The sequence below is a fragment of the Pseudoalteromonas arabiensis genome (assembly GCF_001550155.1).
In the GTDB taxonomy this organism is placed as follows: Bacteria; Pseudomonadota; Gammaproteobacteria; order Enterobacterales; family Alteromonadaceae; genus Pseudoalteromonas; species Pseudoalteromonas arabiensis.
Window position 1 is genome coordinate 1 of record NZ_LRUF01000025.1, and the last position, 112304, is coordinate 112304.

Consider the following 112304-nt stretch of genomic DNA (forward strand, 5'->3'; position numbering starts at 1 on the left):
ATAAAACACCCAACCAAGACCCTACTACTTCTATCCTTGTAGGCATAGTGTGGCATTTGCCATGTGAAAGTAGGACATCCTACTGCGTAGCGCACCATGGCTCCTAATTAGAGAAACCCGATTCGAAAGAGTCGGGTTTTTTGTTGCCTGTAGAAAAATAAAACACCCAACCAAGACCCTACTACTTCTATCCTTGTAGGCGTAGTGTGGCATTCGCCATGTGAAAGTAGGACATCCTACTGCGTAGCGCACCATGACTCCTAATTAGAGAAACCCGTTGCAGCAATGCAACGGGTTTTTTCGTATGTGGTCGTGATTTTACATCGCGCGCTACCCGCGAACAGACACCCCATGACGCGGAATAAACCCGCTGCTACGCGATAAGCTCGCCCCAACACGTGTGTCGTCGCGATTTTACATCGTGCGCTCTATGAGCGAATAGACAGCTAATGACGCGGAAAAATCCGCCCAAGACAATGAAGCCGTTGCAGACAAGCTGCGGGTTTTGTGTGTCGTCGCGACTTTTCATCGCAGTAGTTAACGTAGCAGTATTAAATTCGCTCACTACAGCCAATAGGAGTGGGGGTACTATTCACCTTGCTTCTGCTCGGCTTTGGCAAGCTGAATATATTTGGTTTCAACTAGTTGAGATAAGGGAACGAGTTCATAACCTTGTTTTTCTAGCTCAGGTAAGGCTTCTTGTAAGAAAGCAACGGTTTCTGGGTAAGGGTGGGCTATCGCTATTGCATAATTAAAGTGTTCGGCTTTAACTTTTAGTTCTTCAAGCTGCTGTGTCAATTGCTGTGTTGTCACTACGTTATCAAGAAATACATGCCTTGAGACATTTGCTACACCGTAAAAGTTAGCGGCATTTTGTGCTTCGCTTTGACTTGTTGTTCGGCTATCTAAAAAGTACAAACCACGTTTTTTTAAAACTTCCATGGTCCATTTCATGGGCTCTGTTAACTGTGTTAGCTCGGATCCCATGTGATTATTTACACCTTTTACCTGTGGAAGCGATGCAAGTGCGTGCCCAAGTGTGGCTTGTAATTCTGACTTGCTCATCGATTCAGTGAGAGCGCCAGGTCCAAGTGCTTTGCTATTATCGAGAGCCTGCATAGGAATGTGTAGTAAAAGTTCTTTATTTATTTTACTGGCGCGTTCAGCAAACGTTTGGGCATAGGGTGTATGGGGCAAGACTGAGAAAGTGACCTGCCCCGGTAAGTTTAAAATATCAAGATCGCGTTGGTGGTAGCCTATATCATCAATGACGATAGCAATTTGTTTTGCAGAGCAAAACATTGGCAAACATACTGCGAGTAGTAACCCTTTTAATAACTTCACTTGTTGTAATTATTTTTTCCATGTAGGCACTCACTTACTGCACGATTAAGAGTTGCTGGGCAGTGAGTTGTTTTTTATCTTGTCTATCAAGTAGTGAGCTGAATAAAGCTAACTCTTGGATGTTTTTTATTATAGCGTCTTGGTTAATTTCTGAAAGCATTGTTTGATTTATACTCACATCAGGTGTGACTCCCTTTCCTTCTATTGACTGACCCGTTGGGGTGTAATAGCGAGCAGTCGTCAATTTAAGTGCTGTGTTGCCATTACCTAGAGGGATGAGTGATTGTACCGAGCCTTTACCGTAAGTTGTCTCGCCGATTAGTGTTGCTCGTTCATTATCTCTAAGGGCTGCTGCTAATATTTCCGCTGCAGACGCTGAGTTTTCATTTATCAATACCGCAATGGGGGCGCCATTTAGGATATCGCCATCATGCGCTTGATAATGTTGATTTGCTTCATTAAATCGACCTTTGGTTGAGACGATAACTCCGGTATCCAAGAATAAATCAGATACTTCAATGGCACCCTGCAATGTGCCTCCAGGGTTATCACGCAAGTCGATAATTAGTCCTGATAGTGGAAATCCGTTATTCATCTGCATTTTTGCTATTTCACGCGCAACATCGTGCAGGGTATGGTTGTTGAATGTATTGATACTTAACAGAGCAACACCGGTGTCTGCAAGGTAGCCCTGCACGCTTTCTAAGTTGATTTGTTGGCGTTTGATAGAAAAACTGAGCCAGGTATCTTGTTCACGTAAAACTGAAACATCTACCGCTGATTGACCACTTTGTTGAATAAGCTTTGTTATTTCACTCATACTTTTATTAGCGATAGGCTGTTGATTTATAGCAATCACTTTATCGTTCTCTTTTAATCCTGCTAGTGCAGCGGGGGAGTTGCTAATAGTATTAACAACAACGACATGTCCTTGCTCTATTTTTACTTCTATGCCAATGCCTGTGTAGCGGCCGCTCGTACTGCTGAAAATGGCGTCTAGTTCTGTTTCATCTAAGTATTTTGAGTAGGGGTCTAAGCGCTCAAATAAGGCTTCAATTTGTTGATTATCGGGTTGAGTAATAAAGGTATTCTGTAACTTGAGATCATCCACATAATAGGTATGTATATTAAATAGAATTTCATTTAACTGCTGTGTATGAAGCGCTTTAAGTGATGGTTTAGCATTGACCAAAGACGGTTGCAGCAATAAATATACGAAGGCTATAAGCAGTAGAAATGACAGCCAAGTGTATAGCTTGGCTGAAGGAGAGTATAATTTAAATGGGTAAGTCGTGTTTAGCATCAGCTGCTCCTCATAGGGTGCAGCTATTTAATCAATTAAATACGTCTGCACCATTTTACAGGATTTACTGCGCGTCCTTTATGGCGTATTTCAAAGTATAGACCAGGATCTGATTGTCCGCCGCTTTGGCCAACTAAGGCTATAATTTCGCCTTCTCTGACAAGATCGCCCACATCACGAAGTAAAGTTTGGGCGTGGCCGTATAAGCTCATAAAACCATCGCCATGATCAATAGCAATCACCCAGCCAAAACCATTTAACCAGTCTGCATAGACAACTTGCCCATTTTGCACGCTTTTGACATCACTGCCTTCTCTAGCGCCAATGAGAACGCCTTTCCAGTCAATATTACCGTGTTTACGCTGTCCAAAGCTGTAACGAATTTTTCCTTTTGTTGGCCAGTCAAGTTTGCCTTTACTGTTTTGCAAGCCAAGTAGCTCAACCTTTTTTGAGCGCTCTCTTTCTAACTCTTCTATGGCGGTGATAAGCGTTTGTTCATTTTCTTTGAGGTAATCAATTGAGCTTTTTGTTTCTTTTAGGGCTGATTGTAATTTGTTGAGGTTGCTCTTACGGTCTTGTTGCGCGCTGACAAGTGCTTGTTGTCGTGCCTTTTGCTCGTTATGTAATTCAACAAGACGCAACTTGGTTTGCTCAAGTTCTGCTTGGTTATCCGCAATTTGGATTTGTAGCGCCTTAAGCTCTTCAAGCTGCGCTATTCGTGCTTTATTTAAGTAGTTATAGTAACTGAGTGTGCGCTCAATTTTTGCCGTGTCTTGTTGGCTTAAGAGCATTTTTGAATAATCATGGCCACCAGACATATAAGCACTTTTTAGTTGGGCTGCTAGCACAGCTTGACGTTCAGCTTGCTCTTGCTTTAATTGTTTGGCTTTATTTTGAAGTTTAGCTTGTTGTTGCTCGTTCTCTTTAATTGATTGTGCAGCGAGATTCAGCGCTTTTGCATTTTTAGCTATTTCTAACTCGTGGCTACGAAGTGCACTACGCATGTCAGAAATAGACTTCCTCTGTCCTTTAAGGTTAGCTTGCGATTTTTCTAAAGCTGATTGAATTTCGGATAGGTCTTTTTTGGTTTGATCTTCATTAGCAGCAACTCCTGTTCCTGCTAATGAAGCCAGTATTAAACCAGTTTTTAGGAAGTGGTTAATACGTTTTCTCATTGTTTATTTCAGCGTCATAATTGGTTTGCCAGTCATTTCGCTTGGCTGCTCAAGACCCATTAAGTGAAGCATTGTTGGAGCAACGTCACTCAGTGTTTTACCATCGTGAGCTGTCGCGTCACGGCCCACGTAAATAAAGGGAACTGGTTCACTGGTATGGGCTGTATGTGCTTGACCCGTTGCAGGGTTGGCCATTTGCTCGGCATTACCGTGGTCAGCTGTAATTAACGCTTCACCACCGTGCTCTTCAAGTGCAGAAATTACACGGCCTATACAGTGATCAACTGCTTCACATGCTTTGACAGCCGCTTCGAATACGCCTGAGTGTCCAACCATATCGCCGTTAGGGTAGTTACAGATAATGGCATCGTATTTACCGCTGGCAATTGCTTCAACAAGTTTATCGGTTAGCATTTCTGAGTTCATTTCAGGTTGCAGGTCGTAAGTTGCCACTTGTGGTGATGGGATTAGTTCACGAGTCTCGCCAACAAATTCATCTTCACGGCCGCCACTAAAGAAAAAGGTGACGTGTGCATATTTTTCTGTTTCAGAGATGCGCAGTTGCGTTTTACCTTGCTTCTCGAGCCATTCACCTAATACGTTCGTTAGAGGTTCTGGTGCGAATGCAACAGGGGCTTTAATATCGGCAGCGTACTCTGTCATCATTACAAAACCACTAAGAGCAGGAGCTTTCTTTTTTTCAAAACCATCAAAGTCAGCGTCAACAAATGCGCGGGTCATTTCACGAGCGCGATCAGCTCTGAAGTTGGCAAAAATAATTGTGTCACCATCGTTAATTTCTACTGCTGATTGGCCATCAGGCACAATTGTTGTTGCCGCGACAAATTCATCATTTTCATCACGTTCGTAGGCGGCTTCGAGTGCGCTCACTCCGTCGCTAAAACTGTGACCTGCAATACCACTCACCATAACATCATAAGCAGCTTCGACACGATTCCAGCGGTTGTCTCTATCCATTGCATAGTAACGACCCACTAAGGTTGCTAAGCGACCACAGTTCAGTTTTGCAAATAGTGCTTCAATCCGCTCAATAGAGGCTTTTGCACTGCGTGGTGGCGTATCACGACCATCCAAGAAAGCATGGAAGTATACTTCTTTGGCACCGCGCTTCGCTGCAAGCTCGATAGTAGCAACGATATGATCTTCATGGCTATGAACGCCACCTGGGCTTAAAAGTCCCATGATATGAACAGCTTTACCTGCGTTGACTGCTTTATCGATATTTTCAACAAGAGCAGGGTTGTGAGCGAACTCACCATCTTCAATCGCTTTAGTGATACGCGTAAAATCTTGGTAGACAATGCGGCCAGCACCCAAGTTAACATGACCCACTTCTGAGTTACCCATTTGCCCTTGCGGTAAACCAACATCAAGGCCAGACCCTGAAATGAGTGTATGAGGACGCGTTGCCCAAAGTTCATCGAGTACAGGGGTATTAGCAGCAAGTATTGCATTACTTTCTGTGTCTTCACGGTATCCCCAACCGTCTAAGATCATTAATACCAATGGTTTTTTATGCTCTGTCATTATCGCTCCTGAAGATTGGCACTTATATACCATTAGCATACCGTGTTTTATGGTTTTGATCAGCTATCAATATGTCATATTAAAATATTTCACGCTCTAGTATTTTCGATTCAAGCACGTATACTTGCGTGGCATATTTTAATAACCCCATGGTAAGTCGCCGTGGTCGTAGATATCTTAGTGGAAAACGCATGGATCAATACATTGAATTTGTCGGTAATCATCCGATATTGAGCATTATCTGGCTTGCATTGGTGGCAATGCTTATCAGTAGCTGGTTTAAAAGTAAATTTTCAGCAATTCGTCAAATTAATCCACAACAAGTGACTTTGTTGATTAACCGTGAAGATGGCCAAGTTGTTGATATTAGAGCTCAAAAAGAATTTAACTCAGGTCATATCGCAGGAGCAACACACCTAAGCTCAGAAAAGGCAAAACAATCTGATTTTTCAAGCCTTGAAAAGTTCAAGAGTAAACCCATTATACTAGTATGTACCACGGGCATGACCGCCTCAGGTATCGCAACTGCAATGCATAAAGCAGGATTTGAACGTGTATATGTATTATCGGGTGGTATGGGTGCTTGGCAATCGGCCAGTTTACCAACGACAACCGGTCGCTAATAGCATCACGTAGCAGCCCAATAGAGGATTTATTATGAGTAATGTTGTTCTTTACACCAAGGCGTACTGCCCTTTTTGCCAACGCGCATTAGCTTTACTAGACAGTAAAGGTGTAAGTTATACGAACATTGACATTGGTGAGCATCCTGAACGTCGTGACGAAATGATCGACAAAGCCAATGGTGGTTATACAGTGCCGCAAATTTTTATTAATGATGAACATATTGGCGGTTGCGACGACATGATGGCGATAGAAGCACAAGGTCTATTAGACGCTAAGCTGAACGCTTAAAATTTATTATAAAAACGAATACAAGTTAGGAATTACAATGAACGAAGAAAACCAGAACGCAGCAGCAGAACAACAAGCAGGTGCTCAATTCACAATTCAACGTATCTATACAAAAGATGTTTCTTTTGAGACACCAAACTCACCAGCTATCTTTCAAAAAGAATGGACGCCTGAAGTTAAGTTAGACCTTGATACTCGTTCAAATAAGTTAGAAGAAGGTGTTTTTGAGGTTGTTCTTGCTCTGACTGTTACTGCATCAATCGGTGAAGAAACAGCTTTCTTATGTGAGATCCAACAAGCGGGTATTTTCACTATTGGTGAAGTTGAAGAAGTTCAATTAGCACATATGCTAGGCGCATTTTGCCCGAACGTATTGTTCCCGTATGCACGTGAAGCAGTTTCAAACTTAGTTAACCGTGGTACTTTCCCACAACTTAACTTAGCGCCTGTTAATTTTGATGCATTGTTTGCTCAGTACATGCAACAACGTGCAGCTCAAGAGCAACAGGCTCAAGCAGACGCATAAGCAATGACTACAGCACAATCAGCTGTTACAGTTTTAGGGGCGGGGTCGTATGGCACCGCCCTTGCTATTTGCTTTGCCAGAAATGGCCACCCAGTGACTTTGTGGGGGCGAAATAGCGATGACGTTGCCACGCTTGCAGCTGAGCGAAAGAATCAACGTTATCTTCCTGATGTGGATTTTCCACAAACCCTTTCACTTGAATCTGATCTCGAAACGGCGGTTAAGGCCAGCAAGATTATTCTTGTGGTTGTGCCAAGCCATGCATTTGCTACAACACTACAGCAGATAAAGCCATGGTTGCAAGAGGGTGCCCAAGTAGCTTGGGCTACCAAAGGACTGGAACCAAATACAGGACGCTTATTGCAAGAAGTTGCGATGCAGGAATTAGGCGATGATATGCCGCTTGCAGTGTTGTCTGGGCCTACTTTTGCTAAAGAAATGGCGATGGGGCTACCTACTGCAATTTCTGTGTCATCAACATCCAGTGACTTTGCAAAGCAACTTGCCGAGTTATTGCATTGTGGACGCTCTTTTAGGGTGTATAACAATGACGATTTTATTGGTATTCAGCTCGGTGGTGCGGTTAAAAATGTTATTGCGATTGGTGCCGGTATGTCGGATGGCTTTGGTTTTGGTGCCAATGCGAGAACTGCGCTGATCACTCGTGGTCTTGCAGAGTTATGTCGATTAGGCTGTGCTTTGGGTGCTCGCTCAGATACCTTTATGGGGATGGCAGGGTTAGGTGACTTAATTCTAACCTGCACAGATAATCAGTCGCGTAATCGACGCTTTGGCTTAGCACTTGGCAAAGGTGAAGGGGTTGAAGCTGCCATAGAATCAATTGGTCAAGTGGTTGAAGGTTATCGAAACACGAAAGAAGTGTATTTGTTAGCTGAGCGTACAGGTATTGAAATGCCAATCACTGAGCAAATTTACAAAGTGTTGTACGAAAACAAAAATGTAAAAGAAGCAGCAATGGCGCTACTCGGACGTGAACAAAAATCTGAGTAGGTTATAAAGAGCAACTATAGACATTAAAAAGCGCGATTTTATATCGCGCTTTTGTTTTTAAGTTAATTGCTTAGTCAATTTATTTTTGATGAATTCATTGACTTGCTCGACATTGAGCGGCTTACTGTAGTAGTAACCTTGCTGACAGTGACACCCCATTATGTGCAGCATGTACGCCTGCTCTTGTGTTTCAATTCCTTCCGCAACAACGTTAATATTCAAATACTTTGCTAGGCGGACAATCGTCGCTGTGATATTTCTATCTTGTTCATTTTTAGCAATATCTCTGACAAATGACTTATCAATTTTCAACGTATCGATAGGAAAACGTTTTAAATAGCTTAACGATGAATGTCCCGTGCCAAAATCATCTAGCGCTATTTGCACACCCAGCGATTTAATACGCCTCATTTGCTGCTCTGCAAATTGTGGGTTTTCCATCATGGCACTTTCGGTTATTTCAAGTTCTAAGCATGATGCTGGCACATCAAACTTAGCTAAGTTATCAACTAATGTATCGATTAGATTACTTTGCTGAAAGTGTAGGGCAGAAATATTAATCGCGACCTTTCCAAAGGCAAGATTTTGATGTCGCCAAGCTGCGAGTTGTTTTAGTAACTGCGCGAGTAGTAGTTGGGTAAGGGGGATAATCGCGCCATTTTGTTCCGCTAAAGGAATAAATTCATCAGGGTTAATTAAACTTCCATCTTCTTGGGGCCAACGAACTAAGGCCTCAAAACCATACAAACGGTTGTGTTGAGCATCATATTTAGGCTGGAAATAAAGTTCGAACTCATTGTTAGTAATAGCCTTGAATAACGCACTTTCTTTTGTGAGCTCTGTTGGGTCGAGGGTATGACGCTCTTTATCAAAAAACTGATATGTATTTCGGCCTATTTTTTTTGCATGATTTAAGGCGCTGTTAGCGCTGCGCATTAGGTTTTCGCAGTTATACGCATTCTCAGGGTAGATTGCGATTCCACAGCAAGCGGAAAGAGATGTTTCGAAACCATCAAGCATAAAAGGTGTTTTAAATTGTCGAAGTACTAAATCAGCGGTTTTTTTGGCAAAGAAAATGGTTTTATCGGAGTAAAGGTAGGGAGGGACTAAAATTGCAAACTCATCAGCACCTAATCTAGCAATAGTAAAACCTGAGTTAAGTGCATTGGTAAGTCTACAAGCGACTTCCTTTAAAAGCATGTCGCCTACTGTATGACCAAGTGAATCGTTAATTTTTTTAAAGTTGTCCAGATCTATAAATAAAATGAGAAGGCTCGGGTATTTGTCATTGCAGGCGTTGATTGCTTTATCTAACGACTCTATAAAAATAGTGCGGTTTGATAACCCTGTAACCGTGTCTTTTGTGGTGAGTCTAAGCATTGTCCGCTCATGGTTTTTACGTGCAGTGACATCAGCAAATAAACCTACATAGCGAACAAATTGCCTTGGAAATTTAGGTGTTGCCACTTTGGTAATACACAAATCAAGTGCATATGGCTGACCATCTTTGCGTAAGTTCCAAATTTCACCTGACCAATAACCATCTTGTACTAACTCTTGTTGGATCATTTGTTCGAGTTGCCGATCTCTGCCATCTTTAGTGAGGGCTTTAAACTCCTTGCCCATGACATCTTCTTTACGATAACCCGAAATTTCACAAAACGTGTTATTCACTTCAATGATTTTGAAGTGTTCATCACTGACCCAAATCGCATCTTTCGACTGTGATAGGAGCGCATCAATTAACATCATTTTTTGACTTTTTTGATTATGAATAACGGCAATAAAAAGCCCAATGATGGCCAGTAGGATAAGGAAGAGTAGAAGAGGGATACTGTTAGATAAGTTTGATGCGATTGATGATGCAACGCTAACAGAATGTTGCATCATTAAAGTTATGCTGAATAAAACAGTAAAAAAGCGCATCTAGACTCGTCTTTAGGAACAGGCTTAACTTATTTAGGTTAGTTCATAAAAAAGGGTCGCGCTAAAAAATTAATGAATTTTTATTAGATACGTTTATCAATAACTTATTGGCCATTCACAAAACCCAGCTGACGCCAAGACTCATAGACAAATACGGCCACTGAATTAGATAAATTCATACTTCGACTGTCTTTTTGCATTGGAATCCGTACTCGTTGCTCTTTAGGCAAAGATTGAATTAGTTCATCAGGTAAGCCGCGGGTTTCAGGACCGAATACTAAACAATCACCAGGTTGATATTGGGCTTGGTGATGAAACTGACTGCCTTTCGTCGTGCAAGCATAAACTTTTTTAGGCTGACACTTCTCAAGATAGGCTTCGAAAGAGGCATGACGTTGCACATGACTAAATTCATGATAATCAAGCCCTGCGCGTTTTACACGTTTATCATCCCATTCAAACCCAAGTGGTTCAATAAGGTGTAAAGCGTAACCTGTATTTGCACATAAGCGAATGATATTACCTGTATTAGGTGGGATCTCAGGTTGGTACAACACAATATCAAGCATTTGAATCTCATTTTTAAACAATATGATCTGCAGCTGAGTATACACGAACTAGAATAAAAAGATGATATACTCAAGATTGATAATATCTAAAGGTAAGTTGTTGTGAAACATCGTAGTTATGAGTTTTGGGTAAGAACCGCCAGTCTTGTTACGATTATGATGGTGAGTTTGATGATTGCTGCAAAGAGCTGGGCATGGCTAGCCTCTGGCTCTGCGTCTATGTTGGGCTCGTTAACCGATTCATTAATGGATATCACAGCATCCCTAATGAGCTTTTTGGTACTTGGTTATGCGCTGCGTCCTGCTGATGATGATCATCGTTTTGGTCATGGCAAAGCAGAGGCTCTTGCGGGGCTGGCACAAGCTGCTTTTATTGCCGGCTCAGGCTGCTTTTTAGCATTTCATGGGATAGAAAGGCTGATCAACCCTGTTACGCTAAAGCACTCAAGTTTAGGTATTTGGGTGAGTCTATTTGCGATAGTATGTACCTTAGTTGTGGTATTTGTGCAAACCAAGGTGATTAATCACACTGAGTCAATCGCTATTAAGGCAGATTCAATTCACTACAAAGGCGATTTAATTCTTAATCTCGCGGTATTAATCGCGATAGTGTTAGCTAAGTATGGCATGACCTATGCCGATCCCCTTTTTGCTATTGGTGTGGCTGTTTACTTACTTTATAACAGTTGGGATATTGCCCGTGACAGTGCCGACCACTTAATGGATAAAGAGCTACCTGATGAAGAAAAAGCGGAAATTCTGAGTATTGTAAATAGCCATAAAGAGGTGTTTGGCGCTCATGATATTCGTACACGCCAAGGTGGTAAAATTAAATTTATTCAGATGCACTTAGAGCTTGAAGACAACTTACCCCTTATTCGCGCACACCAAGTTGCAGATGAAGTGGAGGCGATGATAAAGGCTTATTTCGACTGTGAAATGGACATATTAATGCACTTAGATCCGCTTTCTGTCGTTAAAAAGCCACCTTACAGAGAATCGCAAAACTGATAAAAGTCAGTGAGCACAGCGTGTCTTATCTCATCTCGCTCGAATAACAACTCATGGCGTGCATGTGGGTAGCTTTTTAAGCGTGCTTTTTTTTGCCTATGTGTGAGCGCAAATTGTGCGGCGTTATCAACAACGGTGTCTTGCTCTGCACTGGCAATGAAAAGAGGGATCGACACTTTTCTGTCTACGAGTATGGCAATGAAATCAAAAGAGGCGTTTAGCCAGCCATAGGTCACGCCACCTAATTGTAAATCAGGCTCTGCTAAGTAAAGCTCTCTGAACTGTTTATACCTCACTTCACTGCTTGTGAGCTCATTTACGGCAAAGTCGACGGGTAAATAATTGTTTTGTCCAAACGCATAACTGCGGCCAAGGCCAATTAAAGAGGCTATTTTCGCGGCAAGTTTAGCAAGGGGTTTTGGGGTGCCTTTGGTATAAATATCAAACATAGGCGCTGATAAAAATGCCCCTGAAAATGTATGTTGATAACGTGACAAGAAGTCATAAGCAATCGCACAGCCCATAGAATGGCCAAGTAAAACCTGTTTGCCTTGCCAGTGTGTTTGTACCACTTTTTCGTTGAATGTAGCAAAGTCGTCAGCGTAATCGCTAAAACGATTTACATAGCCTTTATGTGTGTTTTTTAAAAGGCGGTAAGAGCGTCCTTGGCCTTGATGGTCAACAATAAAGACGGCATAGCCATTTTGGTATAACTCCCACAAAAGCTCTTTATATTTAAATAATGACTCGATACGACCACTGCTAATTATAATTGCTGTCGTTGCTTGCTGTGGAATTGCAAACCCATAATATAAAGTGCCATAACGGGTCGTTAAAAAGTCTTGTTGTAACTGCTCTGAAAAAAACGTGTTTATTTTGGTTGTGTTATTAGTAAGGTTGGTTTCATCACTATAAAACATACTTAGCTCTTTATTGGCAGGCGAATTTTAACGCAAAGCCCGCCTTGTTCTTGGTTTTCGAGTATGAGCGTACCATCATGGGCTGAAATTGCATTTTTGGCAATCGCAAGCCCTAAACCTGTACCTCCTGTATTTCTATCCCTAGCATGCTCTTGACGAAAGAAAGGTTCGCATAATCTTTCAAGGTTGGCTTCATCAACCCCTTTACCGTCGTCACAAATGGTAATGTAAATCGCATCAGATTCAGACAGTATTAGATGAATGTGTTGAGTAGCATATTTAATTGCATTACGTAGCACATTCTCAAGTGCACTGGCGATGAGTGTTTCATCACAAGGCACTTCTTTTTCAATTTTTCCCTCAACGCTGAGGTGCTTATTGCACTGGTTTGCCTCAAAGCGAACATCATTTAAAACATGATCAATAATAACCTGTATCGACTGTGTACTTAGCGATAAAGTCTGACTTTTTGCTTCAAGGCGAGATACCTGTAAAACATCTGCAATCATTTTATCAAGCTGATTCGCCTCTTTTTCAATACGCTCTAAATAGGCTTGTTGTGCATCTTCTGCTTGCATCTGTGCAAGGCCTGTTGCCATTTTAAGACGCGTTAACGGAGAACGTAACTCATGAGAAATATCTGCAAGTAAACGTTTTTGCGCACTAATTAATTGCTCAAGCTGTGTTGCCATTGTATTAAAGTCGCGCCCTAATACGCCCAACTCATCTTGTCGTGAATTAGAGATATCAGCACGTGCCGTTAAGTCGCCATGCGCAAGCTTATTGGCTGTTTCTTTAAGGCTGTTGATAGGGGCTATCAGATTGCGGCTAAAGAAAAAGCTCAACATAAGTGAGGCGATTACCGCAATAATGATTTTTAACCACGTTGGCATAAGCCAAAGACCAACAAAGAAGGGCTTTTTACGTTTTTCATCTATTTCATAAAGGAAAAATGTTCCTTCTGGCACATCGATTTTTACAGGCCCATAAGCTTGGTATTCATCGGTAAAGATAATTTGTGGTGACATACGCTTGGTAAAGTTTAATAAACTTAAGTCTATGTCCTTAGAAATAGGCTCACTGAGCATTTCTACACCATGCACTTCACCATTTAAATACAATAACTTGTGTTTCGATAGGCGGGGATGTGAAATGACTTCTTGTGTTGATTTGCCATGTTTAGCCACAATACGCTCAATACTTTTTGCCGTATATTGCAAGTTTTTAAGCATGGGGCCGCGAAGCTCATCATTACCTACGTTGCTGGTTAATTTGCTTAAAAATACTAAGGTGGTAATTGTGGCGATAACCGTTACCCAAAACCAAGCAAAAATCTTTAAAAATAAATAATGACGTGGTTTTTTAAACCAATCAGGTGTCTTCATATTACTCGCCTTGAATCAACACATAGCCGCTACCACGCATTGTTTTAATACGTTCATTATTTACATGCTCAGCAATTTTTTTACGAATATTGCTGACGTGCATGTCGATTGAGCGATCAAAGGGAGCAAGGCGTCTGCCGAGCACTTGTTCGCTTATTTGCTCTTTACTTATGACTTCTCCTGCATGCTGAACTAGCATGGCCAAAATCTCGTACTCAGTGCCTGTCAGGCTCAATGTGTTTTCATTCACAGAGGCTTCGCGAGTGGCAAGGTTAATATGAATGCTATTTACACTTAGGGAGCTTGTTTGCTGCTGCGATAAGCTATTAATGTGTTCAATACGACGAGTTATCGCTTTTACGCGAGCTAGTAACTCTCTGTGGTTAAAGGGTTTAGGGATGTAGTCATCAGCACCGAGCTCTAAGCCAAAAATACGGTCGAAGTCTTCGCCTTTAGCGGTCAGCATAATAACAGGCGTGAGCTTTTTCTGACGAAGTTGTTTTAACACTTCAAAGCCGTCCATAGATGGTAGCATGACATCAAGTAAAATAAGTTCGTAATTGTGATTAAGAGCGTGCGCTAAGCCTTCAGCACCATCATGAAAACAATCTACTGCAAACCCTTGTGCGGTTAAGTACTCGCTGAGTAGTTCGCACAACCCTGTATCGTCGTCGATCATTAATAGTTTCATTCTGACACCTACTTATTCGTTTCTATAAGGTTATTCTACTTAGTAAATTGTGTAAAAGTGAATCTTTACATAACCTTTACACTGGTTTGCGTTCCTTTGCATTGAACTTTGTATAGTTAACTCATCAGCTCAAAACAAGCATTGAGCACAACCCAACAAAAGGTAATGATTATGACTATTTCAAATAAGCTTTCTAAATTCGTATTTGTTTGTGGTTTAGCAGCAGCCAGTGTTGCTGCAACTCCTGTTATGGCAAAAGGGGATATGCACCGTGGCATGAACCCACACGCGCGTTTTTTATTATCTGAGCGTGGCATTGATAAATTACAACTGACTGAAGATCAGCAAACGCAGCTAAAAGCTATTTTTGCTGAGCAAAAAACGCAATTTAAAGCACTTCATGGTGATAAAGAAACCATGAAAGCTAATCGTGCGGCTTATAAAGAAAAGATGGATGTGCTTCTTGCAACTCAAGCGTTTGATGAAAATGCAGCAATGGAATTGATTAAAGCGCGTGAAGAAAAAACACAACAAGCTGCTTTGATTAAACTAAAATCAGAGCATGCTATTTGGCAAGTTCTTAATGCTGAGCAGCGTGAAAGTTACAAAGAAATTAAAAAGCATATGCGTAAAAAAGCCCACAAGAAAGGTCAACATCGTCCACATGGCGAGCGCAAAGATAAACGTTCAGACAGTAAATAATTAAAAAATGCGGCTTAAATGCCGCATTTTTACATTTTGAGCTTGAAAACTATTCTTTAAAAAACGAGTCATCATTTTTAGCAAGCATGGCTTCGATATCCTCAATCATATCTTGGTTTAGCTCATTGGCACTGCTAATAGGGCTCGATATTTTATTATTCTCAAACGACCATTCACCTAGATCAATGAGCTGGCAGCGTTTTGAACAAAAAGGGCGGTGCGGACTGTGTTCTGACCATTCGACTTTTGCTTTACATGTTGGGCAGTTTACAACTGTTGGCATGGTTTTCTTCTCAATTAAGCTTATGCATTTTAGGTGATCTTACTAAAGCTCAGCGTGAGAATCGAGTCACGAGTTAAAAACTCGTCACACGATTTACTTCAGCCAAAGAGGTAACACCATCTGCTGCTTTTTTTAACCCCGACAGTCTTAAGTTATTAAAGCCAGATTTAAGCGCCACCTCTGCAATTTCAAGCGAATTACCACCACGCATAATAATTTGCGCTATTTCAGGTGTGATCTGCATAACTTCATAAATACCAACACGGCCTTTATAGCCTTCGGTACAACTGTCGCACCCTTTAGGTGCAAATAATTGAATTTCACTTAATGTGTCTTTATCAAAACCTTGGCGAATAAGCTCTTCATCGGGGAGCTTTTCTGGGGTCTTGCATTTAGGGCATAAACGACGCGCTAGACGCTGTGCAATGATAAGACTAATTGAGCTTGCTACGTTATACGCAGGCACACCCATATTTAATAAACGGGTTAAGGTTTCTGGTGCCGAGTTAGTATGCAAAGTAGATAAAACCAAGTGGCCTGTTTGTGCTGCTTTGATTGAGATTTCAGCAGTTTCAAGGTCACGGATCTCACCCACCATAACCACATCGGGATCTTGTCGTAAGAAGGCTTTCAAGGCATTGGCAAAGGTCATATCTGCTTTTGGATTGATTTGCACTTGGTTAATGCCTTCAAGATTGATCTCAACGGGATCTTCGGCGGTACTGATATTGCGCTCAGGCTGGTTGAGAATATTTAAACCAGTATAAAGCGATACGGTTTTACCAGAACCCGTTGGGCCGGTTACCAATATCATACCTTGTGGTTGCTCAAGGGCATCCATGTAGAGTTTTTTCTGCTCTGGTTCATAACCGAGTACATCAATACCGAGCATGGCACTTGATGAGTCGAGAATACGCATAACGATTTTCTCGCCCCAAAGAGTTGGTAAGGTACTGACACGAAAATCGATACTTTTTCGCTCTGTTATTTTTAGTTTAATGCGACCATCTTGAGGTTTACGTTTTTCTGCAATATCTAAGCGAGACATCACTTTGATACGTGCTGATAAACGACTTGCTAAGCTATTCGGCGGACTGGCCATTTCATGTAAGATGCCATCAATACGAAAGCGCACTCGATAGCGGTGTTCATAAGGTTCAAAGTGTAAATCGGATGCGCCTTTTTTAATGGCGTCCATCAATATTTTATTGATGTAGACGATGATAGGGGCATCGTCTTTGTCTTCATCACTGCCTGAAATATCTTTAGGTTTTTCAGTTTCTAGATCGCCCAGTTCTTTAAATTCATCTTCGCTTAAGTGCAGACCACCTGTTGCATCCAGCAGTTGTTCTATTTTATTTTCTAACTGGTTGTAATCAACCACCACCACTTCACATGATAACCCTGTACTAAATTCAAAGTTTTCAAATGCGCCGTAGTCAGTAGGGTCAGAGGCTGCAATATAAAGTTTACGGCCCTTTTTAATGAGCGGTAGAATGTGATGTTCGCGAATTAGTTTTTCTTTTATCAGCTCTTCACTGATAAGCGAGACATCAAAATCTTTAATATCAAAATAAGGAACGCGAAAAAGATCGGTGCACTGCTCCGCAAGCTCATGGCCATCAATCTGGCAGCTTTTAGAAATAAGCTCAGCCGTAGAGTTATATTCACGCTGCTTGAGTTTTACTGTTTCTGCGTCAATACGGCCAAGAGTAATAAATTTTCTAAGTAACGGTGAGTTAATATTCATTGCGCACCTTGGTTGATCCTTTTTTTGTCACAATTTATCAGAAAAAAGAAGGGTGTAACATGAGTCTTGTCTATTTCGGCAAAATAGCCAAATAAATTCACTATAAAGTCAGTTATTTATAAGTTGTGCTAGTTATTTATTCTTAACTTTAATTGAGGTTAAAACCACGCCATATTAACTCATGGCACTTAACTGCAAATAGCCTTGGTGAAGTGCTTTAACGTCATTGGCAACCTCGGTTAATGGGCGATTATTATCTAAAATATCGTTTGCTTTTTGTTGCTTATTTTCGCGCGACATTTGCGATGCGATAATTTTCTTCGCTTGTTCAATTGATACTTTATCGCGGGCCGTTGTTCTGGCTATTTGCACATCAACAGGCACATCTATTAATAAAGTATGTGAGCAATACTGTTCAAGACCATTTTCAAATAACAAAGGAGCAACGAGTATCACATAATCGCTGGTGGCCTGCGCTAATTGCGTAAGCATTGACTCCCTAATTAGTGGGTGCATTAAAGCATTTAACCACTGTTTCTCGGCTTCATTTTCGAAAATAATTGCACGAAGTTTTGCTCTGTCTAGTGTACCTTCTGAGGTTAAAATGTCTTCACCAAAATGGGCTGTTATCTGTTTTAACCCTAGTGAACCCGGTAGCACGACTTCTCTGGCAACAATATCTGCATCAACCACCGTGATTGATAGCTTTTCGAACATCGCACTAATTGCACTTTTACCTGAGCCGATACCGCCAGTTAACCCCAATACCCAATTTGCCATAGTTAGTGACCTAAATAGCTAAAGTAGTAAGCTTGTATTTGTTCACCCCACAGTAAAGTAACCCAGCCAGCAATCGCAAGGTAAGGGCCAAATGGAATCGGGGTCGTTTTATCTTTACCTTGCAGAATAATTTGAGCAATACCAATGATTGCGCCCACCACACTTGAAAGCAATACAATGGTTAAGATTGATTGCCAACCTAGTAAGCCACCAAATACAGCTAAAAGCTTAAAGTCACCATACCCCATACCTTCTTTACCGGTTGCTAGCTTAAATAACCAATAAACACTCCACAAACTCAAGTAACCAACGGCTGCGCCAATAATGGCATCAGAAGGGGCAATGGTGATATCCATGACTGCTGCAATGAGGGTGAGCCACACCAGTGGAAGAGTGAGTTGGTCGGGGAGTAACATATGATCGATATCAATAAATGTTAAAGCAATAAGTACCCAAGTAATGAAAATATAAAGTAAGGCAAGCTCTGTCGCACCAAAGAGTGATGCCACCACAAGGCTTAACCCTGCAGTGAGCATTTCTATGATTGGGTAGCGTACAGAAATCGCTGTTTTACAACTGCCACAGCGACCTTTAAGTAATAACCAACTAATAACAGGAATATTTTGCCACACCTTAATAGGTGATTTGCATTTTGGACAGGTCGAATTTGGTTTAACTAAATTAAACGGTGCCTGCTCTGTGGTATTTTGAGATGGTAATTCATCAGCTAATAAAACACGGCATTCCGATTGCCATTCTCGTTTCATCATCAGTGGTAACCTATAAATTACCACATTTAAAAAACTGCCAATACACAGGCTAACCAGCCCAACAGTTAAAAAATAAAACCACGGTTGGCTTTGCATTACATTGGCAATATCAAGAAAGAAATTTTGCATTAAACTACCTAAAACTTTTTGTGCATCACAAGCGCAATAAATTGTCGCGGGGTAAACCCGCTGCTACAAAGGCGTAGTCGCGATTTTATATCGCGTTTAAATTGTCATTACCAATACGCTTTATAAATTGTTGCGGGGTAAATCCGCTGCTACAAGGGCGTAGTCGCGATTTTATATCGCGTTTAATTACCAGTACCAATGTGCTTTATACATAGTCGCGGGGTAAACCCGCTGCTACATGGACGTAGTCGCGATTTTATATCGCGTTTAAATTGCTATGGCCAATGTGCTTTATACATTGTCGCGGGATAAACCCGCTGCTACAAGGGCGTAGTCGCGATTTTACATCGCGTTTAATTAACCACACCCGAATGGTAACTAGATAACAGAACCTAATTGGAAAATTGGTAAATACATAGCCACAATTAAACCGCCAACAAGCACACCTAATACAGCCATTATTAAAGGCTCAAGTAAACTTGAAAGGCCATCGACCGCATCATCAACTTCTTGCTCGTAAATAGTCGCGACTTTGGCAAGCATACCATCTAATGAGCCTGACTCTTCGCCAATAGCGACCATTTGTACGACCATGTCGGGGAATATTTTAGAGTTACGCATGGCCCAGTTCATTTGATTACCTGAGCTTACCTCGGCTTTAATTTCTAAAATAGCGTAGCGATACACTGCATTGCCCGAGGCACCTGCCGCTGAGTCTAAGGCATCAACCAGTGGCACACCAGCTGCAAAGGTGGTTGAGAGTGTCCGTGCGTAGCGCGCAACCGCTGCTTTATTCAAAATCATACCCACAACAGGGAGCTTTAATATCGCTCTGTCGTTGGCATCTCTGAGTTTTTTACTTTTTAAAAGAGCTTCTTTGTAGGCATATCCAAAAGCAACTAGTGCAATGAGCATCATCCACCAATACTCTTGCATAAACTCTGAAATACCGATCACCATCAAGGTGAAAGCAGGAAGCTCTGCGCCAAAGCCGTTAAAAATATCTTGGAATTGCGGTACCACAAAAATAAGTAGGATAGAGGTGACAATTAAAGCCACCACTAACACCGCAATAGGGTAAAACATGGCTTTTTTAATTTTTGATTTTAGCGCTTCCGCTTTTTCTTTATAAAGCGCAACACGGTCAAATATTTTATCAAGGGCACCCGATTGCTCACCTGAGGCTACTAAGTCGCAATATAAATCATCAAAATAGCGGGGGTGTTTGCGAAGAGCTTGAGAAAGCGGCACACCAGCTTTAACCTCATCACCTATGCCTTCCATAAGCTTGGCAACACTTTTGTTTTTAGCGCCAGAACCAATCATTTCGATTGATTGTATTAAAGGCACACCGGCCATCAACATAGTGGCGATTTGTCTGGTGATAAGAGCAATGTCTTTGGCGGTAATTTTTTGGACGCGAGAGCTAAACAAAGATTTTTGTTTGCGTTTTACTTTAGAGGGGGTTATACCTTGCTTTCTAAGTTGTGCTTTGACTAAGGCTATACTTTGCCCAGACAACTCTCCTTCAAGCTTTTTACCACGAGCACTAACACCAACCCATTGGAAAGTATCTAAAGATTGCTTTTCTGAAAGTTTTGGCATTTAGTAGTTCTTATTGATTTTGCTAGAAAAGAGGTAGCAATAATGCTACCTAGTCATTTTAAAGTGGTAAAAACTATTCAGCAGTACAGGAACTAGGTAGCCAGCTTGCTTTAGCACTCGTACCTGTCACGGTTCCAGTACAAACCCACTCAGTTAAATCGAAGCCACTTTCGAAGTCTGTAGCTGCCGCTGCACTAGCACCATTTTGAGGAGTTAACTTAATTGCTAAGCCTGCTAGATCGCTTTGACCTGTTGCTTCGATAACACCTGCTGTAGTAACAGTTACACCAGAGACATATTTAGTAGCTCTGAAATCAGCATAGCAGTCATCCGGTTTACGGCCTACTTGGGCTTTTTCACTTACACATGTTTTTGCGCCGCTAGCAGCAAGCATAAGCTCTGCAGCTTTAGCTCTCGCAGTATAATCCTGATAAGCAGGTAGTGCTACTGCAGCCAAAATACCGATGATTGCTACTACAATCATTAATTCAATTAGGGTGAAACCCTGTTGCTTTTGTTGTGTCATTTGTTCCTCTCCTAAAGGATATGATGTGTTGTAAGTTTAGCTGTTGCTTCAGCATTGTAAAATTAATGCTTAATCTACAGAATAAATCTTACAGTTTTACTTAAAATTTCAATCAAACAGCCTGTTTGTAAACAAACTATCCTAAATTTCTGCTTATTCAGCGTATGTAAATTTACTTTAGCATTTATAAATGTTTTTGGAAGCTGTTTTCCCGCTAGCTAGCTGGTTTTTCAGAACTTTCCTACTTTAGTTTGAGACGGATCACGTTTTAAGCGGATCCCTGTAATAACGTGTAAATAAAATTGTTTTGTTATAACTTGTTGAGTTAATTGCAATCTTTACTTTATTGCAGAGTGAGTTAGCTTATAAAGTCTCAAAGTTCTAATTAAATATATATTTTTTGTTACCAGCTCAGGCTTTTTGCGTATTTAATGCTTTTTTTATTACGGTGTCAACGAATTAGGTAAAGATTAAATACGCAAATAAAGAGGAATTAAGCGTTAAAACGCATTGATAAGTCGATTGATTGTAAATTTTTTGTAAGTGCGCCGCTTGATATAAAATCAACCCCCGCTTGAGAGTAGGTTTTTAGTGTTTCAAGGGTCATATTGCCAGACACTTCTAACTTGGCACGCTTGTTAGTTATTACCACTGCTTGTTGAATTTGCTCAACGCTAAAGTTATCAAGCATGATGATATCAGCGCCGGCATCAATAGCTTGTTCAAGCTCATTTAAAGATTCAACCTCAACCTCAACAGGTTTGCTTGGGTGATTCAATTTAGCTTGAGAAACCGCTTTACCAATGCCACCGCAAGCCGCAATGTGGTTTTCTTTAATAAGGAATGCGTCGAACAATCCAATTCGATGATTAGCGCCGCCACCGCATTTTACTGCATATTTTTGTAGTGCGCGTAAGCCTGGAATGGTTTTGCGGGTATCCAATAGTTGAGTTGTGGTGCCAGCAAGTTCTTTTACATAATGTGCTGTGGTTGTGGCCGTGCCTGAGAGTGTTTGCACAAAGTTAAGTGCTGTACGCTCGGCTGTTAAAATCGCACGGGCAGAACCAGTGGCTGTAAATAAAGTACTGTTGGCTGCGACGGTGTCGCCATCGTTGACTAACACATCCACCTTTACAGACTCATCGACTTGTTTAAACACTTCTAAAATGATGTCTTTACCACAAAACACGCAGTCTTCGCGGGTAATAACTTTGGCATTGGCTTGTTCATTTTCTGGAATAAGCTGTGCGGTGATATCACCGTCATTTGCTGATTGGTAATTAAGGTCTTCATCTAGCGCAAGTTTAACTAACTGGCTAATTAAAGAGTGGGGAACAGACATGTCAAAGCTCATTGTGTAGTAAGAAGTTAGCAAAATTTTACTATGTTTAACTCTTGATTAGAAGATATAGGCTTGCTTGTTTTTGGCAACTAGACCCAAGGTTGTTAAGCCATTACACTGTTTAACTTTCTTGTCATGGTTAGTTTTTAATATGTATATAGATGACCTAGGTCGATTAAACACGGTATTACAGCGCCCATCTAGCCATTGCGATGAACGCCCACACGGTGAAGTCTCATTGCTTGTTATACATAATATTTCATTGCCAGCAGGGCAGTTTTTAACCCCTTATGTTGATGATTTATTTATGGGCTGTATTGATTGTAATGCCCATGAAACGTTTAGTGATTTACAGGGGCTTAGGGTCTCGGCTCATTGTTTTATTCGTCGTACAGGTGAGGTTATTCAATATGTGCCTTTTGAAAAGCGAGCTTGGCATGCCGGTGTGTCAATGTTTGAAGGGCGAGAGCAGTGTAACGATTTTAGCGTGGGGATTGAGCTTGAAGGAACAGATAAAACCCCCTATACCCAAGCACAATATAATGCATTACAATCACTAACAAAGGCGTTAATTTATAAGTATCCAGCTATTACACGCTCACGCATTGTTGGGCATTGCGATATTGCTCCTGGTCGCAAGACGGATCCTGGCGAGAGCTTCGATTGGCAATATTATTTTGATTTAGTGTTTTAAAGGAAATAGGTAACAAGATGATCTTAATTTCAATCATTATTGCGCTAGTCATAGAGCGTTTGGGCGCGCGTGCTGATTATTGGCAAATTAGTCATTATGCAAATAGTTACCTAACGCTTTCAAATAAGCAGCTGTCGAAGAAGGGGTTATTTTACTCTCCAATTGGCTTTTTAATTTGGCTGATGTTACCAGTACTTGCAATTGCCATTGTTTTTCAGTTGTCTGATTCAATTGTTTGGCAATTAGCGATTAATGTTGTGGTGTTGTTGGTGTGTTTTGGCTGTGCTAAACAGCGGGCACTTTATAAGTCGTACTTAAATGCATTAACGCGCAATGACCTTGAAGCGGCAAGTTTATATGCACTACAAATCGGGCAAAAGAAGCTTGAAGATGAGCCGCAAGGCGAAACCTTCGGCCAGACATTAGCATGGCTTAACTTTCGGTTTTATTGCGCAGTGATATTTTGGTTTGTCATTTTAGGTGTGCCAGGTGCTGTGTTGTACGCTTTAGTACGTACTTATGCTGATAAAGTACGGGATGACCATCGTGTAATTTATGCAAAGCGTTTCAAACTTATTCACACATTACTATTTTGGCTTGATTGGTTACCTGCACGTGTTGCGAGCTTTGGTTACTTAGTGATTGGTAACTTTAATAAAGGAACCAGCTGTTGGCTTAAGTATGTTTTAGATTTTTCAGTAAGCAACCGCAAAGTAGTGACGCAAACAGCCCTTGCAGCCGAACAAATTGAACAACAACATTTTGGTTGTACTTACGAAGCAACCTGTATGATGAAATTAATAAAACGAAACGTCCTGTTCTTTTTAGTGATCATCGCCGCATTGACCTTGTTTGGTGGCCTAGCGTAGTCGCGATTTTATATCGCGTTTGGGTTTGAAGTTTGTTTTGGGCTGTCGCGGGATAAACCCGCTGCTACGAGATGGCGTAGTCGCGATTTTACATCGCGCATAAGTTTTGTCATTTGTTTGATCTGTCGCGGGGTAAACCCGCTGCTACGAGATGGCGTAGTCGCGATTTTATATCGCGTTTGGGTTTTGAAATTTGTTTTGAGCTGTCGCGGGGGAAACCCGCTGCTACGAGACGGCGTAGTCGCGATTTTATATCGCGGTTGGGTTTTGAAATTTGTTTTGAGCTGTCGCGGGGTAAACCCGCTGCTACGAGATGGTGTAGTCGCGATTTTATATAGCGGTTGGGTTTTGAAATTTGTTTTGAGCTGTCGCGGGGTAAACCCGCTGCTACGAGATTGTAGTCGCGATTTTATATCGCGTTTGGGTTTTGAAATTTGTTTCGGGTTGTCGCGGGGTGAACCCGCTGCTACGAGATGGCGTAGTCGCGATTTTACATCGCGTTTGGTTTTGTAATTTGTTTTGAGCTGTCGCGGGGTAAACCCGCTGCTACGAGATGCCGTAGTCGCGATTTTATATTGCGGTTGGGTTTTGAAATTTGTTTTGAGCTGTCGCGGGGTAAACCCGCTGCTACGAGACGGCGTAGTCGCGATTTCATATCGCGTATGGTTTTATAATTTGTTTCGGGGTGTCGCGGGGTAAACCTGCTATTAGATCTTTAAATATACACTATCCCAATAAGCATAATCAGTTATGTTTTTTACGAGTCCAGCTCTTAATGGATTAGCGACTATATACCTCGCATTTGCTACTAAATCTTCATCGTCTCTTATTAAATGATCATAAAACCCTTTTTGCCAAAGTTTTTCTCGATAGTGCTTTCTAAATAGCGTTGCTGTTCGTCCTTTGAATTTTCTTACGACTTCACTTAGTGAAAGTGAGTTTGATAATTGAATTAGCCAGTGGAGGTGATTTGGCATGAGGACAAAAGTATTTGAGGTAATTAGTTTTTCTATTTCTAACTTTCGCATTTCATGAATGATTCGCCGATTAATAAATAAATTGTTCAAGTGGTTTCTACGAAGGTGACAAACAAGAGTTAAGGCATAATAATGATTTGTTTTTGATACCCTGCCTTTTCTTAATAAATGTGAGCTGTGCATGTGCGTCCTTAGCCTTATTTAAGTGTTGGTTTTTTTATTCTACATTAAAGAGTTTTTAGTCGTTTGTCCCTATTTGTTTTACGCATCGGTTTTGTCATTTGTTTCAGGCTGTCGCGGGGTAAACCCGCTGCTACGAGATGCCGTAGTCGCGATTTTATATCGTGCATGGTTTTGTCATTTGTTTGAACTGTCGCGGGGTAAACCCGCTGCTACGAGATGGCGTAGTCGCGATTTTACATCGCGCATAAGTTTTGTCATTTGTTTGATCTGTCGCGGGGTAAACCCGCTGCTACGAGATGGCGTAGTCGCGATTTTATATCGCGTTTGGGTTTTGAAATTTGTTTTGAGCTGTCGCGGGGTAAACCCGCTGCTGCAAGCAGGTTTATTTCGTATTTTTGCAATTCATCATCTGGTCTGACCATTTCTTTTTTATTTATTTTTCCTTCCGAAATAGTCACTTTATTCCATACTGTTTAATCTTTAGGCTAATTAAGTTAGGGTATAACTAGTCGCTAAGGGTGTGAAATTGACAGAAATACGGCTTTTTGATAACGTATGCATCAAATTTGGTATGACCAATTTACCTTTTGGTCAAGATGCAAGGCTAAACACCCTGTATTTAGTGGGCTTAGCATTAAACAATGCGGACGTTGATAAATGTCTTTAAAAATTAAAGCTGCAAAATTATCTGATGTAATTTTACAACAACTTGAGAATATGATTCTTGAGGGGTCGTTAGCACCGGGCGAAAAGTTGCCTCCTGAGCGAGAGTTAGCGAAACAGTTTGAAGTGTCGCGTCCCTCTTTGCGCGAAGCGATTCAAAAGCTAGAAGCGAAGGGGTTGGTAACGCGCCGTCAGGGTGGCGGAACATTTGTAAAAAATCAGCTTGAAGAAGGGCTTACTGATCCACTCTTTGATTTGATTAGTAAACATCCCGAGTCACAATTTGATTTACTTGAATTTCGTCATGCACTAGAGGGGATTGCTGCTTACTATGCGGCTATGCGCGGTACGACGAATGATTTCAAAAAAGTAAAACAGAGTTTTGACAATATTGCGCTTGTGAATGATGACATTGTACAAAAAGCGAAAGCAATTAATGCTTTTCATTTTAGTGTCGCTGAAGCATCACACAATGTTGTATTACTGCATTTAGTACGTGGTATGCAGGCATTGCTTGAACAAAATGTATTACAGAATTTAACTGTATTGTTAAAAAAACCACATATTAGTCAAAAGCTTGCTGAGCACAGACAGTTTTTGATGGATGCGGTTATAGAAGGAAACCCAGAGCAAGCACGTCTTGCTAGTAATGCTCACTTAGCCTTTATCGAAGAAGCCTTACTTGAGGCTGGCAAAGAGCATTCGCGGATTGAACGTAGTTTAAGACGCACCAAACAACATTAAGCAAGTGATTAGCTAAGTTTAGTTAACTACTTAATTTAAGATTTATTAAAATAATTAGTATTTTAAACATAAGGAAACCTCCATATGTCTGAAGTCAATAAAATTGACGTAGACGCGCTAGAAACACAAGAGTGGTTACAAGCCCTTGAATCTGTTGTGCGTGAAGAAGGTGTAGAACGTGCTCAATTTTTACTTGAGCAAGTGTTAGAGCAAGCCCGTTTAGACGGTGTTGATATGCCTACTGGCACAACTACTAACTACGTTAATACCATTCCGGTAGATCAAGAACCTGCTTACCCAGGTGACGTAAACATTGAACGTCGTATTCGTTCAATCATCCGTTGGAATGCGATCATGATCGTATTACGTGCGTCGAAAAAAGATCTAGACTTAGGCGGCCATATGGCGTCTTACCAGTCTTCTGCTGCATTCTATGAAGTATGTTTTAACCACTTCTTTAAAGCACCAAACGATGTTGATGGCGGTGACTTAGTTTATTATCAAGGCCACATTTCTCCTGGTATTTATGCCCGTGCATTTGTTGAAGGTCGTTTAACGGCTGAGCAGCTTGATAACTTCCGTCAAGAAGTGGATGGTAAAGGTCTTCCTTCATACCCACACCCTAAATTAATGCCTGAATTCTGGCAGTTCCCTACGGTATCAATGGGTCTTGGTCCAATTGCATCTATCTACCAAGCGCGTTTCTTAAAATACCTCGATGGTCGTGGCTTAAAAGACACTAAAAACCAACGTGTGTACGCTTTCTTAGGCGACGGTGAGATGGATGAGCCAGAATCACGTGGTGCAATCTCATTCGCTGCGCGTGAGAAGCTAGATAACCTATGTTACCTAATCAACTGTAACTTACAGCGTTTAGATGGCCCAGTAATGGGTAATGGTAAGATCATTCAAGAGCTTGAAGGCCTATTCAAAGGCGCAGGTTGGAACGTAATTAAAGTTGTATGGGGTAGTGGTTGGGATATCCTACTTGCTAAAGATACAACAGGTAAATTACTACAATTAATGAACGAAACCATTGACGGTGATTACCAAACATATAAAGCGAAAGACGGTGCATACGTTCGTGAACACTTCTTCGGTCGTTACCCAGAAACAGCAGCACTTGTTGCTGATATGACTGATGAAGAGATTTTCGCACTTAAGCGTGGTGGTCATGAGCCATCAAAACTTTACGCTGCATTCAAAAAAGCGGAAGAAACCAAAGACCGTCCAACGGTTATCCTTGCTAAAACTGTAAAAGGTTACGGCATGGGTGAAGCGGCTGAAGGTAAAAACATCGCGCACCAAGTTAAGAAAATGGATATGACCCATGTTGAGCACCTACGTGCACGTTTAGGTCTACAAGACTTAGTGTCTGATGAAGAAATTAAAGACTTACCATATCTAACACTTGAAGAAGGCTCTGAAGAGTACAAGTACCTACATGCGCGTCGTGAAGCGCTACAAGGTTACACACCTAAGCGTATTGCTAAGTTTTCTGAAACGTTAACATTGCCAGAAGTTGACGCGTTCAAGCCATTACTTGAAGAGCAAAAACGTGACATCTCTACAACCATGGGCTTTGTACGTGCACTTAACGTGTTACTAAAAGACAAAGGCATTGGTAAAAACATCGTGCCTATCATCGCTGATGAAGCACGTACGTTTGGTATGGAAGGTTTATTCCGTCAAATCGGTATTTATAACCCGCATGGCCAAAATTACACGCCGCAAGACCGTGACATCGTTTCTTACTATAAAGAAGCAACATCAGGTCAGGTACTACAAGAAGGTATCAACGAGTTAGGTGCAATGTCATCATGGGTTGCTGCTGCAACATCATACAGCACTAACGATTTACCAATGATCCCATTCTACATCTACTACTCAATGTTTGGTTTCCAACGTGTAGGCGATATGGCGTGGATGGCTGGTGACCAACAAGCGCGTGGTTTCTTACTTGGTGCTACGGCAGGTCGTACAACGCTAAACGGTGAAGGTTTACAGCACGAAGATGGTCACAGCCACATTCTTGCTAACACGGTTCCTAACTGTATTTCTTATGACCCGACATTCGCATACGAAGTTGCGGTCATCATGCAAGACGGTATTCGTCGCATGTACGGCGAAGACCAAGAAAACGTGTTCTACTACCTAACGCTAATGAACGAAAACTACCATCAACCAGCAATGCCTGAAGGCGCTGAAGAAGGTATTCGTAAAGGTATCTACAAACTTGAAACGGTAGCTGGTGATAAAGCAAAAGTGCAGTTACTGGGTTCAGGTACTATCATGATTGAAGTGCGTAAAGCAGCACAGATCCTGAGCGAAGAGTATGGCATTGGTTCTGATGTATTCTCTGTAACCTCATTCAATGAGCTAACACGTGACGGTCAAGACGCTGAGCGTTTCAACATGCTTAACCCAGAAGCAGAGCAAAAAACTGCTTACATCACCAATGTATTAGGTGACTCTGTGACTGTTGCAGCAACAGACTACATGAAGAACTATGCTGAGCAAGTTCGTTCATTTGTACCAAGCAGCAACTATAAAGTATTGGGTACAGATGGCTACGGTCGTTCTGATAGCCGTGAAAACCTACGTCGTCACTTTGAAGTTAATGCGGGCTATGTTGTGGTTGCAACATTATCTGAGCTTGCTAAACGTGGTGAAGTTGAAAAGTCAGTGGTTGTTGAAGCAATCAAGAAATTCGACATTGACACAAACAAAGTAAACCCGCTATACGCATAAGAGGTTCCAATGAGTATTGAAATTAATGTACCAGATATCGGTGGCGATGAAGTTGAAGTAACCGAAATCCTTGTTAGCGTTGGCGATAAGGTTGAGGTTGATCAATCGTTATTAACGGTTGAAGGCGACAAAGCATCAATGGAAGTACCTGCTGCACAAGCAGGTACGGTTAAAGAAATTAAAGTTGCTGAAGGTGACACGGTGACAACCGGTTCACTTATCATGATCTTCGAAGGTGAAGAGCAAGCTTCTGCATCTTCTGACACAAAAGAAGAAGCTAAAGCAGAGCCTGCTAAGCAATCTTCAGGTTCAGCGTCACAAGAAGTGACTGTGCCAGATATCGGCGATGATGAAGTTGAAGTAACTGAAATCATGGTTGCGGTAGGTGACACGGTTGAAGAAGAGCAATCTTTACTGAGCGTTGAAGGCGATAAAGCATCAATGGAAGTACCAGCACCATTTGCAGGTACTGTTAAAGAGATCAAAATCGCGACTGGCGATAAAGTAAAAACTGGCTCTTTAATCTTCGTTTTTGAAACTGCATCAAGTGGCTCTAACGCGCCTGCTGCTGAGTCTGCACCAGCAGAAGAAGCGCCAGCTGAAACCGCATCAAGCACTAAAGAAGTAAACGTGCCTGATATTGGCGGTGATGAAGTTGAAGTTACCGAAGTGATGGTGTCTGTAGGCGATAAGGTTGAAGAAGATCAATCAATCTTAAACGTTGAAGGCGATAAAGCATCAATGGAAGTACCTGCGCCATTTGCTGGTACAGTTAAAGAAATCAAAGTAGCAGCGGGCGATAAAGTATCAACTGGCTCACTTATCTTTGTATTTGAAGTTGCTGGTAGTGCTAAAGCAGCGCCAGAAGCTAAAAAAGAGTCAGCACCTGCACCAGCGGCAAAGGCTGAATCTGCACCTGCTGCAAAACCAGCTGCGGCTAAAGCAAGCAAAGAAGAGTTTGCGGATAACAAAGCGTATGCTCATGCATCGCCTGTTGTACGTCGTTTAGCGCGTGAGTTTGGTATTAACCTAGCAAACGTAAAAGGCACAGGTCGTAAAAACCGTGTTGTCAAAGAAGACGTGCAAAACTATGTTAAAGAGCTAGTTAAGCAAGTTGAATCAGGTAATGCTGGCAAAGGCAATGCTGGTGGCGGTGAGTTAGGTCTTATCCCGTGGCCGAAAGTTGATTTTGCTAAATTTGGTGAAATCGAAGAGAAGAAACTTTCTCGTATTCAAAAACTTTCAGGTGCTAACTTACACCGTAACTGGGTGCAAATCCCGCACGTTACACAGTTTGATGAAGCGGATATCACAAGCTTAGAGGCATTCCGTAAAGAGCAAAACGCCCTTGCTGAGAAGAAAAAACTCGGTGTTAAAATCACGCCACTGGTATTTGTGATGAAAGCGGCGGCTAAAGCACTTGCTGAATTCCCAACGTTTAACTCTTCACTGTCTGAAGATGGCGAAAGCTTAATCTTGAAGAAGTACATCAATATCGGTGTTGCCGTTGATACACCAAACGGTTTAGTTGTTCCGGTATTCAAAGATGTTGATAAGAAAGGCATCATTGAACTTTCTCGTGAGTTAATGGAAGTGTCGGCTAAAGCACGTGATGGCAAGCTAACGTCATCTGATATGCAAGGTGGTTGTTTCACAATCTCAAGTCTTGGTGGTATCGGTGGTACAGCATTTACACCTATCGTGAATGCACCTGAAGTCGCAATTTTAGGTGTCTCTAAATCAGAGATGAAGCCTAAGTGGAATGGCAAAGAATTTGAGCCTAAGTTAATGGTTCCATTATCAATGTCATACGACCATAGGGTAATTGACGGTGCCTTAGCAGCACGCTTTACTGTGACGCTAGCAAGCTACATGAGCGATATCCGTCAATTAGTGATGTAATCGTCTCGTAAATTATAAGAATCAAATCCCAGCAAGTTGTTTTTTGCTGGGATTTTTACCATTGGCAATGATACAATCTTTGCTATAGAACAATCTTGGTATAGATATCTGCTCTCCCTTTCTGCCTTGCAGAAACATGGCAGTTAAACTTAGGGCAGTGTCCCGTTCAAACATTTAAGGTAATAGCATGAGCAACGAATTAAAAACTCAAGTTGTTGTACTAGGCGGTGGTCCTGGTGGTTATTCTGCGGCTTTCCGCGCTGCTGACTTGGGCTTAGAAGTTACATTGGTAGAATCTCGCAACACATTAGGTGGTGTTTGTCTTAATGTGGGTTGTATTCCTTCAAAAGCACTTTTACACGTAGCTAAAGTGATTGATGACGCGGCAGAAATGTCATCTCACGGCGTTACTTTTGGTAAGCCTGAAATCGACCTAGATAAAATCCGTGATTGGAAAGAGTCTGTAATTGGTCAGTTAACTGGCGGCCTAGACGGCATGGCTAAAATGCGTAAAGTGAAAGTAGTAAGTGGCTACGGTAAGTTCACTGGTAGCAACACACTTGCTGTTGAAGGTGAAGACGGTACAACAACTATCACATTCGATAATGCTATTATTGCAGCGGGTTCTCAGCCTGTTAACTTACCTTTCATCCCTGAAGATGACCGTGTAATCGATTCAACTGGCGCGCTTGAGCTTAAAGATGTACCTGAGAAACTACTTGTTTTAGGTGGTGGTATCATCGGTCTTGAGATGGGTACTGTATACCGTGCACTAGGTTCTGAAATCGACGTTGTTGAGTTTGCTGATCAATTAGTTCCAGCAGCTGATAAAGACGTTATCAAGATTTACCAGAAATACGTTAAGAACAAGTTTAACGTAATGCTATCTACTAAAGTAACTGGCGTTGAAGCAAAAGACGACGGTTTATATGTAACATTTGAAGGTAAAAATGCTCCGGCTGAACCTGTACGTTACGATAAAGTACTTGTTGCTGTTGGCCGTACGCCGAACGGTAAACTACTTGATGCTGACAAAGCAGGTGTTAATGTTGATGAGCGTGGCTTCATCAATGTTGATAAGCAGCTTAAAACAAACGTTGATCACATCTTCGCTATCGGTGACATCGTTGGTCAACCAATGCTTGCGCACAAAGCGGTTCACGAAGCTCACGTTGCTGCTGAAGTTATTTCTGGTCAGAAACACTTCTTCGATCCTAAGTGCATTCCTTCAATCGCATACACAGATCCAGAAATCGCATGGGTTGGTGTAACTGAGAAAGAAGCGAAAGAGCAAGGCTTAAGCATCGAAACAGCTGTATTCCCTTGGGCAGCATCTGGTCGTGCTATCGCTTCAGCACGTACCGAAGGTCAAACTAAGCTAATCTTCGATAAAGACTCAGGTCGTGTTATCGGTGGTGCTATGGTTGGTATCAACGCAGGTGAAATGCTAGGTGAAATCGGCTTAGCAGTTGAAATGGGCGCAGACGGTGAAGACCTAGCGTTAACTATTCACGCTCACCCAACGTTAAATGAATCAATCGGTCTAGCTGCTGAAATCTTCGAAGGTTCAATCACTGACCTTCCAAACAAAAAAGCCGTTAAAAAGAAGTAAGTTCTTTTGACTAATAGCTTTAAAAACCCAGCTTTGGCTGGGTTTTTGTTTTTTAATCGCTGATTTCTATTCCCCTTATTTTTAGCTACAATACGCGCCGTTCAACTTTCTGGTAAATGCAGTGGCTACAATCTCAAATAACTCCGTTTTAGAACTTCGCGCAACACAAATGGCTGAGTCGCGTCGTGAATTTAAAGCTCGTGGCGCAAAGCTAACACGGTGTGAGCGTTGTCTGCTTGCTGAGCATTATTGTATTTGTGAAGGTGTTGAACAGGCCGAGTGTAATGCGGCAGTCTGCTTACTTATGTACCACAATGAGAGTTTTAAGCCGTCAAATACTGGCCGTTTAATTGCTGAAATCGTGCCAGATAATCATGCCTTTAAATGGGATAGAACCACCCCCGATGAAGCCTTGCTGAGCTTGTTGGCAGACTCACAATATCAGCCTATGGTTATTTTTCCTGCCAGTGATGTAGACGATGAAGAGCGCGTGATCACTGAAGTAACCCCTGTGGATGGTAAGCGTCCGTTGTTTATTTTCTTAGATGGTACTTGGCGCGAAGCAAAAAAAATGATCCGTAAAAGTCCTTATTTAGATAATTTGCCCGTGCTTTCGATTACCCCTGAGAAGCTTTCTGATTATCGATTGCGTGTTGCCCCACATGAACATCAGCTTGGTACAGCAGAGGTTGCTATTATGGTGCTTGCGCTTGCAGGTGAAGTGGCTGCTATGCAAAAGCTAGAAGAACATTTTATTAAGTTCAGAGATGCGTATTTACTTGGTAAGCGAAATAAGGGACGCCCAGAGCAATAACTCTTTACTAAATTTTAGGCAAAAGAAAAGCGCGTACTATCGCTAGTCGCGCTTGCGGAATCTTCTTAATTTTTTGCATCCTGCAATTGAACCTAATCAACTCCATAAACTTCGCCAATCCATGCCATTGCACTTTACTTATTGGTTCTGTGCAATTTAAGGCAATCCAGCCTTGCTTCCTTTTTAGTCCTTTACATCCTTGCTGGTAAATTCTTTACCTGTCCTTTACGCGTCATCCTAACGCTATCCTTTTATTAGCAACTCCGTTGCGATGCCCTTACAGCCTGTCCTTTGTTCCACTTTTTAACGTCCTGTATAACAACATCCTGTTGTTATGCCTTTCCACATCATCCTGATGCTGTCCGTAGGTTGTCATTCCATTGCGTTACTCTTCCTGAGCCTGTCCTTGTTTCCTTTATTTCCTTATGAACCTAAATTCTCGGTTTTATGAGTAATGTATTTTCTTCCGTTTACTCATTAAGCGTCTTGCTTAGTTGATGTAAGTAATTATAGAGAGTTAGCCAAGCCTTGGTAGGTTAAAATCATGCATAAATAGAGCGTTATTTTATTGTAATAAATATAAATACCTTTATTTTCAACTGGTTGCTTTTTTATTTGCAGTGTTAACCTGTGCTTTTTACTCAATAACTGTCATGCAGGTGAGATATGTCTTACAGGCAAATTCCTAAATAGCGATAGGCATAACTTGATTGTGAGTAAAACAGGTGTAATTTCGCTTCACTCTAGGTAAAATACTTGAGAATCGTTATTATTTAGGTGTTATAAAATGAGAAAGAAAGCCTTAGTATTATTAACAGCTTTGCTAAGCACACCCGTGTTTGCAGCTGATGTTGTAAATATATATTCGTTTCGTCAGCCTTTTTTGATTAAACCTATTTTAGATGATTTTACTAAGCAAACAGGGATCAAAACGAATGTCGTGTTTGCGAAAAAAGGACTCATCGAGCGTGTGAAACGCGAGGGAAAGCATAGCAAGGCTGATCTTGTGCTCACTTCAAATTTTAGTGCGCTTATTCAGTTAGAAGATCTTAACTTAACCCAAAAGATTCAAAGCGATGTTGTCAGTGCTAATGTGCCAAGTACATTTCGCGATAGTGATGGACAATGGGTTGCGCTTACAAAGCGTGTTCGTAATGTTTATTCATCTAAAGAACGTGTTGGGGCATTACCTGAGCTAACTTATGAAGACCTTGCTGATCCTAAATACAAAGGTAAGCTATGCACACGTTCGGGTAAACATCCCTATAATTTAGGTTTAGTGGCTTCTATGATTGCTCATCACGGAGAGGCAGAAGCAAAGCAGTGGCTGGAAGGTGTAAAGGCGAATCTTGCTCGTAAGCCTCAGGGTAATGACCGTGCTCAAGTAAAAGCTGTAAAAGAAGGTTTGTGTGACATCGCTTTAGGTAACAGTTACTACTTTGGCAAAATGATGCAAGATGAACAGCAAAAATCATGGGCAGAAGCCGTTCATATTAACTTTCCTAACCAAACTAATCGTGGCTCACATATTAATGTATCGGGTGTGGTAATGACGAAATACGCCAAAAACCCTGAAAATGCCTTGAAACTGATTGAGTATATGACCGACAATAAGGCACAAAATATGTATGCCTCAGTCAATATGGAATACCCAGTAAAAAATGGGGTTGAATTATCTGAGATGGTTGCATCATGGGGTGAGTTTAAAGAAGATAGCCTTTCACTCGATGAAATTAGTAAATATCGTCCAGCGGCACTGAAGCTAATTGATGAAGTGAAGTTTGATTTATAACGAGGATATTCCTCGTATTTTATAAAAGCTGTTTTTTAACAGCTTTTATTTTATCTGGTATTAATCCACTTATGCATGTGAAGTTTTCGCTGTCGCGTTGGCAGCTTTTAGCTTGGCTAATTGGCCTGCTGCTTGTTACACCTTTAGGCTTTTTGTTATTTGAATCTCTACAAGGGGATTCGGATGTATTTCAGCACCTTTTCGATACGGTGCTGTGGGATTATACCCGTAATACGTTATTGCTCATTTTAGGAGTGGGGCTTTTAAGTTGTGTTATTGCGTTGCCGCTAGCTTGGTTAACGGCTTATTGTGACTTTCCTGGGCGAAAACAGTTTGAGTGGGCGTTAATGCTGCCCTTAGCAATGCCCACCTATTTAATTGCTTATGTTTACACTGACCTACTTGATTATGCGGGACCTGTGCAAATAGCCTTAAGAGAGTGGTTTGGTTGGCAATCACCGGATGACTACTGGTTTTTTGATATTCGCACTTTAACTGGGGCGATCGTGATGATTGCGTTGGTGCTTTATCCTTATTTATTTCTGATTTTCAAAACGGCACTTCGAGAGCAGTCGTTTAAATTAGTACAAGCAAGTCAGCTTATGGGGCTTTCGCCAATACAAAGCTTTTTAAGGGTGAGCTTACCGCTTGGACGCGGTGCGATTGTCGCGGGTATTACCTTGATCAGTATGGAAGCGATGGCTGACTTTGCTACAGTTAACTATTTTGCCGTGAGCACACTCACGACCGCTGTTTACGATACGTGGCTTGGTTATTACTCTTTAACCGCTGCAGCGAAAATTTCGGGTATTATGCTGCTCATTTTATTTTTAACTATCATGGTTGAGCGCTTTAGCCGTCGCAATCAAGCCGTGTATGAGCGCCAATCTAGTGTTAATAGCGCAACACTTTATCGCTTAAAAGGCGGTGCTGCATGGGCTGCAAGCTTAGCTTGCACAGTCGTACTGGTACTGGCTTTTATCTTGCCGGTTGGAGTGTTGGTTAAATACGCCGTTGTGTATGCCGATGAAGCATGGAATGGGGCATTTTTTAGTTACGCTTGGCAAAGTTTTAAAGTAGCGATTGTGGTGAGTCTAGTAACCATTTTACTGAGCTTACTGGTCTTGTTTTATCAGCGGATTGCTAAACACGCTTACCCTTTGCTCCCAGGCCGTTTAGCAAGTACTGGTTATGCTCTGCCTGGAACCGTGCTAGCCATCGCGGTATTGTTGCCTCTAACTCAATTAGATGATGCATTAAATAACTGGCTTGAGCCTTTTGGCTTATCGCCAGGGTTACTTTTGAGTGGCACTTTATTTGCGATGATATTTGCTTATGTAGTGCGGTTTTATGCGATTGCGCATGGGGCACTTGAAAGCAGCTTCTTACGTATAAGCCCGTCGTTAGATATGGCAAGCCAATCAATGGGGAAGGGGCCATTGCAAACTTTGCGTAAAGTTCATTTACCCTTGTTAAAACGCGGCATTCTTACCGCAGGTTTGTTAGTCTTTATTGAATGCATGAAAGAGCTGCCCGCCGCATTATTATTAAGGCCATTTAACTTTGAAACACTGGCAACCCATGTGTTTCAGTATGTTAGTGATGAGCAGTTGGAGCTTGCCTCAATTTCAGCGTTATTGATTGTTTTAGTGGGGCTTATTCCTTTGTATTTCGTTAATCGTTCGATGGAGCAACATCACTCATGAGCCATTTAGTAATTAAAGACTTAGCTTATCAGTACAATGGCACTAAGGTTTTGAGTGGGTTAAGCCTCAATGTGAAGCAAGACGAAATAGTGTGTTTATTAGGGGCCAGTGGCTGTGGCAAAACCACAACCCTAAAAGCAATCGCGGGAATTTTGCAGCCTGAGCAAGGCTACATGAGTATCGATTCTAATATTGTGAACGATAATGGGGTTTTTGTTGCACCCCAAAAGCGCAATATCGGCATGATGTTTCAAGATTATGCGTTATTTCCTCACCTAACAGTGAGTGACAATATTGCGTTTGGTCTCAACACGATGAGTAAAGAGCAAAAACGTGAGCGAGTGAACGAGATGCTCACTTTAGTTAAGCTTGATGGTTGTGCCAAGCGATATCCTCACCAGCTCTCAGGTGGCCAACAGCAACGAGTCGCGATTGCCCGTGCACTTGCTTATAAACCAAGTTTGTTACTTCTTGATGAGCCATTTTCAAATATTGATACCCAAGTAAGGTTTGAGCTAATTGCCGATATTCGTCGGATTATCAAAGCGCAAAAAGTTTCTGCGGTATTTGTTACCCATTCAAAAGAAGAGGCGTTTGCCTTTGCTGACACACTTGCTGTTATGCATGGTGGAAAAATAGCCCAACAAGGCTCTGCTGAGCAGTTATTTAGCCAACCTAACTCAAAGGTGGTTGCAGAGTTTCTTGGTACGGGCATATACTTAACGGCAAAAGCATTAACCGCAACTGAATATGAGACGGTGTTCGGGGTTGTATCGTCAACCTATGCAGGTAACCATGATTGCGTACAAGGTCAAATTTATGTGCGCCCTCATCATATCCAGTTGTGTAAAGCAGAAAATGGCGATGCTCAAGGCTTAACTATTTTGCAAAGACGTTTTATCGGCACGCGTTATGTGTACCGTATTAATATTGCAGGGCAGGAGCTCGAAGTGGCCGCGGAGCAAGACCACGTTTTCTCGGTCGAACAGCCAGTAAAAATAAAAATAATGCCGCACAGGGTCAATTTTTTTCGAGATTAAACATGATGTGAAATCCTAAATTGTTGATTGTGTGCCTGATAATGAATAGCTAAGGATTCACTATGGCGCAAGCGCAATCTGGGATTTGTGCTGAAGCAAACTTACATGGTTTGCACCTGTTTTTTAACGTCTATGATGGCCACGATGAGTCATTACGAAAAAAACTAAAGCGTGTAAATGTAATACAAGACGAATTTTCTGATCAGTTCTCTGAGGCTATGCTGTCTTGTGTTGTTGCTGTTGGGGCGCAATATTGGCCGCATATATTGCCTGAGTTTATTCCAAGTCAATTACAAAGCTTTCCAAATGTCACACACAGTGAACATGTTGTAAGCGCACAACCGTTCGATTTATTTGTGCAAATTCGCTCTGACCGTGAAGACGTCAATCATTTATTTGCCCTGCAAATTTTAAAATTGTTTACACCGGATGTTGAGCTAGTGGAGCAAGTTCGTAACTTTCGCTTTTTAGATGGGCGAGATTTTAATGGTTTTATCTACGCCGGCGACACACCTCACGGTAGACAAAAACGCAGTACGGCACTAGTCAATAAACCAGGGCATTTTGAAGATCAAGGTAGTTATATTCATGTGCAGCGGTTTGTCCACGATCTAACGGTGTGGCAGTACTTGTCTTTATCAGAGCAAGAGCAAATAATGGGGCGTACTCGCCTTGATAATACCTTAGTTGTGCCGGCAATTGAAACGAGCCATGCAGTGAGATCAGAGCTCAAAGATGAGCATGGTCTGCCGCTATTACTCAATCAGAGTATGCCATTTGGCGACGTTCACAAACAGGGCATACTCATGGTGTCGTGTGCCGCACAAGGTGACTCATTTGAACACGTACTGAAAAGTCGTTTAGGGCAGGGCGAGCATTATGATCATTGGCTTGATTTTACACAAGCTGATATGGGTTCGGCATTTTTCGCCCCGTCAGTGAATTTTCTAAAGCAACTTTAAACAGTATCGAATAAGGTGCGAACACGCTCAAGCGTAACATCAATTTCAGACACTTTTGCAGGGGCGATAAAAATAGTATCGTCACCTGCAATGGTTCCTAGCACACCGTCTGCTTTACCTAATGAATCAAGTAAACGTGCAATAAGCTGCGCAGCCCCTGGACTGGTGCGAATAATGATCATCATTTCGTTATGCATAATGTCGATAACAAGTTGACGCAACGGGCTTTTCGCCGTTGGTACGCCCATTTCGGCCGGTAAGCAATACACCATTTCTTGTTTCGCGTTACGAGTACGAACCGCACCAAATTTACTCAACATGCGCGAGACTTTACTCTGGCTGATGTTATCAAAGCCTTGCTCTTTTAATGCATCTACAATTTCACCTTGTGAGCCGAAGTTTTCTTCTTTTAATAACGATTTAAACGCTTTGATTAGTGCTTCTTGTTTATCTTGAGGTTGCATGCTGTTGTATCTTTATTCATAAAATGTGAAGTAATTCTACACAATTATGCATACTTATGCAGTATTTGTTTGAATTTGTCGGCTAAATGAAGGCACTTTACAACATAGTTTACAACTATGGTCGAAATTATATGCGAAATAAGCAGGATAAATTTGTTTTTAGTCGCTAATTTCATTATCTTTAGGGCCACAAGTATTTCCTACCTCAAATTACGGAGAATTCCAATGAAAGTTGCTGTTTTAGGCGCAGCTGGCGGTATCGGCCAAGCATTGTCTTTATTATTAAAAACAAGTTTACCTGCAGGTTCTGAATTATCGTTATACGATGTTGCCCCTGTTGTTCCTGGTGTAGCGGTTGATCTTTCTCACATCCCAACAGACGTTAAAGTTGAAGGCTTTGGTGCTGACGACCTAGATGCAGCATTAGCTGGTTGTGATATCGTTCTTATCCCAGCGGGTATGCCACGTAAGCCGGGTATGGACCGTGCGGACCTTTTCAACGTAAACGCAGGTATCATCAAAACATTAGCTGAAGGCATCGTAAGAAACTGCCCTAAAGCGTTAGTAGGTATCATCACTAACCCAGTTAACGGCACTGTGCCAATCGTTGCTGAAGTATTCAAAAAAGCGGGCACTTACGATGCGAATCGTGTATTCGGTATCACAACACTTGACGTGATCCGTTCAGAAGCATTTGTTGCTGAACTTAAAGGTTTAAGCGCTACAGACGTTAAAGTTCCAGTGATCGGTGGTCACTCAGGTACGACTATTCTTCCTCTTCTTTCTCAAGTTGAAGGTGTTACTTTCACTGACGAAGAAGTTGCAGCATTAACACCACGTATCCAAAATGCAGGTACTGAAGTTGTTAACGCTAAAGCGGGTGGCGGTTCAGCGACGCTTTCAATGGGTGCAGCCGCAGCGCGTTTTTGTATGTCTTTAGTTAAAGGCTTACAAGGTGAAGACGTTGTTGATTACGCATACGTTGCAGTTGAGAACGGTGACGCGGCATACTTCGCACACCCAGTACGTTTAGGTAAAAACGGTGTTGAAGAAATCCTTTCTTACGGTGAATTAAGTGCTTTTGAAGAGCAAGCTAAGAACGATATGTTAGCGACACTTAACAAAGACATCCAAGAAGGTGTTGATTTCATCAACGGCTAATACCCAGATGAAAATGGGGGTATTCTCTAGTCGATGTCCTCAATAATAAAAAAGCCTGCAATTGCAGGCTTTTTTGTGGCTCGAATAAATTGGGTTTAATGATCCCGCGCAACGGCGATGCGGGCTAAACTCTCAAGTGCTTGCTTGTACGGTGTATCTGGTAAAAAAGCAATACAAGCAATCGCTTTGTCGGCTTCTTGTTCTGCTTTTTGCATCGCAAACTCAAGAGCTTTAGTATCAGCTAATGCCGTTAGAATGCTCTCTAAGTGATCCATACCATTACCCAGCTCAATGGCTTCGCGTACTAGCTTAACTTGCTCTGGTGTGCCTTTTTGCATTGCGTAGATTAGCGGTAGGGTAGGTTTACCTTCAGCTAAATCATCACCAATATTCTTACCAAGTTGTGTGGCATCTGCATTGTAATCAAGCACATCATCAACAAGTTGGAAGGCGGTGCCTAAATGCATGCCGTATAAGTTTAATGCTTCAAGGGTTTGTTGATCTTGCTCAGTGATAATGGCGGCTAAACCGGTCGCTGCCTCAAATAATTTGGCAGTTTTACTATAAATAACCTGCATATAGCTTTGTTCTGTGGTGTCAGGGTCATTACAGTTCATTAATTGTAGTACTTCGCCTTCTGCGATGACATTCGTTGCATCTGCAAGTGTTTGCATAATAGGCATTTTACCTAGCCCAACCATTAACTGGAATGAACGAGTATAGATAAAGTCGCCTACTAATACGCTCGCTGCATTACCAAACTCGGCATTAGCCGTGGGTGTTCCTCGGCGTAGGTTAGACTCATCTACTACATCATCATGTAGTAAGGTTGCGGTATGAATAAACTCTATGATGGTGGCAAGCGTAATGTGATCTTTACCCTCATAGCCTAATGCTTTTGCCGCTAAAATAGCTAACATAGGGCGTACACGTTTGCCGCCGCTGTTTACTATATATAAGCCAAGTTGGTTTACCAATGCGACATCTGAGCGCATTTGGGCGTGTATAAGTTGATTGACGTCATTCATTTCACTTTCGATTAACGTCTGGATAGCTTTTATATCCATTGATCTCCGAGCCGATTTTTATGGGTATACGGGGCTGATTGTACATCAAAAATCGCACTTGCTCGATATTTTGTGACGATTCACCAAAAAAACACCTTAAAGTTTTTTATTTAGGGCAAAATTTGTGGAGTTAAGTTTATCACCTTGTTTAATAAGTAATCGGTATTACTACCTCGGTGACTCGGTTTTGTGACTGAAATTTAATTGTCACAAGATCGTAAAAAGCGCTTGGCAAGAGGCGTTTTTAGGATAAAATAAGGGAAAATATTGAATTGCTCTCAATGCAGCTATTTTTTATTCATTTTATCGAAAAAGAGGCTTGCTAGTTTTTGCGCATTAGCGTAAACTTCGCGCCCTATTGAAGAATATTTTAGTTGCGTCGATTTGAGGGCGCACAGACGGAGTTAATTATGTACGCGGTTTTCCAAAGTGGTGGTAAACAGCACCGTGTGACTGAAGGTCAAACAATTCGTCTTGAGAAATTAGACGTTGAAACTGGTGCAGCAGTTGAATTTGATTCAGTACTTTTAGTTGCTGATGGTGAGAAAATCGAGATCGGTGTACCGTTCGTAAACGGTGGTAAAGTGACAGCTGAGGTTGTTTCACACGGTCGCGGTGAGAAAGTGAAGATTGTTAAATTTAGACGTCGTAAGCATTCTCGTAAGCAAATGGGCCATCGTCAATGGTTCACTGAAGTTAAAATCACTGGCATTAGCGCTTAATTTAGAGGTACTGAGAAATGGCACATAAAAAAGCAGCTGGTAGTACTCGTAACGGTCGCGATTCAGAAAGCAAACGCCTAGGTGTTAAGCGTTTTGGTGGCGAATCAGTTCTAGCGGGCAGCATCATTGTTCGTCAACGTGGTACTCGTTTCCACGCTGGCGCTAACGTAGGTATCGGTAAAGACCACACTATCTTCGCAAAAGCAGATGGTAAAGTTCAATTCGAACAGAAAGGTCCTTTAAACCGTAAATACGTAAATATCGTAGCTGAGTAATCATCTCGATATTTGAAAAACCCCGCCTTTGCGGGGTTTTTTGTTTTAAGGCACTCGATTATATAGCTAAGCATCTTCGGCACTGTACGAAGATGCTTAGCTATATAATTAGGTGTATAATAGAGTTATTAATAAGCCAATCTTAAAGTGAGTAATCATGAAGTTTGTAGATGAAGTAGAAATTCGTTGTGACGCGGGTGATGGCGGCAGCGGTGTCGTATCTTTCCGACGTGAAAAATATGTGCCGGATGGCGGTCCTGACGGCGGTGATGGCGGCGATGGTGGCAGTGTCTATTTACAAGCTGATGAAAACTTAAACACACTTATTGATTATCAATTTGAGCGTTTTCATAAAGCAGAGCGTGGCACAAATGGTCAAAGCCGTAATATGACGGGTAAAAAAGGTGCAGACCTTGTGTTAAAGGTGCCGGTTGGCACACGTATTACGGATGTTGATACTGAAGAGTCACTAGGTGACCTTACTCAACACGGTCAAAAAACGGCTGTTGCTAAAGGTGGTTTCCATGGCTTAGGGAATGCACGCTTTAAATCGAGCACAAACCGTGCTCCTCGTCAGAAAACATTGGGCACACCAGGTGAGGTTCGTAGTTTACGTTTAGAGCTAATGTTACTTGCAGATGTCGGTTTACTGGGTTTACCAAATGCAGGCAAGTCAACGTTCATTCGCAGCGTATCTGCAGCCAAACCGAAAGTGGCTGATTATCCGTTTACTACATTGGTACCAAACTTAGGCGTGGTTCGTCCTGATGCTAATAAGTCATTCGTTATTGCTGATATCCCAGGCTTAATTGAAGGCGCATCAGACGGTGCAGGTTTAGGCATTCGTTTCTTAAAGCATCTAGAGCGTTGTCGCGTACTTTTACATATTATTGATGTGATGCCTATTGATGGTTCGAACCCTGTCGATAATGCCTTTGCTATCATTAATGAGCTACACCAATACAGCCCTAAGCTTGCTGAGAAACCTCGCTGGTTAGTATTTAACAAGATTGATCTACTACCAGAAGATGAGGCTGAGGCTTTATGTAAGCAAATTGCTGAGGAGATAGGCGAAGAGACAAACGTGTATCAAATTTCAGCAGCAAATAAGCAAAATACGCAAGCCTTGTGCCATGACATTATGGCGCTATTGGATAGCATGCCAAAAGAGAAGTTTGCTGAAGAAGAAAAAGAAGAAGTTGAATTTAAGTGGGATACTTATCATCAAAAAGCAACATCGAAAGATGATGACGATTGGGATGATTGGGACGAAGATGACTACGACGTTGAAGTCATTTACGAACGTTAAAATTTTAAATAAAAAAGGAGCTTTTGCTCCTTTTTTGTTATTAAGAAAAAAGTATTAGGATTTAATGTGAAAATTTCAATGATTGCTGCAATGGCAAATAACCGTATTATTGGCCAAGATAATCAAATGCCATGGCATTTACCTGCTGACTTACAACACTTTAAGCAAGTAACAATGGCTAAACCTGTTATTATGGGCCGTAAAACATTTGAATCTATTGGCCGACCTTTACCAGGGCGTCAAAATATTATTATTAGCCGTAATGCGCAATATAAAGCTGAAGGCATTGAGGTTGTGACTTCGCCAGAAGCGGCGCTAGCCCTTGTAAAAGAAGAAGATGAAGTGATGATCATTGGTGGTGGAAACATCTATCAGCAATTTCTTGCTCAAGCTGAACGCCTATATTTAACCTTCATCGATTTGGATGTAGAAGGTGATACACAGTTCCCAGATTACGAAAATGTTGCTGATTGGACAATTGTAGAGCAAGAGCAGAAGCAACCAGATAACAAAAATCCTTATTCATATACCTTTGTTACCTTGTATAAAAATTCGTAACATTATTGCGATGAATCAGATTGATTGGTACAATAATAGTCAATCTTGGTAAGTAAAAAGTATTACATAAGGGCAAAATATGATAAAGCTACCAAATATGTTACTAGCTGCGGCGGTTGTTTCGGCTTCAGTTGCGTACACTGCACCCGTTAAAGCTAATGATCAACTAGCTGTTTCTATTTGTGAGTATATTGCTGCGGACGACAAAAGCCGTTTACGTGGTAAATTAAAAAGTTCACGTATTAAAATTCGTAACATCATTGATTCTGTAAAGTGTAATGGTAACAATATGCTTCGCCACGCGATTGAAAGCGGTGCAAATGATACCGGCGAATACATTGTTAAAAACCTTTCTAAAAGCTCTTTAGAAGACGGTGCAGACCTTGCTTGGGCTGAATCTAATCATAGTGGCTCGCCTCTTATTGCAGTTATTAAAGAGCGCGCAGGACTTTAATTCTAAAAGTCTTAAAAGCAAGCGTTTGAAAAACCGCACATGTTGCGGTTTTTTTGTGTCTGAGTGATATCAATCCGCAATAATACTCAATCATTTTGAGGGATTGAACCTGCGCTACCTGCGTTAAAAAGTTCTTATTTACGACACGGCATGGATGCAGAAGGTAGAGCAATGCAGGAGCAATTGCCGAAAACAACTTAATAACGAAATTTTGCCTTGTTATCAATGAGGTTTTATTGCCTCAAAACAGACCACTTAATTAAGCGAATTGGTATCATTGCTGTTCGCGAGACATTTATCAAATATTCCTGATTTTACTTATAAAAAAAACCGTATTTGCTATGGCAAACACGGTTTTTAGTAATCTAAATTGTCAGTCGCAATCTACACTTTAAACGCGTCAACAGATAAGCGAAGCTCCTCGGCAAGCTTAGCGACTTCAGAGCTTGAGATGTTGGTCTGGTTAGCCCCTTCTGCTGTTTGCTCTGCGATTGCAACGATTGACTCTAAGCGTTCGCTAATTTCTTGTGATACTTGCTGTTGCTCGTGTGCCGCTGTCGATATTTCCTCACTGACATTATGTGCTTGTGCAACGGCTGCTGTGATTGAATCAAGAGCTGTATTGGCCTGATCTGATTGCTCAACACATGATTCAGCTTGTTGCTTACCTTTCGACATAGCCGATACAGCAGCTTCAGCGCCAACCTGAAGCGATTCAATCATAGCTTGAATCTCTTGCGTAGACTCTTGTGTTTTACTTGCTAGAGAGCGTACTTCGTCTGCTACAACCGCAAAGCCTCGACCTTGTTCACCAGCACGTGCTGCTTCAATAGCGGCATTCAGTGCAAGCAGGTTAGTTTGTTCTGCAATACCACGAATTACATCTAAGATACCGCCAATCGACGCGCTGTCTTTATGAAGCTTATTGATAACTTGCGATGCATCATCCACCTCACGAGCAAGCTGTTCAATAGTTGCTTTGTTTTGCGATGAGATACCTTTAACACGATCCGCTTCTTTATCTGCGTTTTTAATTTCACTCAACGCCTGCTGTGCACTGCTGCTTACAGCTTGTGAGGTGCTGCTCATTTCAGTGGTTGCGGTGGCTGCCTGTTCAACCTGAGCTTGTTGGTTGCGGATGGCTTGGCTAGATTCTTCAGTGATTGCTGAAGTCTCTTCAGATGCCGCAGCAAGCTGAGTTGAACGAGAGATAATGCCTTGAATAAGCGTACGCAAGCTTTCGATTAGTGTATTACAGCTTCGCGATAACTCACCAAACTCATCTTTGGCAGTGTCATCTAAACGTTGGGTCATATCGCCACTTGCAACAATATCGAGTACTCGGTTTACCTCAGCAAGTGGTTTAGTGATACGACTAACGGTAATCGCTGCAACAGCAATGGCAAGTAAAGTTGCGATAACCATGGCAATCCAAGTCCAAATAGTTGCTGTAGATACATTACCACTTACATCTTGCTGTAAGTCGAAAGCAAGCACTGTCGATTGATCTACAAGCTCTTTAAGTTGCTTTAGGGCTTCTGCCGTCGATTTTTCTGCATTTGCCAGCTCAGCCTGAGTTTGTGCAATAGCATCAATCAAACGCTTTTTATTTGCAGATAAGCTGTTATTTCCTTTTACATTTTTAGCCAGTGCTTCGTAGTAGCCGTTCAGATCATTAAATAAACCCGCATTGCTATCAATAATAGCAGGGCGGATTAAACCTAAACTACGCTCAACTTCTTCAAGGTAGTATGTTTGCTCATTTTTTATGATATCGAGGGTGTTGTGGGTTTTAACCGTTAGCATGTCGGTACTATTTGTTACCACAGACTGAAAATTATTTTCCATGCTATTGGCTGCTTGATAAGCGCGTGAGTTGTTTTCTTCAAGTCCATCGATGTCAATAATATCAAGCACGACTGAGTTGGCGTCTTCAGCACTGATCTCAATCTCTTCTAATTGAGTGCGAAGGGTTTTGTTAAGTTCTAATTGGGTTTTCTTATCGGCAAATAAGTTATCGACAGATTTAACAAAGCGTTTGTAGGTTTGCTCAACTTGCTGGCTGCTTTGCTTAAGTTCAGGATCGTTACTAACAACATCTTGTAAATCTTTATATGAGCTATCGTAGCGCTTTTTCTGCTCATTAAAGTTTTTGCGTAAGCTTGCAAGCTCATCTTGAGAAGCTGAATAAAAGCTCGCTTGAGCAGATTTACTCATTAAAATGAACTCGACCTGTAATTCATAACTTTTGTCTAAAGCAGGCAACGATAGTTGGTTCACTCGCTGTGTTGATTGATCAATACTGGTAATTCTGATCAATGAGTTACCACCAATAAATAGCAGGAGTAACGTAATGACAATGAAGCCACCCCAAATACGCTGTCTAACGGTCAAGTTCATAAATAATTCCACAAAAGAGTACTAATCCAAATTTATCGGCAGAGTTACCAATAAGTTAAGTATTTAAATTTAATTAGCTTTAATTTAAATTTACTTTAATTGTTATAAATCTAACAGATGTTCAGCTAATTTTCAGTTTATTTTAGATGAAAGAGTGGGAACTTTCGATAAAATGCTTCTTTTGTGCGAGTTCCATGAGTGTCATGCTCCCACCCCAAACGCAACCTGTATCAAGTCCATGCACATTTTCTTTATTGGTTTTCCCTTCAAGAGCAGCCCAGTGGCCAAAAACAACGTGTTGTTTTAATTGTGAAATGTTAGGGTGTTCAAACCAAGGTATTATTGAGCTATTGTCACTAACATTGGTTTTATTATTTAACTCAAGCTTGCCATCAATATCGACAAAGCGCATACGTGTAAAGTAGTTAACAATATAGCGAAACTTGGCTTCGTTGCTTAAAGTTGATTGCCACTCATTAGGGTGGGGGTCGTACATATGAGTGAAGTAATGATTGGCATCACTACCTTGATAGCAACTTTCTGCAAAGCGAGCGCGCTTTAATGCTTTTTTAATGGACCAGTTTGGATTTAAGCCAGCATGGCTGATAAAAGTGTCGTACTGTGCAAGCCAAATTGCAAGAGGTTGATGCTGAAGAAACTGGATATAGTCAGCACGTTTAGGGCTGTCAAAAACCGAGTCGAGTTTATCTTTTGGGTTTGCCGGTTTATTTAGATAGTGACAGGCAATGAGGTGAAGGTCATGATTGCCTAAACTGATACTGACACTGCCTTGCATATTATAGAGCCGTTCAAGGCAAGCAAGAGAATTAGGGCCTCTGGCGACAATATCACCGACTAAGTAGAGGTGATCTTGGCTAGGATTAAAGTTAACACGCTCGAGGAGCCTGTTAAATTCAAAATAGCAGCCTTGTAGATCACCAATTGCGTAGTCGGCCATTGTTACTTAATGCAGTATATTAGGGCGAGCTAGACGAAACACGTCAATGGGGGCTTCAAATTCAGTGCCGAATTCATTGCGCATTGTATAATAGCCTTGCATTGTGCCAACAGGTGTATCGAGCACAGCACCACTGGTGTATTTGTAACTTTCGCCAGGGGCAATGGTTGGTGTTTCACCAACAACACCTTCGCCCTGTACTTCAACTTCTTTACCATTAGCATCCGTTATTAACCAATAACGGCTCAATAGCTTAGCGCTGCACAAACTGTGATTTTTAATAGTGATAGAGTAGGCAAAAACGTATTTATCCTGTTCAGGTTCTGATTGCCCTTCAACATAAAAGGTCTCCACAGAGACTTTTATAGGTGAACCCAGATTACTGCTTGTTGTCATAAATCCAATTAGCTATATCAATAAATTGTTGTAAAGACAGGCTTTCTGCACGAAGCGTGATATCAATGCCAATACTTGTGAGCTCCTCAGCTGTAAGTAGGTTTGATAAACTGTTACGTAATGTTTTACGGCGTTGATTAAATGCTTCTAAACAGACCGTGTTTAATAGTTTGGTACTTTTTGCACTACGTTGCTCAGGCTTTTTAGGGATTAAACGGATGACCGCTGAGTCAACTTTAGGCGCAGGCTTAAAGCACTCTGGCGGAACATCAATCACTGGCATCGCGTGGCAATAGTACTGGGTCATCACACTTAAACGACCAAATGCTTTGCTACCAGGGCCTGCTACCATGCGCTTCACGACTTCTTTTTGTAGCATGAAGTGCATATGTTCAACATTGTCTGCAAATTCAAATAGATGAAAGAGTAGCGGTGTTGAGACGTTGTATGGCAAGTTACCAAATATTTTTAGCTTTTCATCTGCTTTTATCAAAGCACTGAAGTCGAACTTCATAGCATCACCTTGATGCACAGTTAACTTAGGTCCTAAAAAAGGGTGACTGGTTAAACGCTCGGCTAGATCTTTATCTAGTTCAACAACAGTTAAATGGCCGCTTAGCTCAGCCACAGGCTCAGTAATAGCCCCAAGGCCTGGGCCGATTTCTACTAAATTGTCTTCAGGTTTAGGATCAATAGCCGTGACTATTTTGTCGATGATCATGTCATCATTTAAAAAGTTTTGACCAAAACGCTTACGGGCGCGATGTCCTAAATGTACTTTATCTGTCATTGATTTTGTGCTTTTTCATGGGCGAGCTTAATCGCTTCGCGGATTGCTAATTCAAAACTACCCACATCAGCTGTACCAGTTCCAGCGAGATCGAGAGCTGTACCATGATCGACTGATGTGCGAATAAATGGCAATCCAAGGGTGATGTTAACTGAATTGCCGAAACCTTTGTATTTTAGCACAGGTAATCCCTGATCGTGATACATTGCGAGTACCGCGTCTGCCTGAGATAAATATTTATCTTGGAAAAGGGTATCGGCGGGTAATGGCCCTATTAAGTTCATACCTTGATTATTTAAAAGCTCAAGTGTTGGTGTTATCGTTTCGATTTCTTCACGGCCTAGGTGGCCATCTTCACCTGCATGCGGGTTTAAACCACATACTAAGATACGTGGCTTTTCGATTCCAAACTTGGTTTGTAAATCATGGTTTAAAATTGTGGCAACCTTGCTCAGACGTTCTACTGTAATTGCTCGTGAAACATAAGCCAGTGGTATATGAGTGGTAACAAGCGCAACACGTAAGCCCTCAGTGGCTAATAGCATAACAACATCGGCGGTATTTGATTGCTGAGCAAAATACTCAGTGTGACCACTAAATGAGATACCCGCTTTATTGATAATACCTTTATGCACGGGGCCAGTGACTACAGCAGCAAAGGTGCCATCCATGTTTTTTTCGCTGGCAATACGTAATGTGTCTAAGACATACTGTCCGTTGGCATCATTTAACACGCCAACTTCAACCTCTTCACCAAGATCAACTTGATGTAAATAAACACTCCCTGCAGGAGCCGTTGTAGGTGCTTGATTCTCATCAAACTTAATCAGGTCGATTGATAATCCTAGTTGCTTAGCGCGCTCTTTTAATAGCGCGCCATCAGCGATCACAACCAGTTGAGCATCCCATTGATGTTGAGCTAGTTTTATTAGTAAATCTGGGCCTATGCCGGCAGGCTCACCTGGGGTTATTGCTACTCTAATTGTCATGACGCTTATTCTGCCGGAAAGATATCAACATGGGCTTGTTCACGCATTTCTTGCTGCCAGTTGAAGCTTTCCTCTTTAAATTTACGGTTAAACAGTAATTGGTGAGCACGGTTGCGTTTTGCCAGTTCTGTTTTGTCTGCTACGCGTTTGCCCAGAAGTTGTACAATGTGCCAGCCGAACTGAGTTCTAAATGGTTCACTGATTTCATCTTTTTCTAATGAAAGAAGAGTGTTTTTAAACTCAGGTACATAGGTACTAGGGTCAGTCCAATCGTACTCGCCACCTTTTAATGCTGAACCTGGGTCTTCAGAGTATTCTTTTGCAAGCTCTGCAAAGTCAGCTTTGCCTTCACGTAGCTCTTTTGCGAAGCCTTTTAGCATATCACGGGCTTTCTCTTCACTTAAGATGATTGAAGGCTTAATAAGAATATGGCGAGAGCGTACTTCTGTTGTTTCAACAACTTGGCGTCCACGTACGTCTTGAACTTTAATAATATGAAAGCCTGCGCCTGAGCGAAGTGGGCCAACAATATCATCTTTTTTATGGCCTTTTACTGCCTCAGCAAAAAGAGAGGGCATTTCATTGATGCTCATCCAGCCTAGTTGACCACCTTCAAGTGCTTTTGAGCCACTTGATGATGAAATTGCAATACGTTTGAACTCTTTACCATCTTCTAAGAACTCGATGACTTTATCTGCGCGAGTTTTTGCGCTCGCAATTTCATCAGGTGTTGCATCACTTGGGATATCAATCAAGATATGACCGATGTCATACTCTTCGGCATTTTTACCCTGAGTTTCCATGATTTTTAAAAGGTTATCGATTTCTTGTGGGCTAATATAAATTCGGCGATCGACATTGGCACGCATCACTTGCTGGGTTGTTATTTCTTTACGGATTTCTTCGCGATACGCAGGGAAACTTTCACCTGACGCTTCTATCGTGCGACGTAAATCAGCGATGCTACCGCCTTGCTCACGCGCCATGTTTTCGAGGGTCTGATCAAGTTGTGAATCAGAAATCTCAAGACCCATACGCTCGGCAAGTTGCATCATAAGCGCTTGGTTTACTAAACGCTCAATTGCTTGAATACGCAGGGTGTCATCAGAAGGAAGCTCTTGACCTTGTTCTGCTGCTTGCGCTTTAACACGATTAATAATCGTGTCGACTTCACTTTGTAAGATTACGCCTTGGTTAACTACACCAACCACTTTGTCAATTTCGACAGGCTTGGCGAAAACGCTTTGGCATAGGCCAACTGTTAATAATGCAGATGCAAATAATTTTTTAAAATTCATATTTTTTCTAATACTCTTGCTAATAGTACTGCGGTACTAGTTATTAAGAAAATACGGTCTACGATAGCCAAAAATACCTTGTTGTAATAATTTTTGCGCATCATAACGGCTTTTACTTCCAAGTCCTTTTAATACAATATTAAAACCAATACTGGTATCAAAAGTAGCTTGTTCTTGGCCTATCGCTTGATTCAAATCAGTTTCGATTTGGCGACGGCCTGTAATTTGAAACGCCCAACAGCACGATTCATACTGAAGACCGGTGAAAACTTCAATACTACGACCACTTTCTAAATCGCGGTGGTAGCTACCAACAAATTGCCAATCTCTTGTTAGTGGAATACTCGTAAATAAACCAACTTGTTCGATTGTATTGCCTGAGACATCATTTGCATAGCGATGGTTCAATTGTACAAGCTGTTTATCATCACCTTTATAATCTAAGGTGACATTAGATTGGATGATTTCTTTACCGTCGGTGTCATATTGAATACCACCAGACAAATACCAGCGACGGTGCCAATGTAACATGGTTTGCGCTGCAAACAAGGCATTGTAATTGGTATCTGTGCCTAATCCTTGAGATGTTGGTTTTGCTTCGTCGCTTAAATAGAATATTTGACCGGCACTAAAATTAAAGACTTCTTCATTATCGTTACTAAATAAACGCGTTGTTGCACCGAGTGTAAACTGGTTCGCTGTTGCAATACGATCGATACCTGAAAAGCGACGATCTCGAAACAACCCAAAAAAGTCATCTTGTAATTTAGTGGTGTCGTACAGGCCAATATTTGATTGATCTTTATTTGGTGTATACAAATACTGAATCTGTGGCTCTAGAGTTTGTATACCGTCTTTAAAGAAAAAAGCGGTTTCACGTTCAAAGTTTAGTTGGCTGTATAAACGGACTTTTGGCAGGGTACGCGTGACTTTTTCATCAAAATTAGTTCCGCTCAAATCACCATGCTGGTTATATTCTGTATGCAGTAAACTGACCTCAGATAAGAATGACCATGCATATTCTTGATAGCCTAAGCTTGCTTTGGGCTCAATGTGAAGACGGCTTGCTTCATCAATCACAGCATTATCATTGGTGAAATAGCTTAATTCACCATCAAGGGTCAAATCGACACCATAAAAATCATAGGCATCAGTTTGCGAAAAGCTGATTTGCGGTAAGGCGGCATATGAATCTTTATGATCTCCCAGTACCTCAAAGCTTTGTAATTTGATATTGGTGCGCCACGTTTCTCCTAAATGCGTCAAAGAACCTGTGCGGTAAAGCTGAGTATCTGTGCGCGTTGCATAGCTTGAATTTAAATCTGTTAGGTAATTATCATCACTGACGTTAGTTACATCGATTGCACCACGCCAATTTTCGCCAAAGTAGCTTTGTTGTTGCCAGTGAAATAAATAACGTGAGTCAACATTCGGCTCTTCGTCATCTTTATCTAAGTACTCGACGGCAACTAAACCATTGTTATGTTCAGTCAGGTAACGGAACTCACCAATCATCTGTAAACCACGTTTAGACATATAACGCGGGGTAATAGTCGCATCGTAATTTGGTGCGATATTCCAGTAATAAGGGGTGATGGTTTCAATCCCGTAACGGCCTGAGCTTGAGAAGTTAGGTGTGAGTAAACCTGACTTACGGCGATCATCTAACGGGAACGTAAAATACGGTAAGTATAAAACAGGCGTATCAAACACACGCAGAACAGTATTATGGGTTTCGCCCCAGCCATCATCACTTGATAGATCAATTTTATCAGCTTCGATTGTCCACACGGGTGTTTCACCAGGGCAGGTAGTAAAGCTTGCGTTCATCAGGTTTAGGCCAGACTGATTAACCGTTAGTTTTTCTGCACCACCATGACCAAGTTGGTCGGTGAGCTTATAGTCTGCACCCAGTAAGCTTAACTCTGAGTTATTTAAATCAGCATTGAGTCCCGAGCTGTTAATTTGGCTTACCTTATCGCGATAGACGATAGGCCCAGTTGCATTAAGTAGACCACGTTGTTTGTCAATCAGTGCACTTTGTGCGGACAAATTCATCGTTAGGGTGTTAATATCTACGTTGCCGGTAAATTCTGCGCTTTGGGTGCCCAATAGTTCAATATCATCAGATTTGATATCGATCATATTAAGTTCAAGGCCTGGGAGCGGTTGCCAAGCTCTGGTTTGCATTGAAGTGCCACAAAAATTGTGTGTCAGTTCAGTTTCGGCGAACGATGGTGCGCTAAGTACGCTTAGCATCATTATGCCCCAGGTTTTGCTCATTTAATGACCTTAATGCTCTTTGGTTGGATATAAGCTAGACATAATAAAGGAAAACAATGGCAAATACAGTAATTGACTTAGTGAAAAATAGATATCTTACTAAATGAATCGTTATAAAAGTTTACAGCAGTTTTTAAATCCTCACTTTAAAGAGGATGAATATCAGTTAGCCGCCATTACTGGTGATGCAAGTTTTCGCCGCTATTTTCGTGTAAATACAGGCGATCATAGCTATATCGTCATGGATTCAGACCCAAATAAATTAGATAACACACCTTACATTGAACTTAATAAAGTGTTTTCTAAGCATGGCTTTAAATTACCAAAAATTCTTCAAGCAGACGAGAAGCAAGGGTTTTTCTTATTAAGTGACTTAGGTAATACACACTTAGCTGATTTACTTGGTGATAATGATCGCACCTCACACTATAAACACTTAATAAAATTAAGTGCGCAATGGGCTCAAATCCCGCCAGCCCAGCATATGAAAGTATTTGATAGTGAATTTTTACAGTTTGAACTAAGCATATTCAAAGAATGGTTAGTTGATGCGTTTATTGGTTACACGATGCTGGATGAGCAGCAAAGCATGTGGCAGCGAGTATGTGAGTTACTGATAAATAATGCCCTTGAACAACCTAAAGTAACAGTGCACCGTGACTTTCACAGCCGTAATATTATGCGTACCGGCCAGCAGTGGGCGATTATTGATTATCAAGACGCAGTGCAAGGACCTGTTTGCTACGATCTCGTATCTTTATTAAGAGATTGCTATTTTCAGTTACCAGAAAAAGAGCTCGACTATTTATTACACTATGCGTATGACGAGTTTATCGCGCAGCAACTTATCAATGACGTACCATTTTCAGCGTTTAAGCGCTGGTTTGATTTAACCGGTGTGCAACGTCACTTAAAAGCCGCAGGCATATTTTGCCGCTTAAAATTACGCGATGGTAAGTCAGGTTATTTGAATAATGTACTGCCCACCCTTAAATACATTAGTAGCGTAAGTAAAGAATACCCTGAGCTTGAAACATTAAGTGAATGGATGGAAACAATCATTATTCCTTTAACTGAAAAGCGGTTAGCGGTAGAGATAAAATGAAAGCTATGATTTTAGCTGCAGGACGTGGCAAGCGGATGATGCCACTGACCGAGCAGCTACCAAAGCCAATGCTTAAGGTTGCTAATAAGCCATTACTTGAGCACCATATTAATAATTTACGCCAAGCAGGTATTGTCGATATTGTCATTAATCTTGCGTGGCAAGGCGATAAAATAAAAAGTCACTTTGGTGATGGAGCTGCTTTTGGTGTGAATATTCAATACAGTCAAGAGCCCGAAGGCGGACTTGAAACAGCTGGGGGAATTATCCACGCTCTTCCTTTGCTAGGGGAGCAATTTGTGGTGATAAATGGTGATGTATTTTCTGATTATGATGTCAGCTCATTAACTCAGCTACATTTGCACTCTGGTGAGGCGCATATCGTACTGGTTGAAAACCCAAGCCATAACCCTGCAGGAGACTTCGCGTTGAGCCACATGAGCCCTGAGAGTCAGAAGTATACATTTTCTGGAATTAGCCGATACCATAGTGACTTTTTTAAAGACCTTGAAGCTGGAGTGCTTGCGTTAGGTCCTATTTTACGTGAAAGATTAGCTGAACACCGCGTGTCAACTGAGTTGTATATTGGTCAATGGAATGATATTGGCACACCAGCTAGGCTCGATGAGTTAAATCAGCGCTTAGCTGCTCAAGATTTTTAAGAGGATGTATTGACGATGTGGGGAAAAGTACTGGGTTTTTGTTTTGGCTTTATGTTTGGAAAATTCATAGGTGCTTTACTCGGTTTATACCTTGGTCATATGTTTGATCGCAGCTTAAAGCAAGACTTTGATAAAGCGGGGGGCTTTTCAGGTTTGTTTAAAGGCGATGATATTAACGAACGCCAAGCACTGTTCTTCTCGAGTTGTTTTGCTGTGATGGGGCACATTGCTAAATCAAACGGTCGAGTAAGTGAAACTCACATTCGTGCCGCAAGTTTGTTTATGGATGAGATGAACTTGTCAGGTGATGAGCGTCGCGAAGCACAAGATGCGTTTCGAAGTGGTAAAGAAAGTGACTTTTCACTAAAAGAAACGGTTCATGATTTTAAAGAACGTTTCGCACGCCGCCATGACTTATTACAACTATTTTTAGAAATACAAATTCAAATGGCGTTTTCCGATGGTCATTTAGCTGAACAAGAAAAGCAATTATTGCAAGAGGTCAGCAAACAATTAGGAATATCTCGTACTCAGTTTTCATTTTTACTTAAACGTTATCAAGCAGAGTTTGCATTTCGTCAGCAGCAACAACGCTTTTATGAGCAGCAAAATCAACAGCGCAGCTCGCATAATGAGCATCAAGGTCATCGGGTGCCACCGAATAATGGTATGAACCGTGCTCAAGCCTTAGCATTACTTGGATTAAGCAATGATGCAACTTCGCGTGATATCAAAGTTGCGTATCGAAAGCTCATGGCGCAGCATCACCCAGATAAGCTGGTGTCACAGGGTCTACCAAAACATATGATGGAAGTCGCAGTAAAGAAAAGTCAGGATATTCAAGCTGCGTACGAATACTTAAAAAAGGCGGCGTAGAAAGCCGTCTACCTCTTTGAGCAGCCGCTCGTGTTGTTCAGGCTCAGTGGGTAAGCCAAACAGTTCCCTTTGACGATAATCGTACTTTGCATGGCGTTTTACCCAGCGCTTTCGCTCATAAGCACTGTGTACGATATCTTGATTACCCTCACTGTAAAATATATCCAGTAGCGGTGGGCTGATTGTCGATAGTGTTGCGTTAAGGTGCTGGTTTCGCTCACCATTTGGTAAATAACCACTTAGGCTGATAAATGCGTTTACACTGGTATTAGGGAAACTGGCGTAATGTTCAATTAATAGCCCTGCGCTGGCACCTTGTGCAAGGACAATAATAGCGCCTTGTTCATCTAAGGCATTATTATAGAGCGCATTAAAGCGAGTAATTAGTTTGAGCTTATAGTCATTGAGTACAGCATCACTAATTGTTGGAGTTGCAGAGGCGAAGTGAGGAGTTTGCTCTTTTGGCTCTGTTGATGCTGTCGCAGTGTCACTTTGTGTATTGTTTGATTGTGTATCCGTGTCAGCAGGATGCCAATCTATATCAGGCATCGTCATGGCTGAAGTGGCATAACCTAAGTCATTAAGCTGTTTACGTAGAAAGTTTAGGCCAGTATTACTGGTCGGCGGGTGTTGCCAATCTGGAATGATTAAAACCACTCCTCGTTGAGTTGCCGCCATCGATTGACGATAAAGACAGATAAACTCATCATCACCAGCAAGCAAGGTACGCACCTCACCATCAGGAATAAAGCGCTGAATATCGTTACTAACGATACTTGACCAAGGTGTTGGTTGAATGAAGTCGAGTGCACTTACATTGCTTATAAACGCAAAACTAGTGGCGTAAAGTAATGTATTTAATGCTCTTGAAGTCATGCCGATATCCTAACTGAAGTCTAATTAGACTATCGGCACCTCATGCTAAATATTTAGCAATATTATTGTTAAAACTCAGGCGTGGCTTCAAAAACCATTTCTTTACCACTGACAGGGTGAGCCAAACTGAGCATTTCTGCATGCAGTTGCAGTCTTGGCGCCATCGCTAATGCTGCTGGGTGGGCGTACAGTCTATCCCCTAAAATAGGATGGCCTAAAGACAGCATATGAACACGTAATTGATGCGAGCGCCCAGTAATTGGAGTGAGCTCTACACGAGTTGCATTGTCTTCATGCTCAAGCACTTTAAAATGAGTTAATGAAGGTTTGCCATTGTCATGGTCAACCATCTGCTTTGGACGATTAGGCCAATCACAAATAAGAGGTAAATCCACTGAGCCAGTTGGTTGTTCGAGTTTACCAAACACGCGTGCAATATAACGTTTAGCGGTTTTTCTATCTTGAAATTGCATGCTTAAGTTACGATGCGCTTCTTTGTGCATTGCTAAACAAATAATTCCCGAGGTTGCCATATCTAAGCGGTGCACAATTTTTGCTGTTGGAAATACGCGATTAACCCGTGCAATTAGGCAGTCGGCGTGTTTTGGATCTTTCCCTGGTACAGTGAGTAAGCCGCTTGGTTTATTCACAATAAGCAAGTCATCGTCTTGATAAACAATACTTAAATAAGGTGTCATTGGGGGATTATAATTGAGTAACACAGCCAGCCTCGATGATTTTCTAGAGCGCTATTTTAAAGGAGCTGAGAGAGTTACACAAATGTTGATGGCAGTGCTTCGAAGGTAACTCCACGCTCATAAAAACGCGATGTGAAAGCACACCGCGTTTATGATTGTCAGCTTAAAGCTTAGTGCGAAACCACAATCAAACGAATGGCATCCAATTTAACTTGGGCTTTTTCGATATAAGTCGTCAGTTCACTGCGCTGTTTATCAAAAAAGTTAAGCTCTTCATCACGAATATTCGGATTGATTTGCTTAAGAGCGGCTAAGCGCGATTGTTCCTCAGCAAGTGCCGTTTGCATTTTTTCTAACGACGCAGCACGAAGTGCCTCAAGCTTGGTTTGTGCCATGCCTTGTGCGCTGGTGATCATTGGGTGAATAGCGCTTTGTAAAGCACTGGCTAACTTACTTGCTGTTTGACGGCCCACCGCTGATAGTTGCTGATTAAACGCGTCAAAGGCGACATTGTCAGCTAAGTTATTACTGCCTTTGTCTAGCAAAATACGAATAGGTGTAGGCGGTAAAAAACGCCCCACTTGTAGTGCTTTAGGTGCCATAGCTTCAGCAATGAAAATAAGCTCAACAAAGAAGGTACCAGCAGGTAACTTTTTGTTTTTCAGTAGTGCAACAGACGCTGTACCAAAGTCATCATCACAAATCATATCTAAGCTGCCTTGCACCATAGGGTGATCCCAACTGATGAAATGCGCGTCTTCTTGCGAAAGCGACGTACTACGGTCAAATGTCACTGTAATGCCATCATCTTTCAAACATGGGAAAGATGGGTTTAGCATGTGCTCTGTTGGTTTTAAGATAATGGTGTTTTCACCTTTGTCTTCTTGGCTTACGCCGAAGGTGTCGAACACATTAATCATATAGCTTGGCAACGTGAATTGATCATCTAGTTCTTCAATATCAGCAACTAGGCTCTCAGCACGCCCTTGACCACTAGAATGCAGCTCTAATAAGCGGTCACGACCACTTTCCATTTGTTTACGCAGCTGAGCATTTTGCTTAGCTACTTGCTCTAGAAGTGGCTCAAGCTCTTCTTCGTCACAATTATGAGAGCCAACAAACTCAAGTAATTCTTCACCAAACTCTTTATACAGCATTTGGCCTGTTGTTGAGGTTGTTTCAAACGCATCAAGGCCTTCATTGTACCAACGTAATAGAACTTCTTGTGCAGTGTTTTCGAAATACGGCACATGAATATTTACGTCTTGGGTTTGACCAATACGGTCAAGACGACCGATGCGTTGCTCTAACAAATCAGGGTTAAGAGGTAAATCAAATAATACTAAATGGTGCGAGAACTGGAAGTTACGCCCCTCTGAACCAATTTCAGAACACAGTAGAATTTGCGCGCTGTCGTACTCATCGGCAAAGAATGCTGCCGCACGGTCACGCTCAACGATTGACATTCCTTCGTGGAAAACAGACGCTTTGATTGCTTCACGCTCACGCAAAATTTGTTCAAGGCTAATAGCGGTTTCAGCTTTAGCACAGATAAGTAAGACCTTTTCGTGCTTAAGTGTTTTTAATGTCTCGATTAGCCAATCAACACGTGGATCAAATGCCCCCCAACTGGCATTTTCGCCTTCAAACTCTTGGAAAATCTTTTCCGGGAACAGTGCACGCAATGCGGTTAGTTCGGCGTTTTGAATACCCCCCATATTGCCCAAAACGGAGATAGCTGTTTTATATTGCTTCGGCATGGCCATAGGGTAGGCATGAAGTTTACGGCTAGGGTAGCCATCGATGCCGCTACGGCTATTTCTAAATAAAATACGTCCCGTGCCGTGACGGTCTAATAGCATAGATAAAATTTCGTTACGGGCAGCTTCATCACCTTGCTCTGCACTTGCAAGTAATTCGCTGATGTCTGTTTCTTTTAAGAGTGCTTTTAACGCGTTACGTGATGCATCAACCAAGCCTTTTTCAGCAAGGAGTTGGTTAGCAGCTTCAGCAACATCTTTGTAGTTACTTTCTTCTTCAACAAACGCATCGTAGTCGTAGAAACGATCAGGATCGAGTAATTGCAAACGTGCAAAGTGACTGCGGTGACCAAGTTGATCGGGTGTCGCTGTTAGTAAAATAAGCCCCGGAATGTCTTGGCTCAACTCTGCCATACGTTGGTATTCAGTGCTTGGTTTACCATTATTAATACTTAGGTGATGAGCTTCATCAACGACCAGTAAGTCCCAGTCAGCCAGTGTAGCTTGTTCAAACCAGCGCTTTTTCTTGCTTAAAAACTCAAGGCTAGTAAGTACTAACTGTTCGGTTTCAAATACGTTTGGCGAGTCTGCAAATGCTTCGTCACAGCGTTCTTCATCAAAAATAGAAAAGCGTAGGTTAAAACGACGTAGCATTTCAACAAGCCATTGATGCTGTAAGTTTTCAGGCACGACAATTAACACTCTGCTTGCGCGGCCTGTAATGATTTGCTGATGTAAAATCATGCCCGCTTCAATGGTTTTACCAAGGCCAACTTCATCTGAAAGTAATACACGGGGTGCGAAGCGCTTACCTACCTCTTGAGCAATATACAGCTGGTGAGGAATAAGATTGGCACGCTGACCAATTAAGCCCTTAAGGGGGGATTGTTGGCGCTCAAACTGGTGTTGCCAAGTTTGGTAGCGAAGAGTGTAACGATCAAAGCGGTCTACTTGACCGGCGAATAAACGGTCTTGTGGTTTATTAAATTTGATAAAGTGATCTAAAAAGGTTTCTTTTAATTGTGCTTTCTCACCGTTGTCAGTACGAATACCGTGGTAGCACAATAAATCACCTTGTTCTTCAACAGACTCAACTTCAAGTTCCCATTCTTCAACGCTGCGAATAGTATCACCCGGATTGAATGCAACACGAGTAACAGGCGCTTCAGTTAAAGAGTAAACACGGTTTTCTCCACTGGCAGGAAATAAAATGCTGACCTGACGGCCTTCAAGGGCAACAACGGTGCCTAATCCTAAATCTGACTCTGTATCACTGATCCAACGTTGACCTAAGGAAAAATTCATATATGTCTCATCTATGAAGAAAAAAGGCGGCTATGTTACCTGTATCGTCTTGGTACTTCAAGGCAGTAAACTTGCCTTATACAATTAAATTTAGTCAATTATTTAAAGTTATTTTTTTGGTTGAAATTTGTATGTATTTTAACCGCTTAAATAATTGTAATTTTAGCTGTCATAAAAAAGACTTTTGCTACAAATAGACTAGACTGAGTATATACCTAACAAATAAATAACAGGTTCAATTCCCGCTTGTTTAGTTACTTGGGTATAGCATAAAAATCATAAAACGTAAGGAAAGTGCTATGGAAAAAGCTTCGAACCTTGATAGTAAAATGTATGTGCTCGATACCAATGTATTACTCCACGAACCCCTCGCTTATTTATCTTTCCAAGAACATGATGTTGTTATCCCCATGACAGTATTAGAAGAGCTCGACCACATTAAAGATAGAAAACATGATGTCAGCCGTGATGCTCGTGTTGCTATTCGTGGTTTAGATGAAGTGTTAAAAGATGCCTCTCCAGAGCAAATGTTACAGGGGGTGGCGTTACCCAGTAATAAAAAAGCGAAAGTTCAGTCCCGAGGTCGACTTATTATTGTTAACGACCACTTATTTGCAGACAGTATTTCTGGTTTACCAGGCAACGAAAATGATCACCGTATTATCAATTGTGCGGTGCATCTACAAAAACAGCACAGTGACAGCAAGGTGGTGCTGGTTACGAAAGACATCAATATGCGACTCAAAGCCAAAGGGGCAGGGCTTAAATTTGTTGAAGATTACAGAACTGATCAGCTGATTGATGACATCGCCTTACTGACCAGTGGCTATAAAAAAATAGAAGGCGATTTTTGGCAACAGGTAGGAGAATGCGAAACTGAGCAACAAGGGCGGGACACTTATCACCATGTAGCAAAAAATACCATCAGTGACGTATTTTGTAATGAATACATTCTTGATAGTAGCGATCACTTTGCTGCGCGAGTAAAAAGTTATGATGATAAACAAATCACGTTAAAAGATATCAGTGTTGAGCGCCTGATGAGCCACACGGCATGGGGAGTAAAGCCAAAAAATGTTTATCAAGGTATGGCGCTCGATGCCTTACTTGACCCAAGTATTGAGTTGGTTATTTTAACTGGCCCCGCAGGCTGTGGTAAAACACTACTTGCGCTTGCCAGTGCCCTTGAAATGATTATTGAAAAAGGCATTTACGACAAAGTTATCGTCACCCGTAACACACCAGAAATTGCTGAATCTATCGGCTTCTTACCAGGTACAGAAGAAGAGAAGATGGCTCCTTGGCTGGCTGCTATTACGGACACTTTAGAGGTATTACATAGAGGTGACGAGAATCCTATTTCGAGCCGTAATTACATTATGGAAAAGGCCAACGTGCAATTTAAATCGGTGAACTTTATGCGTGGCCGCAGTATTCAAAATGCCGTGGTGATTTTAGATGAAAGCCAAAACTTAACAGCTTCACAACTAAAGACCATTATTACCCGTTGCGGTGAAGGAACCAAGCTTATATGTTCAGGTAATTTGGCGCAAATTGATAGTAACTACCTGACCCCAGTTACCTCAGGCTTAACTTACATTGTTGAACGCTTTAAAGACTTTGAGGGAAGTGCTACCGTCAACTTAAACGGCGTTGTCCGTAGTCGCTTGGCAAGCTTTGCCGAAGAAAATTTATAACTTGCCAGCAGATCCTTGCCTCGTTAATCTAGAAAGTTCCGAGGCAAGGTACTTTGAAGCTAGTGAACTTTTTACCACTTAAACGTTATTACCGCTCTATCACTGTCGCACTGATTGTGCCATTGTTAGTGGCGTTTTTTTTATGCTTGCATTTGTACGACTTAAAACTTGAGCGTGCAATTGAGAATCGCCACAGCAGCTTTAATAATATTTCAGCTCAACTGAGCCATGCAATGAGCGCTGCCGATGGGCTGATTGATACTATGTTTACATTGTACGAGCAGCCTTTATCATATGATTTTGACCCAAGCTGGACTAAAAATGTCAACCAATTTGAGCATTACTATTATCAGCCAGTTGGTGATGAAATTGGCGAAATAGTTGGACAGGGTAAGTTTGCTTCCACTTCTTATGCACTTGAACAGTGGCGGCAGGTTATTGCATTAGGGCCTTCTTTTAATACCACACTCTCACTTATCCAATCTTTACAAGCGGTTGCTTATGTTAATGAGCAAGGTTTTGCCTACATCAAGCGGCGTTCTACCGCAGACAGCACGTTACTAACGACAATACTCGATAATAAACTCAAACCACAGCAATTAAACGACAACACACTTTCGTCAAGCCAAGTCGTTACTGTGAATAATCATGCTTATTTTGCAATTGGTAAAAAGCGTACAGCCACAAGCCATGACTACATCATTTTAATTTATGATTTAGAAGCCATTTCAAATTGGTTGCAGAAAATAGCGCCCCCGCAGGGGGAGTATATTTTTATAAATCAACATAACCAAGTTATAGCCAGCTCTGACGTGCGCTTAAATAGTGCAGTGGGTGCAGGTGATTACTGGCCTGAGCCAATGATTATTGACACTAAGCGGCCCGCAAAAAAGTCACATAGCTACTTGGTTCAAACCTCCGATAATTTGCCCATTCATACCCAGTTTTATGAATCTAAACAGGCGCTTAGTGAGCCAATTAGTTATGATATTCTTATAGAGTTTATATTTTTGTGCGTCTTTTTAATAATGATGTTCAGTGGGGTATTTTGGTTGAGCCAACGTATATTTGTTAAGCCCATGACACACTTGATCTGCTATTTAGATCAGCATAATGAGAATAGCAGCCCGCTTTTACATTACCGTATACCGACCGATTGGCAACCGTGGTTTAGTAGAGTTAAACAGGTCTTTAAGCGTAATGAAGAGCTAGTTACATCTTTACAAGAAGCCAACAAGGCACTTGATTCACAAGTTCAAGTAAAATCAGAGCAATTACGACGTAGTATTGATGCCAAAGAACGTCATTTAGCCTTGTTAAACACCATGCTTAACAATGTGCCTGATCTCATTTATTTTAAAAATACTTACGGTGTTTTTTTAGGTTGCAATAAAGCTTACGAAAGTTACGTAGGCATGCCACAAGAAGAACTCGTTGGTGAAAAGTTTACTAACACAAATCAAGACAATATTGAGCTGAGTTTATTAGAAGAGAACGTGTTAACTGAGCGTCAAGTCTATCAAAAACGCTTAGTTACAAATAATAAAACATACAACCTCAGTATTGCGCCATTTTATAATGAGCATCAACAACTGTTAGGTACGATGACCATAGGTAGAGATATAACAGAGCAACACGAAGCGCTTAATGCGTTGCAAAGCTCAGAAGCAAAGCTCAAAAGTGCCATGGAGTATGCAGCGAACGGGGTTATTTTATTATCTCTAGATTACCAAGTGTTACAAGCTAACAAAGCTGCCCGCCAGATATTTTCAATGCAAAAAAGCCACAATATACCCAGTCAGTATATGTTGGCTGATTTATTCGTTGCGCAATCACTAGAAAAATTAACGCAAACACTTAAGCAGCTGCATAGTGAGAAGAAAAATGTTTATCACTTTAGCTTACCTCAACAAGAGCAAAAGCGTTGGTTGCAAATAAGTGTCTCCTTGGTATGGGATAACGAACAAACCCCTGATTATTATGTTTTGCACGTGCAAGATGTCACAGATTTAATTCAGGCAAAGAATGATGCGGAGAGAGCGACATTAGCTAAAAGTCGTTTTATTGCGAATTTAAGTCATGAAATACGTACGCCCCTTAATGCAGTGTTAGGTTTAATAGATGTAATCGCTTTACAAGGTTTATCGCCAGAGCAGCGAGGCTACGCATCGCAAGCTAAGTCGGCAGCAAATAGTTTGTTGTCACTACTTAATCGTATGCTTGATTTTGCTCGTGTTGAAAGTGCGCAAGTGCAATTAAACAAGGCACCATTTAGCGTGGCTGACTTAATTGATTACTGTGAAGGGATTGCAACGCCTCTTTGCAGTAAAAAAGGTTTAGAGTTTAGCGTCGAATTTGATGACACCATTAATGCAAATTTATTGGGTGATCAAATTTGTTTACAGCAAGTGCTCGCAAACTTATTAACCAATGCGGCTAAATTTACAGAACATGGCAGTGTAAAACTGAGTCTTACTTTAGTTGAACAGTCCGATGAGCAGCAACTTATTTGCTTTGTAGTTAAGGATACGGGGATTGGTATTAGCGACGCTGATCAAAGTCGATTATTTGATGCTTTTACGCAAGGAGACGAGTCGCTTACTCGTTCTCATCAAGGTGTAGGACTTGGTCTAGCAATTGTTAAATATGAAGTCGCATTGATGGGGGGGGAAGTTAAACTCACAAGTGAAAAGGGGAAAGGCAGTGAATTTAGCTTTTGTTTACAGCTTGATAAAACCACACAGACCGCCAAAAAAAACAGCCCGTTACTCCCATCAAGTACAGATTTATCAGGTCTATTAGTGCTTGCAGTGGATGATAATCCACTTAATTTAAGTATTATTAAAAGTATTCTGAAGCAGGCTAACATTACTGTTATTTGTGCTGATAGTGGTGCAAAAGCAATTGAGTTATCAGCAAGCTTAACCCCAGATCTGATTTTTATGGATATTCAAATGCCAGAGATGGATGGCTGTCAGGCGACACGAATTATTAGGCAATCATTCACAAAAGAGCAGATGCCTATTTATGCTTTAACCGCTCATAGCGAAGCTGCTGATATTGAACAATCTGTCGCTGCAGGTATGAATAAGCATTTAACAAAGCCAATTGTTGCAAATAAGCTCTTTTTAGCAATGAGTGAACTTGATAAACCAATTGAACCATTTTTTGATCATTCTTTTGTTTTAACTCAGTTTGCAAATGATAGTGATTTGGTATTAACTATGTTGTCAAAGTTTGCCACTATGGCCGCACAGCAATTATTAGAAATTTCTACCTTAAGTACTACTGAAGAACTGGTTAGAGTTGTGCATAATGTCAAAGGGTCTGCTGGTAATTTAGGTTTTAAGCGATTGTCAGCATGTGCTAAACAGTGTGAGGCTGAACTTAAAACGCAAGGCAAGCTTCCTGAGCTATTAAACGATGAGCTGCAGCAACACATAAAGCAAGTTATTGCATTTATCATCGAACAAGGATCTACAAATGTTGAAAAAAGCCAAGGTACTGATTGTTGATGACGATCCGTTAAATCGCTTGGTCTTAGAAAAAACATTGCGACAAGATTACGATGTTTTTTGTGTTGAAAGTGGTGAAAAAGCACTTACATTTTTAAAAACACAACCCGTTGATTTATTAATCTTAGATATTGTTATGCCGGGTATCGATGGCTATGAAGTGCTGGCACAAATAAAAGAAAATACAACAACAAATATGTTGCCTGTTATTTTTATATCCGCAAATACCAGCCATGATGATGAGGCCAAGGGCCTTGAATTAGGGGCAATGGATTATATAACTAAGCCCTTTAGCGCTGCGATTGTTCGTGCCCGTGTTCGCAATCAGTTAATGATCAAACAAAAAAATGATCTACTCGAAATGTTGGCATCGATTGATGGCTTAACTGAAATTCCTAATAGACGTTATCTTGATGAAAACTTATCTAGGGAATGGCGGCGCTCAAGACGAGATCATACCCCTTTGTCGGTTTTATTGATGGATGTTGATCATTTCAAGCGTTACAACGACTGTTACGGTCATCGTGCGGGTGATGATTGCCTTAAAAAAATAGCACATGCACTTGTTGGCTCATGCGAGCGAGGGAGTGATTTTGTTGCCCGTTACGGCGGGGAAGAATTCGCAGCTGTGTTGCCCAGCACTCCTGCTAAAGAGGCGGTTGCTTTCGCTAATAAGTTACGCAATGCAGTTAATAAGTTAAATATTCCGCATAAGGCCTCTTTAAATTCAGAGTATGTAACAATTAGTATTGGTATTGCCACCACAGAGTCAGGGCAAGTTTATGCTGAGCAAACATTACTGGAAGAAGCCGATTTAGGATTATACCAAGCTAAAGAGGCAGGGCGCGACCAAGTGGTATCGCGATTAGTATCTGCGACATTGCAGGAGTAGGTTATTTGTCTACCCCTGCATAAAGTAATTAGCCATTACTGAGTGATTTATAAATAGTGTCGCCCACACCAATTAATTTATCGTTTTTAAAGACCAAAGGGGTGCACTCATCTTTGGTCGTTTTGCTGTCTGAGTGGATGCTATGAGTGGCATAAAAGAGTACTTGGTATACGCCGTCATCCTGTTTTAGTAACTCTGTAAAGTTAGGAGTGCTTAGTTTATTGAGCACCGTTTGGTAAGGCGTATCAAGTGCTAAGTTTGCAATGACTTCACGATTATTTTTGTGGTGTTTTTGCCAGCTTGTTGACGAGTCGCCTGCCCAGTGAGTTTCGGCTTCACCGTCTGATACGGCAATGACACAACCGGTTAAAAAAGGTGCAGTTAGCGCGGCAATAAGAAGTGCTTTTTTCATTGTTATATCCCTTGTTTTATCGTTTCGTTTTTTCATATATAGCAATCCATTTGCCAACATTTTATTTCTTTTATAATCAAAGTATTAGCTTGTTGTTGCGAGCTAGCTAAGTAATGTGGAACTCATTACTTAGCTTATTTGGCTAAAAAATTGTTTTTTAGACCAGTCTATTTCGTGCCTCACCTTGGCTGAAGGCGTTGATGTTAAGTGCTATTTCAGCCACAAGTCGAGCAATTGATTCTTGACTCGCCCAAGCGATATGAGGTGTTAGTAATAAGTTATCACCTTGATATATGGCAAGTGGGTTATTTTCTTCTGCTGGCTCTTTGCTCAACACATCCACACCGGCACCCGCAATCACATTATTAGCAAGGGCGTGGGCTAAGTCAGCTTCATTGATAATTCCCCCTCGTGCTGTATTTATTAGGATTGTTGTTGATTTCATCATATTAAGCTCTTTAGCCGCTATTTGGTTGCGAGTTTCATCAGTCAGTGGGCAATGAACACTGATAATATCCGCTGTTTTAATCGCCTCTTCAAAGCTAACACGTCCTTCGCGAGGAGCATGCCCTTTACGTTCACTTATTATTACATTAACACCAAAAGCACGGCCTACATCAGCAACCGCTTTACCAAGTGAACCATAACCAATAATCGCAAGTGTTTTGCCTGACATATCATTAAAACGGTAATCTAAACGACAGAACATCGGGCTTTGCTGCCATTTTGCAGATTGGCAATCTTGAATATAACGGTGGGTATTACCCAGTAAGTTAGTGATGAGTGCGAATGTATGCTGTACCACAGAAGGGGTGGAGTAGCCTGCCACATTGGTGACGGCAATATTGTGCGTTTTGGCTGCATCTAAATCAATGTTGTTGGTGCCTGTTGCTGCAACACAAATTAGTTTTAGGTTGCTAAGCTGCAACATCGCTTTTTGATCAATAACGACTTTATTAGTAATGATAATATCGGCATCCTGACAACGAGAAACAACATCTTGTGGGTCTGTTAAATCATAGCAAGAGAGTGTTCCCAAGTTTGCTAATGAATCTAATGAGGTATCTGCTAATGTGGCGGTATCAAGGATGGTAATATTCATGTGCTTTCCTTTTTTAATTTAATGCTTGACCTTAGGGTGTACTCCAAGGTTTATAGTACTTATAAGCTTTTAAATGGAGACGGTGATGAAAATTGGTGAATTTGCCCGCAAGTTGGGAGTTTCAACAGATACATTAAGGTACTACGAAAAACATGGTTTGTTAACGCCTAGTTCGCGCTCACAGTCAGGGTACCGTATTTATACCGATACAGACATTAAACAGATGTCGTTTATCTTACGCGCTAAAAACGTGGGGTTTAGCTTGTCTGAAATTAAAGAGTTGCTGCAAATAAAAATTCATAAAGATCAGCATTCGTGCCATGAAGTTAAAGAAATGACTCTACAAAAACGTGATTTAGTCGCTCAACGTATTGAGGAATTAACACGGTTTTATGATTCATTATCGCTATTAGCAAAGAAGTGTTGCGGCGGCGAAGAGCCTGCTGAAAATTGCTCTATATTAACGACATTGGAGGATATAGATGGACTTACTCACTAATTTTTGGCAGTTATTTTTACTGTCTGCCCCTTGGTTGATGTTGGGGTTATTAATAGCAGGACTATTAAATGTTTACTTGCCTACGGACTTTTTGCATCGCCATCTTGGTAAAGAGGGACTTTGGACCACAATTAAAGCTGCTCTTATTGGTGCCCCAATGCCATTGTGCTCATGTGGTGTGATCCCTGCCGCTATAGGACTTAGGCGAGCTGGCGCTTCAAAAAGTGCGACGACGGCTTTTTTAGTATCGACCCCTGAAACGGGCGTTGACTCTGTTTCTGTTTCTTATGTTTTATTAGGCCCTTTTATGGCTGTGATCAGGCCGATTGCAGCCGTATGTAGTGCGATTGCTGCTGGTGTGTTAGTTGGTAAAGAGAGTGAGTTTAATAATGAGCGTACTAAAACCTCGCATAACCTTGAAACAGTAACAAGTAGTTGTTGTAGCACTAAGCAAGCAACCGCTAAAGAGCCTACATCAAGTTGTTGTAGTACAAAGCAAGCTCCCACTGTTGAGAAAACAAGCTGCTGCGCAAGTAAAAAGGAAGTCGTTAAAATTGAAGGAGGGGTTGCAAAGCTTAAACGCGCAATAAGTTTTAGCTGTAATAAGTTGCTTGAAGATACCATGGTATGGTTGGTTATCGGTCTATTTTTTGCCGCACTGGTCCAAACCTATGTGCCTGAGTCGTACTTGAGTCAGTGGGGAAGTGGTATTTTTGCAATGCTGGTGGTGATCTTAATTAGCATTCCTATGTATATTTGTGCGACGGCATCAACCCCGATTGCAGCCGGTTTATTGCTCAGTGGTGTATCACCAGGCGCCGTGTTGGTATTTATGTTGGCAGGCCCTGCCACAAATGTTGCAACATTGGGTGTGGTGGGTAAAGAGTTGGGTAAACGCGCTGTAGTTGCTTATTTAATCGGTGTCATAGGCGTTGCATTACTATTCGGTTTTTTAACGGATTACCTAGTTTCTGAGTTTGGTTTTGTGGTGGCACCCATGATGGGGGAAGAACATCAAGTATTACCGCACTGGTTGAGCTTAGTGTGTGGCGTATTATTGGTCGCTTTAATGTTGAGGTTAGCGTTAAAAATACTCTTAAAGAAGTCAACACAGACTGGTAAGAGCATTAGCTAATTGATTGTTATAAAATATATTTTTATAACTATTAAGAGAAGATATAGGTTAACTATCGCGTCTCGGTTCGCATTTAAAATTGCCTGAGTTATAATCCGCCAATTCTTTAAACGGTACGCTAAGCGTGCCGTTTTTTAACTTAAGTAGTTTTTATGAGTGAATGTGTGGATAAATACGCAGATATAAGACCTTACAATGATGATGAAGTTGCAGACTCAGTGGCGCGTTTAATTGCTGATAATGCCTTTGTGGATGTTATCGCTAAGTATAATCTACCACGCTTTTTATCTTATTTTCCGTTTATAACACGCCCATTAGTACGTCAGCAGTTAAGAAAAAAGTGGGGTAAAACCAACTCAGTTGAACAAGTTCAGCATGAAGTTGCTGATTATCTGAATAAGCTAATTACTCGTACTACGTCGGAAGTCACGTTTTCAGGTATCGATAAACTTGATCCGAAGCAAGCTTATTTATTTATCTCTAATCACCGTGACATTGTTCTTGACCCTGCTCTGGTTAACTGGGGCTTGTTTAAACACAATATGCCGACTGTTCGCATCGCAATTGGTGATAACCTGCTGCAAATTCCATATATTACTGAGTTAATGCGCTTGAATAAGAGTTTTATTGTTAAGCGCTCCGCGAAAGCACCAAAAGAGATGTTAAAAGCGCTCTCGCAACTTTCTGCTTATATTTATGATTCACTGGCTGAAGGCCACTCTATTTGGATAGCGCAAAAAGAAGGTCGTGCGAAGGATGGTTTTGACCAAACTGATCCTGCACTACTTAAAATGTTGCAATTACAAGGTCGTAAACAGAAAAAAGAATTTGCAGATTATGTGCGTGAGCTAAAAATAGTACCTGTTTCTATTTCCTATCAGTATGAACCATGTGCAATTGCAAAAGCAAAAGAGTTGTATCATAAGCAACAACATGGCCAGTATGTGAAGCAGCAAGGTGAAGATATAGCCAGCATTGTTGAAGGTTTCAGTACAGCCAAAGGGCATGTTCACTTAGCGTTTGGTCAGCCAATCGAGTCAGGTTGTGAATCACCAGAGGAGTTGGCAAAAACGATTGATCAGCAAATTGTTGATTCGTTTTTCTTACATCCTGGTAATTATATTGCTGGTGGCTGTAAACAAGCAGTAATAGATAAAAAAGACGCTGAAGCATTTGATGCGCGTTTAAGCCAAGTTCCTGAAGAATTAAAGCCTTTGGTCTTAGCTATGTATGCAAAACCATTTCATCGCAAGGCAGAGCTTGCAACGAGCGAATCTTAATCAGAGTAACGCATTTTAAAAGCTACTTTTTAAGTGGCTTTTTTTATGACTAAATTTCAGGCTATACTTTCAGTACCTTTAATTTACTGGCAAATTGTGATGCAACAAATTGAAATATTTGAAATCCCAAGCCCTTGCAAAGGAATTTGTCAGGTTAATAACCGTGGTTACTGTAAAGGGTGTTATCGCAGCCGTGATGAGCGCTTTCATTGGAATAAATTCAGTAATGCGGAAAAAAGAAAAGTGATTATTTTATGTCAGCAGCGTTATAAACGCTTCCTTCAGAAAAAGCTCAATGCGGCTGCACACATACAATCTAGCCCTGAGCAAGGTGGTTTCGATTTTTAGAAGTCGGTAAGGTTATATTTATTTTTTAAAAATCGCACTGTTCCTTGTTCATCTAACTTTTTTAATGCAGCTGTCAGCTTAGGGATTAATGTCGCGTGACGCTTATGCACAAAGTGAAAGCTCTGCATAGACATTAGTACTTCTTTGTGAAATTGGCTCTGATCAAAGTTAGGGTGTTTTGTTGATAGTAAAAAGTCGAGTAAGAGGGCCCCTTCAACACGTTTTTGTGTCAGTAAATTTAGCTGAGCAGTGATATTTCTAACAGTGATAACATCGCCATGAAATGGCTGTTTATCTAAAAAACTTTGTGCTGCAGGGTAGCTAGACTGGATTGCTAATGATTTTAAGTCGCTATAAAGACACGTCTGACAGTTTTTTAGTAATAGCAAATTAAAATTAAATAGCGGGAAATCAACCTTTAATAGGTTAGGGTAATCTTGTGTTACGTCAGCGATGCGGCCTAATTGCCCATCAAGAACCCCTTCGTTTGCAGCAGCTAAAGAACTTTGATGATTAAAATCAATGATATGTAATTCGTAACCAATCTCTTTATAAGCCATACGAAGTAAATCTATGACATAACGTGCTTGCGGTGTATCAGCAGGGCGGTTGAATATTAATAAACTAGCGTGAGTCGAAAAAGCAAAGCAAAGCAAAACAAATGCGAAAAAATAAATGATAAACTTTGGCATTGTGCTTTCCTAGCGGGCGTAAATTCGTCGTTAATTTACTTTCATGTGTGGCTAAAATCAAGGTTGGCAGGTCGTTAATATGCTAATTTTTTCTTTACTTTGTTATACTGGAAAAATAGTCACTTTATTCCTGAGATAGTATGAGTTTTAATTTATGTAAGTTGCCGAGAGAGCAAAAGTACCAAATTCAACTAGATTATGAAGCGTCTTTTTGGGCCTACCAGATTAAGCGTGGTAAAAACACACGAGAAGGCGTGTACACAAGCATAAATAGCAGACCCATGTCTGAGCAAGCATTTTTAAAGCAGCAATTTGAGCATTACCTGTCGTTAATGAGCTAGTAATGCCCAAGCTAAAATTTTGCTTGCTTGATCCTATAAAAACACCGCTAGTTAATAAGTTTTATAATAAACACAGTGCGCGTGGAAGAGCGACGAAAGCTGATCAAGTGTGGGTTGCTTACCATGAGATAGATATTGTTGGTGCCTGTCGTGTACAAAATCAACATGGCTATTTATTTTTATCAACTTTATATGTTGATGCCCAGTGGCGTGGTAAAAAAATAGCCTCTCAGTTACTTGAAACTTTACTCGCAGAGCAAAAAAGCGGCGTTTTTACTTTCGCTTATCAAAATCTAATTGATTTCTATCTACAAAATGGGTTTAACTATACATTAACATTACCCTGTTCTTTGCAATCGTTGTTTGAGGTGTATGCACATCGAGATATTGTCCCAATGCACTTTACATGTGACGCCGTGCCAAGTATGTAATTTGGAACGTTAATGACTAAGTTTTTAACCAGAATTATCTTCTGTGCTATTCTAATAACCTGCTTTTCTAGTCAAATCAGCTTTGCACAGGTCAAACGCTTATCAACAAGTGAAGGCTTATCGCAAAGTTATGTCAACACCATGCTCATCGATAACAGCGGTTACTTATGGCTTTCAACGGAAGGTGGACTTAATCGTTATGATGGTTATGAAGTTGTTAATATTAAAGGTCCTAATGGTGAGCTTGAAGACGCAATTATCGATCGTATTTATCAAGACCCACAAGGGTATATCTGGATAGCCTCAATACAAGCAGGGTTATTTCGTTATGACCCTAGCGAAGATTCATATGAACAATTTATCCCCAAACCGACTACCGAAGAGCAAATATTCATTGAATCGGTATTCAGCATGGTTGCGGTAGATGATAAAACGCTTTGGCTAGGGCGTGGTCAAGATTTTGCTAAGCTTGATTTAGAAACCAAGCAAGTAACCTCATTATTTAAAATTCCAGAGCGAATAAAAAGCAGTGTCATTCGCGAGCTATACCCTTATAAAGGCTATATTTTCATGGGCACAAGTAACGGAGCATATGTGTACCAAATCGCTTCGGGAAAAGTGAGAAAACTTGAGCATTTGCAAGATAAGCCTGCCCATATATATCAAAACTATGTAAAGTCTTTCGCTGTCGTCAATGACCAAACCTTATTAGTGGGTGCTGTGAAAGGCTTGTATAAGGTCGATATTAGCCAGCTTGATAAGATGTTTACCACACCAGAAATTGCCTTTAGTAATGAAGAGTTAGTGCGTGATTTAAATATCTGGAAGATTATTAAACAAGCATCAAAGGTAACCTTAGGAACAGATAAGGGGCTATTTGATTATACCCTAGCAACGAGAGAGCTGATAAAAAATACCCGCTTGAAAGAGAGCGGCTATACACTTGCAGATACTAGTATTATTGATGTCGTTAAAGACAGATCTGGCGGTATGTGGCTGGCGACTAAAAATGATGGCGCATTTTACTTATCCTACGATAACTATAACTTCATTAATGTTGTTGCCAGCTCAATTAAAGGCGATGGATTGTCACACCACTCTATTTGGGGGTTGACTGAGTATCAAGGTCGTCTTTGGCTTGCCACTCATAATGGCTTAACTGCTGTCGATTTAGATACCTATGAAAGTGAAGTATTTCTAAAAAACTATCAAGTTGATCTGATCACAACAGAGTTTAGTGTTTATCAAATTATGCCTTATAAAGGCAAACTGTGGTTGCATACTAATCGTGGTATTTTTAGTTTTGACCCGATAACAGGGCAGGCTAGTCCAGTTAAAACAGCTGATCCTGAACAGCAAGTTTTAATTAACGATTGGGTGCATGGTGTGTTACTGATGCCAACGGGTAATTTACTCTATGTACACCCGGATTATGGCATGTTCGCCTATAATATCGATAGCCAAAAAGTGACCCGTTTAGGCGGCAAGTTTGATGAGTTTGAACCTTTTTTAGCTTATGGTTTTTTGCCTGCTTTATCGAGTAAACCGGACGCCCCCCTTTTTTATAATGCGGGAATTTTGTATCAAGTTGACCCACAGACCTATGACTTAACAACTATTTATACTGTTCCTGAACAACATGAAAACGTCGCTGTTAATGTTATGTCCTACATTATTGATAATAACAATGTACTGTGGTTATCTTTATCTAATTTCGGCTTAATAGGTCTTGATGCAACGACCTATGAACATATATACACAATTGATTTAGAAAAGAATAAGCTCGGCACCTTGCTTTATGACATGGTGCTAGATGAAGCCGGTATGATTTGGATGAGTTCCCACAAAGGGTTGTGGCGTTTGAACCCCGAAAACTTACATTTCCAGCAATTTACAGGGTCTGAAGGGCTACTTTCAACAGAGTTTAACAGTGGTGCATTCACACAACTAGCATCAGGACAAATAGTCTATGGTACGCTTAAAGGGTTTACTTATTTTTACCCTATGGATAATCACTATCAACAACCTTTAATCGACCATGTCAATATTACGAACCTTGATTTAATGTCACGTGATTTACCAGCAGAGCTCAAACAGCCCATTGATAGCGTTGTTCTTGAACACGACGATATCGGTCTTGAAGTGGCCTTTTCGGCTATGGCATTTAACTATCAAGAGCGAATTCTTTACGAGTATCAATTAGGTGATGGTCAAAAAACTTATACTCGAAACAATAATCGTGTTCTTTTTCCTAAATTAAGTGCTGGTAAATATCATTTAAAAGTTTGGGCAAGAGACCCTTTAACAGGTGAGCTAACGCCGCCTGCGATTTTGAATATAGAAGTTAAATACCCCCTTTGGCGAGCTCCTCATTTTATTTTCTTATATATATTGCTGATTGCACTATTGGCCGCAACGTGGGTTTACAGGCGCAATCGTACGCAACAAATACTCCTTGCTGCTCACAAAGAAAGTAAAGAAAGTGAAGCCCGTCTTAAGCTTGCATTAGAAGGAAGCCACTCAGGGATGTGGGATTGGTCATCAAAAAGCCTCATTATTTATCAACCAAGGCTAAAGAATGAGCTCGGCTATGACGTTGATGGTGTTAACTTGGATGATTACTTAGCAAAGATACACCCTCACGATAAACAAACATTCCGCCTTGAATGGTTAGAGTTTTTATCAACTGAAAAAGGTTACTTTAATTGTACTTATCGACTTCGTCATGCGGATGGTCAATGGCGTTGGTATAAAGATTTCGGTAAGGTCGTTGAATGGCATGGGAATGTTCCTGAGAAAGTAGCAGGGACTTATACGAATATGACCCGTGAGCTGGTATTTGAGGAAAACGCGCGCTTGTTTGGTGCTGCCTTTGAACAAACGCGCGATTGGGTTTTTATTTTAGATAAAAATTTACGTATTCGAGCGACTAATAAATCATTTCAAGATGCCTTTGCTTTCCCCGCGGATCCCCGTTCAAGCCGCTCTTTAACATTAGGCTTATCTATACCTGCTCGTATTCATTACTTACGAATTATGCAAAAACTGCAATCAGGTGAACATTTCTCTGCAGAGGATGTTGTTGAGGTTGCCAGTGGTGAAAAGCGTCAAGTGCTCATTAAGATAAGTGCAGTCGCGGGTAGTAATCGTCAATTAGATTGCTATGTGATTATTGTTACCGATATTAGCGCACAAAAGTTGGCTGAGAATGAGCTTCATCTGCTGGCTAATTATGACACTTTAACTGGCTTGCCTAACAAAACCTTATTTAGTGATCGTGTTAATCACGCCATTGAGCAAGCAGATTATCATCATACAAAAGTGGCTTTATTGAATGTAGATATAAAGCGTTTTAAAAATTTTAATGATTCGCTAGGACATGAAGAATCTGACGAGCTTATAAAACGGGTTGCGAGACGTTTAAAGCAGGTACTACGTCCACAAGATAGTCTTGCTCGGTTTGACGGCAATGAGTTTATGATTCTTGCAGAGGACTTTAAGCGTATAGATGAGTTACTCGCATTGTGCGCAAGTGTGATGGAGAGTGTTGAAAGCCACATTGAGCTTAGCTTGCAAGCAGTTAAAGTTAATTTAAGTGTTGGTGTTGCAATTTACCCTGATGATGCCAACAACACCAAAGCATTGCTCAAAGCTGCAAATGTAGCGCTTTACCATGCCAAAGGGCATGTTGAAGGAGGCTATCAGTTTTATAAGCAGGAGATGAACTTGCAAGTTCAACGTACTTTGCATTTAGAATCTCAATTAAGCAAAGCATATCAAGAACATGAGTTTTGTAATTATTATCAGCCAATTATTAGTGCAGAAACGAAGCAAATTGCAGGTCTTGAAGTATTACTACGTTGGCCAAGTAATGATAATTACCAACCAGAAGATTTCGCAAATGCCGCTGAAAGCTCGGGCTTAATTACAAAAATTATGCTGCAGACTTTATCTCGAGCACTGATTGAGCTTCGTCAGTGGCGTATAACACACCCTGAGTTATATGTTTCAATTAACCTATCGGCGCTTGATTTTGAAAGTGCTCATCTCGTTGAGAATATTCATCAGGCACTTGATGTATCAGAAGTTCCGCCAAGCGCTGTGGTTTTTGAGATCACAGAGTCCGTGATGATGCATGATTCAAATAAAGCACAGCAGAGTATGGAAGAACTCAAAGCGTTAGGTTGTCGAATTTATATCGATGATTTTGGAACTGGCTACGCGTCACTAACCTATTTAAAACGCTTTCCTATCGATGTGTTGAAAATAGATAAGAGCTTTGTACATGATATTGGCATTGATAAAGATGATGAAGCGATTATTAATTCTACACTGACCCTTGCTCGCAGCTTAGGGAAGGAATGTGTCGCCGAGGGCGTCGAAAATAAAACACAACTTCGCTTTTTACGCCAATTAGGGTGCGAATATTTTCAAGGCTATTTATTTAGTAAGCCAGTACCTGGCGACTCGGTTAGCCCGTTATTAAACGCCCATTGGCAAGATGAGTTTAACGAATAAAAACCCTAATGCGCGATACTTAAATTGCTAGTCTTGGCGTTTGCCACAGTGGCGGCAATAAAGGCTACGGTTACGGTTTTTTAATTCATTATGGATCGCTTTATTCGCTTCTTGCTGGCTTAGCCCAAGTTTATAGCGCAAGTTCTCTAAGTGCTCTTGCTCAACGGGGGTTAGGTGACCGTCCTCAATCGCTTCGTGGACTGCATCAGTAAATAGTTGCCTACGTTTGCGTAATTGCTCAGAGAAGCTTGACGCCAGTAAACCTGTCGGAATTGCGACCATGCCCATACTCACTAAGGTGATTGCACCACCAAAGAGCCGCCCGAGTGGAGTTATTGGCACAACGTCGCCATAACCAACCGTTGTCAGTGTAACCATTGCCCACCACATTGCTGCAGGTATGGAGCCAAATTTATCCGGTTGTACATCATGCTCTATTAAGTAAATACCGCATGAGGCAATGATTAATACCACTGCCATGATAAAGAATGCTGCGAGTAAGGAGCTGCTTTCTTCACGAAATGAATTAAGAAGCAGCTGCATGGCACGTGAGTAACGGGTGAGTTTAAAAATACGCATCAACCTCAGAACACGTAAGAAGCGTAAATCAACACTCACAAATACCATTAACAGAGTGGGCAAAATAGCAATCAGATCAATTAAGGCTAATGGGGTAAAGAAGTACTTTATGCGAATTTTAGAGTTCGTTAAGGGGCTTTCTTTATGCACGCTTTTATCCACGCAAGACCAAAGCCTTAATATGTATTCTAAGGTGAAAATGGCGACCGATACCAACTCTAACGTTAAAAACTCCTGATGATATTGCTTTGCCAAAGGGCCAACCGACTCTAATACAATAGCAACAACATTGATCATGATAAGTGACATCAAGAATACATCGAGTGCTCGACCTACTCTGCGGTATTTACCATTCCCTTCAAAAACACGGGCAGTATAATTTCTTAAACGATGCAAAATAATGATCCGTTTTTTAGTTTAACTGTAGCACCATATTAATGCTGCCTTCTTCAAAGTCGCGAGTAATTTTAAAGCCAAGTTTACGGGCAAGCTCTATCATGCCTGTATTTTCCGGTAATGTTATACCAGCAATTTGTTTAACTCCTTGGTTTTTGCAGTGCTCAATGGCAGCATTCATTAATATGGTGCCGAGCCCCAAACCTTGGCAGTCTGAGCGTACCACAATCGCGAATTCTGCCTCTTGCTTGTCAGGGTCCATTAATACCCGAGAAACGCCAAGAGTGCACGCTGAACCATTTTGTTCTTGGCTTACAATAAACGCCATTTCTCGGTCATAATCAATTTGCGTCATTTTTGCGAGTTGATCGTGATTAAATTGTGGCAGCTCACCAAAAAAGCGCTTGTATCTATCCTCTTTAGTTAAAGATTGATCAAACTCTAAATGTGCTTGTTCATCTTCTGGCTTTATTGGCCGCAATTGAGCTTGGGTATTGTTTTTAAGCGTTACATCTTTTACCAATTCAATAGGGTAAGGACGAATACATAGACGTTTACGGTTTGCCTTGGCCTTATAACGACTGAGTCCTATGGTGGCATCAAGCACTAAAAACTGACCGTTACTAGCTAAAATAGGGTTGAGCTCAACACTGGTTATATCAGGCTGGTCGATTACTAATTGAGAAATTCGTGTTAGTAGGGCGCATAAACGGTACTTATCGACTTTTTCAGGGAGTACTCTATCTTTTAGCACGCCTTTATCGTGTGCCGCAGCAATTAAGTATTTTGCCAGATTCATATTCAAAGGAGGGAGCGCTACAGCAGCTTGCCCAAACTCAAGCCCAGTGCCTGCTTCACCCAGCAATATAACGGGACCAAAGTTGGGTTCTGTTTTAATTGCAATGCGCAGTTCATTGGCGCCAGCACGCGGTGCCATTTTTTGTAGCGAAAACCCTTCAATATGAGCATCAGGGTAGGTGTTTTTGATACGCAGTAGCATCGCAAAGGCAGTTTGTTCGACCTCTTGCGCATCATTTAGGTTAAGTACCACACCGCCAACTTCTGACTTTGATGGAATGCTCGGGCTAATTAACTTTAATGCCACTGGAAAGCCAAGTTCGATAGCGTGCTCTTTTGCTTCCGTTGGCGTGTAAGCCACTTCGGTTTGAATACAGTCAATGCCATAGTGAGTTAGAATTTGACTTGCTTCATGGGTTGATAAATAGCTTTGTTCTTCCGCTAAAAACTCATTTACCACAGCGCGCGCAGCTTCTTTATTTATTTTGGCATCATCGGTATTTGATTCAGGGGTTTGCGTTAAGTGCTTTTGATTTCGGCGATAACTGACTAGGTGCATAAACGCACCAACCGCCCCTTCAGGGGTACGATAAGTTGGAATCGCATTGTTAGCACAGACTTTGCGTGCTGCATATGCGGCGTCTTCACCCATAAAGTTAGTCATGACATAAGGGCGAGCCATTTTTGGGATTTTTTGTAAGGTTTCGACAATGATCTCTGCGTAATCTTCACTCGGAGCAAGCGCGGACGGAGTATGAATAATGAGTAAGTTTTTAACCTCTTTTGCTTGCAGTAAGATTTCGAGTGCTTGTTGATAACGCCTCGGAGCAGAGTCACCAAAAATATCCACTGGGTTTGAGGTCATCTCTGATTGTGGGATCATTCTATTTAGTGCTGAGCGTGTTTCATCACTTAGCTCCGCGAGTTTACCAGAGCTTTGCAATAATGTGTCCACAGCCATGACCCCAGGGCCACCCCCATTGGTTAAAATGGTGAGCTGCTCAACTTTTAGAAGTTTAGGGTGCATTGCTAGAGTTTGTGTTGCAGCAAATAGCTCTCTAAGGTCATTTACCCTTAGCATACCTGCGCGTTGAAAAAGTGCATCGTACACTGCATCTGAGCTTTGTTTACCCCCAGTGTGAATCTCTGCAGCAAGTGCCCCTGCACTGGTTTTTCCGGTTTTAATTGCAATGACAGGTTTGCTGAATGCGGCTGCCCGTGCTGCGGAAATAAAGCTGCGGATATCTTCAATGTTATCAATGTATAAAAGAATAGCTTTGGTTTTGGCATCTCGACCTAAAAAGTCGAGTAGTTCATCAAAATTAATATCAATGCAGTCACCTACAGAGACAAAATACGAGAAGCCAATTTCTTTATTTTTAGCCCAATCAAGAATTGTAGAGCAAACTGCGGCTGATTGAGAAACAAAGGCAAGTTTGCCAGAGCTTGCAACCGTGTGCGAAAAGCTCGCATTTAAGCCAATGTGAGGAATTAACAACCCTAAACAGTTAGGCCCAAGCAACGACACATTTGCTGCCTGTGCAGCGTCTTTTAAATGCTGCTTTTGATCAGGGTTAAGACCTGCTGCGATGATAACAGCATGTTTACAGCCAAGCTCTCCTAATTCTTTGATTATGTCTTTTAACGTGTTTTTATTGGTACAAATAACGGCAAGGTCTGGCACTTTGGGTAAGCTGGCGATACTCGGGTAAGCGAGCACACCATGTACTGCACTGTGATTTAAACTCACCGGCATAATTGGGCCTTTGAATCCGCCCTGTAGCAAATTACGCATAACCACAAAACCAGCACGATTAGGTGAGTTCGACGCGCCAATGACAGCGACTGAAGATGGATTAAAAAATTGGCTAATACGTTTAACGCTCATGCTATTTCCTTCGCTTGCGCTTAGTTGTAAACATTTCAGGGTCTGTTAAGTTTATATACATAAGATAACCCTTTTATATAAGATAACCTGTTTACTACGACTTTTCGAGTCAAAAACAGTGACCTACATCAAGGAGATAAGCATGAATAAAGCGCAGCCGTTTAATGTAATAATTGCCGCGATTGCATTAACGATTGGTTTATTGGGGCTGGGCTTTATTTTAAAAAGTGCTGCGCTTGATGTAAAAGCCATGGAGCGTACTGTACAAGTTAAAGGCTTGGCTGAAATGGAAGTTGCCGCAGACACCGTTATTTGGCCGTTACAGTTTTCTGATGCCGATAATAACCTTGAAAAGTTAGTCGGGCGTGTTGAAAATAAAAACGATGCGGTCGTTGCGTTTTTGAAGTTAAATGGCTTTAGCGATGAAGAAATTAGCACGGGAAGCCAGTCAATAATTGACAAGCAAGCACGCGAATATGGTGGAGAAAATCAGAAATTTCGTTATATCGCTCGTTCCAATGTTATCGTCTATTCTAATGATATTGAAAAAGTTCAGCACGCACTGAGTCAGGTTAATCAGTTGGCAAAGCAAGGAATTGCTATAGTGCAAGACAATTACGAAACACGCATTCAATATTTATTTAATGGCCTTAATGAGATAAAGCCTGCCATGGTTCAGCAAGCGACAGAAAAAGCCCGCGAAGTGGCGATGAAATTTGCTAAAGACTCACAGTCTAAACTTGGTAAAATCAAAACGGCTCGCCAAGGTCAGTTTTCGATTTCAGATAGAGATTCTAATACACCACAGCTTAAAAAGGTGCGAGTCGTTACTAGCGTTGAATATTACTTATCTGACTAAGCCAAGTACTACAGAGAAAGGTAGCCGCATGCGAGTACAGACAATAACCGTGCGGCTAAGTGCGCCAAGCACAAAGCCACCACTAAATGCCACCGCCACACCCATTAAGCCAAACTGATCTTTTAAAAGTACTGCCATCAATACCGTGACACTGGTTGCGCCAAGTAATACGTATAAGTTGATAAGCGGGTTACCTTTTAACTTAATCATACTACTGGCTAAGATTCTTGCAGGTAATAATAGCTGCCCTAGCAATAACAGTATTAAAATCCAAAACCCTTCTTGTAATTGGCTTTCACCATATAAATGCAGAAGGGGCTTTGCAAGCAAGGCAAGTAGCAAGATAGCGGCAAAGTTAAAACGCCACACCACTTTCATTAGCTCGCCAAGTTGCTGTTCGGTATTCTCATCAGCCATTAAAATAGGTTTTAAATATTGGTTCGCTGCATTACCTAAAATAGTCAGTAATCCAGCAATAACAACCGCGGGAAAGAAAATGCTTACACCTTGTGCACCAAACCAGTGATGCACCAGCAACACGTCAAGTTTTGCCACTAACACGGTTCCTGCACCACTTGCGAGCATGATTAAAGAGTCTTTACACCATTGCTTGGTTTGGTAGCGAGCAGCGCTTGCGACAATCATTTTTTTGATTAACCAGTATTGATAACTCGCTACACACAAGATGCTACAGAACAACAAGATACAAATCTCGACTAAAGATAAATCACCACGTATCAAGTACACAAAAAAGCAAAACCCAGCCGTTAACAATTCAAAAATACATTGCTGCGTTATCAGGCCAATTTTAGGTTTGTTTAAAGCCACTAAAAAAGCCGATTGGCTTTGCATAATGGCGCCAATTGGCACCAGTAACAGTAAATAAACGACATGTTCTTTGGCACTTTGGTGGGGGGATATAGCCTGAAAGCTAATGACTACTGCAGCTACAAAAATTACACCGAATAAACAAGATGCAGCCAAGTAAACATGTTTTAAGCCACGTAGTAAATCATGTTGTTGGGCTTTATAAAGTGGATAGCTTATTCGCATTAATGACGATGCAAACCCCATGCTTGCTGGCAATAAGAGTATTTCACAAAGCGCGAGTAACGCGGCGAAAGTGCCAAATTCATCATCGCTTAATAACCTCGCAAGGCACAAGGTGAGAATAATACGACTAGCATGATTCAGAGCAGTAAAACTACTGAGCGAGAGAAATCCTTTGACGACATCCTTGTACATTGAGCTATTAATTTAATGTATGGAGTAACTGGGTCGTTGACACTTGTAAATACGTAGCACAAAGCAACACTTTGCTGTCGGTAATATTTGGTATATCCCTATTGTAAAATTGCTTAAGCTTATTAACTAGGGCTGTGACGGTGGTTTGGTTGTGGTTTTGATCTACTTCCATCATTGCCAGTAAAGCAGAGAACTCATGTTTTGCTGGCATCTGTGTGTTGTTATTACAAGCAATGTAACATCCTATCGGGGTTAATCCTTGTTGGTTTTGCGCTTTTAGTGCGACAGCTAAGCTTTCATTGCTTTCAAATAACATCAAAGAGCGTAAGTAATTAAAGGGCAGTTTATTTGCTTGGCAATGGCTAAACAGGTGATGTAACAGGTTGTTACCCTGTTGATCTGTAATATTAAAAGCATTTTGAAATTTGAGCCCTGGCGTGAAAAAACTGAGTTTGTCGATATCATCAATAAAGCCGACAGCTTCGCTCGGAAGTGGGCTTGCTTCGAGCAAATGTGCAGCGACATTTTGTAAAAATAGGTATTTTACTTCGCTGCTATTTGCTAATTGATATAGATGTTGTAACTGCGCTGCTTGCAATACGCTCGACAAACCTTGGTAATCAGTGAGTAACTCTTTTAACTGATGATGTTGGAGTCGGCTGTTAAGTTGTTCAATAGCGCTTAGCATGAAGTCTCTCAATTATTATTCTTTGGGGTAGGTATAGCTATTTATAGCGTGTTTATCAGTAATAAAAAAGGCCGCAAAGCGGCCTTTTAATCAATTATGTTTTTAAGCGGCTTGTTTTTTAGCAACCCACTGATCAACAAATTGCTCTAAAACGTTAAGTGGTACAGCACCATTTTTAAGTACAACATCATGGAACTCACGAATATCGAACTTTTCACCAAGCTTTTCTTTTGCTGCTTCACGCAACTCTAAAATCTTTAGCATACCCACTTTGTAAGCGGTTGCTTGAGAAGGCATTACGATGTGACGCTCAACCATTTTAACGGCATCAGAGGTCGCATTTGGCGTATTATTAACGTAATAATCGATGCCTTCTTGACGAGTCCACTTCATTGCATGGATACCCGTATCTACAACTAAGCGACAAGCTCGCCATAACTCCATAGAAAGGCGGCCAAAATCAGAATATGGGTCTTCATATAAGCCCATTTCTTTTGGTACTAGCTCAGAGTACAAACCCCAGCCTTCAATGTAGGCCGTGTAGCCACCAAACTTGCGGAATTTAGGTACACCGTCAAGCTCTTGTGCGATGGCAATCTGCATGTGGTGGCCTGGAATACCTTCATGATAAGCAAGTGCTTCCATTTGGTATGTTGGCATCGCTTCCATATCGTACAGGTTTGCGTAGTAAATACCTGGGCGTGAGCCGTCTGGTGCAGGTTGTTGATAGAAGGCTTTACCCGCTGCTTTTTCGCGGAACGCTTCAACAGCTTTCACTTTCAGACCTGCTTTAGGTTTAACAATGAATAACTCATCTAAGCGTGTCTTCATGTTATCGATAAGGGCTGTTGCTTCGTCAAGGTAACGTTGTTTACCTTCTGCTGTATTCGGGTAGTAGAACTGCTTATCTGTTTTCATGAATTGCATGAATGCTTGAAGGTCGCCTTCAAAGCCTACTTTATCTTTGATAGCGCGCATCTCATCATGAATACGTGCAACCTCAGCTAAGCCAATCGAGTGGATTTCTTTTGCTGTTAGCTCAGTGGTTGTAGTACGTGCTAATGCGTTGTTATAGAAGGTTTCGCCATCAGGAAACTTCCATGCTCCATCACGCTCATCGGCACGTTTTTCTAGCTGAGCTAAGAAGTTGATTAACTTAGTGTAAGAGGGCTTCACAGCTGCTTTTAGGGCTTTTTCAGCATCGCTGATAAGCGCTGATCTCTCACTGTCGGCAATATCCAGTGCTGCCACTTTACGTTTAAAGTCAGCAAGAAGTGTTGAGTCATCACCAGAATCAAATGGTGCGCCATGTAAAATGTTTTTACTTGAATCAACAACATGTGGGAACACAAACTTAGGTGCAATAATGCCCTTATCTGCACGTACTTCAAGGTCTTTGATTAGTTGATCAATAACCGTTGTGACACCGTTTAAACGCGAGATATATGCTTTTGCATCAGAGACATCAGTAATTTGATGTTGGTTGATTAGAAAAGCAGGGATCATTGAGTGAACCCCAAACATTTGGTTCACAGGGTAGTTGTAATAACGCCATTTGAAATCAGCGATGTCATTTTCAAGATCTTGTTTCTTTAAGTCGTAACTAACTTTTGTGGCGTCATCAAGTAAGTCGCGGTTAATTGCATTCAGTGCGACTAGGTCTGCTTTTTTTTGTTCAAAATCAGCTAAAGCACGCTCTTCGCTACCATCATCCCATTTGCCGTAATCTTTTTTAATACCCATATAGGTTTGAGATACAGGGCTGTTCATTATATCGCGATTAAAAGTGTCTTCGAAAAACGCATTGGCTTTATCTATTTCACTTTGTACAGGCTGGCTTTGTACACTTGGCGCTGATGTCGGTTGCTCTTGCATTTGTTGGCAACCGCCAAGTAATGCAACACTTACCGCAGCTGCGATGAAGGTTAGTTTACGCATTTTAGTTCCTTTGTCGTTGTTAGAAATTTAATTTTTGTTGTTAAACGAATAATTCTAGCAGGTCATTTAAATAACGATGGCCTTTTTGGCTCACCTGCCAAGTTTCTGAGTTATCTATTAGTAGTCCTTTTGCGATGGCTGTATTTAAGGCTCGCTGCTGACTTTGCTGCGATAAACCTGTCAGTGACGATAAGTCTTCTTTAGGGCATGACTCGACAAGGCGAAAGCGGTTCATAAAAAACTCAAACGCTAAATCGTCTTCCTCTACGCGCCATTGCTTATATAAATAAGGCTTTGCTAAGTCCATATAACCGCGAGGATGCTTGACTTTTTCAGTGCGAGTGATGACCCCAGTTTTTATGTTGGTGACTTTACCATGCGCGCCACAGCCAATACCGAGATAATCGCCAAATCGCCAATAATTTAAGTTATGCTGACATTGGTAGCCAGGTTTTGCATAGCCAGAAATTTCGTATTGCTCATAACCTGCTTCGGCTAGCAATGCTTGCCCTTGCTCTTGGATATCCCACAATATATCGTCTTGGGGTAAAGTCGGTGGTTTTGAGGCAAATTGTGTATTGGGTTCTATGGTTAATTGGTACCAAGAAATATGTGGCGGATTTAATGCAATAATTTTTTTAAGGTCGCTCAGTGCATCCTCAAGAGATTGCCCTGGAAGCCCATGCATTAAATCTAGGTTGAAACTGTTTAGTCCAGCTTGGTGAGCTTGTTCAGCCGCATAGTTTGCTTCATCGGCACCATGAATGCGACCAAGCGCTTTGAGTTTATCGTTTTGCATGCTTTGCACGCCAATCGAAATACGATTGATACCAGCACCAACATACTCTTTAAAACGGCCTGTTTCGACAGTGCCTGGGTTTGCTTCTAGGGTTATTTCACAGTCATCGCTTAGGCCAATTAATCTGTCGACTTCGCTAAGTAGGCGAGTATAAGCATCACCCGTTAATAAGCTCGGGGTGCCGCCGCCAATAAAGATGCTGTGGATTTTACGCCCTTGCACTAAATGTAGATCGGCTTTGAGATCATCAATTAGGTGCTGAACATATTCTTTTTCGGGGATCGTGCCTTTTTGGCCATGACTATTAAAATCACAGTAAGGGCACTTTTGCACGCACCAAGGTACGTGCACATATAGACTTAAAGGCGGTAAGTTCACAGGCCGCCTTTTTGCTGCAATTGCGCAAGGAGTTGTTTAAGAGCTTGACCTCGGTGACTCAGTGCATTCTTTTGCTCTTTAGTTAGTTGTGCGCTGGTGCACTGCTCAGAAGGCACATAAAACACTGGGTCATAGCCAAAACCACCTTGACCGTCTTGGCTCTGGGTGATTTCGCCATCCCAGCTTGCACTACAAATAAGTGGCGTTGGGTCATCTGCATGGCGCATTAGTACCAATACACACCAAAAGCGTGCGCTACGTATAGGGTTATCAGCAAGTTCTTTTAATAGTTTGTCGATATTATCTTGATCGCTAGCACCTTCTTTAGCAAAGCGTGCTGAGTAAACGCCAGGTGCACCATTTAGGCCGTCTACTTCAAGTCCTGAGTCATCGGCAATGGCTGGCATACCCGTGATCTTCGCCGCATGACGCGCTTTAATGATGGCGTTTTCAACAAATGTGGTGCCTGTTTCTGGCACCTCTGGTACTTGAAAATCGCTTTGTGGAACCACGTTAATATTAAGCGGGCTGAGCATGCTTGCCAGCTCTTTTACTTTGCCAGGGTTACCCGTGGCTAAAACTAAGGTGTTGTTCATATGAGAGTTAGTCTACGTAAAATTTTTGCTGAAACTTCAGTGTTTGTATTTGGCCGTTTTTATTGATTTCGATGTTAAAACGGTAAATCTCTTCGTTGCTGTAGTCGATTTGCGCTAAGTAATAAATCGCATCGCCTTCAATAACTTCTTTAAACTCGAGCTGTTTACTATTGCCAAGTAAGTTGCGAGCGGTGCCTGTTAAGGTCGCTGTTTGTGCTGTTTTGTCGCTGTTTTTTAATACCGAAATATTGATAACCCCTTTGCTCGGGCTACGGTCTAAATCGTAATTTTTGGCGATATTAGGCTGAATAAAGGTGGATGGAAAGGCAATATAGTGAACCTCCCAAGGGCCAAGCTTTTTAAATTGAGCGCCTGTTTGTTCATCCGCCTTAGCAAAGTTTAAAAATAAACTTAGGCAGAGGAAGGTAATAAGAATAATTTGCTTCATGGAATATCTCACTTAACAAAAGAGGCCTAGCGGCCTCTTAATTCACAAATGGCGTTAGCCTATAAAATCCATTAACAGGATTTGTAAAAACTGCAAACCGATGATGAGTACCAGAATCGATAAGTCTAAGCCCCCTAATGGTGGAATAACTTTACGAATCGGACGCAGCATAGGTTCGGTTAGTTGATGGAAAACAGCTTCAATAGGGTTATAGCCCTGACTTACCCAGCTTAGTAACGCACGGATAATTAAAACCCAAAACAACAGGTTTAAGCCTTCTTTTATCACCGTCATAAATGCCGAAACAAAGACAGGTGCTGCTGACCAGCCGCCATAAAACATCAACATAATGACACTTATTTTTGCTACAGCCACTAAATAAGCAAGTAGTAAAGAAGCCATGTCAAAGCCACCAAACCCAGGGATGATTTTACGTAATGGGTTAACAGCAAATGAAGTGGCTTTTACCACAAACTGGCTCATAGGATTATAAAAGTCAGCTTTTGCCGCTTGTAACCAAAAGCGTAAAAGGACCACCATTAAAAAGAGATCAAAAATAATCTCAACTAAAAATTGCATGGCTTGCATAGTTTTACCTTCAAAAAGTAAGCTTAGAGTTCTTTTTCCATTTCTTCTGCACGAGCAATACAGGCATCCATTGCATCTGCAACAGTACCTACAAGACCTTGGCTTTTCAGGTGCTCAACAGCTGCATGGGTTGTTCCGCCTTTTGATGTAACATTGGCACGTAGCTGAGAAATACTAATGTCTTGCTGTGAAAGCGCCATTTCGGCTGCGCCTAGCGCGGTTTGTTGTACTAAACGGCGTGCATCGTCATCGCTAAAACCAAGTGCTTTGGCTTTTTCTTCAATCGCTTCCATAAATAAGAAGAAGTAAGCTGGAGATGAGCCTGTTACCGCAATGATATCGTTGATTTGCGACTCGTTTTCTACCCACACAACAATACCTGTACATTCAAAAACTTGTTGTACAAATTCATGCTCTTGCACGGTTTCGCCTGCGCCATATAGACCAGACACACCACGACCAAGTAATGACGGTGTGTTAGGCATACAACGGACCATTTTAACGTCTTGACCTAACATTTCGCGTAGACGTCGTACAGTTAAACCTGCGGCCACAGAAATAAATAGTTTATCGCTAAAATCAATGCCTGAATCTTGGAACGATTGGCATAAATCACCCATCATTTGTGGTTTAACAGACAATACAATCACATCTGCATCGCGAAGTGCCGCGTTGTTGTCCGCGGTTGTTTGCACCCCGAAATCAGCAGCAACCTTCGCTAATTTTTCTTGGTTGCGATTGGTTGCAATGATGTTTTTAGCTGCAAAACCGTTCTTTACCATGCCGCCAATAATGGCGTAGCTCATGTTACCCGTGCCTATAAATGCGATTTTTTTATCTGACATATGTCTGTTATCACCTTTTAATTTCGTTGGCCAAATATATCCGTGCCAATGCGTACCATAGTTGAACCTGCGGCAATCGCAGCTTCAACATCATTACTCATACCCATCGACAAGGTGTCTACTTGGGGATATTGGGCCTTTAGTTTATCAAAGCAAGCGCTTAATTGCTCAAAATATTGTAATTGTAGCTGGCTATCGTCGGTTTTTGCAGGGATAGCCATGACACCACGTAGGCATAAATTGTCGCACTGACTAATAAATTCAGCCAGCGTTATTAGCTCGTCTGGGTGGCAGCCTGACTTTGCCTCTTCTAAACTAATATTAACTTGAATTAATACATTCAGCGGAGCCTTATCAGCTGGTCGTTGTTCATTCAGGCGTTTTGCTATTTTTGTTCGGTCAACACTTTGGACCCAATCAAAGTTAGCGGCGACAAGTGCACTTTTATTTGATTGAATAGGGCCGATAAAATGCCAGACTATCTCATTGTAGTCTTTCAGTGCAGCTACCTTTTCAACGGCCTCTTGTACATAGGACTCACCAAAGAGGCGTTGTCCAGATTGGTAGGCTGAGATGATATCAGCGACAGGCTTGGTTTTTGAAACAGCGAGTAAGCTAATCGTTTGCTCATCACGGTGATTATTTTTTGCCGCTTGAGTTATTCTTGCGTAGGCGGATTTAAGTCGTTCTGCTATTGTAACCATATAATTATCAGTTGGTTGTGGAGTCATAAATGGATATTACCGAATTATTGGCCTTTAGTGTGCAACATAAGGCCTCGGATTTACACTTATCATCGGGTGTATCACCTATGATACGCGTCGATGGCGATGTACGTCGTATTAATATTCCAGCATTAGAACAAAAAGATGTAAACAGTCTGGTTTACGATATTATGAACGATAATCAGCGTAAGGACTATGAGCAAAATCTCGAAGTGGATTTTTCTTTTGAAGTACCTAATCTTGCTCGTTTTCGTGTTAACGCGTTTAATTCAAACCGAGGACCCGCTGCTGTATTTCGTACAATCCCCAGTGATGTGTTAACACTTGATGATTTGGGTGCGCCGGAAATATTTAAGACCATTGCTGATAACCCACGCGGTTTGGTTTTAGTGACAGGACCAACTGGTTCAGGTAAATCTACCACCTTGGCAGCGATGGTTGATTACATTAATCAGACCAAACACCACCATATTTTAACGATTGAAGATCCAATCGAATTTGTTCACGACAATAAGCTGAGCCTTATTAACCAACGTGAAGTTCATCGTGATACTCACAGCTTCTCTAATGCTCTACGAAGTGCGTTACGTGAAGATCCTGATGTTATTTTAGTGGGTGAGCTTCGTGATTTAGAAACTATTCGCTTAGCCATGACGGCCGCAGAAACAGGCCATTTAGTGTTCGGTACTTTGCATACCACATCTGCACCAAAGACCATTGACCGTATTATCGACGTATTCCCAGGAGAAGAAAAAGACATGGTGCGCTCAATGCTTTCAGAATCGTTGCGTGCTGTTATTTCGCAAACATTACTTAAAAAAGTAGGAGGTGGGCGAGTGGCAGCGCATGAGATTATGATAGGGATCCCTGCTATTCGAAATCTTATTCGTGAGGATAAAATTGCACAGATGTATTCATCGATTCAAACTGGCGCATCACATGGTATGCAAACAATGGATCAATGTTTAGGTAATTTAGTGAACTACGGCATTGTTACTACAGCAGATGCTAGAGCTAAAGCGCAAGATAAAACTCAGTTTGGTGGCTAACGGAGCACTTAATTATGACAATACCTTTAAATCGCTTTTTACAGGTGATGATCGATAAGAATGGTTCAGATTTATTTGTGTCTAGTGGCTTACCTGTTAGTGCCAAAATTAACGGTGAATTGCAACCGCTGACCGACGATAAGTTATCTGATGAGCAGGCACTGGCTATGGTTGAGTCTGCGATGAACGAAAAGCAACGTAATGAGTTTCACGCAACAAAAGAATGTAACTTTGCCATTGCAACAGAAGAAGGGCGGTTTCGTGTTTCTGCATTTTGGCAGCGAGACCAAGCGGGTATGGTTATTCGCCGAATTGTGACGCAAATTCCTGATGTAAACGATTTAGGATTACCGTCTATTCTTACCGATGTGATAATGGCAAAACGTGGCTTAGTGCTGTTTGTAGGTGGTACCGGTACCGGTAAGTCAACCTCGCTTGCTGCGCTTTTAGGTTATCGAAATCGTAATCAACGTGGGCATATTCTTACCATTGAAGATCCAATCGAGTTTGTGCATGAGCACCAAAAAAGTATTATTACTCAACGCGAAGTAGGTCTTGATACTGAAAGCTTTGAGTCAGCGTTAAAAAGCTCATTACGCCAAGCGCCTGATGTTATTTTAATTGGTGAAATCCGTTCACAAGAAACCATGGAATATGCATTAAGTTTTGCTGAGACAGGGCATTTATGTGTCGCAACGTTGCACGCTAATAATGCCAACCAAGCCATTGACCGTATTATGCACTTAGTACCAAAAGAAAAGCACGATAAGCTAAAATACGACTTAGCACTGAACCTACGCGCAATTGTTGCACAGCAACTGGTGCCAACAGCGGATGGGGAAGGCCGTGTGGCTGCTATCGAGATCTTGCTTAATTCTCCTATGGTCGCTGAACTGATAAAGCGCGGTGATATTGGTTCAATTAAAGAAACTATGGCGAAATCAAAAGAAATGGGTATGCAGACTTTTGACCAAGCCTTGTTTGAGCTTTATAAACACCAGCGTATTAATTATGCCGATGCCTTGCATCATGCTGACTCGCCAAACGATTTACGCTTGATGATCAAGTTACAAAATAACGAGCAAAAAGGGGCTGGCTTTTTACAAGGTGTGACTATTGATGGCCTTGATGAAAAGGGTAATAGCTAATGTTGAAGGGGATAAAAATAGCATGCATTATTTTTATTTTGAGTGCTTTTCCTGCAAAAGCAAGCGAATTAAATGACATCGTTATTTTTATCCGTGACGATGTGTATGACGATTATACTCGCTTCTTAAATGGTCGTCAGCCCGGTGAAGTGAAAGACTTTACTGGGGCATATATCCGCCGTGATGTGGTGGATATGATTATCGCACAACAAGCCTTGATGTTGGGTGGCTTCACTAAGTCGTTTAGCTACCATACAGGGAATGTGAATTTTCGTAAGACTAAGTTACTTGAAGACGGTAAGTTACTGATTAGTTTTGATAGTGTTTGGTCCCTTGACGCTGAGCAGCTCGCTAAAGATGTGTATATTTCTGATGCGGTTATTCGTAAGGGAGAGTACTATGCCGGTGTATTTACTGCACCGTCGAATCACCGTGTATTAAAACTACAAAAACGTGAAGACTTCAAATCGTTGACAGCTGTATCTACGCCTAAATGGCTAACAGACTGGCACACCTTGTCTGCGTTGCCATTAAAAGAGCTACTGAGAGAAGACGAGTGGTTAAGTCAAGTTCGTATGGTGTCTATGAAGTGGGTTGACTTTGTGATGATGCCACTGATGCCAAGCCTCAAAAATCAATATCATTTGGAAGACATTCGTTTAGTCGCGGTGCCAAATATAGTCTTACAGCTCAACGATAGCCGTCATTTTATTATTTCTAAGCATCACCCTGATGCAAGCCAAGCGTATGCTGCGCTGCAGGCAGGGCTCAAGCAGTTACGCAAACAAGGGGCAATAGAAAAAGCCTACAAAGAGGCAGGCTTCATTCCTAACTTAAACGATTATACCGTGATTAACAGTACCGATTAATCACCGTAAAATTGTTCAAAAAAGCTTTCAAGAATAATCACAGCAGACATATTATCCACATTCCCTTTGCCTAAGTTGCGATAGCCACCTTGTTCAAACAAGCGTGCTTTAGCGTCTGCGGTGGTTAAGCGTTCATCCTGAGTTTCAACAGGAATAGCAAAATGATTATGTAGGCGGTTCGCAAATTTCTTCGCTTTGAACGTCACTTCTTGTGAGGTGCCATCCATATTAAGCGGCAAGCCAACAACCATAAGATCAGGTTGCCATTCATCCACTTTTTTTTTAATTTGTTGCCAGTCCGGAATCCCCTCTTTGGCTTTGACGGCTTGTAGGCTTGACGCCGTACCTGTTAACTCTTGGCCGATGGCAATACCGATACTTTTGGTACCAAAGTCAAAGCCCATAACGGTTCGCTCGCCTACAGGCTTAAACGTTCTTTTTGTCATAATGAATCAATTAAAATAAGACGGTAAAAATTAGGCATGACCAGCTTCAGAACTTAACTGACTGACGTCAAAGCCCAGCATTGAGACTGCTTTTTCCCAGCGCTTTTCTACTGGGGTGTTAAAGATGATCTCAGGATCTGCTTTGATGATCAGCCACGAATTTTCAAGTAGTTCTTGTTCAAGCTGACCTTGATCCCAACCGGCATAACCCAGTGTAATAATAAATTGCTCGGGTGCTTCTGCTGTCGTTAAGCTTGCCAGTACATCTTTTGATGTGGTGATCATAATATCACTACTAAGCTTTTGGCTTGCAGCATAGCCGGGCTTTGGGGAATGCAGTACAAAACCTCGGTCTGTTTTTACAGGGCCACCAGCATAGACAGCAAGGCTTGCCGCATCTTGGCTTTTATCGTTATCGATCTCAATTTTATCGAGTAACTCACCCACTGTGATGTTGATGGGTTGGTTAATCACCAAACCCATTGCACCATCTTGATTATGCTCACAAATATACGTTACAGCATGCTTAAAGAAAGGGTCTTGCATGCTAGGCATTGCAATTAAGAAGTGATTCTCTAATGACTGCATAGGTCGCCCCTTTTGTTGTTTAAATTAAGTATGGCTCAGTTTTCTTTCAATGGCATTAAATAAGTGGCCAGTGATTGAAATGTCATAAGCTGCTTCAATCTCTTTTACACAGGTTGGTGCTGTTACATTAATTTCGGTTAAGTGGTCACCAATGATATCCAGTCCCACAAAAATGAGACCTTTTGCTTTAAGTGTTGGTGCGACGGCTTCTGCGATTTTACGATCTGAGTCGCTTATTGGGCGAGCTTCACCACGGCCACCTGCGGCTAAATTACCACGTGTTTCACCGTTTTGTGGTATACGTGCAAGACAGTATGGCATGACTTCACCATCGACGACCAAGACGCGTTTATCGCCTTGTTTAATCTCTGGGATATAATTTTGTGCCATGGCAAAACGGCTACCATGCTCGGTTAATGTTTCGCAAATTACACCGATATTGGCATCGTCTTCTTTAACACGAAAGATTGACGCGCCCCCCATGCCATCTAGCGGTTTTAAAATGATATCTTTATGTTCAGCTAAAAATGCACGAATGTCTGCTTGGCTGCGGGTTACCAAGGTATCTGGCGTGTGCTCGCTAAACCATGCTGTAAATAACTTTTCGTTTGCATCGCGAAGGCTTTGTGGCTTATTAATAATGAGTGTTCCAGCTTGCTCTGCGCGCTCTAAAATATAGGTTGCGTAAATATATTCAGTATCAAAAGGCGGATCTTTACGCATTAAAATAACGTCTAAATCGGCAAGGGCAATTGTTGATTTTTCTTCAAGCTCGTACCAGTGATTAACATCATCGAAAACACGTGCCTTTGATGCGGTTGCATAACCTTGACCTTGACGTAGCGATAGGTCGTCCATTTCCATGTAGTAAAGTTCGTAACCACGTTTTTGTGCTTCCATCATCATTGCGAAGCCTGTGTCTTTTTTAATATTAAAGCCACTAATTGGATCAGAGATTATGCCTAACTTAATTGCCATGTTTTTGCCTTAGAATAGAATGACTACACTGTGTCGGTTACTTTAATATATGGGTGTTTTTATGGTTTTCAATTCGCTAAATCGCCAAACTGCAGTTGCAGTGCGCTGAGTACTGTTAGCGCAGCGGTTTCAGTACGCAGTACACGGGGGCCTAAGCGAATATCGACAAAAGCTTGTTGCTTAGCAATATTAATTTCTTCATCGGTAAATCCCCCTTCAGGGCCAACTAAAAAGCGCACCCCCTCGCTTGGGACTTGAATGGTTTTTATACTGTGTTCAGCGCGTGGGTGTAGAGTCAGTTTTAGAGCATCGCTGGTTTGCTCTAACCACTCTTTTATATCGATAGGTGGGTGTACGACAGGCACAAAGTTACGACCAGATTGCTCTGCGGCAGCAATCGCTATTTTTTGCCATTGTTGATGTTTTTTAGCAAGGCGATCACCGCTTAGCTTGACACCACAGCGTTGACTAAAAATAGGGGTGATCTCAGTAATTCCCAGCTCTACAGATTTCTGAATGGTAAAGTCCATTTTATCGCCACGTGAAATACCTTGGCCTAAGTGAATTTTAAGTGGTGACTCTACATCATGATTGATAAACTCTTGCGGCTCTACAATCACGCTCTTTTTACTTACTTCAATAATTTCACTTAAGTACTCTCCGCCTTCGCCATTGAAGATAGAGACTTTTTCTCCAGCTTTCATGCGAAGTACTCGACCAATATGACCGGCAGCATCATCATCAAGTGCTACTTGGGTGTTTAAAGAAATTGCTGATGGTTGGTAAATATGAGGAATTCGCATTGGATGTCGCTTATTAAATAATTTAGCAATATGGTAAGTATACAGCGCGATGGGTGCAATTATTTATTTAAATCTTCACTTAAGGTGAGAATGTCGGCTGTCGTTTGAGCGATGTCTGTTTGGCAAGATAAATGGTTTATATGAGCGGCGTCTGGGCAAGGTATAAAATTAAATCCTTGCTCATTTTGGTGTATTAAAAAGCGTACTTTGTGCAGCGAGTTGTAAATAAATTTTTGAGCGTCATCGGCAAGTTGGTAGTCAGTATGGTTAATCAACACGCCTTTTATGTCATGGTGCTCATGCAGGTAACTTGCCAATTCGGAAACACTTATTTCATTACTAAAGTCGCAGTAACAATAATCTTTTATTAGCTCGTCGAACATCAGTTTAACCATGTGCCGGCTATTCGCTCCTGCAACAACTAACGTTGAGCCGCCTTTACCTGCAAAATAATGATGCGTAAAAGCATGACTAAACTCATTGTCGACATCAACTAGCAAATAATTATTAACTTTAAAGGGCATACTGCCTCACTTATTATGTATTTCCATATTAAATCGAAAACATGCTAATTAGTAGATAGCCTATCGCGCCGTAAACGGCAAACTCGATACAGGCAATACCTATGTTATCTTGATGATCCACTTCTAACGATGTATTAATATTCGGTAATGAAATATATTTAATGATATAACTCAAAACATATAACAATACCCACATAGCACCGCAATGAGAGACTAGCGTAAATAGGTTTTCTACCATCTTACCACTAATAAATGATGCACTGGCAAGACCAGCATACCCTGCTAAGGCAAGACCAATCGATTTACCCGCATAACGAATACCAATAGAGGTATTTTCAAGGTTAAAATTGCTCTGTAAAGAAGCCCCTTGGTTAGCCTTGGCAAAACGGTACTCGCGAATTTTACTATCCAGAGCAAACATGCCCTGTAGCACAAAAAAGCTAACAGTGGCTATTAGTAAGCTGCTGTAACCTTGAGTATGACACCAATTATAAAGGCCTAAACTAATAATACAGTTTGCGATTAACATACCTGAGTCAACCAAAGCCGCACAAACATTTTGTTTTAAAATAGCGGCTTCTTCGTTAAAGCGATATAAAATCCATTTCCGATGAATGAGGTGACCCACTTTAATGAAGGAGAACAACAAGGCGATTAAAACGACCACCTTAAGTGGGTTTGATTGAGCTGCACTTAAACTGATTTCATCAAAAATATAAGCAATGGTCGCAATCACGACGAGAATTTCACTGGCAAAGCTAATCCCCATTGCAAAATTATCATGTTGTGCGAGCTCTTCTTTAAGCGCTTGTTTTGCTTTAATTTGCGTTAAGATACGTAGAAGTACTATGGTTATGCAAATTACAGCAAAACTAATGGCAATCGCGACTAAACTAGTGTTAGATAATGATAAATAATGCATGCAGATCCCTGCTAAATAATTCTTTGATAATCATTCTAGTACGGTTATTGATAAGTTAAAAGAGAGTATTTAATGAGTAATTCACAACCGCTTCCTGACGCGCTTTATCAATTAGGGCAAACTCGTTTTAACGGTTTGTACCCTGAGCAGCCTGTAGACCCGTTGATTGCTAAATTACTGTCTTTGAGTGACTTCGCTTGGAGCTGCTTACAATCTCAACCTGACTTGAAAGATTGGTTGCTAGATGAAAGCACATTGGCTTGCCGTAACCCGCAACCGCCACTGACTGATAACGACTCTACTGAGTTAGATGATGCCGCAGCAATGGCCAAGTTGCGATTATACCGAGAGAAATATTGGCTTAAGGTTGCGTTCTTAGATGTCTGTTGTCATAACCCAATTGAAGACAGTATCGCTTATATTTCTGCACTTGCTGAGCAGTTAATTGATTGTGCGAATCAATGGGCATTTGCACAAGTTGCAAAAGTCAGTGGCATGCCAACAGATGCGTTTGGAAATGCTATTCCAATGCTTGTACTAGGCATGGGAAAACTTGGGGGAGGGGAGTTAAATTACTCCTCAGACATTGATCTCATTTTTTCTTACCCAATAGATGTGGCTACTCAAGGTGGACGCCGCTCTATTGAAGCGCAAGTTTTTTACACTAAGGTTGCGCAAAAATTAATTATGGCACTCAACCAAACCACCGTTAATGGCCAAGTTTTCCGTGTAGATATGCGCTTGAGGCCTTTTGGTGAAAGTGGTCCTTTGGTGATGAGCTTTAATGCAATGGAAGATTACTACCAAGAGCAAGGTCGAGAGTGGGAACGTTATGCCATGCTAAAAGGGCGTTTAATAGGCGCCGAAAATAGCTATTGGGGTGAGTTCTATGAGTTATTAAGGCCATTTGTTTATCGTCGATATATAGACTTTTCGGTGATCGAATCTTTACGAAAAATGAAACAGATGATTGCTCAAGAAGTGCGCCGAAAGCGTTTAACTAACAATATAAAACTGGGCGCTGGGGGGATTCGCGAAGTTGAATTTGTGGTGCAAGCATTGCAAATGGTGCGTGGTGGCCGTGAGGCAAACTTACAGACACAATCACTTTTATCAGCCTTACAAGAGCTTACCAATAATCAGGTTATTGACGCTAAAGAAGCGTCGCTGCTTAAGCAGAATTACCTCACGCTGCGTCGTATTGAGCAATACTTACAAATATTTGATGATAAGCAAACTCAAACATTGCCCGATGATGAGCAAGGCCAGCAACGCTTATGTGTGCTGCTTAATAAACCCAACTTTGATGAGTGCCTAAAAGCGATCAATGAAACAATGGCCTCAATACACAGTGAGTTTGAGCAGGTAATTGGTTTTGAAAGTGACAATGTTGATCCATGTGAAAGTGCCTTTATTAGTGCGTGGGAAATGGCCGATGTTTCCTTGATAGACGATGCTAATTTAGCTTGGCAACAGGCACTTGATGACTTTAAAACACGTTTAACAAAAGCAAAAGTTGGTAGCCGTGGGCGAGATATTCTTGATAAGTTAATGCCTTTACTGCTTAAGCAATTGACAGTGAGTAAAGCCAGCGGTGATGCATTCACTATGATTTGCCAAGTGCTGAATAAAATCATCTCTCGTACAGCTTATTTAGAACTCTTATATGAAAACCCTGGCGCGTTAAATCAACTGGTCGCTTTGTGCTGTCACAGTAAATGGATAGGTGAGCACATCTCCCGTTACCCAATTTTGCTTGATGAGTTGATTGATCCTCAAGTACTTTATAAACCCACTCCGTTATCAGCGTATAAAGACGAAATAAGACAGTACTTCCTTCGAATAGAATACGATGATTTAGAGCTGCAAATGGAAGCCTTACGCCAATTTAAACAAACACACCAACTGCGTATTGCCGCAGCGGATGCGACAGGCGTTCTTGATGTAATGAAGGTGAGCGACCACTTAACGGCGTTGGCTGAGGCGATTGTTGATCAGGCTGTGAACATCGCGTGGCATGCATGTGTTGCACGCTTTGGACAACCAGCCAATACCACAGAACAAGAAAAAGGCTTCGCGGTTATTGCTTACGGTAAAACAGGCGGCTTTGAAGTAGGCTATGACTCTGATTTAGACTTAGTGTTTGTGCATAATCATGATAGTAGTAGTTATACCGATGGCGATAAGGCGATTGATTCAAGACAGTTCTACTTAAAATTAGCACAGCGTTTAATGCATCTATTTAATACACGCACTGCATCTGGCATTTTGTACGAGCTTGATACACGCTTGAGGCCTGAAGGAGCGTCAGGGCTGTTGGCAATAAACCTAGAAAGCTTTTATCACTATCAACAAACCCAAGCATGGACTTGGGAGCATCAAGCCTTAGTTCGCTCGAGAATGATTTATGGACAGGCGTCGCTTCATTCTCGATTTGATGAGATCAGAGCAATTATTTTGTGCCAAGCACGTGATGATGAAAAATTGAAAAAAGATGTCATAGAAATGCGTGAAAAAATGCGCAATCACTTAGCTAAAGGTAATAGTGAATTATTTGACTTAAAACAAGACCAAGGTGGAATGACTGATATTGAGTTTATTACTCAATATTTAGTCTTAAGATATGCCCCGCAGTATCAAGAGTTAACGACTTGGCCTGATAATGTTCGTATTTTAGAGGATGCAGCTAAGCTTGGCTGTATTGATTTTGAAATGCAACATCAGTTAGTGGCTGCTTACATTGAATACCGTTCACGTTATCATATCATGAGCTTAAACCAGCAAGGTCGATGTGCGCCGCGCACTGAGCTAAAAGAACATATAAGTTTGGTACAAAGTGCGTGGCAGCAAGTGTTAGCTTCTTAAGCGGCGGCAGTTTTCGCGTATGTAAGGAGAGGGCAGCTCTGTAATAACAGCCGCTCTTTGCTTGAAACAAAAGAAGGTATAAACCTCATTTTCAAAGTCGTCGTTGATAGCACGTCCCACTTGATATAAAGCGGACACAAAGTTGCTATCAACACGAAAGTGATCTTTAACGACATAATCTTTACTGAGGTACCAGTAAAGCTCAATTTCTTCATTTCGAGCGTAGTCTGATAACACGTCTTTTAATGTTGTTCCGCTTTCAAAACGACGTGGTAATACATCACCAGTCCAGTTTGGAGATGAAGGTTCGACTACCTTACCCCGTTCAAACAGAGCCATATCGAGGCTTGTTTCAGGCTCTTTTAACTTAAGAACGTATTTATCACGCTCGTTATTTTTACTGTTAACTTGATTTCTTAGCGACGAATAAAAACGAGAAAGTCCCTGTGCGGCGGCATTTTGAGTATTTTTAATATCGATAACAGGCCCTTTACCGAATAAAAAATAAAGAGCTGCTGCAATTAAAATAATAGCTAATGATAAATGCTTAACCCAAAACCACATTTCTAATACTCTTGTTGTTGCTTAGATTTATAAAACCACACAATTTAACAAATGTCACTCACTTATAATAAGAAGGGGCATTCTTATCAGGGCGTGTTTTAAAACGTCGATGTAACCACATATATTGTTCAGGTGCTCTATTAACCGCTTGCTCCATGCGTTGATTGACACGTGTTACGTCATTAAGATTATCACCACTTGGAAAGTTTTCCATAATCGGGAGCACTTCTAAGTGGTAGCGACCTTGTTCATCGCGGCGGCTAGCAAGACTAACCGTTTCACAGTGTTTACTGTTCGCAAAAAGTAGTGTGCCCGTTGTTGTTGCAGCATCTTTTACCGCGTAAAATGGCGCGAACTCACAGCGGGTACGTCCGTAATCTTGATCGGGTAAGTAGTAACAAATCTTTTTATTTTTTAGTGCTTTTAGCAACCCTTTAACATCACGCTTTCCAACTAAGAATTCATTAGAACGTAAACGGCCATTGGTCGTAAAATATTCCATCAATGGATTATTGTGTGGGCGATAAAAACCAATACCTTGATATTTCAACCCCATCACTCGGCTCGCCATCTCTAAATGAAGAATGTGCGGCACGAGCATTAAAACGCCTTTGCCTGATTGCTGAATTTGTTCAAAGTATTCAAGGCCCTTGATTGACCCGTAGCACTTTCTTACTCGCCACTCGGGCCACCACCACGCCATGCCTGTTTCCATCATAGCGATACCGGTGTTTTCCATATTCTTAAGTACTAATTCTTTTTGTTCTTGCTCCGGCATATCTGGGAAACATAGACGGATATTGACCTCTGCTATGTGGCGACGGCGTTTCATAAAGCGATGAACTAATCTACCTAACCATTTACCAAGGAATAATTGAAACTTATGTGGCAACCAAGAGATCAGAAATAAGAAGAAAACGCCAACCCATGTAAGCCAATAACGAGGACCCAAAAAGGATGCTTTGAAAGGAGATGAACTAACCACTGAAAAGTCTCTAAAAAAATAAAAAGCTAGTTTAACCGTAAGTCTTTAAAAATACAAAAGCCAGCATTTAGCTGGCTTTTCTATCAGTTTAGTAGAGTAATTAAATCTCTTTTAAACCTTGGTTAATTGCCGCAAGATCTTCAGCTGTTAATGTGCCAGCCGCTTGTTTTAAACGCAGCGTTGAAACAACATAGCGGTAACGCACGTTAGCAAGGTTGCTTTTGGCGTTATAAAGGTTTTGTGTGCTGATTAATACATCAACAATTGTACGTGTACCCACCTCAAAGCCTGCCTCAGTTGCTTTCAGCGCACTTTCTGCTGAAACAACCGCTTGTTGTAGCGCTTTATAAGTTGCGATATCTGACACAACTTGGTTATAAGAAGTAATCACAGAGCGTGTCACTGCACGCAGACTTGCTTCTAAATCTTCACTGGCCGCCACATAAAATGCACGTGCTTGTTCTGTTGCTGCGACAGTTGCACCACCAGAATAAATAGGTAGGCTAAAGTTAACCCCCACTCTTGCACTATCTGTGCGAGGCTCATGTGAGTTGTTATTTAAGTCTTCTAGGCTATCACCGTACGATGCATTTAGAGTCAGCTTAGGGTAGTGACCAGCTTTTGCTAAGTCGATTTGATCTTTTGCAATATCAACGGTTACTTTTGACACTTGTAGGTTTAAGTTTTTCTCTTCTGCGATTTTTATGTAGTCGGTTGACTGTTTGTTAGGCGCAACAGTTGAAAACGTGTCAGTATTTAACATGTCTAATTTTGCATGGTATTTACCGGTGATTTCACGAAGCTGTTCGCGGGCCGTTTCAACGCTGTTTTTCGCAACAATTTCTTTTGCTACAGAGTTGTCGTACTGTGCTTGTGCTTCATGTACGTCGGTAATCGCAGTTAAACCAACTGCGTAACGTTCTTTTGTTTGTTGTAATTGACGTTCAATTGCACGTTTTTCAGCTTGTACAAACTCTAAGTTGTCAATTGCGCTAAGTACATTGAAATAACCCTCAGCAACACGAACAATGAGGTCTTGTCTGGCAAAGTCGTACTGTGCATTTGCTTGCAAAGCTTGTTTATCAGCAATGCCTAATGAATTCCACGCACCCAAGTCAAACAAGGTTTGGCTCAGACTAATACCGCGGCTAAATACATCTGTATCACGGTCAAATTCAATGTAACCGGTTGTATCGTTGCCTTCGTATAGTGTTGCGTCGGTTTTTTCGTACCCTAAACTTAAACCTAATTGTGGCAATAGCGCACTTAACGCGCGATCGCTCTCATAAGCTTGCGCATCTGCTTGGGCTTTTGCTTTAAGTACGGTAGGATCATTGGCTGTAGCAATCTCGTATACTTGAAGTAAATCTTCAGCGTAAGTGGCAGTAGCAGTCAAAGCGCTTGAAAAACCGATCAGCGCGGCGAGTAGTGTTTTTTTCATTATTCGTTCAGTCCTTAGACAATTTTCGTACTGTCACCATGGTACTCTTTTTTAGTGAATAACCAAAAAAAAAATGCGTAAATCTACATGTCCAAGTGTAACAGAATATAATTGAGTGAATTTTTAGCGCAAAACCTAAAGGAATTAGTGTAATGAAAGTAACAGCAATCTCACAGTTTAATCATGATGATATTGATCTAAAACCTGTTGAACGTGCATATGATGGCTTTTTTAAAGTTAATTTATATCGCTTTCGCCATGCATTATTTTCAGGAGGTGAATCGGTAGAGATTAAACGTGAAATTTTAGAGCGTGGTCATGCTGTTGCGGTGCTTCCATATGACCCTGCAACCGATCAGATTTTGCTTGTTGAGCAAGTGCGTATCGGCGCACTTGCATCTAAGCAGTCTCCTTGGTTACTTGAGTGTATCGCAGGCATGGCTGATGGCAGCACAGACTATGAGCAAGTTGCCAAACGCGAGGCATGGGAAGAAGCGGGCATTGAGCTTGGTGAGCTTGAGTTTATGATGTCTTATCTTTCAAGTCCAGGTGGTACAACAGAGCGTTTATACTTGTATTTAGCACGCGCCGACTTATCTCAATACCAAGAGGGGATTTTTGGTCTTGATAATGAAGATGAAGATATTAAAACACATGTAATGTCATACACAGAAGCCATGCTCCGCTTAGAGCAAGGAGAGATAGACAATGCTGCAACAGTTATCTCGTTACAGTGGTTAGCACTGAATAAGCAACGTATACTGTCTGATTGGCAAACTGCTTAACTTACATTTTTATAATGAGGAATTATTTTGACGTACGTAACAGCTGAACAACGTTACATTCAAAGCTTACCTAAGTATTTAACTTTGTGTGAGCATAATTACGTGCGTGCGCTCAAATTGCTTCCCAACGAACGTCAAATAGGCCATGTACGTAAAGTGCAACTCGGTAATAGCACGTTTGTAGTTAAAATAGATGATACAGCAAAGTACACCATGGATATTTCTATCTCGCAAGAGACAGGAAACTTACATGTTGTTACCCCACTTTATCTAACTGTGCGTATGTATCATGATGCAAAAGTGGCTGAGATTGTTCATCACGATTTTCATCAACGAATAAAGCCATCTTACGCATACCCGAATCCGAATATGCATCAAAAAGACGAAAAGTATCAACTAAATGCTTTTTTGTATGACTGGCTTGTTGCGTGTGTAGAAAACGGTCGTGCAGCGCTACACTGGGATGTAAACAATGGCTTGGTTTAGTGATGCTTATCATTTTGACAAAACAACATTAAAAATTGCACACATTACAGATTGTCATTTATCAAAAGACAGACAAGGTGAGTATTTTAATGTAAATACCGCTGAGTATTTTTCGCGTTGCTTAGCAGCCATGGCAAACTTACAACTTGATTGCGTGATCTTTGGGGGGGATTTAACACAAGATCACAGCAGTAAATCGTATCAACTATTTGCTGAACTTATTGGTGATTCGGCACTGTCTTGTCCTGTGTTTTGGCTACCAGGGAATCATGATGAGCTTGCTGAATATAAAGCGCTTTCAAACTCGCAAATTTTAAGCTGTAAACGTATTACCTTTTTAACTGGACAACTGCTTTTAGTAAACTCGAAAGGCCCGACTCCAGCAGGTTGGGTAACACAAACACACTTAAGCGAATTAAGCGAAGCGATAGGGCAAATCCCGAGTGTGGTGCTTTGTCATCATAACCCGCTACCTATTCAAGCTTACTTAGATAAACATATGCTTGAAAATGGCCCGCAGTTTTTAAACGTTTGCGTTAATAGTGAGCAATGTATTGGCGTATTTCATGGTCACGTACACCATGAGTACACGCAAAATTACCGTGATCTAAAGGTGTTTGCGACACCTGCCAGCTCGATACAATTTACTAAACATACTATGGCGTGGCAGCAAGAGGATTTAGGGCCAGCGTTTCGTGTGATTAACTTAAATATTGATAAACAACAAAGCTTGCAGCTAACAACGGATGTAGTATGGCTAAACGGGTAATTTATATTCATGGTTTCAATAGCTCTGAGCAATCATATAAAGCCGTACGTTTTGGTGAGCATATGGCTCAGTTTGATGTTGATTATAAAGTGCCGCGATTAACCCATGAGCCATTACATGCAATTTTACAATTAGAACAACTGTTAAATGATGATACTGTATTACTCGGTAGTTCATTAGGCGGTTTTTATGCGACCTATTTGTCGCAACGTTATTCGATACCCGCGGTGGTAATTAATCCTGCGGTGCGCCCATTTGAGTTACTTGATAACTATTTAGGGCCAAACTATAACCCGTATCAAGACACCCATTACGAACTTGATACTCGTCACATGGATGCATTGCGCAGGTTATATTTGTCGCAATTAGACACCCCTTCATTGATTTATTTGCTACAGCAAACAGGCGATGAAGTACTGCCTTTTCAGCAGGCGGTTAACTATTATTCTCAGTGTAAGCAACACGTTGAATTTGGAGGCGATCATAGTTTTATCGGCTTCGAACAAACCTTTGCAAGTATTGTAGATTTTCTTAAAATCACGTAAAACATAGCTAAGCGCATAAAAGATATAAAAACTATGAGTCAGCAAAATTATAACGCCGAAGCAATTGAAGTCTTAAATGGGTTAGAGCCCGTTAAACGCCGCCCAGGTATGTACACCGACACGGTTCGCCCTAATCACTTAGGCCAAGAGGTTATCGATAACAGCGTCGATGAAGCAATGGCAGGTCATGCAACAAAAATAGATGTCATTCTTCATGAAGATAACTCGCTTGAAGTTATTGATGATGGCCGTGGTATGCCGATAGATATTCACCCTGAAGAAGGCATTCCCGGAGTGGAGCTCATTTTTACCAAGCTGCATGCTGGTGGTAAGTTCTCTAATAAAAACTATCAGTTTTCAGGTGGTTTACACGGTGTAGGTATTTCGGTTGTAAATGCCCTGTCAACGCGTGTTGAAGTGACCGTACGCCGTGATGCACAGCAGTTTCGTATGGCCTTTGAGAATGGCGATAAAGTCGAAGACTTAAACGTGATTGGCACTGTGGGTAAGCGTAACACAGGGACTACCGTGCGTTTTTGGCCAGATGCCAGTTATTTTGACTCTGCTAATTTCTCGATTACCAAGCTTAATCATTTATTAAAAGCCAAAGCAGTACTCTGCCCAGGCCTGCGCATTAAGTTTACTAATAAGCAAACCAAGGAAAGCCAAGAGTGGTATTACGAAACGGGCTTAAAAGATTACCTAGTTGAAGCGGTGAAGGGTTTTGAGGTATTACCAAAAGAACCATTTATTGGTGATTTTTCAAGCTCAACTGAAGGCGCTGACTGGGCTGTTGTGTGGTTACCTGAGGGCGGTGAATCCATCGCTGAAAGCTATGTAAACTTAATTCCTACCGCACAAGGCGGTACCCACGTCAACGGTTTACGCCAAGGTCTACTCGAAGCGATGCGTGAATTTTGTGAATTCAGAAACTTATTGCCTCGCGGTGTAAAGTTAACGCCAGATGATATTTGGGAGCGATGCAGCTATGTATTGTCGGTGAAAATGCAAGACCCACAATTTGCTGGCCAAACCAAAGAAAAGCTGTCTTCGCGCTCATGTGCTGCATTTGTATCGGGTGTGGTGAAAGACTCATTTAGCTTATGGTTAAACGAACACACCGAGACCGCTGAATTATTAGCTGAGCTATGTATCTCAAATGCACAGCGTCGTTTACGCGCGGCTAAAAAAGTCGTGCGTAAGCGCATTACTTCAGGCCCTGCGTTACCGGGTAAATTAACCGATTGTAGTGCCCAAGATAATGACCGTACTGAATTATTCTTAGTAGAGGGTGACTCTGCGGGTGGCTCAGCTAAACAAGCCCGTGACCGTGAATTTCAAGCAATTATGCCACTGCGCGGTAAAATTCTTAATACATGGGAAGTCGAATCAGGACAGATTTTAGCATCACAAGAGGTGCATGATATTTCAGTGGCCCTAGGTATCGACCCTGATTCAAGTGATTTATCGGGTCTGCGTTATAACAAGATTTGTATTTTGGCTGATGCTGACTCGGATGGGTTACACATTGCCACACTATTATGCGCACTGTTTGTTCGTCATTTCCCTGCGCTAATCAAAGAAGGTCATGTATTTGTCGCCATGCCACCGCTGTTTCGTATTGATATCGGTAAAGAGGTGTATTACGCCCTCGATGAAGATGAGAAAAATGGTATTTTAGCGCGCATCGAAGCTGAGAAAAAACGCGGTAAAGTGAATGTTCAACGCTTCAAAGGGTTGGGTGAAATGAACCCGCTGCAGTTAAGAGAAACAACGATGGATCCAAATACCCGTCGTTTGGTGCAATTAACACTCGATGAAGAAGAGCAAACCATGGAAATGATGGATATGTTACTTGCGAAGAAACGTTCATCAGATCGCCGTCAGTGGTTAGAAGATCACGGTAATCGCGCGCAAGTTTAATACAGGTACATTTGCAGCCTAAGGGTTGTTAAACGAATTAAAGGGCAAGAAAAATGAAAAAACTACTGACCTCATTTTTATCGCTGAGCTTACTATCAGCGCCAGCAATGGCTGAAGATATTCTTGATAAACTAACGGTTGCTGAAGGCTTCAAAGTAAGCTTATTCGCCGATGATGTTGAAAATGCACGCCAAATTGCCGTATCAAAAAAAGGCATTGTGTACGCAGGTTCGCGTAAAGCAGGCAATGTATATGCATTGATTGATCATAACAGCGATGGTGTAGCCGATAAGAAAATTGTTATTGCCAAAGGATTAGAAATGCCATCAGGCTTGGCAATAAAAGAGGGTGATTTATATGTTGCTGAAGTGTCACGTATTATTCGCTTTAAAGACATTGATAAACACCTCAAAGCCCCTAAGTTTGAGGTGGTGTATGATAAATTCCCAACAGACCGCCACCATGGTTGGAAATTTATTAGCTTTGCCCCAACAGGGGAGTTAATTGTACCTGTCGGGGTGCCATGTAATATTTGTGCTGAAGACGACAAATACGGTCGTATTTTTTCACTTAATGTTGATACCAAAGAAATCAAAACCATTGCTCAGGGCGTTCGTAACTCAGTGGGTTTTGACTATCACCCAACAACAAATGCGTTTTGGTTCAGTGATAACGGTCGTGACATGATGGGCGATGATATCCCGCCTTGCGAAATCAATCGAGTTGGTGAAGGTGAGGAGGGAGCGCATTATGGTTTCCCTTATGTTCACGCAGGGGCGATTTTAGATCCTGAGTTTGGTAAAGGTAAAAATATTGCTGATTACAAATCGCCTGCGCTCGCACTGGGTGCGCATGTTGCGCCATTAGGCATTCATTTTTATAACGGCAAGCAGTTCCCAGCTAAATACAAAGAGCAGTTATTTGTTGCTGAGCATGGTTCTTGGAATCGTAGTAAAAAGTCGGGTTACAGAGTCATGCTAGCGAATGTTGAGCAAGGTCGTATCACTAAATACACCCCATTCATCACAGGCTTTATGCAAAACGAAGAAACATTTGGTCGCCCAGTTGCATTTGCAGAGCTTGCAGATGGCAGCTTATTGATCTCAGACGACTTTGCTAACGTGATCTATCGTGTTAGTGCTAAGAAAAAATAGGTAAGCGTTAATGAGTGATACAAATACCTTGCTGATGCAAGGCATAGAACAACAAACGATGGGGCGTTTTACCGAAGACGCCTACTTAAACTACTCAATGTACGTCATCATGGATCGCGCTTTACCGCATGTTGGCGACGGCCTTAAACCTGTACAGCGTCGTATCATTTATGCAATGAGCGAACTGGGGTTATCGGCGCAGGCAAAATATAAAAAATCAGCGCGTACCGTAGGTGATGTACTGGGTAAATACCACCCACATGGTGATAGTGCCTGTTACGAAGCCATGGTATTAATGGCGCAACCATTTTCTTATCGCTATCCGCTGGTGGACGGTCAAGGTAACTGGGGGGCTGCGGATGATCCTAAGTCATTTGCAGCGATGCGTTACACCGAAGCCCGTTTATCAAAGTTCTCGGAAGTACTACTAAAAGAGCTTGGTCAAGGCACGGTTGATTGGACCGCCAACTTCGATGGTACACTTGATGAGCCAATGGTACTGCCTGCGCGTTTACCGCACATTTTACTCAATGGTGTGACCGGTATTGCGGTGGGTATGGCAACCGATATTCCACCACATAATGTGCGTGAGGTGGCCAGTGCCTGTTGCTTATTACTTGATAAGCCAAAAACTGAAATCGAAGAGCTGCTTGAGTTAGTGCATGCGCCTGACTACCCAACAGAAGCTGAGATCATCACCCCCAAAGACGATATCCGTAAGATTTATCAAACGGGGCGCGGCTCTATTAAAATGCGCGCAATTTACACTGAAGAGCAGGGCGATATTGTTATCACAGCATTACCGCACCAGTGTTCAGGGGCAAAGGTTTTAGAGCAAATTGCAGCACAAATGAATGCTAAAAAGCTACCGATGGTGGCTGACTTACGTGATGAATCTGATCACGAAAACCCAACCCGTATTGTGATAGTGCCACGTTCAAACCGCATTAAAGCTGAGCCGTTAATGGCGCACTTATTTGCCACCACAGATTTAGAAAAGAACTACCGCGTAAACTTAAACATGCTTGGCCTAGATGGTCGTCCGCAAGTGAAAGATTTACGGAGTATTTTAACTGAGTGGCTGACGTTTCGCCGTGAAACAGTCAGACGCCGCTTACAGTATCGCTTAGATAAAGTGCTTGCACGTCTGCATATTTTAGAAGGTTTACTAACGGCCTTTTTAAATATCGACGAAGTCATTGAGATTATTCGTACGGAAGATAAGCCAAAACCTGTATTAATGGAACGCTTTGGTATTACGGATATTCAAGCCGAAGCGATTTTAGAGTTAAAACTACGTCACTTAGCTAAACTTGAAGAATTCAAGATCAAAGGTGAGCAAGATGAACTTGCCCTTGAGCGTGACAAATTAGAGCAAATTCTGGGCTCTGAACGTCGTATGTCGACGTTGATGAAAAAAGAAATCCAAGAAGCCGCTGACATGTATGGTGATGATAGACGCTCACCCGTTGTTGAACGTTTGGAAGCAAAAGCACTGAGCGAAAAAGATTTAATCCCTTCTGAATCAGTGACGGTTGTGTTATCTGAAAAAGGCTGGGCACGTGTTGGTAAGGGTCATGACTTAGATGTAGAAGGTTTAAGTTATAAGTCAGGCGACAGCTATAAGGCCTCTGCGCGTGGTAAGAGTAATCAGCCAGCGGTATTCCTTGATTCAAATGGCCGTGCTTTTGCGACTGATGCGCATAGTTTACCTTCTGCACGTAGCCAAGGTGAGCCTATGACGGGTCGCTTTAATTTAAGTTCGGGTGCTAACTTTGAGCATGTTGTGATGGCCGAAGATAATCAAGAACTCTTGATGGCATCAGATGCGGGTTATGGTTTCATCAGTGACTTTAAAGATCTCGTGAGTAAAAATAAAAATGGTAAAGCATTGGTCAGTGTTCCGAAAGGGGGTGAACTACTTGCGCCAATTCGTATTACCGATATTGCCACTGACTATTGTATGGCTATTTCAAACGAAGGCCGTATGTTGTTATTCCCACTACGTGATTTGCCTAAACTAGGTAAAGGTAAAGGCAATAAAATTATTTCTATTCCAGGTGCGAAAGTACAGGCGAGGGAAGAGTTTGTAAAAGTGTTGGCCGTAGTGCCCGAGGGGAGCAGTGTTACGCTTCATGCTGGTAAGCGCAAATTAACCTTAAAGCCAAGTGACCTTGAGCATTATCATGGCGAGCGTGGACGAAGAGGGAACAAGTTACCACGTGGCTTACAGCGAGTAGATGAAGCTGTAATAGAAATAACACAGACCGATGACATAACGGAGCCATCGGTTGATGATATAACAGAATAATACAAGGCCTGCTTAGCAGGCCTTTTTTATTGGGGTAGATTATTGTTCTAATATTATACCAATCCGCAATAATACTTAATCATTTTGAGGGATTAAACCTGTCGCTATCTGCGTTAAAAATTTCTGATTTAGAGCAACTAAATAACGAAATTTTTGCCTTGCTATCAACGAGGTTTTATTGCCTCAAAATA

The 112304-nt window shown here is 41.4% G+C and carries 101 protein-coding genes; 48 read left to right on the plus strand and 53 right to left on the minus strand.

Annotated elements, in window-relative coordinates:
• Positions 1-588: 588 nt before the first annotated feature.
• The 4 genes from PAARA_RS16225 to gpmM all read right to left on the minus strand — a co-directional run bounded on the left by PAARA_RS16225 (position 589) and on the right by gpmM (position 5370).
• On the minus strand, positions 589-1302 hold the full coding sequence (locus tag PAARA_RS16225) for a divergent polysaccharide deacetylase family protein (RefSeq protein WP_062570050.1): 714 nt from the start codon (positions 1300-1302) through the stop codon (positions 589-591).
• A 76-nt stretch (positions 1303-1378) separates the two neighbouring features.
• Positions 1379-2647 carry a S41 family peptidase gene (locus tag PAARA_RS16230; protein WP_062570051.1) on the minus strand — a complete coding sequence of 423 codons (1269 nt, stop codon included), beginning with the start codon at positions 2645-2647 and terminating at the stop codon, positions 1379-1381.
• A 35-nt stretch (positions 2648-2682) separates the two neighbouring features.
• Positions 2683-3822 carry a murein hydrolase activator EnvC family protein gene (locus PAARA_RS16235; protein ID WP_062570052.1) on the minus strand — a complete coding sequence of 380 codons (1140 nt, stop codon included), beginning with the start codon at positions 3820-3822 and terminating at the stop codon, positions 2683-2685.
• 3 nt (positions 3823-3825) lie between these two features.
• Entirely contained in the window at positions 3826-5370 is a 1545-nt protein-coding gene (gene gpmM / locus PAARA_RS16240; protein WP_062570053.1) for a 2,3-bisphosphoglycerate-independent phosphoglycerate mutase, read from the minus strand.
• Between the two features lie 191 nt (positions 5371-5561).
• Here gpmM and PAARA_RS16245 point away from each other — a divergent pair, with 191 nt between their 5' ends.
• The 4 genes from PAARA_RS16245 to gpsA are packed head-to-tail and all read left to right on the plus strand — an operon-like array spanning position 5562 to position 7822.
• Entirely contained in the window at positions 5562-5993 is a 432-nt protein-coding gene (locus PAARA_RS16245) for a rhodanese-like domain-containing protein (protein WP_062570054.1), read from the plus strand.
• A 34-nt stretch (positions 5994-6027) separates the two neighbouring features.
• Entirely contained in the window at positions 6028-6285 is a 258-nt protein-coding gene (grxC, locus tag PAARA_RS16250; protein ID WP_062570055.1) for a glutaredoxin 3, read from the plus strand.
• A 37-nt stretch (positions 6286-6322) separates the two neighbouring features.
• Complete coding sequence (gene secB, locus PAARA_RS16255) at positions 6323-6811, plus strand: protein-export chaperone SecB (RefSeq protein WP_062570056.1); 489 nt, start codon at positions 6323-6325, stop codon at positions 6809-6811.
• Positions 6812-6814: 3 nt separating this feature from the next.
• On the plus strand, positions 6815-7822 hold the full coding sequence (gpsA, locus tag PAARA_RS16260) for an NAD(P)H-dependent glycerol-3-phosphate dehydrogenase (RefSeq protein WP_062570057.1): 1008 nt from the start codon (positions 6815-6817) through the stop codon (positions 7820-7822).
• Between the two features lie 57 nt (positions 7823-7879).
• Here gpsA and PAARA_RS16265 read toward each other — a convergent pair whose 3' ends face one another.
• Both PAARA_RS16265 and trmL read right to left on the minus strand, forming a co-directional pair.
• Positions 7880-9712, minus strand: coding sequence for a putative bifunctional diguanylate cyclase/phosphodiesterase (locus PAARA_RS16265; protein WP_167346350.1), 1833 nt, complete (start codon positions 9710-9712; stop codon positions 7880-7882).
• A 140-nt stretch (positions 9713-9852) separates the two neighbouring features.
• A complete protein-coding gene (gene trmL, locus PAARA_RS16270) occupies positions 9853-10317 on the minus strand; it encodes a tRNA (uridine(34)/cytosine(34)/5-carboxymethylaminomethyluridine(34)-2'-O)-methyltransferase TrmL (protein WP_054550977.1) in 465 nt (154 codons plus the stop codon).
• Positions 10318-10419: 102 nt separating this feature from the next.
• On the opposite strand from trmL, the gene PAARA_RS16275 reads away from it, so the two are divergent.
• Positions 10420-11328 (plus strand): cation diffusion facilitator family transporter, encoded by a 909-nt coding sequence (locus PAARA_RS16275; RefSeq protein ID WP_083515340.1) that lies wholly within the window; start codon positions 10420-10422, stop codon positions 11326-11328.
• Here the strand turns inward: PAARA_RS16275 and PAARA_RS16280 are convergent.
• The 3 genes from PAARA_RS16280 to PAARA_RS16290 are packed head-to-tail and all read right to left on the minus strand — an operon-like array spanning position 11307 to position 14324.
• Positions 11307-12248 (minus strand): alpha/beta fold hydrolase, encoded by a 942-nt coding sequence (locus PAARA_RS16280; RefSeq protein ID WP_062570059.1) that lies wholly within the window; start codon positions 12246-12248, stop codon positions 11307-11309. The two genes, PAARA_RS16275 and PAARA_RS16280, sit on opposite strands and share 22 nt — an antisense overlap.
• Before the next feature lie 2 nt (positions 12249-12250).
• The gene (locus PAARA_RS16285) at positions 12251-13633 is read right to left on the minus strand and encodes an ATP-binding protein (RefSeq protein WP_083515341.1); all 1383 of its coding nucleotides are present in this window, start codon (positions 13631-13633) and stop codon (positions 12251-12253) included.
• Between the two features lies 1 nt (position 13634).
• Entirely contained in the window at positions 13635-14324 is a 690-nt protein-coding gene (locus PAARA_RS16290; protein WP_062570060.1) for a response regulator transcription factor, read from the minus strand.
• Positions 14325-14495: 171 nt separating this feature from the next.
• Between PAARA_RS16290 and PAARA_RS16295 the strand changes: the two genes are divergently transcribed.
• Positions 14496-15026, plus strand: a complete 531-nt coding sequence (locus PAARA_RS16295; RefSeq protein ID WP_062570061.1) for a Spy/CpxP family protein refolding chaperone — start codon at positions 14496-14498, stop codon at positions 15024-15026.
• 49 nt (positions 15027-15075) lie between these two features.
• On the opposite strand, the gene yacG is transcribed toward PAARA_RS16295, so the two are convergent.
• The 7 genes from yacG to nadC all read right to left on the minus strand — a co-directional run bounded on the left by yacG (position 15076) and on the right by nadC (position 22211).
• Entirely contained in the window at positions 15076-15309 is a 234-nt protein-coding gene (yacG, locus tag PAARA_RS16300; protein WP_062570062.1) for a DNA gyrase inhibitor YacG, read from the minus strand.
• A gap of 73 nt (positions 15310-15382) precedes the next feature.
• Positions 15383-17059, minus strand: a complete 1677-nt coding sequence (gene pilB, locus PAARA_RS16305; protein ID WP_062570063.1) for a type IV-A pilus assembly ATPase PilB — start codon at positions 17057-17059, stop codon at positions 15383-15385.
• Positions 17060-17233: 174 nt separating this feature from the next.
• Positions 17234-17839 carry a dephospho-CoA kinase gene (gene coaE / locus PAARA_RS16310; protein ID WP_062570064.1) on the minus strand — a complete coding sequence of 202 codons (606 nt, stop codon included), beginning with the start codon at positions 17837-17839 and terminating at the stop codon, positions 17234-17236.
• 2 nt (positions 17840-17841) lie between these two features.
• Positions 17842-18738, minus strand: a complete 897-nt coding sequence (locus tag PAARA_RS16315) for a prepilin peptidase (protein ID WP_062570065.1) — start codon at positions 18736-18738, stop codon at positions 17842-17844.
• A 378-nt stretch (positions 18739-19116) separates the two neighbouring features.
• Positions 19117-20343 (minus strand): type II secretion system F family protein, encoded by a 1227-nt coding sequence (locus PAARA_RS16320; protein ID WP_062570066.1) that lies wholly within the window; start codon positions 20341-20343, stop codon positions 19117-19119.
• A 73-nt stretch (positions 20344-20416) separates the two neighbouring features.
• Positions 20417-20869 carry a pilin gene (locus tag PAARA_RS20450; RefSeq protein WP_083515342.1) on the minus strand — a complete coding sequence of 151 codons (453 nt, stop codon included), beginning with the start codon at positions 20867-20869 and terminating at the stop codon, positions 20417-20419.
• 493 nt (positions 20870-21362) lie between these two features.
• Entirely contained in the window at positions 21363-22211 is an 849-nt protein-coding gene (gene nadC, locus PAARA_RS16330; RefSeq protein ID WP_062570067.1) for a carboxylating nicotinate-nucleotide diphosphorylase, read from the minus strand.
• Between the two features lie 151 nt (positions 22212-22362).
• Between nadC and ampD the strand changes: the two genes are divergently transcribed.
• Both ampD and ampE read left to right on the plus strand, forming a co-directional pair.
• Positions 22363-22905: a 1,6-anhydro-N-acetylmuramyl-L-alanine amidase AmpD gene (ampD, locus tag PAARA_RS16335; RefSeq protein ID WP_062570068.1), complete on the plus strand. Its 543-nt coding sequence runs from the start codon at positions 22363-22365 to the stop codon at positions 22903-22905.
• A gap of 17 nt (positions 22906-22922) precedes the next feature.
• Positions 22923-23774, plus strand: a complete 852-nt coding sequence (gene ampE / locus PAARA_RS16340; RefSeq protein ID WP_062570069.1) for a beta-lactamase regulator AmpE — start codon at positions 22923-22925, stop codon at positions 23772-23774.
• 707 nt (positions 23775-24481) lie between these two features.
• On the opposite strand, the gene PAARA_RS16345 is transcribed toward ampE, so the two are convergent.
• On the minus strand, positions 24482-24934 hold the full coding sequence (locus PAARA_RS16345; RefSeq protein ID WP_062570070.1) for an REP-associated tyrosine transposase: 453 nt from the start codon (positions 24932-24934) through the stop codon (positions 24482-24484).
• Between the two features lie 254 nt (positions 24935-25188).
• Entirely contained in the window at positions 25189-25392 is a 204-nt protein-coding gene (locus PAARA_RS20580) for a hypothetical protein (RefSeq protein WP_157066223.1), read from the minus strand.
• A 199-nt stretch (positions 25393-25591) separates the two neighbouring features.
• Between PAARA_RS20580 and pdhR the strand changes: the two genes are divergently transcribed.
• The 9 genes from pdhR to PAARA_RS16390 all read left to right on the plus strand — a co-directional run bounded on the left by pdhR (position 25592) and on the right by PAARA_RS16390 (position 38920).
• Positions 25592-26341 carry a pyruvate dehydrogenase complex transcriptional repressor PdhR gene (pdhR, locus tag PAARA_RS16350; RefSeq protein WP_062570071.1) on the plus strand — a complete coding sequence of 250 codons (750 nt, stop codon included), beginning with the start codon at positions 25592-25594 and terminating at the stop codon, positions 26339-26341.
• Between the two features lie 84 nt (positions 26342-26425).
• Entirely contained in the window at positions 26426-29092 is a 2667-nt protein-coding gene (gene aceE / locus PAARA_RS16355) for a pyruvate dehydrogenase (acetyl-transferring), homodimeric type (protein WP_062570072.1), read from the plus strand.
• Positions 29093-29101: 9 nt separating this feature from the next.
• Positions 29102-30994, plus strand: coding sequence for a pyruvate dehydrogenase complex dihydrolipoyllysine-residue acetyltransferase (aceF, locus tag PAARA_RS16360; RefSeq protein ID WP_062570073.1), 1893 nt, complete (start codon positions 29102-29104; stop codon positions 30992-30994).
• 187 nt (positions 30995-31181) lie between these two features.
• Entirely contained in the window at positions 31182-32606 is a 1425-nt protein-coding gene (gene lpdA / locus PAARA_RS16365; protein ID WP_062570074.1) for a dihydrolipoyl dehydrogenase, read from the plus strand.
• 169 nt (positions 32607-32775) lie between these two features.
• The gene (locus tag PAARA_RS16370; protein WP_062570215.1) at positions 32776-33420 is read left to right on the plus strand and encodes a tRNA-uridine aminocarboxypropyltransferase; all 645 of its coding nucleotides are present in this window, start codon (positions 32776-32778) and stop codon (positions 33418-33420) included.
• Positions 33421-34207: 787 nt separating this feature from the next.
• A complete protein-coding gene (locus PAARA_RS16375; RefSeq protein WP_062570075.1) occupies positions 34208-35212 on the plus strand; it encodes a Fe(3+) ABC transporter substrate-binding protein in 1005 nt (334 codons plus the stop codon).
• A 71-nt stretch (positions 35213-35283) separates the two neighbouring features.
• Complete coding sequence (locus tag PAARA_RS16380) at positions 35284-36918, plus strand: ABC transporter permease (RefSeq protein ID WP_062570076.1); 1635 nt, start codon at positions 35284-35286, stop codon at positions 36916-36918.
• Complete coding sequence (locus PAARA_RS16385; protein ID WP_062570077.1) at positions 36915-37958, plus strand: ABC transporter ATP-binding protein; 1044 nt, start codon at positions 36915-36917, stop codon at positions 37956-37958. Before PAARA_RS16380 ends, PAARA_RS16385 begins: the two co-directional genes overlap by 4 nt.
• A 62-nt stretch (positions 37959-38020) precedes the next feature.
• Complete coding sequence (locus PAARA_RS16390; RefSeq protein WP_062570078.1) at positions 38021-38920, plus strand: Dyp-type peroxidase; 900 nt, start codon at positions 38021-38023, stop codon at positions 38918-38920.
• Here the strand turns inward: PAARA_RS16390 and argR are convergent.
• Complete coding sequence (argR, locus tag PAARA_RS16395) at positions 38917-39384, minus strand: transcriptional regulator ArgR (RefSeq protein WP_062570079.1); 468 nt, start codon at positions 39382-39384, stop codon at positions 38917-38919. The genes PAARA_RS16390 and argR overlap by 4 nt on opposite strands.
• Before the next feature lie 225 nt (positions 39385-39609).
• On the opposite strand from argR, the gene mdh reads away from it, so the two are divergent.
• Positions 39610-40545, plus strand: a complete 936-nt coding sequence (gene mdh, locus PAARA_RS16400; protein WP_062570080.1) for a malate dehydrogenase — start codon at positions 39610-39612, stop codon at positions 40543-40545.
• Positions 40546-40640: 95 nt separating this feature from the next.
• Here the strand turns inward: mdh and ispB are convergent, their stop codons facing one another.
• Positions 40641-41612, minus strand: a complete 972-nt coding sequence (gene ispB, locus PAARA_RS16405; RefSeq protein WP_062570081.1) for an octaprenyl diphosphate synthase — start codon at positions 41610-41612, stop codon at positions 40641-40643.
• A 410-nt stretch (positions 41613-42022) separates the two neighbouring features.
• Here ispB and rplU point away from each other — a divergent pair, with 410 nt between their 5' ends.
• The 5 genes from rplU (at position 42023) to PAARA_RS16430 (ending at position 44930) form a co-directional block, all read left to right on the plus strand.
• Positions 42023-42334: a 50S ribosomal protein L21 gene (gene rplU, locus PAARA_RS16410; protein WP_036965957.1), complete on the plus strand. Its 312-nt coding sequence runs from the start codon at positions 42023-42025 to the stop codon at positions 42332-42334.
• 17 nt (positions 42335-42351) lie between these two features.
• A complete protein-coding gene (gene rpmA, locus PAARA_RS16415) occupies positions 42352-42609 on the plus strand; it encodes a 50S ribosomal protein L27 (protein ID WP_054551015.1) in 258 nt (85 codons plus the stop codon).
• Positions 42610-42766: 157 nt separating this feature from the next.
• Entirely contained in the window at positions 42767-43918 is a 1152-nt protein-coding gene (gene cgtA, locus PAARA_RS16420) for an Obg family GTPase CgtA (protein WP_062570082.1), read from the plus strand.
• 78 nt (positions 43919-43996) lie between these two features.
• Entirely contained in the window at positions 43997-44476 is a 480-nt protein-coding gene (gene folA / locus PAARA_RS16425) for a type 3 dihydrofolate reductase (RefSeq protein WP_083515346.1), read from the plus strand.
• 79 nt (positions 44477-44555) lie between these two features.
• Positions 44556-44930: a DUF3718 domain-containing protein gene (locus tag PAARA_RS16430; protein WP_062570084.1), complete on the plus strand. Its 375-nt coding sequence runs from the start codon at positions 44556-44558 to the stop codon at positions 44928-44930.
• 384 nt (positions 44931-45314) lie between these two features.
• On the opposite strand, the gene PAARA_RS16435 is transcribed toward PAARA_RS16430, so the two are convergent.
• The 7 genes from PAARA_RS16435 to lptD form a co-directional block, all read right to left on the minus strand.
• A complete protein-coding gene (locus tag PAARA_RS16435; RefSeq protein ID WP_062570085.1) occupies positions 45315-47330 on the minus strand; it encodes a methyl-accepting chemotaxis protein in 2016 nt (671 codons plus the stop codon).
• Between the two features lie 142 nt (positions 47331-47472).
• Positions 47473-48288: a symmetrical bis(5'-nucleosyl)-tetraphosphatase gene (locus PAARA_RS16440; protein ID WP_062570086.1), complete on the minus strand. Its 816-nt coding sequence runs from the start codon at positions 48286-48288 to the stop codon at positions 47473-47475.
• Between the two features lie 6 nt (positions 48289-48294).
• On the minus strand, positions 48295-48684 hold the full coding sequence (apaG, locus tag PAARA_RS16445) for a Co2+/Mg2+ efflux protein ApaG (RefSeq protein ID WP_036965974.1): 390 nt from the start codon (positions 48682-48684) through the stop codon (positions 48295-48297).
• The gene (gene rsmA / locus PAARA_RS16450) at positions 48668-49474 is read right to left on the minus strand and encodes a 16S rRNA (adenine(1518)-N(6)/adenine(1519)-N(6))-dimethyltransferase RsmA (protein WP_062570087.1); all 807 of its coding nucleotides are present in this window, start codon (positions 49472-49474) and stop codon (positions 48668-48670) included. The genes apaG and rsmA overlap by 17 nt, the downstream gene beginning before the upstream one ends.
• Entirely contained in the window at positions 49471-50463 is a 993-nt protein-coding gene (pdxA, locus tag PAARA_RS16455; RefSeq protein ID WP_062570088.1) for a 4-hydroxythreonine-4-phosphate dehydrogenase PdxA, read from the minus strand. The genes rsmA and pdxA overlap by 4 nt, the downstream gene beginning before the upstream one ends.
• Positions 50464-50468: 5 nt before the next feature.
• Positions 50469-51761, minus strand: coding sequence for a peptidylprolyl isomerase SurA (surA, locus tag PAARA_RS16460; protein ID WP_062570089.1), 1293 nt, complete (start codon positions 51759-51761; stop codon positions 50469-50471).
• A gap of 36 nt (positions 51762-51797) precedes the next feature.
• A complete protein-coding gene (lptD, locus tag PAARA_RS16465; protein WP_062570090.1) occupies positions 51798-54044 on the minus strand; it encodes an LPS assembly protein LptD in 2247 nt (748 codons plus the stop codon).
• Between the two features lie 103 nt (positions 54045-54147).
• Here lptD and PAARA_RS16470 point away from each other — a divergent pair, with 103 nt between their 5' ends.
• The 3 genes from PAARA_RS16470 to djlA are packed head-to-tail and all read left to right on the plus strand — an operon-like array spanning position 54148 to position 56687.
• Positions 54148-55149 carry an aminoglycoside phosphotransferase family protein gene (locus PAARA_RS16470; protein WP_062570091.1) on the plus strand — a complete coding sequence of 334 codons (1002 nt, stop codon included), beginning with the start codon at positions 54148-54150 and terminating at the stop codon, positions 55147-55149.
• Positions 55146-55811 (plus strand): N-acetylmuramate alpha-1-phosphate uridylyltransferase MurU, encoded by a 666-nt coding sequence (gene murU / locus PAARA_RS16475; protein ID WP_062570092.1) that lies wholly within the window; start codon positions 55146-55148, stop codon positions 55809-55811. Before PAARA_RS16470 ends, murU begins: the two co-directional genes overlap by 4 nt.
• A gap of 15 nt (positions 55812-55826) precedes the next feature.
• Positions 55827-56687, plus strand: coding sequence for a co-chaperone DjlA (djlA, locus tag PAARA_RS16480; RefSeq protein WP_062570093.1), 861 nt, complete (start codon positions 55827-55829; stop codon positions 56685-56687).
• Here djlA and PAARA_RS16485 read toward each other — a convergent pair.
• The 3 genes from PAARA_RS16485 to rapA form a co-directional block, all read right to left on the minus strand.
• Positions 56670-57563 carry a DUF3530 family protein gene (locus tag PAARA_RS16485; RefSeq protein WP_083515343.1) on the minus strand — a complete coding sequence of 298 codons (894 nt, stop codon included), beginning with the start codon at positions 57561-57563 and terminating at the stop codon, positions 56670-56672. The two genes, djlA and PAARA_RS16485, sit on opposite strands and share 18 nt — an antisense overlap.
• 68 nt (positions 57564-57631) lie before the next feature.
• The gene (gene rluA / locus PAARA_RS16490; protein ID WP_062570094.1) at positions 57632-58285 is read right to left on the minus strand and encodes a bifunctional tRNA pseudouridine(32) synthase/23S rRNA pseudouridine(746) synthase RluA; all 654 of its coding nucleotides are present in this window, start codon (positions 58283-58285) and stop codon (positions 57632-57634) included.
• Between the two features lie 146 nt (positions 58286-58431).
• Positions 58432-61326, minus strand: a complete 2895-nt coding sequence (gene rapA, locus PAARA_RS16495; RefSeq protein ID WP_062570095.1) for an RNA polymerase-associated protein RapA — start codon at positions 61324-61326, stop codon at positions 58432-58434.
• 299 nt (positions 61327-61625) lie between these two features.
• Here rapA and PAARA_RS16500 point away from each other — a divergent pair, with 299 nt between their 5' ends.
• The 3 genes from PAARA_RS16500 to PAARA_RS16510 all read left to right on the plus strand — a co-directional run bounded on the left by PAARA_RS16500 (position 61626) and on the right by PAARA_RS16510 (position 67430).
• The gene (locus PAARA_RS16500) at positions 61626-63023 is read left to right on the plus strand and encodes a PhoH family protein (protein WP_062570096.1); all 1398 of its coding nucleotides are present in this window, start codon (positions 61626-61628) and stop codon (positions 63021-63023) included.
• 62 nt (positions 63024-63085) lie between these two features.
• A complete protein-coding gene (locus PAARA_RS16505; RefSeq protein WP_062570217.1) occupies positions 63086-66538 on the plus strand; it encodes a response regulator in 3453 nt (1150 codons plus the stop codon).
• Positions 66507-67430 carry a GGDEF domain-containing response regulator gene (locus PAARA_RS16510; protein WP_062570097.1) on the plus strand — a complete coding sequence of 308 codons (924 nt, stop codon included), beginning with the start codon at positions 66507-66509 and terminating at the stop codon, positions 67428-67430. Before PAARA_RS16505 ends, PAARA_RS16510 begins: the two co-directional genes overlap by 32 nt.
• Before the next feature lie 28 nt (positions 67431-67458).
• Here PAARA_RS16510 and PAARA_RS16515 read toward each other — a convergent pair whose 3' ends face one another.
• Both PAARA_RS16515 and PAARA_RS16520 read right to left on the minus strand, forming a co-directional pair.
• Entirely contained in the window at positions 67459-67842 is a 384-nt protein-coding gene (locus PAARA_RS16515; RefSeq protein ID WP_062570098.1) for a DUF3192 domain-containing protein, read from the minus strand.
• Positions 67843-67999: 157 nt separating this feature from the next.
• Positions 68000-68944 (minus strand): D-2-hydroxyacid dehydrogenase, encoded by a 945-nt coding sequence (locus tag PAARA_RS16520; RefSeq protein ID WP_062570099.1) that lies wholly within the window; start codon positions 68942-68944, stop codon positions 68000-68002.
• Positions 68945-69029: 85 nt separating this feature from the next.
• On the opposite strand from PAARA_RS16520, the gene zntR reads away from it, so the two are divergent.
• From zntR to PAARA_RS16540, 4 genes are all read left to right on the plus strand, one after another.
• Positions 69030-69443, plus strand: a complete 414-nt coding sequence (zntR, locus tag PAARA_RS16525; protein WP_083515344.1) for a Zn(2+)-responsive transcriptional regulator — start codon at positions 69030-69032, stop codon at positions 69441-69443.
• Positions 69427-70578 carry an SO_0444 family Cu/Zn efflux transporter gene (locus PAARA_RS16530; RefSeq protein ID WP_062570100.1) on the plus strand — a complete coding sequence of 384 codons (1152 nt, stop codon included), beginning with the start codon at positions 69427-69429 and terminating at the stop codon, positions 70576-70578. The genes zntR and PAARA_RS16530 overlap by 17 nt, the downstream gene beginning before the upstream one ends.
• A 152-nt stretch (positions 70579-70730) precedes the next feature.
• The gene (locus tag PAARA_RS16535; RefSeq protein ID WP_062570101.1) at positions 70731-71858 is read left to right on the plus strand and encodes a 1-acyl-sn-glycerol-3-phosphate acyltransferase; all 1128 of its coding nucleotides are present in this window, start codon (positions 70731-70733) and stop codon (positions 71856-71858) included.
• A gap of 99 nt (positions 71859-71957) precedes the next feature.
• Positions 71958-72206 carry a DUF1289 domain-containing protein gene (locus tag PAARA_RS16540; protein WP_062570219.1) on the plus strand — a complete coding sequence of 83 codons (249 nt, stop codon included), beginning with the start codon at positions 71958-71960 and terminating at the stop codon, positions 72204-72206.
• Here the strand turns inward: PAARA_RS16540 and PAARA_RS16545 are convergent.
• The gene (locus PAARA_RS16545) at positions 72203-72898 is read right to left on the minus strand and encodes a type 2 periplasmic-binding domain-containing protein (RefSeq protein ID WP_083515345.1); all 696 of its coding nucleotides are present in this window, start codon (positions 72896-72898) and stop codon (positions 72203-72205) included. The two genes, PAARA_RS16540 and PAARA_RS16545, sit on opposite strands and share 4 nt — an antisense overlap.
• Positions 72899-73038: 140 nt before the next feature.
• Between PAARA_RS16545 and PAARA_RS16550 the strand changes: the two genes are divergently transcribed.
• From PAARA_RS16550 to PAARA_RS16560, 3 genes are read left to right on the plus strand one after another with little or no spacing between them, the layout of a single operon-like run.
• Entirely contained in the window at positions 73039-73239 is a 201-nt protein-coding gene (locus PAARA_RS16550) for a DUF3283 family protein (protein WP_062570102.1), read from the plus strand.
• Positions 73240-73241: 2 nt separating this feature from the next.
• A complete protein-coding gene (locus tag PAARA_RS16555) occupies positions 73242-73670 on the plus strand; it encodes a GNAT family N-acetyltransferase (RefSeq protein ID WP_062570103.1) in 429 nt (142 codons plus the stop codon).
• Positions 73671-73682: 12 nt separating this feature from the next.
• Positions 73683-78188: an EAL domain-containing protein gene (locus PAARA_RS16560; RefSeq protein ID WP_062570104.1), complete on the plus strand. Its 4506-nt coding sequence runs from the start codon at positions 73683-73685 to the stop codon at positions 78186-78188.
• A gap of 27 nt (positions 78189-78215) precedes the next feature.
• On the opposite strand, the gene PAARA_RS16565 is transcribed toward PAARA_RS16560, so the two are convergent.
• Both PAARA_RS16565 and PAARA_RS16570 read right to left on the minus strand, forming a co-directional pair.
• Positions 78216-79169, minus strand: coding sequence for an ion transporter (locus tag PAARA_RS16565; protein ID WP_157066224.1), 954 nt, complete (start codon positions 79167-79169; stop codon positions 78216-78218).
• A 10-nt stretch (positions 79170-79179) separates the two neighbouring features.
• Positions 79180-81849 carry a bifunctional acetate--CoA ligase family protein/GNAT family N-acetyltransferase gene (locus tag PAARA_RS16570; RefSeq protein WP_062570106.1) on the minus strand — a complete coding sequence of 890 codons (2670 nt, stop codon included), beginning with the start codon at positions 81847-81849 and terminating at the stop codon, positions 79180-79182.
• Positions 81850-81991: 142 nt separating this feature from the next.
• Here PAARA_RS16570 and PAARA_RS16575 point away from each other — a divergent pair, with 142 nt between their 5' ends.
• The gene (locus PAARA_RS16575) at positions 81992-82708 is read left to right on the plus strand and encodes an SIMPL domain-containing protein (protein ID WP_062570107.1); all 717 of its coding nucleotides are present in this window, start codon (positions 81992-81994) and stop codon (positions 82706-82708) included.
• On the opposite strand, the gene PAARA_RS16580 is transcribed toward PAARA_RS16575, so the two are convergent.
• The 9 genes from PAARA_RS16580 to PAARA_RS16620 form a co-directional block, all read right to left on the minus strand.
• On the minus strand, positions 82697-83953 hold the full coding sequence (locus tag PAARA_RS16580; RefSeq protein WP_157066225.1) for a lipopolysaccharide biosynthesis protein: 1257 nt from the start codon (positions 83951-83953) through the stop codon (positions 82697-82699). The genes PAARA_RS16575 and PAARA_RS16580 overlap by 12 nt on opposite strands.
• Positions 83954-83960: 7 nt before the next feature.
• On the minus strand, positions 83961-84641 hold the full coding sequence (locus PAARA_RS16585; protein WP_062570109.1) for a hypothetical protein: 681 nt from the start codon (positions 84639-84641) through the stop codon (positions 83961-83963).
• Between the two features lie 102 nt (positions 84642-84743).
• Positions 84744-86579 carry a DUF885 domain-containing protein gene (locus tag PAARA_RS16590; RefSeq protein WP_062570110.1) on the minus strand — a complete coding sequence of 612 codons (1836 nt, stop codon included), beginning with the start codon at positions 86577-86579 and terminating at the stop codon, positions 84744-84746.
• 40 nt (positions 86580-86619) lie between these two features.
• Entirely contained in the window at positions 86620-87756 is a 1137-nt protein-coding gene (gene hemW / locus PAARA_RS16595) for a radical SAM family heme chaperone HemW (protein ID WP_062570111.1), read from the minus strand.
• A complete protein-coding gene (locus tag PAARA_RS16600) occupies positions 87753-88352 on the minus strand; it encodes an XTP/dITP diphosphatase (RefSeq protein ID WP_062570112.1) in 600 nt (199 codons plus the stop codon). The genes hemW and PAARA_RS16600 overlap by 4 nt, the downstream gene beginning before the upstream one ends.
• 7 nt (positions 88353-88359) lie before the next feature.
• The gene (locus tag PAARA_RS16605; protein WP_062570113.1) at positions 88360-88800 is read right to left on the minus strand and encodes a DUF4426 domain-containing protein; all 441 of its coding nucleotides are present in this window, start codon (positions 88798-88800) and stop codon (positions 88360-88362) included.
• A 54-nt stretch (positions 88801-88854) separates the two neighbouring features.
• Entirely contained in the window at positions 88855-89388 is a 534-nt protein-coding gene (locus PAARA_RS16610) for a YggT family protein (RefSeq protein ID WP_062570114.1), read from the minus strand.
• 23 nt (positions 89389-89411) lie between these two features.
• Positions 89412-90233, minus strand: a complete 822-nt coding sequence (gene proC / locus PAARA_RS16615) for a pyrroline-5-carboxylate reductase (RefSeq protein WP_062570115.1) — start codon at positions 90231-90233, stop codon at positions 89412-89414.
• 17 nt (positions 90234-90250) lie between these two features.
• On the minus strand, positions 90251-90964 hold the full coding sequence (locus PAARA_RS16620; RefSeq protein ID WP_062570116.1) for a YggS family pyridoxal phosphate-dependent enzyme: 714 nt from the start codon (positions 90962-90964) through the stop codon (positions 90251-90253).
• 2 nt (positions 90965-90966) lie between these two features.
• Here PAARA_RS16620 and PAARA_RS16625 point away from each other — a divergent pair, with 2 nt between their 5' ends.
• From PAARA_RS16625 to PAARA_RS16635, 3 genes are read left to right on the plus strand one after another with little or no spacing between them, the layout of a single operon-like run.
• A complete protein-coding gene (locus PAARA_RS16625) occupies positions 90967-92007 on the plus strand; it encodes a type IV pilus twitching motility protein PilT (protein WP_062570117.1) in 1041 nt (346 codons plus the stop codon).
• A gap of 14 nt (positions 92008-92021) precedes the next feature.
• Positions 92022-93155, plus strand: a complete 1134-nt coding sequence (locus PAARA_RS16630; protein ID WP_062570118.1) for a PilT/PilU family type 4a pilus ATPase — start codon at positions 92022-92024, stop codon at positions 93153-93155.
• Positions 93155-94024, plus strand: coding sequence for a hypothetical protein (locus PAARA_RS16635; protein WP_062570119.1), 870 nt, complete (start codon positions 93155-93157; stop codon positions 94022-94024). Before PAARA_RS16630 ends, PAARA_RS16635 begins: the two co-directional genes overlap by 1 nt.
• Here PAARA_RS16635 and ruvX read toward each other — a convergent pair.
• From ruvX to PAARA_RS16665, 6 genes are all read right to left on the minus strand, one after another.
• The gene (gene ruvX / locus PAARA_RS16640; protein ID WP_062570120.1) at positions 94021-94470 is read right to left on the minus strand and encodes a Holliday junction resolvase RuvX; all 450 of its coding nucleotides are present in this window, start codon (positions 94468-94470) and stop codon (positions 94021-94023) included. The two genes, PAARA_RS16635 and ruvX, sit on opposite strands and share 4 nt — an antisense overlap.
• Before the next feature lie 30 nt (positions 94471-94500).
• Positions 94501-95058, minus strand: a complete 558-nt coding sequence (locus PAARA_RS16645; RefSeq protein ID WP_062570121.1) for a YqgE/AlgH family protein — start codon at positions 95056-95058, stop codon at positions 94501-94503.
• A gap of 24 nt (positions 95059-95082) precedes the next feature.
• Positions 95083-96036 (minus strand): glutathione synthase, encoded by a 954-nt coding sequence (gshB, locus tag PAARA_RS16650; protein ID WP_062570122.1) that lies wholly within the window; start codon positions 96034-96036, stop codon positions 95083-95085.
• A 68-nt stretch (positions 96037-96104) separates the two neighbouring features.
• The gene (gene rsmE, locus PAARA_RS16655; RefSeq protein ID WP_062570123.1) at positions 96105-96839 is read right to left on the minus strand and encodes a 16S rRNA (uracil(1498)-N(3))-methyltransferase; all 735 of its coding nucleotides are present in this window, start codon (positions 96837-96839) and stop codon (positions 96105-96107) included.
• 59 nt (positions 96840-96898) lie between these two features.
• Entirely contained in the window at positions 96899-97363 is a 465-nt protein-coding gene (locus PAARA_RS16660; protein WP_062570124.1) for a hypothetical protein, read from the minus strand.
• Positions 97364-97391: 28 nt separating this feature from the next.
• On the minus strand, positions 97392-98285 hold the full coding sequence (locus tag PAARA_RS16665; RefSeq protein WP_062570125.1) for a DUF350 domain-containing protein: 894 nt from the start codon (positions 98283-98285) through the stop codon (positions 97392-97394).
• Positions 98286-98357: 72 nt separating this feature from the next.
• On the opposite strand from PAARA_RS16665, the gene glnE reads away from it, so the two are divergent.
• A complete protein-coding gene (glnE, locus tag PAARA_RS16670; protein WP_062570126.1) occupies positions 98358-101150 on the plus strand; it encodes a bifunctional [glutamate--ammonia ligase]-adenylyl-L-tyrosine phosphorylase/[glutamate--ammonia-ligase] adenylyltransferase in 2793 nt (930 codons plus the stop codon).
• Here the strand turns inward: glnE and PAARA_RS16675 are convergent.
• The 3 genes from PAARA_RS16675 to tolC all read right to left on the minus strand — a co-directional run bounded on the left by PAARA_RS16675 (position 101139) and on the right by tolC (position 104140).
• A complete protein-coding gene (locus PAARA_RS16675; protein WP_062570127.1) occupies positions 101139-101714 on the minus strand; it encodes a TcpQ domain-containing protein in 576 nt (191 codons plus the stop codon). The two genes, glnE and PAARA_RS16675, sit on opposite strands and share 12 nt — an antisense overlap.
• 58 nt (positions 101715-101772) lie before the next feature.
• Positions 101773-102699 (minus strand): LpxL/LpxP family Kdo(2)-lipid IV(A) lauroyl/palmitoleoyl acyltransferase, encoded by a 927-nt coding sequence (gene lpxL / locus PAARA_RS16680; RefSeq protein ID WP_062570128.1) that lies wholly within the window; start codon positions 102697-102699, stop codon positions 101773-101775.
• 100 nt (positions 102700-102799) lie between these two features.
• Positions 102800-104140 (minus strand): outer membrane channel protein TolC, encoded by a 1341-nt coding sequence (gene tolC, locus PAARA_RS16685; RefSeq protein ID WP_062570129.1) that lies wholly within the window; start codon positions 104138-104140, stop codon positions 102800-102802.
• Between the two features lie 152 nt (positions 104141-104292).
• Here tolC and PAARA_RS16690 point away from each other — a divergent pair, with 152 nt between their 5' ends.
• The 7 genes from PAARA_RS16690 to parC are packed head-to-tail and all read left to right on the plus strand — an operon-like array spanning position 104293 to position 112113.
• The gene (locus tag PAARA_RS16690; protein WP_062570130.1) at positions 104293-104925 is read left to right on the plus strand and encodes an NUDIX domain-containing protein; all 633 of its coding nucleotides are present in this window, start codon (positions 104293-104295) and stop codon (positions 104923-104925) included.
• Positions 104926-104952: 27 nt separating this feature from the next.
• Entirely contained in the window at positions 104953-105411 is a 459-nt protein-coding gene (locus tag PAARA_RS16695; RefSeq protein ID WP_062570131.1) for a DUF1249 domain-containing protein, read from the plus strand.
• Positions 105398-106180, plus strand: a complete 783-nt coding sequence (locus tag PAARA_RS16700) for a metallophosphoesterase (protein WP_062570132.1) — start codon at positions 105398-105400, stop codon at positions 106178-106180. Before PAARA_RS16695 ends, PAARA_RS16700 begins: the two co-directional genes overlap by 14 nt.
• The gene (locus tag PAARA_RS16705; RefSeq protein WP_062570133.1) at positions 106165-106725 is read left to right on the plus strand and encodes a YqiA/YcfP family alpha/beta fold hydrolase; all 561 of its coding nucleotides are present in this window, start codon (positions 106165-106167) and stop codon (positions 106723-106725) included. The genes PAARA_RS16700 and PAARA_RS16705 overlap by 16 nt, the downstream gene beginning before the upstream one ends.
• Before the next feature lie 33 nt (positions 106726-106758).
• Complete coding sequence (gene parE, locus PAARA_RS16710; protein ID WP_062570134.1) at positions 106759-108648, plus strand: DNA topoisomerase IV subunit B; 1890 nt, start codon at positions 106759-106761, stop codon at positions 108646-108648.
• A gap of 53 nt (positions 108649-108701) precedes the next feature.
• Complete coding sequence (locus PAARA_RS16715; RefSeq protein WP_062570135.1) at positions 108702-109802, plus strand: PQQ-dependent sugar dehydrogenase; 1101 nt, start codon at positions 108702-108704, stop codon at positions 109800-109802.
• Positions 109803-109812: 10 nt separating this feature from the next.
• On the plus strand, positions 109813-112113 hold the full coding sequence (gene parC, locus PAARA_RS16720) for a DNA topoisomerase IV subunit A (protein WP_062570136.1): 2301 nt from the start codon (positions 109813-109815) through the stop codon (positions 112111-112113).
• Positions 112114-112304: the final 191 nt, after the last annotated feature.

Coding starts and splice junctions, on each gene's coding strand:
- PAARA_RS16635 (WP_062570119.1), top strand. CDS start 93,155: ATGTTGAAGGGGATAAAAATAGCATGCATTATTTTTATTTTGAGTGCT.
- argR (WP_062570079.1), bottom strand. CDS start 39,384: ATGCAACCTCAAGATAAACAAGAAGCACTAATCAAAGCGTTTAAATCG.
- ruvX (WP_062570120.1), bottom strand. CDS start 94,470: ATGACAAAAAGAACGTTTAAGCCTGTAGGCGAGCGAACCGTTATGGGC.
- PAARA_RS16510 (WP_062570097.1), top strand. CDS start 66,507: ATGTTGAAAAAAGCCAAGGTACTGATTGTTGATGACGATCCGTTAAAT.
- PAARA_RS16245 (WP_062570054.1), top strand. CDS start 5,562: ATGGATCAATACATTGAATTTGTCGGTAATCATCCGATATTGAGCATT.
- cgtA (WP_062570082.1), top strand. CDS start 42,767: ATGAAGTTTGTAGATGAAGTAGAAATTCGTTGTGACGCGGGTGATGGC.
- PAARA_RS16605 (WP_062570113.1), bottom strand. CDS start 88,800: ATGAAGCAAATTATTCTTATTACCTTCCTCTGCCTAAGTTTATTTTTA.
- pdhR (WP_062570071.1), top strand. CDS start 25,592: ATGTCTTTAAAAATTAAAGCTGCAAAATTATCTGATGTAATTTTACAA.
- PAARA_RS16585 (WP_062570109.1), bottom strand. CDS start 84,641: ATGCTAAGCGCTATTGAACAACTTAACAGCCGACTCCAACATCATCAG.
- PAARA_RS16545 (WP_083515345.1), bottom strand. CDS start 72,898: ATGCCAAAGTTTATCATTTATTTTTTCGCATTTGTTTTGCTTTGCTTT.
- PAARA_RS16380 (WP_062570076.1), top strand. CDS start 35,284: ATGCATGTGAAGTTTTCGCTGTCGCGTTGGCAGCTTTTAGCTTGGCTA.
- aceF (WP_062570073.1), top strand. CDS start 29,102: ATGAGTATTGAAATTAATGTACCAGATATCGGTGGCGATGAAGTTGAA.
- PAARA_RS20450 (WP_083515342.1), bottom strand. CDS start 20,869: ATGACACAACAAAAGCAACAGGGTTTCACCCTAATTGAATTAATGATT.
- lptD (WP_062570090.1), bottom strand. CDS start 54,044: ATGAGCAAAACCTGGGGCATAATGATGCTAAGCGTACTTAGCGCACCA.
- PAARA_RS16530 (WP_062570100.1), top strand. CDS start 69,427: ATGGACTTACTCACTAATTTTTGGCAGTTATTTTTACTGTCTGCCCCT.
- gpsA (WP_062570057.1), top strand. CDS start 6,815: ATGACTACAGCACAATCAGCTGTTACAGTTTTAGGGGCGGGGTCGTAT.
- PAARA_RS16580 (WP_157066225.1), bottom strand. CDS start 83,953: ATGTACAAGGATGTCGTCAAAGGATTTCTCTCGCTCAGTAGTTTTACT.
- PAARA_RS16230 (WP_062570051.1), bottom strand. CDS start 2,647: ATGCTAAACACGACTTACCCATTTAAATTATACTCTCCTTCAGCCAAG.
- PAARA_RS16610 (WP_062570114.1), bottom strand. CDS start 89,388: ATGCAAGCCATGCAATTTTTAGTTGAGATTATTTTTGATCTCTTTTTA.
- gpmM (WP_062570053.1), bottom strand. CDS start 5,370: ATGACAGAGCATAAAAAACCATTGGTATTAATGATCTTAGACGGTTGG.
- PAARA_RS16500 (WP_062570096.1), top strand. CDS start 61,626: ATGGAAAAAGCTTCGAACCTTGATAGTAAAATGTATGTGCTCGATACC.
- PAARA_RS16535 (WP_062570101.1), top strand. CDS start 70,731: ATGAGTGAATGTGTGGATAAATACGCAGATATAAGACCTTACAATGAT.
- nadC (WP_062570067.1), bottom strand. CDS start 22,211: ATGTCTGTTCCCCACTCTTTAATTAGCCAGTTAGTTAAACTTGCGCTA.
- PAARA_RS16430 (WP_062570084.1), top strand. CDS start 44,556: ATGATAAAGCTACCAAATATGTTACTAGCTGCGGCGGTTGTTTCGGCT.
- yacG (WP_062570062.1), bottom strand. CDS start 15,309: ATGCCAACAGTTGTAAACTGCCCAACATGTAAAGCAAAAGTCGAATGG.
- ampE (WP_062570069.1), top strand. CDS start 22,923: ATGATCTTAATTTCAATCATTATTGCGCTAGTCATAGAGCGTTTGGGC.
- PAARA_RS16555 (WP_062570103.1), top strand. CDS start 73,242: ATGCCCAAGCTAAAATTTTGCTTGCTTGATCCTATAAAAACACCGCTA.
- gshB (WP_062570122.1), bottom strand. CDS start 96,036: ATGGCAATTAAGTTAGGCATAATCTCTGATCCAATTAGTGGCTTTAAT.
- PAARA_RS16485 (WP_083515343.1), bottom strand. CDS start 57,563: ATGACTTCAAGAGCATTAAATACATTACTTTACGCCACTAGTTTTGCG.
- PAARA_RS16345 (WP_062570070.1), bottom strand. CDS start 24,934: ATGCACAGCTCACATTTATTAAGAAAAGGCAGGGTATCAAAAACAAAT.
- glnE (WP_062570126.1), top strand. CDS start 98,358: ATGAGTAATTCACAACCGCTTCCTGACGCGCTTTATCAATTAGGGCAA.
- PAARA_RS16620 (WP_062570116.1), bottom strand. CDS start 90,964: ATGACTCCACAACCAACTGATAATTATATGGTTACAATAGCAGAACGA.
- parC (WP_062570136.1), top strand. CDS start 109,813: ATGAGTGATACAAATACCTTGCTGATGCAAGGCATAGAACAACAAACG.
- PAARA_RS16390 (WP_062570078.1), top strand. CDS start 38,021: ATGGCGCAAGCGCAATCTGGGATTTGTGCTGAAGCAAACTTACATGGT.
- PAARA_RS16665 (WP_062570125.1), bottom strand. CDS start 98,285: ATGCATTATTTATCATTATCTAACACTAGTTTAGTCGCGATTGCCATT.
- rpmA (WP_054551015.1), top strand. CDS start 42,352: ATGGCACATAAAAAAGCAGCTGGTAGTACTCGTAACGGTCGCGATTCA.
- rsmE (WP_062570123.1), bottom strand. CDS start 96,839: ATGCGAATTCCTCATATTTACCAACCATCAGCAATTTCTTTAAACACC.
- PAARA_RS16470 (WP_062570091.1), top strand. CDS start 54,148: ATGAATCGTTATAAAAGTTTACAGCAGTTTTTAAATCCTCACTTTAAA.
- pilB (WP_062570063.1), bottom strand. CDS start 17,059: ATGAATATTAACTCACCGTTACTTAGAAAATTTATTACTCTTGGCCGT.
- folA (WP_083515346.1), top strand. CDS start 43,997: ATGATTGCTGCAATGGCAAATAACCGTATTATTGGCCAAGATAATCAA.
- coaE (WP_062570064.1), bottom strand. CDS start 17,839: ATGGCAAATTGGGTATTGGGGTTAACTGGCGGTATCGGCTCAGGTAAA.
- rsmA (WP_062570087.1), bottom strand. CDS start 49,474: ATGACAGATAAAGTACATTTAGGACATCGCGCCCGTAAGCGTTTTGGT.
- PAARA_RS16645 (WP_062570121.1), bottom strand. CDS start 95,058: ATGCAGTCATTAGAGAATCACTTCTTAATTGCAATGCCTAGCATGCAA.
- zntR (WP_083515344.1), top strand. CDS start 69,030: ATGAAAATTGGTGAATTTGCCCGCAAGTTGGGAGTTTCAACAGATACA.
- proC (WP_062570115.1), bottom strand. CDS start 90,233: ATGTCAGATAAAAAAATCGCATTTATAGGCACGGGTAACATGAGCTAC.
- PAARA_RS16385 (WP_062570077.1), top strand. CDS start 36,915: ATGAGCCATTTAGTAATTAAAGACTTAGCTTATCAGTACAATGGCACT.
- PAARA_RS16290 (WP_062570060.1), bottom strand. CDS start 14,324: ATGAAACTATTAATGATCGACGACGATACAGGGTTGTGCGAACTACTC.
- PAARA_RS16235 (WP_062570052.1), bottom strand. CDS start 3,822: ATGAGAAAACGTATTAACCACTTCCTAAAAACTGGTTTAATACTGGCT.
- PAARA_RS16700 (WP_062570132.1), top strand. CDS start 105,398: ATGGCTTGGTTTAGTGATGCTTATCATTTTGACAAAACAACATTAAAA.
- PAARA_RS16435 (WP_062570085.1), bottom strand. CDS start 47,330: ATGAACTTGACCGTTAGACAGCGTATTTGGGGTGGCTTCATTGTCATT.
- PAARA_RS16560 (WP_062570104.1), top strand. CDS start 73,683: ATGACTAAGTTTTTAACCAGAATTATCTTCTGTGCTATTCTAATAACC.
- PAARA_RS16280 (WP_062570059.1), bottom strand. CDS start 12,248: ATGTTTTATAGTGATGAAACCAACCTTACTAATAACACAACCAAAATA.
- grxC (WP_062570055.1), top strand. CDS start 6,028: ATGAGTAATGTTGTTCTTTACACCAAGGCGTACTGCCCTTTTTGCCAA.
- rplU (WP_036965957.1), top strand. CDS start 42,023: ATGTACGCGGTTTTCCAAAGTGGTGGTAAACAGCACCGTGTGACTGAA.
- lpdA (WP_062570074.1), top strand. CDS start 31,182: ATGAGCAACGAATTAAAAACTCAAGTTGTTGTACTAGGCGGTGGTCCT.
- apaG (WP_036965974.1), bottom strand. CDS start 48,684: ATGACAACAAGCAGTAATCTGGGTTCACCTATAAAAGTCTCTGTGGAG.
- PAARA_RS16675 (WP_062570127.1), bottom strand. CDS start 101,714: ATGTGGTTTTGGGTTAAGCATTTATCATTAGCTATTATTTTAATTGCA.
- PAARA_RS16600 (WP_062570112.1), bottom strand. CDS start 88,352: ATGAACAACACCTTAGTTTTAGCCACGGGTAACCCTGGCAAAGTAAAA.
- ispB (WP_062570081.1), bottom strand. CDS start 41,612: ATGGATATAAAAGCTATCCAGACGTTAATCGAAAGTGAAATGAATGAC.
- PAARA_RS16575 (WP_062570107.1), top strand. CDS start 81,992: ATGAATAAAGCGCAGCCGTTTAATGTAATAATTGCCGCGATTGCATTA.
- PAARA_RS16315 (WP_062570065.1), bottom strand. CDS start 18,738: ATGCAAAATTTCTTTCTTGATATTGCCAATGTAATGCAAAGCCAACCG.
- pdxA (WP_062570088.1), bottom strand. CDS start 50,463: ATGACAATTAGAGTAGCAATAACCCCAGGTGAGCCTGCCGGCATAGGC.
- PAARA_RS16295 (WP_062570061.1), top strand. CDS start 14,496: ATGACTATTTCAAATAAGCTTTCTAAATTCGTATTTGTTTGTGGTTTA.
- ampD (WP_062570068.1), top strand. CDS start 22,363: ATGTATATAGATGACCTAGGTCGATTAAACACGGTATTACAGCGCCCA.
- tolC (WP_062570129.1), bottom strand. CDS start 104,140: ATGAAAAAAACACTACTCGCCGCGCTGATCGGTTTTTCAAGCGCTTTG.
- mdh (WP_062570080.1), top strand. CDS start 39,610: ATGAAAGTTGCTGTTTTAGGCGCAGCTGGCGGTATCGGCCAAGCATTG.
- PAARA_RS16285 (WP_083515341.1), bottom strand. CDS start 13,633: ATGAAGACACCTGATTGGTTTAAAAAACCACGTCATTATTTATTTTTA.
- PAARA_RS16625 (WP_062570117.1), top strand. CDS start 90,967: ATGGATATTACCGAATTATTGGCCTTTAGTGTGCAACATAAGGCCTCG.
- PAARA_RS16540 (WP_062570219.1), top strand. CDS start 71,958: ATGCAACAAATTGAAATATTTGAAATCCCAAGCCCTTGCAAAGGAATT.
- PAARA_RS16690 (WP_062570130.1), top strand. CDS start 104,293: ATGAAAGTAACAGCAATCTCACAGTTTAATCATGATGATATTGATCTA.
- parE (WP_062570134.1), top strand. CDS start 106,759: ATGAGTCAGCAAAATTATAACGCCGAAGCAATTGAAGTCTTAAATGGG.
- PAARA_RS16550 (WP_062570102.1), top strand. CDS start 73,039: ATGAGTTTTAATTTATGTAAGTTGCCGAGAGAGCAAAAGTACCAAATT.
- rapA (WP_062570095.1), bottom strand. CDS start 61,326: ATGAATTTTTCCTTAGGTCAACGTTGGATCAGTGATACAGAGTCAGAT.
- PAARA_RS16440 (WP_062570086.1), bottom strand. CDS start 48,288: ATGGCCGACTACGCAATTGGTGATCTACAAGGCTGCTATTTTGAATTT.
- PAARA_RS16570 (WP_062570106.1), bottom strand. CDS start 81,849: ATGAGCGTTAAACGTATTAGCCAATTTTTTAATCCATCTTCAGTCGCT.
- trmL (WP_054550977.1), bottom strand. CDS start 10,317: ATGCTTGATATTGTGTTGTACCAACCTGAGATCCCACCTAATACAGGT.
- PAARA_RS16660 (WP_062570124.1), bottom strand. CDS start 97,363: ATGCCCTTTAAAGTTAATAATTATTTGCTAGTTGATGTCGACAATGAG.
- PAARA_RS16630 (WP_062570118.1), top strand. CDS start 92,022: ATGACAATACCTTTAAATCGCTTTTTACAGGTGATGATCGATAAGAAT.
- murU (WP_062570092.1), top strand. CDS start 55,146: ATGAAAGCTATGATTTTAGCTGCAGGACGTGGCAAGCGGATGATGCCA.
- PAARA_RS16715 (WP_062570135.1), top strand. CDS start 108,702: ATGAAAAAACTACTGACCTCATTTTTATCGCTGAGCTTACTATCAGCG.
- PAARA_RS16375 (WP_062570075.1), top strand. CDS start 34,208: ATGAGAAAGAAAGCCTTAGTATTATTAACAGCTTTGCTAAGCACACCC.
- secB (WP_062570056.1), top strand. CDS start 6,323: ATGAACGAAGAAAACCAGAACGCAGCAGCAGAACAACAAGCAGGTGCT.
- aceE (WP_062570072.1), top strand. CDS start 26,426: ATGTCTGAAGTCAATAAAATTGACGTAGACGCGCTAGAAACACAAGAG.
- PAARA_RS16320 (WP_062570066.1), bottom strand. CDS start 20,343: ATGCCAAAACTTTCAGAAAAGCAATCTTTAGATACTTTCCAATGGGTT.
- PAARA_RS16520 (WP_062570099.1), bottom strand. CDS start 68,944: ATGAATATTACCATCCTTGATACCGCCACATTAGCAGATACCTCATTA.
- PAARA_RS16370 (WP_062570215.1), top strand. CDS start 32,776: ATGGCTGAGTCGCGTCGTGAATTTAAAGCTCGTGGCGCAAAGCTAACA.
- PAARA_RS16590 (WP_062570110.1), bottom strand. CDS start 86,579: ATGCGTAAACTAACCTTCATCGCAGCTGCGGTAAGTGTTGCATTACTT.
- PAARA_RS16515 (WP_062570098.1), bottom strand. CDS start 67,842: ATGAAAAAAGCACTTCTTATTGCCGCGCTAACTGCACCTTTTTTAACC.
- PAARA_RS16225 (WP_062570050.1), bottom strand. CDS start 1,302: ATGTTTTGCTCTGCAAAACAAATTGCTATCGTCATTGATGATATAGGC.
- PAARA_RS16705 (WP_062570133.1), top strand. CDS start 106,165: ATGGCTAAACGGGTAATTTATATTCATGGTTTCAATAGCTCTGAGCAA.
- surA (WP_062570089.1), bottom strand. CDS start 51,761: ATGAATTTTAAAAAATTATTTGCATCTGCATTATTAACAGTTGGCCTA.
- PAARA_RS16265 (WP_167346350.1), bottom strand. CDS start 9,712: ATGATGCAACATTCTGTTAGCGTTGCATCATCAATCGCATCAAACTTA.
- djlA (WP_062570093.1), top strand. CDS start 55,827: ATGTGGGGAAAAGTACTGGGTTTTTGTTTTGGCTTTATGTTTGGAAAA.